The organism is Brevibacillus jepli (assembly GCF_047229145.1).
In the GTDB taxonomy this organism is placed as follows: Bacteria; Bacillota; Bacilli; order Brevibacillales; family Brevibacillaceae; genus Brevibacillus.
This window is the reverse complement of the sequence record NZ_JBFEFW010000004.1, coordinates 1-115,343: the sequence shown is the minus strand read 5'-3', so window position 1 is coordinate 115,343 and position 115,343 is coordinate 1. Positions and strand designations below refer to the sequence as shown.

Genomic DNA, 115,343 nt, shown 5'->3' with positions numbered 1-115,343 from the left:
CTTTACGTGTTTCACAGCGGTGAGGCAGAAGTGAGTGGAATGGTCCATCCCGACTACAGAAGAAAAGGCATATTCTCTGCGCTGCAAGCAAAAGCGGCTGAGGAATGCAGACGAAGAGGCATTCCGTCACAGCTTTTTATTGTCCAGCGAGATTCGCAAGGCGGCAAGTCATACATGGGACAGATCGGTGGAGATTATCAATTCTCAGAATATCGGATGGAATTGGGCGCAAAGCAAAGAGTAAATCCCTTGAGAAATGTACAGCTTCGACCCGAGATTGCGGATGATTTTGAAACATTGATTTGGCTGGATGTCCATGGCTTTCAATTGGAGGAAGAACGCGCAAGGGAAATGTCCAAGAGTATGGCAGGGGATCCGAAGTCCAGTACACAACTGATGATCGTTGACGATCAGGCGATTGGCAAAATTAGTGTCAAAAAGAATGACGGCAAGGCGTTTATTTATGGATTTTGTGTCCACCCAGATTACCAAGGGAAAGGATATGGACGTCAGGCTTTGGTGCAAACGATCGAGATACTTGTGGAAGAAGGGTATCCTCACGTATCGCTAGAGGTAGCCTGTGAAAACAGCAATGCTTTGGGGCTGTATGAATCATGCGGCTTTTTTGTAAAGTCGGCTAATGATTACTACAAGCTGGTGTTGTAGCGGGCAAACTGCTTTTGACCTCCTCTCAGGTTGGAAAACGAACCAGGTTACGTGCTACGATAGCAGTGAAGGAAAAAGGAGTGACTGAATATGAAACTGTTGTCCATCGAACCGACGCCGAGTCCAAACGTCATGAAGCTGAATGTAGACGAGCGTTTGCCGGATGGGGTCCAACATGTCTATACAAAGAAAGAAGCGAGTAAAGCACCAGAACTAATGAATAAGTTGCTTGCGATCGAAGGAGTTACCTCCATTTTTCATACCGCAGATTTTCTCGCGCTGGAGCGTAAATCCAATGCAGACTGGCAGCGTATTTTGACGGTCGCCCGCGAAGTCCTGCAAGTGGGCGGAGGTGCGGCTGTTCCTGACATGTCAGCAGAGGAAGCAGGGGCATTCGGAGAGGCGCAGGTGTATATTCAAATGTTCCGCGGTGTACCCATGCAGGTTAAGGTGACAATGGGAACGGAACAGATTCGTGCAGCGCTGCCAGAGCGTTTTGGACAGGCTGCCGTGCGTGCAGGCTCAGCGTCACCGAACCTCATCATGGAGCGCAAATGGGTCGAGCATGGCGTACGCTACGGCGATTTGCGCGAGATCGGTGAAGAGGTAGCATTGGAAGTCGATGCCTCGTATCCGGAGAGCCGTGTGGAAGAAATCGTTCAACAGGCTATGGCCCTCGGTCCTGGGGAAACGCCAGAGCCAGTCGTGCGTGAAAAGAAAGTCGTTACACTCGTGATGCTCGATGATCCGGATTGGCAAAAAAGATATGAAGCACTGGATCGAATGGAGCCTAGCGAAGAGGATTTACCCGTGTTGGAAAAAGCACTGCGCGATGTGAAGCCATCGATTCGCAGACTGGCAGTTGTTTATTTGGGCATGATCGGCGGCGATGACGTTTTCCCGTTGTTATTTGAAGCGCTCAAGGATGATTCTGTTTCTGTAAGACGGACTGCGGGAGATACCTTGTCTGATTTGGGTGACACGCGCGCGATTCTTCCGATGTGTGAAGCGTTGCAGGACAAGAACAAGCTGGTACGCTGGCGCGCTGCTCGCTATCTATTTGAGGTAGGGGATGACACCGCCTTGGAAGCGTTGCGTGCCGCACAGAACGATCCTGAGTTCGAAGTCAGCTTGCAAGTGCAGATGGCCGTACAACGGATTGAAAGTGGAGAGGCGGCTAGCGGTACAGTTTGGCAGCAAATGACGCGCCGAAACGATTAACGCGATTTTTCAAGAAGAAGAAAGCCCTCTATCAAGCAGTGACTTCCGAGTGGGAGGGCTGGTATAGAGGGCTTCTTTGTCGAGGTTACAGTTGCTGGATATACGACGAGCAGCGGGGCATACTGCTTCAGAGAGATCGGAAAACAAATGGATGGATCAGGTAAATATTGGTATCAGGCAGTATAAAAATAGACACAGTTCAATAATGGTTGACTTCCACCTTATCCATCCCTTAGACTAGGATAGGGTTTAGCTTATGTATTCAACATCGCTAGTGCGTAGGGGAGATTGTGTATGACAACCAATCACTATGACGTTGTTATTGTAGGTGCAGGACTTGCTGGTCTTTCCAGTGCCGCCTACTTGTCGTCGAAAGGCAAAAAAGTAGCAGTTTTGGAGCGCGGTCAATTGGGTGGACGTGCCGTTACACTGAAGATCAAAGGATTCAACTTCAACTTCGGTGCCCATGCCATTTATGCTCGCGATAGCTCCGTTTTGAGAACGTTTGAAAAAGAATTGGGACTGAACATCGATTGGCAAGATTTCAATCCGACAAAAGCTAAGTACGATATTGGTAGCGATCTGACTGCGGTTCCGGCCAATGTACAAGGTCTCTTCCAAACGAAGCTCTTAAAGGGTATGGACAAAGTATTGTTCACCTTTGAGATTTTGAAAACGATGCTTAAAATGGAAAAAGGTCATCCACATATGTCGATTCAAAAGTGGATGGAGAAAAAGCAAGTCAACGAAGATGTACAAGAAATGATGTTAACGCTTGCTTCTTCCAATTTCTTTACTCGTGAACCTGAGAAGATTCCTTCTGACGTATTCTTTTCTTACTACAGCCGTTTGTTTACCACAAATAAACCGGTAGCCTATATCGGTGGCGGTTGGCAGGCGTTGATCAATGAATTCGTGCGCGTGATTGAAGCAAATCAGGGCACCATTCTGATCAAAACCAAAGTAGAAAAGTTCCAAGTAGAGAATGATCGTGTAGTTGGAGTGGTGACACCGGAGGGCGAATTTACGGCTGACGAATTTATTTGCTGTATTCCGCCGAAGGAGATGGCGAAAGTCTTCACGGAGACTCGCCTTGAGCATGCGATTGCACAACATGCTGAATACGAGCCAACAGTCGTCATGGTGTATGACATTGGCTTGAAAGAGCGGATCGACGTACCGTTCTCCTACATCTACGACAAAGCAAACAATATTTTCATTACCGATATCTCGTATTATGACCGTACTTGTGTTCCTGAAGGCGGGCAGTTGCTGCAGGCGACCGCTTACATGCGTCAGGATGAAGTAGGGAACAAGGAAGCGGCTGATATCCGTAAGCAAGAGATTGAGAATTTGTATGACAAGCATTTCCCAGGCTGGCGTGAACAATTGGTTGTTCCGCGTGTGTCTGCTCGTGCAGTTGTACAGGAGATCAAATGGACGATGAATCAGAAGCCAATGCCTACTTTCCTTCCGGATTACCGCAACCTGTTCTTTGCAGGTGACTGGTGTGAAGGACAAGGCCAGCTGTCTGAACTGTCTTTCTCTAGCGCAATGAACGTTTCCAAGCTGATCTTGGAAAAAGAATAAGTCGATGACGAGCGGGTATTCCTTATAGAAGGGAATGCCCGCCTGTTTTTTCTCGTGAAAAAAAAGCCCGCCAATGATTCTGGCAGGCAGATGAATTACGCTTGGGCAGTGTAAGTGTGATAGACCAAATGTCCGATTTTCGCCATGACTTCGGCGGCCTCCTTTTGCTCAAGGCCCTTATTCAGGATGGACAGCGTGACAGCATGAGAACCGGTGTAGAGGATGCCTACATCATGCGTGATTTTGGTCACAGACCCAGTCTTGTTGGCGAATTCCCATTTCGGTATCATCCCGATAACTTCACCGTCTGGATCAGGCAAAAGGAAGGGGATGCGGTCACGGTGCTGCTGAGCCTTCAAGATGGCAATCATTTTCAAACAGCTGTCGTAGGAGATCACTTTTCCTGTTGCCAAGTATCGAAGGTGACTGCCCATATCCTTTGCCGTCACTTCATTGTAGCCTTCCAATTCGGCTGGTACGACCATGAGCTTGTTGTAGAAGTGGCTGTTTGTCATCCCGGTCTTTTGCATGGCGTTGCGGATGCTTTCTGTCCCTACGAGATCGATCAACATGTTCGTAGCCGTATTGTCACTTTGGATGATCATCAGAGTAACCAGATCGTGAATCGTAAATTCAGTGCCGGGAGTCATATGCTGAAGAACACCTGCGCCACCTACGAGATCCTCTGCCCGCAGCTTGATCTTGTCCTCTAATGCCAGTTTGCCTGCGTACGCTTCGGCAAATACGGCTGTCATAATCGGGACCTTGATCACACTCGCTGCATAAAAGCGTTGATCTTCGTTTATGGATAACGTTTCGCCGGATTGCAAATCTTCTAAAAAGATTCCCCATTCACCTCCTGCATCCTTGATCAGACTGGATATTTGGGCATAAAGACTGGATAACATGTAGACTCATCTCCTTTTGTTTCGATGTAGACAAAATTTTCTCAAGATAATATTATTTAGTCATGCTCCTAACAATCAAGAAGAATTATTCCGAATATGGGGGTTTTGCTGTGCATAAGTGGAAGAAACTATCATTTTGTGCTGTTCTACTAACGAGTTTAGCGTTTGCTGGTTGTGGAACACCGCAAGCAGGCACCACGGGGGAGACGACAGGTGCGAAGCAGGAGCAGACGAGCGCCCCCCAAACGATGCAGGTGAACCTGAATTCTGGTGAGCCGAGCACGATCGACCCTGGACTGGCAGAAGATATCCCTTCGATGTCTGTTGCCCGTGCAGCATTTGATGGCCTCCTGCGCTTGAATGAAAAAGGCGAGCTGAAAGAGGCGGTCGCAGAGAAGTATGAGGTATCCCCTGATGGTCTCACGTACACCTTCCATCTGCGGGATTCCAAATGGACCAATGGCGATGCAGTTACAGCTCATGACTTCGAGTATGCATGGAAACGGGTTCTCGATCCCAAAACCGCTTCCGGCTACGCGTACCAGATGTACTATTTGAAAAATGGGCAAGCCTTCAACGCCAACAAGGCCAAAGCCAAAGATGTCGGCGTAAAGGCTACAGACGACAAAACCTTGGTCGTGACGCTGGAAAACCCGGCACCGTTTTTCCCGGAACTGGTTGCGTCTGTCACCTATTTCCCGGTCAACAAAAAAGCGGTAGAGGGTAACAAAGAATGGGCTGCCAAGCCAGAGACGTACATTACGAACGGTCCATTCAGCTTGAAAAATTGGGAGCACAAATCAAAGATCGAATTTGAAAAGAACGATTCTTACTGGGACAAGGACGCTGTCAAATTGTCCAAGCTGACCTTTAACATGATTGAGGATGCCAATACGGAGCTGTCGATGTTTGAAAAAGGGGATCTGGATTGGGCAGGCTCACCACTGGGCGATTTGCCGCTTGATGCGCTGGATGCTCTGAAAGAATCCGGAAAGATGCAAGCTCAAGCGACAGCAGGTACGTACTGGTACATTTTCAATACGACGCAAAAGCCGTTTGACAACAAAAAAATTCGTCAGGCATTCGCTACGGCCGTCAATCGTCAGGAAATCTCCGATAATGTCGTACCATACAAGAGTACGCCAGCGACGGGTATTCTCCCGCCAACCATGGCACTTACACCAGAGGGCTTCATCAAAGACGGCGATGTAGAGACGGCGAAAAAGCTCTTGGCAGAAGGCATGAAAGAAGCGGGTATGACAGAGTTGCCACCGATCACGATTGCATACAATACGTCAGAGGTCAATTCGCGCATTGCGACAGTCATTCAGGATCAATGGCGCAAAGCATTTGGCATCGAAGTGAAACTGGTTAACAAAGAGAACAAGGTTCACCGCGAAGACATGAAGCAAGGGAACTTCACAATCGGTCGTGGTAGCTGGATTGGCGACTTCAACGATCCGATCAACTTCCTGGAAGTCTTCAAGGGTGGACTCAATACATCGAAATGGGAAAACAAGGAGTTCCTCGATCTGCTCGCTCAGTCTGCCAAAGAAGGGGATGTAGCGAAGCGTAAGGAAATCCTCAAGAAAGCAGAACAAATCGTCATGGATGAAATGCCGGCGTTGCCGATCTACTATTTCACCTATGCGTGGGTGAAGCAGGATAGCGTAAAAGATGTTGTGGTAGATGCGCTCGGGTTCATCGACTTCAAGTACGCATCCAATCAAAAGTAATCAAGAGTCTATGAGGGAGTGACTGGCGTGCGTCCGATCATTGGTGTGGCATGTACGAAAATGTATTTTCCGAAAAACGATCTCGACCAGTTTTTCTATGTAGGTTCAGGCTATGTAAACGGAATTGCTCGCAGTGGCGGTACTCCATTGATTTTGCCACTGTTGACGATTCAGGATGCTCCATTTCGTGAGATGATCGAATCACTGGACGGCTTGATTTTGTCCGGTGGTGAAGATCCTTCTCCGCATTTGTACGGGGAAGACCCGCTGCAAGGACTGGGCGATATCAATTACGAGAGAGACATCACCGAGCTTGAGATTATCAAGTATGCGCTGGAGCTGAAAAAGCCGATCCTGGGCATTTGTCGCGGGATGCAAATTTTGAATGTGGCGTGTGGCGGCACCCTCATTCAGGATATTCCGAGTCAAGTACCAGGAGCATTCCAGCATGCACAGAAGGGATCACGGCAATACGGGGCGCACAAGATTACGCTGCAGCCTGGCTTTGTAGCGGATGCCCTCGGGAAGACAGAGGTGCTTGTGAACACCTCTCACCACCAAGCAGTCAAAGACATAGCACCGGGCTTCAAAGTCACAGGATGCGCGGCTGACGGTGTGATCGAGGCGATGGAAAGCCTCGACGGGCTACATGTAGGCGTACAGTGGCATCCAGAGCGGATGTGGGCACACGACGACGACATGTTAAAGATTGCCGAGGCATTTGTTGCCCGGGTAAAGCAGCATAAGCTGCAAGCGGCTAAATAGAATAGATATGAGAGAACCGTTCTGGGATTGCCCAGAGCGGTTTTTTTGCATAAAGGAGGGCTTCTTTTTCTAGCAAAAAAGGGCGTTTCAACCATATTCCTTGCCACTTTATCTCCATAGTCTGTTGAAGAATACTTTTGGAGAAAGGAGGGCGGCATCTTGCGCATTCTGGTTATTGCTCCGGAGCAGCTACCGATTCCTCCCATTACGGGAGGCTCTGTTGAAACTTGCATTTACAATATTTTTCGGCGTATGGCGAGTCATGATTCCGTTACGATTATCAGTCGTGCTCACCCCAGACTGCCCGCAGTATCGTCATCTGGCAGGCTGAAAATCATCCGAATTCCGCAAAGAAACCGTTCATCCTATATTCGTGCTGCCTTGAGACGGGTAAGGGGACAATCCTTTGACATCATCCAGATTGAGAACAGACCCACATTCGTCCCCATTGTGCGAGCTGCTTTTCCCCGAACCCCGATTGTCCTGTCACTCCATTCTTTAACATTCATGTCCCAGCTTTCCCGTTCGAGAGTGAATGCCATTCTCTCGCAGGTACGAGGAGTGACCTCCGTCGTTTCCTTTGTTTCTCAGACGATGCGTAAGCGGTATCCTCGACATGCTTATAAGTTCAAAACCGCCATACTCGGTGTAAATACGAGCAAGTTCCGCCCCAGGACCCTCGCCTACAAGCAGGCGCTGCGGAGAAGATGGGGTGTCGGCAACAGGTACAATGTTCTGTTCGTAGGCAGGATCGTACCGATGAAGGGGCTTCACACACTTGTACGTGCCGTCGCGATATTGAAAAAGCGATATCCCAGAATGGGAATCGTCGCTGTCGGTGCGTCGTGGCCGGGAGTGAGCAAGCAAACGGCCTATATGCGTAAGGTACGTCAGTTGTCGCAAAGGCTCAACGTTCCGATTCGATTTACGGGCTATTTGCCGCCGTCCCAAATCCACAAGATGTATCATTTGGGGGATGTCTTCGCCTGTCCGACACAGTATCGGGAAGGCTTTGCGACAGTCAATTCAGAAGCGATGGCTTCCGGTATCCCTGTGATTGCCTCAAGAAGAGGAGGAATTTCCGAAGTCGTGAACAGTGGCAGTAGTGGACTGCTCGTACGGAATTATCTCAGTCCGCGAGCGTTTGCTCATGCTATTGCAAGAGTGAAGTCATCTCCTGGCTTAGCCAGAAGACTTGCCTATGGCGGTAGACAGCGAGTGAAAGCGCGATTCAGTTGGTACAATACCGTAGCCAAATTAAGAGGGCAGTACAGAGCGATCAGAAGCGGGAGAAAAATATGAAGGTGATGGTCACAGGTGGAGCCGGTTTCATTGGCTCCCATATCGTGCATTTACTTGTCTCAATGGGCATTGAGACAATCGTGATAGATAACTTTAGTACCGGACGCCTAGACCATCTTCCGGAAGGGATCAAGTATTACAAGGCCAATATCGTATCCATCAAAATCAGGGAAATATTCGCCGTGGAGAAACCAGAAATGGTCATTCATCAAGCGGCACAGGTAGATGTCCAAAAATCCGTTGCCGATCCATTTGGAGATGCGATGCAAAATTTGTTGGGGACCATCAACGTGTTGACCTGTTGCCGTGATTATGGAGTCGAGAAGATCATCTATGCTTCGTCCTGTGCTGTTTATGGAGAAACCCATACTATCAGTATTACAGAAGCCCACCCGATCCAGCCATTATCCTTCTATGGCTTATCGAAGTACAACGGCGAACAGTATGTCCGATTGTTTCAGCAAGTGTATGGTTTGCGTTATACCATTCTTCGCTATGCCAATGTGTACGGTCCAAGGCAAAGCAGTAATGGGGAAGGAGCGGTTATTCCGGTATTTATCACCAAGCTGTTGGCAGGAGAATCCCCAGTCATTTATGGAGAAGGTGTCCAAACGCGGGATTTTGTGTTTGTAACAGATGTGGCGCGTGCTAATTTTCTCGCCCTTCAACGAGGGGATAATACAACTGTAAACATTGGAACGAACAATAAAGCAAGCATCAATGAGCTGTACCAGATGATTGCCAATGCCCTGTCTTCCCCATTGCTCCCCGTTCATCAGCCTATGAAAAAGGGAGATCTTCTGTTCAGTTGCTTGCAGTGTGATCATGCAAATGAAGTCTTGGAATGGCAGCCCGGCATTGGATTAGAAGAAGGGCTCGGATCTACCATCAGATTTTACAAAGAAAGACGATAATTCATGACATCCCTACACAAAAACCTCGCGTATCGCAACAAATACGTGGGGTTTTTCAGTGTTAGCGTGGTGAAACAAGGATAAATGACAGGCAGAATCGAACTTCACGTAAGAAATGAATTTCGACATTCTGGCATCCCCAGTAAACTTGGTTTAGAGGTGAGAGAAATGTTACAAGTCGGAACGACCGCGCCGGTCTTTAGGGCGACCAGCACAAAAGGACCCATAGATCTCCAAGAACATATCGGCAGAGAAAATATCGTCCTCATTTTCTATCCGGGAGATGATACCCCGATTTGTACGAAGCAGCTGTGTGCTGTTCAGGATCACTACACCAAAATCGAGAAAGCAGATACAGTTGTTTTCGGTGTCAATCCAGGTCGGATGGACAAGAAGCGCTCGTTCGCAGAAAAGTTTCGCTATGAATTTCCATTGATCATGGATGAAGATGAAGCCATTCGCAAAGCGTACGATGTCGGAAAGGTTCTCGGTTTGTTTTTCCAGCAACGCATTGTGTACATCATCGGAAAAAACGGAAAAATTTTATATGCCAAAAAAGGGAACCCGCCGGTGTCTGAGCTGCTACAGGTAATTGAAAACCAAGCCTAGGACGTTCTTGCTTGCGTCGATCGAAGAAAACAGGGATAATAGAAATGAGAATGTATGTTTGGTGGGTATCCCTATGAAAAAAATTCTTCACTTGGATATTGACGCATTTTTCGCGAGTGTAGAGCAGCTGGATCGCCCGGAATTGCGCGGGAAGCCAGTCATTGTTGGCGGAACCGGCAATCGCGGTGTTGTATCGACCTGCAGCTACGAGGCACGCAAATACGGTGTACGCTCTGCTATGCCTGTAGCCATGGCGAGGAAAAAATGTCCGCAAGGCTTTTATTTGCCGGTCCGTTATAGCCGATACATCGAAAAGTCTGCGGAAGTCAGACAGATTTTTACCTCATATACAGAGCGCTATCAGACGGTGGGGCTAGATGAGGCTTATTTAGATGTTTCCCATTATGACAATGCAGTTCCCATCGCGCGCGATATTAAGAGACGGATCAAACGAGAGACGGGACTTACCTGTAGCATTGGGCTTTCCTATAATATGTCGTTAGCCAAGATTGCCAGTGACCTGAAAAAGCCGGACGCCTTCGTGATCATCAGACCGGAGCAAGCATTGGATGTGCTGAGGTTACTACCGATCGGTACCTTGCATGGAGTCGGCAAAAAATCGCAGGAGCTTCTCGCCAAGAAAGGCATCGAAACAGTAGAAGATTTTTGGCGGCTTACGCTCGACGAAGCAACCACTTTATTCGGCAAGTTCGGTCGCTCCCTTTATTACCGTGCAAGAGGGGAGGACAATCGCGAAATCGAAATGGATCGTGCCCCGAAATCACTAAGCCGTGAAACGACGCTACCCTTCGACTTATTCGACAGGGAAGTAATTGCTCCGATCGCCACCTCACTATTGCGCGAGGTCGAAGAGGACATCCGTGAAGAAGGGGTCGAGCCACAGACGATTACGCTGAAAATCAAGTACACAGATTTTACCCAACGGACCAAGCAGCACAAGGCTGTGGCTGGCGCCAACTGGCAGGAGCTGTTGGACGATTTGCTTGACGCCTTTGATTACGCAGCTGGTGTTCGACTGGTGGGAGTAGGTTTTTCTAATTTTGCCGAGCAACAAGGGGAGAGGTACGAACAACTCTCGATGTTTTCCTGGAAGCTTGGGAAGTAAGGAGGGTGAGCGGTGGAGACAGAGAATCCCTTTCATTGCTGTGCGACCTGTATTCATTTTCGCGTGGAGAAAGGAACGGGAGGAGTCAGCTATCGTTGTTCTCGTCTTACCTATGAGACGCGTCCTGACTATCGATTCCAATGCTGGACCCCGACGGAGAGGGTCAAGCGTTTGATGGAAGCACGGAAAAGCCAACCATAGGCACAAAAAGCGGCACCCCCTTCGTCAGAATCGACAGAGGGGGTGCCTTTTCGTTTAAGTAGTAAGGTCGAGCACCATCACTTCTTCCGGTCCATCCATCTCGCCATTTGAGAAAAAGCCGAGCGACTCATACAGCTTGCGAGCTGGCTCGTTTTCAGGGTGGATGCTCAAGTAAAGGCGGACACAATTGTAGCGTCTAGATATATCTTCTATAAGTAAGCGCAGGAACTTTTTTGCGTAGCCTTTCCCCTGATGGCTGGCATCAATCATAAAACGATCCAGCCAAATTCGGCCATTCTCTACCTCGATTCCGTGCATGGCATAACCGACAGCGATGTCCTTGTCATACAGACCGCATGATATCCATTCCGGTTCGAATCCCGATTGGGCGATGGAAAAAGCGTTGCTCTCGATGAAGGAGAGCTGACCTTCCGTTACAGTCAAACAGGCAATTTGGCGCCAATTTTCTTTCGTAATTTCACGAATAGACAAACTCAAAGTTTCATCTCGCTTTCATTCGTAGAGAATCGGGATGCTCTTTTTGCTATCAACTGCAAGAACAGTAGAATTCCAAAGCCAAGGATGGCCGCTGCAACAATAAGGAGGGCAGAGGACACAGGCAGTAAATCCGTCAGTATCCCGCCAGCCAGTGGACCTGCAACCATTCCGATTCCGTGGAACATATTAAAGAGTGAATAAGCCGTCCCGTATGCGCCGCTTCCACCCTGGTCAATAATGGCTCCCAACGTCGCCAGGGTTGGCGATAAGGTGAAGCCAATGCTTGCACCGACCAATGCCATCGCGATCATTGCCTGCCAGAGGGAGTCAGCCCACGCCAAGAATGGTAGGAAGACTGCCAACGTCATGATCCCGCCAAACATCAGTTTATACGGATTAAAACGACTGGAGAGTGAGCCAGCCACTGGGGCAATCAGTCCGTATGCGAGTGTCATGACCCCAAACATTAGACCAATGGTTGTCGGCGTCATGCTGAGCTTCTCAGTAAAGTATACGGGCAGAGTCGGTTCCAGCAAACAAAGGGAAATCTCAGCCAGCAAGACGATTCCTGCGATAAAGACGACCTGTGGATTGCGGATGAATCCGCCCACATTGAGCTTTTCGCTGACGGTTCGCGTCGCGTCTTCCTTCAGGAACAAGTAGACGAGCACAATATTGATCAGCGTAAAGGCTGCAGCTGCCAGGAAAGGCATACGGTGGTCACTGATTTCAAACAACCATCCACCAATTGGCGCTCCGAGCAAGGTTCCAGTCGAAATCGCAGTCAATGCCATTCCCATAACAGCTCCGCGCATTTTCGGAGGGAACAGATCGGCGAGCAAGGCTAGGGCAGTTGGCCAGGTAGCCGCAGCAGAGATACCTTGCACAAAACGGGCGGTAATCAATAAGCCCATCGTCTCAGAAAAAGCAAACAATAATGTAGAGGCGGCGAGTCCAAGCAAGCCGACCAAAAGCATGGTACGTCTGCCAACCCGATCAGAGATGGGCCCGAAAATCGGTGTAGCAATGAGCATCGCGATGGCGTAACTGCTAAACAGCACGCCCATCATGGTGGAGGAGGGCTGCAACGTTTCCGTGAAATAAGGAACAATCGGAATCAACAAGCTGTACAGAAGCATGTCGATGAACAAAATTAGGATGACAAACAAAAGACCTGTCCGTTGTTGTTTGGTCATTTGCGTGAAAATAGACATAATGTAACACCTCTCAACTATAAAAACTATTTTTGTTTTATTAGTTTTCTTGTGGAAAATGATTTCGTGGCCTTCCCATAATGAATGACCACGAGTGATATGCTACCTTTTATTCGTTGGCACCAATCCGAACAATAGGACATCGACAATGGCGGAAAGCGCCTCTGAGACAGTAATCTGGTTTTTCATGTAAAAACGCTGATCGAGTGTGGAATTGAGGGCATCGACAATCACCTTCATCATGAGTGTAACGTTCATATTGACGATTTGTCCTTCTCGAATGCCCTGCTCGATGAGTACGCGCAGTGTTTGCCAATCCTCGGATAAAGAAGCCTCGACATGGGCATATTGCTCAGGATAATACCGCTTCATCTGTTCGAGAATGCGCAAATCATAAAATTCATAGTGTGTTGGTAAAACCATCATGACGCCTTTGATTTTATCAATAAGAGACAGACTGTCGTCTGCGAGAATTTGCTCTGTTTTTTCATCGCCCTCTTCAAAGGACTGTTGAATGATTGTTTCCAGAATTTCTACCTTGGATGAGAAATGCTCGTATAGGGTACGTTTGCTAATACCCAGCCGTTTAGCCAAATCATCCATGGAAAATTTCATGCCTTTATCTCGAATCTCTTCAATAAAACCTTTCATGATCCGGTCTTTAATTGCAATCAACCCCTGACGAAACCATCGATGATAAAACTGTAAAAACAAAAACAGTTTTCTTGGTAACATCATTTTACTCAGGATCAAAGAACAATGCAAGGGGTGTCAATGCTTTTTGTTTTGCAACTGAGTGGTCGATTATGGTATAGTAGGTGCCGAAATCGCGGTTGATTGCTTCACATCATTTGGAGGTGCCCCGTGTTTTTAGAGAAGCTGATGCCTAGTCAGTTCGTCGAATCAATCCATCACATTGACATAGATCAATTGAAACGAAATAAGATCCGTGCGGTGATTACAGACTTGGACAATACGTTGGTGGAATGGGACAGGCCACATGCAACCCAAGAGGTCATCAACTGGCTTGCTCGTTTGCACGATGCAGGTATTCAGGTCACTGTTGTATCCAACAACAACAAGGAGCGTGTAGACCGCTTCTGTTCACCATTAGACCTCGGGTTTATTTGGGCGGCGAAGAAGCCGACGAATCGTGCCTTTTTGCAGGCAGTGCGGCAGATGAATGTTACCATCGCTGAGACTGTTGTCATTGGCGATCAATTGTTTACCGATGTGCTGGGAGGGAATCGACTAGGGTTTCATACGATCCTGGTTGTTCCCGTTGCCCAGACGGATGGTTTTTGGACGCGCTTTAATCGTCAGATGGAGCGTGTGGCCCTTATTTGGATGGAGAGGAAAGGAATGGTTTCGTGGAGGAGAAAAGCATGACGGAACAAATGCATGGCTCTTGTGCTGGATGTGGGATTGCCATTCAGACAGCTGACGAGAAAAAGCCTGGCTATGCACCTGAATCCGCGCTTGGCAGAAAGGTTGTTATTTGTCAGCGCTGTTATCGGATCAAGCATTATAATGAAGTAGCCCCGGTAGGAATGGGCGATGACGACTTCCTCAAAATTTTGGACGGCATCGGCTCTACGCAGGCGCTTGTTGTGATGGTTGTCGATATTTTTGATTTTCAAGGCTCCTGGCTCAGGGGGCTGCCACGCTTTGTCGGGAATAACCCGATTTTGCTCGTGGGCAACAAGGTCGATTTACTGCCAAGAAACATCAACCTGAACCGCGTACGCAACTGGATGCAGCACGAAGCGAAAGAACGCGGATTGCGCCCGGAGGATGTCGTCCTTATTAGTGCGCAAAAAGGGCTTCACATTGACGAGCTGTTAAATCGCATCGGCGAGCTGCGCAAAGGCCGCGATGTTTACATTGTAGGTGTGACCAACGTAGGGAAATCGACTATGATCAATCGCATCTTGCATGACTACGGTGCGGCTGAGCTGGAGATTACCACTTCGCCATTCCCAGGTACGACGCTGGACAAAATCGAGATTCCACTCGAGGACGGCCGCTCCATTTTCGATACACCAGGAATTATCAATCGTGATCAGATCGGACACATGGTATCCCCGTCTGACCTCCGAAAGATTACACCGACCAGCCGTATCAACTCCAAGGTATATCAGCTCGACGATGGTCAAACCCTCTTTTTGGGTGGTTTAGCTCGCATCGACTTTGTACGCGGAGAGAGACAGCCGTTGATCGTCTACGTGGATAACGACCTGTATATTCATCGGACGAAGCTGGAAAAAGCGGACGAAGTGATGGAAAAGCATCACGGAACCTTGCTGGTACCACCGACAGGGGAGGAAGCTGCGAAGGCACTTCCGCCGTTTGTGAAGCATACCTTCAAAATCAACAAGTCCACCACGACGACTGACATCGTGATTTCCGGTTTGGGCTGGGTAAGCATCCAAGGGAAGCACGAAGCCAGTATAGTCGTGCATGCACCTAAAGGAGTAAGTGTCGGGATGCGCAAAGGGCTGATCTAGCTCTACGAAAAAAGTCGAGTTAGCCTTGCCCCTTGCCATAAGCTATAGAGAGACGTCTGGGGAGGAAAAGCTCCATGATTACAAGCAAAACACAGCTGGTTGGCCTGTTTGGGCATCCAGTTTCCCACTCGCAATCACCGATGATGCACAATACGGCTTTTTCAGAGACCGGGTTGGGGTTTGCCTATGCTGCATTCGACGTTGTACCGGAAAATCTCGAAGATGCAGTCGCAGGTATTCGCGCATTAGGCTTGAAAGGGGTTAACGTCACCATCCCCCACAAGGTCGCGATCATGCCGATGCTGGATGAAATCGATCCGCTTGCGAAACGAATCGGTGCCGTTAATACGGTCGTCGCTCGTGAGGGAAGGTTGATCGGCTACAACACAGATGGCATGGGCTATGTTCGTTCGCTTGTGGAAGAGACAGGTATCGTTCTCGAAAAGCAAGTGGTAACCATGGTAGGGGCTGGAGGCGCGGCGCGTGCAGTGGCGTTTACCTTGGCTGAAAAGGGTGTAAAAGAAATACGCATCATCAATCGTTCCCGGGAAAGAGCCGCGATTTTGGCTGAGCATGTCGGGACGCTTGTACCTACGAAAATCGTAGAACAGGGTGGGGGAGCGGCTGCCATTGCAGACTCTTCGCTGTTGATCAATACGACTTCCATCGGGATGCTGCCCAACGTACAGGAAACACCAGTTCCAGCAGAGTGGCTTCATTCTGATTTAACGGTGAGCGATCTGATTTACAACCCGCTCGAAACGCGTCTGCTCAAAGAAGCGCGTGCAATCGGTGCTACGGTTCATTCCGGAATCGGCATGTTCGTGAATCAAGGAGCACTTGCTTTTGAGCTGTGGACAGGCGAACGAGCACCAACTGAGGTTATGCGCAAGGTCGTCTTGCAACAATTAAAGAAAACAACCTGATCATTCATGATTGCAGGATATAAAAGGAGGCATGCCGATGTTGACCGGCAAGCAAAAGCGCTTTTTGCGCGCAGAAGCACACCATCTCACCCCGATTTTCCAGGTAGGAAAAGGCGGCGTAAACGAAAATATGATTACCCAGATCAAAGAAGCGTTGGAAGTACGTGAATTGATCAAGGTAGCGATCTTGCAAAACAATAATGACGATAAACATCAAGTGGCAGAAGATTTGGCGGCAGGTGCAGGAGCACAACTCGTGCAGCTGATCGGCCATACGGTTGTCTTGTACAAAGAGTCCCGGGAGAACAAGACGATCAAGCTGCCATAAGCCACCTACATGCGATGAGACAGCCAATCAAGCAAGTAGGGATCATGGGGGGAACGTTCGACCCAATTCATTGTGGTCATTTGCTTGCGGCCGAACAAGCCCGAGAGCAGGCTGGATTGGATGAAGTCTGGTTTATGCCAACACACGTTCCTCCGCACAAAAAAAGAGAGAGTCTGACACTGGCGCATCACCGCTTGCAAATGGTTCAGCTTGCAGTCTCTGATCATGAGGCGTTTCGTGTGACGGATGTGGAGTTCACAAGAGAAGGTCCATCCTACACATATGACACGATGGTTCAGCTAATCAGGCAGTTCCCGGATTGCCGTTTTTCCTTTATCATGGGGGGAGATATGGTAAAAATCTTGCCCAAATGGTACCAGTACCAAGAGCTGATTCATATGGTACGCTTTATAGGTCTAGCGAGGCCTGGAACCGAACTGGACCGGGAGTCGAGCGAGAACGTCACGCTTGTGGAGATGCCTGTGTGGGACATTTCCTCCACGATGATTCGCGAGAAGGCAGCTGCCGGGAAAAGCATCCGTTATCTTGTACCTGATGCCGTGGAGTGTTATATAAAGGAGAACCGATTCTATGAAACTTTTGGATAATCGGGAAGAGCTTCTCGTCCGCGTGCGACAACAAATGCATGAAAAACGCTACAAGCACACGCTAGGGGTGGCCCAGTCAGCTCGCGAGCTGGCAGAGCGATTTGGGGCTGACCCTGACAAAGCCGAGCTCGCTGGTCTATTGCACGATTACTGTAAGTGCTGGCCTGTTGAAAAAATGTTCGAGATTCTCGTTCGCCACGATATGCCAACAGAGCTGTTGGAAGGAGAAAAAGAGCTGTGGCACGCCTTCGCTGCAGCGATTGTCATCCAAACCGATCTGGGCGTGACGGATACGGATATTCTACAAGCCGTTCGTTACCATACGACCGGTCGCGCTGGGATGTCTCTGTTAGAAAAAGTCGTCTGTGTGGCAGACTATATAGAACCGAACCGAAATTACCCTGGTGTCGATTTTATTCGCGCCAAAGCCAAGCATGACTTGGATGCCGCCTTGGCACTTGCCTTGGGAGGCACGATTCAATTTTTGATAGAGAAGCAAAAGACGGTTTTCCCGTTGACATTGACCGCATATAACGATTTGATTTCCCGCAAAGGGAGAGAAGGAGGGTTTTAATGGTTAAAACAGTAGAAGATTTGGCTCAATTGGTAGTGAAGGCAGCAGAGGACAAGAAGGCAGAGAATTTGAAGGTGCTCGATATTAAAAAGCTTTCCGTGATCGCGGACTACTTCATGATTTGCCACGGGAACAATGAACGTCAAGTACAGGCAATTGTTCGCGAAATTCGTGATCAAGCCCACAAAAATGGCTTTGACGTTCGCGGCATCGAGGGCGCAGATGAAGGTCGCTGGGTACTGGTTGATCTGGGCGATATCGTGATTCACGTATTCCATCGCGAAGATCGTGAATTCTACAACCTGGAGCGCCTGTGGAAGGATGCAGAGGAAGTTTCCTTCAGCGTGCAAGGGTAAGAACAGATGGCATATGCACACATGGCCGCTGTATATGACAGGCTGATGGCGGATACCCCTTATGACCAATGGCTCGATTGGGTCGAGCGTAATTGGGCAAAGGGAGAGAAGCCGGTGCGGGTCATAGATCTTGGCTGTGGGACGGGTACCATAGCGATCCCACTCGCCAAGCGGGGATACCGTGTCACGGGTGTGGACCTGTCCACTGAAATGCTCGCGATCGCCTATGATAAAATGAGGCAGGAGCAAGTGGATGTGTCGTGGGTCGAGCAGGATATGCGGGAGCTTTCCTTGCCTGAAGCGGATGCGGTCATCTCTTTGTGTGATTCATTGAGCTACCTGACTGAGGAGGCGGATGTGCAGGAAACGTTCAAGCGCGTTTTCGCTCATCTCGCGCCTGGTGGGAGCTTTCTGTTTGATGTGCACAGTCCGTATAAGATGCTGCACATTTTCGGAGATGAGACGTTCACACACGTAGACGATGAAGTTTCGTACATTTGGCAATGTTTTTGCGACCCGCTGCGACTGGAAGTAGAGCATCAGCTAACGTTTTTCATACGTCAGTCAAACGGATTGTTTGAGCGGATGGAGGAAGAGCATTGGCAACGGGCTTATCAGCCTGTCCAATTGATGCGCTGGCTGACAGATGCCGGTTTCACAGACATTGTCATCACGGCTGATTATTCAGATATGCCGCCACAAGAAGCAAGCGAGCGCCTATTTTTTTCAGCCCGCAAGCCGAAAAGTTTGACATGATTGGTTCGGATTGACTATAATGGCGTTATAACTACAGATTTCGACGCGTTTAAGAGGAATAGTAGGAATATGATCCGAGAATCCACAGAGAGTTGACGGATGGTGCAAGTCAACCCGGAAATATCTGAACTCACCTCCCAGCACTTGCCCCCAAGGCCATTCAAGCAATGGTTGAGTAAGGGTGAGCGGCTTGTCCCCGATACGGATGAAACAAGTGGGTGAATGCATGTCATTTGCCAATCTGGGTGGTACCGCGGGAATGTAAATAACCTCTCGTCCCTGTCGTAAGAGCGATAAGGGATGTGGGGTTTTCTTTATTTTCACCTATTTTAAGATGGGAGTGCTTTACCATGGTATTCAGTCATCGCAATGTCGAAAAGAAGTGGCAGCAATATTGGGAGCAGAACAAGACCTTCAAAACCTCCGAGGATGAGGGCAAGAAAAAGTTTTACGCACTCGACATGTTCCCGTATCCATCCGGTGCTGGACTGCACGTAGGACATCCGGAAGGCTATACGGCTACTGATATTTTGTCCCGCATGAAGCGGATGCAAGGATATAACGTTCTCCATCCAATGGGCTGGGATGCGTTTGGTTTGCCAGCCGAGCAATACGCGCTCGATACAGGAAACGATCCGGCCGAATTCACGGAGCACAATATTAACACCTTCCGTCGCCAAATCAAGTCGCTCGGGTTTTCCTACGACTGGGATCGCGAAATTAATACAACGGATCCGCATTACTACAAGTGGACACAGTGGATTTTTACGAAGCTGTATGAACACGGCTTGGCTTATATTGACGAGGTAGCTGTAAACTGGTGCCCTGCTTTGGGAACCGTATTGGCGAACGAAGAAGTCATTGACGGAAAAAGTGAGCGTGGCGGACACCCAGTAGAACGCCGCCCAATGAAGCAATGGGTCTTGAAAATTACAGCGTATGCCGAAAGACTCTTGGCTGACCTGGATGAACTGGATTGGCCAGAGAGCATCAAGGAAATGCAACGCAACTGGATCGGTCGTTCTGAAGGGGCAGAAGTAACCTTTGGTATCGAGGGTCATGACGAAAGCTTTACTGTCTTTACAACTCGTCCAGACACACTCTACGGCGCGACCTATGCGGTACTGGCTCCTGAGCACAAGCTGGTTGAGCAAATTACCGTGCCTGCTCAAAAAGAAGCAGTGGAAGCGTATCTGGAGCAAGCAAAACGCAAGAGCGATCTGGAGCGTACAGATTTGGCGAAAGAAAAGACAGGGGTATTTACCGGAGCATATGCGATCAACCCGGTAAACGGTGAGCGTCTGCCGATCTGGATTGCAGATTACGTACTGATCAGCTACGGAACAGGCTCCATCATGGCGGTTCCTGCGCATGATGAACGCGACTATGAGTTCGCGAAAACATTTGATCTGCCAATCAAGCAAGTAATTGCTGGTGGAGACATCTCCAAAGAAGCGTATGCAGGTGACGGGGAGCACATCAACTCCGGCATGCTCGATGGCTTGAACAAAGAACAGGCTATCAGCAAAATGATCGAGTGGCTGGAAGCGGAAGGCAAAGGAAATCGCAAGGTAACGTACCGTCTGCGCGACTGGCTGTTCAGCCGCCAACGCTACTGGGGTGAGCCTATTCCGATTCTCCATCTGGAAGATGGCACGATGAAGGTCGTTCCAGAATCCGAACTGCCAATCGTACTGCCAAAAACAAAAGAAATCAAGCCATCCGGTACAGGTGAATCGCCATTGGCAAACATCTCGGATTGGGTAAACACCGTCGATCCGGAAACAGGCATGAAAGCGCGCCGTGAGACCAACACCATGCCACAATGGGCGGGTAGCTGCTGGTACTTCCTGCGCTTCATCGATCCGCACAACGACAAGGCTTTGGCTGATCCTGACAAGCTGAAAGAATGGTTGCCAATCGACATTTACATTGGCGGTGCTGAGCACGCGGTACTGCATTTGCTCTACTCTCGCTTCTGGCACAAATTCCTGTACGATATCGGTGTCGTGCCGACCAAGGAACCATTCCAAAAGCTGTTCAACCAAGGAATGATCCTGGGTGAAAACAACGAGAAAATGAGTAAGTCCAAAGGCAACGTCGTAAACCCAGACGATATCATCAACAGCCATGGTGCCGACACACTGCGTATGTACGAAATGTTCATGGGACCACTGGATGCTTCCATCGCTTGGTCTACAAAAGGCTTGGATGGCGCACGTCGCTTCCTTGACCGTGTATATCGCCTGTACGTAAATGACAGCGGTCAGTTGAACGAAAAAATCATGGATACGTCCAAAGTCGCTGGCATGGAGCGCGTTTACCACCAGACCGTGAAAAAAGTAACGGAAGATTACGAGGGCCTGCGCTTCAATACAGGTATCTCCCAGCTGATGGTATTCGTAAACGATGCGTACAAAGCAGAAGTTCTGCCGAAGAAATACATGGAGGACTTCGTGAAAATGCTGTCTCCAATCGCTCCGCACTTGGGTGAAGAGCTGTGGGAAAAACTGGGCCACAGCGAGAGCCTGGCATACGAAGCATGGCCTACGTATGACGAAGCGAAGCTGGTAGAAGACGAGGTAGAAATCGTCCTGCAAATTAACGGCAAAAACAAAGAGAAACTGCTGATCGCTTCTGATTCCACCAAAGAACAAATGGAAGAGATGGCGAAAAACAACGAGATGATTAAAGAGCTGATCGAAGGAAAAACGATCGTCAAAGTCATCGCTGTTCCTGGCAAGCTGGTAAATATCGTCATTCGTTAAGGGAAGAGCTGGATGGCATAAAAGAGGAGTGGAGCCTGTGAGTGACAGGTATCCACTCCTTTTTTGTAGGTAATCCCTTCTTCTTTTCGAACTAATGAGGCTGATTGCTCAAAAAACGTGCCACGTGCTCCTGATCCTCAACAAATTTTGCCTGTGTACGACGAAATACTTGAGCGAAAAGACCAGGAATACCATCTTGCAAAGGTATGAGACCTTCGCCAGTGATTCCACCGGGTACGCAGACCCTTTTTTGCAGCGTAGGGAGAGTAAATGCCTCTTCACGCAAAAGATCAGCGATTCCAATTAACATTTGCGTGGTCATGTATGTAGCCGCTTCTTCCGAAATACCGGTTTCCTCAACAGCCTCATGAATCATCTGCTGCAAAATGTAGCTAATAAAGGCGGGACCGCAACTGGCAATGTCAGAGGTAATTCGTAAAAAAGGCTCTGAAATCTCAATAGGAGTGCTGATGTGAGCAAACAGATTATGAACAAAATGACGCTGCTCCTGCTGGATACGCGCTCCAAATTCACAAAGGCTGACGCCACTCTTTACTGCATTCGTAATAGAAGGAACTACTCTGGCGACTGGGCATGGGACTTGAGACTCCAAATGGGCAAGCTTGATTGGGCTGGTGATCGTAATCAACAGATGATCTGGTGTTAACACAGAAGTAATTTGTTCGAGCAGTACACTATATTCCAGTGGTTTGACGCACAGCATGATCGTCGTAGCTTCTCTGGCCAAATCCGCATTGCTTCCTGCGACAATGAGCCCGGGATGTTTTTCTGCCAGTAGATGTGCTTTCGCAGGGGTCCGGTTACTGATCATGACCTGACCGGGAGACAAGGCTTTGGCTGACAGCAAAGATTCGATCAAGATACTGCCCATGCTGCCCGTACCAATGAATCCAATTTTATCCATGGGCATACCTCCCTCCAATATTCTTTTCCCATTCTATGTGGGAGTGAGTATGAACATGACCGGATGATCAGGCACTCATTGAACCACGAGCCGGTCCTTTATGCGACTGTACATTTTCTCACCGATACCCTCGATCTGTTTTAAATCATCAGCTGAACGAAATGGCCCTTGCTTTGTTCGGTAGTCTACGATTGCCTTCGCACGAGCTTCTCCAATTCCTGGAAGAATCATGAGCTCTTCGACTGTTGCCGAGTTGAGATTAATGGCTGTGGAGCCACCAGTGTCGGAGGAGGGGGTGGCAGGCTGTACAAGTCCAAGGGATGTGGGGGCAGAAACAGGCGAGCTCGTCCCTTTCTTCGGGATGACAAGGGCAGCTCCGTCTGTGAGAGGCTGAGCCAAGTTGATCTGGACAATGTCTGCATCAGGCAGCGCTCCTCCTGCCTTTTCGATGGCGTTTGCGACACGCATACCAGGCTCAAACTGGTACAAGCCAGGATTCTTTACTTGTCCTTTTACATCGACATAGAGAGGAAGGGGGAGGGGCTCCTTATCTTGTTCTTTTGGTGATGTAGATTTTACAGGCTTGCTAGCATGAGTAACTGTTGAAGAATTCGCTTGATCTTTTGATTCTGGATTCGAAGCTGCATAAGCAGGAGTGTGCAGCGGTAGTTCGTCAGTCTTATGCGATTGGTCGCGTTGATAAAGCCAAAAGCTAGCAGCCACAAACACTACAGCTGCCGTTAGTAAAATAACACGTCGATATCGTTCCCACCATTCCAGCACCATAACAAAAACCCTCCCTTGCTTCACGTAGCCATACGCTGTAGAGAGAACTTGTTCTCTATCCACGATGCTAAGAAAAGTAAGGGAGGGTCTGCAAATATATTTATACTGTTTTCGCTGTTAGCCGATATGCAGCAGCGAATTTTTTTTGCGGCGAATGTCTACATTCGGGCTAACATAAGGCTCGAAATTATGCTTTTGCTCGATGAAGATTTGATGCCACAGCATGAAGACCAGAATGGTCCAGATTTTGCGGCTGTAATCCGCATTCCCTTCGCGGTGTTCGTCGAGCATGTACAGTACATAGGCCTTATTGATCAAATTATCGACCTTGGATTCGAAAATGATCTCTTTTGCCCACTTGTAAAATTCATTTTTGAGCCAATGACGAGTCGGAACAGGGAAGCCCAGTTTCTTTCTCGATTGGATCTCAGGTGGCAGGAAGTCTTTCATCGCTTCACGGAGCACATGCTTGGTCGTGCCGTTCGCAATTTTGTACTTCGTTGGAATGGTAGCCGCGAATTCAAATACCTTCAGATCAATGAAAGGCACGCGCAGCTCCAACGAATTGGCCATCGTCATCTTGTCAGCCTTCATCAAAATGTTGCCTCTCAGCCAAGTGTGAATGTCCAAGTACTGCATCTTGGTCACATCGTCATATTCAGAAGCGCGTTTGTAAATCTCTTCTGTAATGGAGAATGGAGATACATACGACTCAGAGCGAGTAATATCTTCCATGACGACACGCTTTTTCATCTCTTCGCTGAAAATCAGCGCGTTTCCGAAGAAGCGTTGCTCGACCGTTTTGGATCCACGGATGAGGAAGTTTTTCCCTTTTACTTGATCAGGGAGGCGTTCTGCCATATATCCAATGGATTGACGCATCCAGCCAGGCATGCCGGAAAACATTTTGAGAGAGCTAGGTTCTCTGTAAATGTTGTAGCCGCCGAAAAATTCATCTGCACCTTCACCAGACAATACAACGGTTACGTGTTCGCTCGCCATTTGCGCTACGAAATAGAGCAGGATGGCGGACGGGTCAGCAACTGGTTCGTCCTGATGCCAGATGAGCCTCGGTAACTCTTCCATGTATTGCTGTGCATTGATCACACGCTCGAAATGCTCTGATCCCAAATAGGCAGCGGTTCGCTTGGCATAATCCAGTTCACTGTACCCAGGAATATCTGAACCGACAGAGAATGATTTGACTGGTTCAAATGTGCGCAGCATACCAACGATACTGCTAGAGTCAACGCCACTGGATAAGAAGGCACCACGAGAAACTTCGCTAATCCGATGCTTGTCTACAGATTCGAGCATGACACTGCGCGTACCCTCAACAAAATAGGAGAATGGCTTGCTTTCATCTGGCTTGAACTCTACATCCCAGTACCGCTCCAGCTTGATCTGGTCGTTTTCGATGATGAACGAGTGAGCAGGCGGAATACGGTAAATACCAGCAAACATCGTCTCAGGATCAGGTACATATTGGAACGTCAAATAGTGATAAAAAGCGGTTGGATTCACTTCACGTGTGAATCCAGGCAGCTCCAGCAGGCTTTTAATCTCGCTGGCAACGCCGATGGAATCATTCGTTTCCACATAGTAGAGCGGCTTGATTCCAAAATGGTCGCGTGCTCCAAACATGCGTTTTTTACGGGAGTCGTAGATGGTAAAGCCAAACATCCCGCGCAAATGCTTAGGTGCATCCGTTCCTACCTCCTCATAAAGGTGGAGGATGGTTTCAATATCAGAATCGGTATGGAAAACGTGACCGATGTCCTTTAACCATTGTTGTAACTCTTTGTAATTGTAGACTTCACCGTTACCAATAATCCAGATGTCACGTGTTTCGTTAAACAGCGGTTGATGCCCGCCTTCCACGTCAATGATGCTTAAACGACGAAAGCCCAGGGCGATGTTGTCTTCGAGGTGAAAACCATCGTCATCTGGACCACGGTGCAGGATGACACCTGTCATCGCACTAATCGCTTCTTGTTGAACAGGCTTTTGCCGCTTGTTGTAGAGTGATACGATTCCGCACATAAGAAATGACTCTTCCTCTCACTGGATTGCTCCTGCTAACTCTATCATGTATCGATCATCAGCGCAATCTCTTCTGAATGGCAGTGATTGAGCGTGAAAACGCTGATTCAACAGGGATCTTCCGCTCTCTTCTCTTCTATTTTTGTCCCCAATCCACTAGATATAATCCCTCGTAAGACCAGTAATAGTTCGACAAAACGGTCATGACCGTTTGACATAGAACGGGACGGGGGAGATTTTCGTGTCAGTTTGGGGAGCCAGCTTAGCCATGATGATCGGCCTCATTCTGTCTGCCTATTTGCATCCTGCCTGGCTGCTGTTGACTGCGGGAGTATCATGGGCTCTTGTTGCATGTATCCCGGTCACATATCGAAAATACCTCGCTTGCTACTCACTCATTTTTATTCTAGCAGGTCTCTATTTTTATGGGTACGAGATTCTCCACAGCTCAGTATTAAAGCCGTTTGCAGAAAGAGAGGAGACAGTTTGGATAGAAGGTGTTATTGATTCGCCAGTCAAACGGGACGGGGACGTAGCACGGTTCTTTGTCACCATCACATCCTGGGGAGGGGATCACAGCAATCAAAACCAGCATAGCTCACTCGAAAAAATTGCGCTTCGCGTTAAGCTCGCTTCCTACGATGAAGCTGTAGATATAGAACAGTGGCGACGAGGAAGTGTTGTCGTGGCTCCCATCCGACTATCATTACCTGCGACTGCACGCAATCCTCATTCCTTCGACTACGCCAAATATTTGTTCTGGCAAGGAGTCCATGTCACAGGGGAATCCAGCTTTCAAGCGATTGAAATAACACCTGCTTTTTCCGTGTGGGCGAGCTTTCAAGAATGGCAGGACACCGGAGCGAAGCGAATTGAAAAGCTATATCAAGATCCAGAAACAGCTGGTTACATGAAGTCGTTGCTGCTTGGGCTTGGTCAAGAGGTCACTCCTGAGCTTGCTTCGATGTATTCGAATTTGGGCTTGAGTCATATTCTGGCTATCTCCGGTTTGCATGTTACCTTGGTCAGCTCAATGTTTATGTGGTGCTTGGAAAGAATCGGAGTCAGACGCAGACTGGCATTTGTCGTAACGATTCTCTTCTTGATCGGATATGTGTTGCTGGTAGGCGCGAGTGCCTCCGCGATCCGATCCGGACTGATGGGGAGTGTGGGTCTTCTCTGTCAGGTGTTTGGAAAAAGGCTGGACGGAAAGGACGTCTGGGCGGGTTCGCTCATTATCATGCTGATTGTGAATCCGTATCAGCTGTGGCATGTTGGCTTTCAGCTTTCCTTTGCGGTCACGCTTGGTCTTATTATTTTTGTCCCGTACAGCTTGCTTGTGTTCGTCCGGGTACCAATCTGGATTCGGACACTTGTGGCCGTTACGGTATCAGCTCAGCTCGTCTCCTTTCCTTTTCTTATCTATCACTTTCATATGTTTTCACCTGTATCCTGGTTGGTCAATTTGGTAGTGACTCCGATTCTCTCGGCAGCAGCTCTGCCGTTAGGCTATATAGCAGTTGTGCTTGATTTTGTCCACCCGTTTTTGGCAGTGATCCCAGTCTGGATATCAACAGCGATACTGAGATGGATTCATCTTCCGTTGTTTTCGATTGAAAGCATAAGGCTCCCCTTTACCTATTGGCCGCATCCTTCGTGGTGGTGGCTTGTTTTATATACATGTTTTCTTGGTGTGTTGCCCATTTCCTGGAAGTTGGGCTATCATCGAAAACGTGATACAATAATCGCCTTCGCTATATTTCTCGCGTTAGTAGTGGCCGCCAGACAGCCTTTTGCTGGGGTCAATGAAGTGCGTATTACCTTCCTGGATGTCGGACAAGGGGATTCCATCGTTGTCGAAATTGGTGATCAGAAGGTATACTTAATGGATGCAGGTGGGACAATGCGGTTCCCTGCTGCCGAACCATGGATGGAAAAGCGCGACCCATTTGAGGTGGGAAAGGATGTCGTTCTGCCGTTTCTTATGGCCCGAGGTATCGAAAAAATCGATCGTGTTATCATGACGCATGGCGATCTGGATCATATCGGTGGACTAAAAGCGCTTGTTCCTCATTTTTCTTTTGGAGAGGTATTCGTGAATGGAACAGCACCTTCTAATTTGGAGGGCGAAATCGTTCAGCTTTTTCAACAAGAGGGGGTTCCGATTTTAACAGGGCTCCCGGGTCAATCATGGTCAGATGGGCCAAGTATTGAATGGAAGTGGCTACATCCGGGTGAATCGACCTTCTCAGGAAATGATGCATCAGTTGTGCTGCAGCTGACTGCTTTCAACAAGACCGTATTGTTTACCGGTGATATTGAAAAGGATGGGGAAAATCAGCTTGTTCAAAACGGTTTGACTTCTGTGGATGTTTTGAAAGTAGCCCACCATGGAAGCAAAACCTCGAGTACCCAAGAACTACTTGCGATCACAGCACCAAAAGTAGCTGTCATATCTGCCGGAGTGAAAAATAGGTACGGGCATCCATCGCAAGAAGTACTACATCGCTTAGAAAAATCGGGTTCCGTCGTGTACAGGACTGATGCTCAAGGAGCAATTACGCTGGTCATTACACCTGCGGGACTATTTTGGCAGACCCAATTATTGGATACATAAGCTGGTTGCAACTTTTTCAATGAGCGAACCGTCTGTAGGGGGGAGAAGAGAATATGCAAGAAGCAGAGTTGATCAGGATGGCGCAATCCGGGGATCATGACGCGCTAGTCGAACTGCTTCGTTCCATTGAGACCTCCGTTTACCGTAGCGCTTATTATATCCTAGGAAACGAACAGGACGCGCTTGATGCCTCCCAGGAAGTCCTCATTCGAATCTATCGAAAATTGGACACCTATCAGGAAAAAGCAAAGTTCTCTACCTGGGTACAACGCATAGTTAGCAACGTCTGTATGGATAAATTTCGCGCGAAGAAGGAAACGGTCTCAATTGACGAGCACGAGTTGATCATTCCTGATCGTAACAACGTAGAAGAAGAAATCCTTCTCACCGGGCTGTCGAATGACATCCAGGAAGCCATCGGAAGATTGCCAAAGCAATATCGGATGGTTGTAGTACTCCGCTATCTGGAGGATTTGTCCTATCAAGAGATCGCGGAGGCACTTGATTTGCCGCTTAACACGGTTAAGTCGTATTTATTTCGGGCTAGGCAACAGTTACAGGAGCTGTTGTACGACTACCAGAAAGGGGGGATCGGTTGATGACCAACGAAGAGATTTTAGAACTCATGCAGAGAGATCTCGATGGAGATCTGTTGGAGTCAGAGCTGCAAATGCTCCATCAGCTTATTCATAAAGATGCTGATCTGCAGCTAATGTACAACCGTTTGAAAGATGTGTCACAGCAATTAGAGCATCTACCCCCTGTCGTACCTCCGTTCAGCATCGTAGATTCAATCCTGCCAAAGCTGGAATCGGCCGCTGCAATGACTGCTGCGGTCAAATCTACGACGAACGAGGAAATCCTGCCCACTCTGGAAGTTAAGCGCGAGTCGTCTTCGCTGCCGGAATCAAAAAAGTGGAAGCGGATAAAAGTGTGGATGGCAAGTCTTGGTAGTACAGCCGTCGCTGCTAGCTTATTGATTGGCATGTTGTTTTCTGGCGGTGATGGCAAAAAGCACGAAATCGATCCGTTTCAAAATGGAACGGATATGACGCCGGCAGTCGTGGATCAACCTAAAATTGTAGGACCAGAACCTCCTTCTCCAAGCAATAATCCAATACCATCGAATACGAAAGAGGAAGAGGACAAGAAGAAACAATCTACCGAAGCGACTACTCAGAAGAAGAGTAAAAAGCCACCGGCAAAGAACGTTCAAAAGCAAACGCCGCCACCGAAGAAAACGAATCCGACGCCACCACAAAAGAAACCGGTACCTCCGAAGCCAGTCATTACCGATGATGAGCCACCGGTATGGCCGATCGGACTGGAAGAGAATCCAGACAGAGAAGACAAAGAACCTGCTAATGACGATAAGGACGACGGCGGGGACAAGCATGAGGAGAAAGACAAGGGAAAAAATAAAGAGAAGAAAAAAGATAAAGATGATGACGATAATGACTAATTTTTTTCCACGTATGGACCGGCACCACTTGCGGGGATTTTGCGTATAGTACATTATCAAGCACCCCCTGCTTACCGTTTGGGGAGGAGGAATCCCGGGGCTTTTCCCTAAACGTTTACATAGAGGTGCCAACGGATGAAAAAACCGCTACCGATTGACTGGTAGCGGTTTTTTTTCGCTGTGCTCCGAATAACATGTGCTATAATAACGCAGGTAAGAAGAAGGAAAGGGGAGAAAACGTATGCCACTCTTATCGGCTATTCGCGAAATACGGCAAAAACAATTCTCGCCGATCTACGTCCTATTCGGTCCAGAGTCCTTTCTGGCGGAAGAATTTTTGACGTTGGCTCGTAAAGAAATGATCGATCCAGAGTTCTTGGATCTGAATATGAGTGTATATGATTGTACGGAAACAGGCTTGAGTGAAATATTACAGGATGCGGAGACACTGCCGTTTTTGGGGGAACATCGACTGGTGATTGCCAGACAAGCTTACTTTTTAACAGGGAGTAAGCCTTCGACGAAGGTAGAGAGTGACCCGGATGCTCTACTCGCCTATTTGGAAAATCCGCCTTCCTATACCACACTTATTTTACATATAGAAGCGGAAAAGCTGGATGAACGTAAAAAACTGGTCAAAACATTGCAGCAAAAGACGAAGGTGATCCCATTCCCTTTACTGAGAGACGGAGATTTATATGGATGGGTAGAGCGTCAGGCGGGTAAATATCAAGCGAAGATTGATCGTCAGCAATCCATGAAGCTCGTGGAGCGTGTGGGAGCAGAGCTGCGTCTTCTGGACAAGGAAATAGAGAAGATGGCTCTGTTTGTTGGTGCAGGGGAAAGCATCACAGACGACGTCATCGAGCTGCTTGGGGCACGTACGCTGGAGCAGGATGTATTTGCTCTGATTGAACAGGTAGCGTCAGGGAGACTGGACAGGGCTCTGCGGATGATGTACGACTGCATGAAAATCGGAGAGGAGCCGATCAAGCTGCTGGCTCTCATGGCAAGGCAGTTCCGCATGCTTTTGCACGTCAAACAATTGGCTCCACGCGGTTATTCGCAGCAACAGATGGCCGGTATGATTAAAATGCATCCCTATGCGGTAAAAAAAGCAATGGAGCAAGCGCGGCATTTTTCCGAGGAGTCGTTGAAAAAACTGTTGGGCATTCTTGCGGAAGAAGATTTTCGTATGAAGTCAGGTCAGGTGGACAAGCGTCTCGCCCTCGAATTATTCGTTGCACGCGCACACGACGAGCGAACAAAACGGTCGTGACCGTTTTTCACAGTAAAAAACCCCTGGAACAAGAATGTTCAGGGGTTTTTTATCTGCTTGGTCTCTTACGCTACAGGAGCGCTCAGAACGTTAAGCTTTTTCATCAAACGAGACTTTTGACGGTTTGCTGCGTTTTTATGAATGAGACCTTTCGAAGCGGCCTTGTCCAGCTTTTTCACAGCCACCAGAAGAGTAGATTTCGCCAATGCTACATCGGAAGCGGCAACAGCTTTCTCGAAGCTTCTGATGGAAGTGCGCAGATCAGACTTTTGAGAAGCGCGGTGTGCGCGACGCTTTTCGATTGTTTTGGTGCGTTTAATCGCGGATTTAATGTTTGGCATGTGTGTCACCTCCTTAGACGACCATAGACATACAGTCATACAACAAAGTAATTCTAGCATGGGGCGAACCCATTTGCAAGAAAGGATTCGGAATAAAAATGAAGGATTCAAGCAAGCTAGTAGCAGGAACAAAATGGTCATCACTTTTTTCACTCTGGAACAAAGGAGCTGATGGAACATGGCACATAACATTGATTTATCAGGCTACTCGATTCGTACGGATCTTGCCTTAGAGGCCCATGAGCTTGCGCAGCAGCAAAATGAGAGCAATATTGAAGGCGTTTGGCTGCAAGCGGACGACAGTGAGCCCAATATTAAAGTAACGAGATTGCATGTGGAAACAGAGCAAGCTGGGAAGGAAATCGGCAAGCTTCCGGGGCATTACCTCACGATTGAAGTGCCCAAGCTGCGAGATAATGATACGTCGATCGAAGAACAGGTGGCGAAGCGATTCTCTGTCGAGTTCGCGATGTTCCTCAAGCAGTTAGGGATCACCGAAGACAAGAAGGCTCTCGTCGTAGGTCTCGGCAACTGGAATGTGACGCCGGATGCGCTCGGACCGATGGTAGTGGAAAATTTATTGATTACCCGCCACCTCTACACGTTGGCGCCAGAAACGGTCGGAGAGGGTTATCGGGAAGTGAGTGCGTTATCCCCGGGTGTCCTTGGGATTACGGGTATAGAAACGAGTGAAATCATTTTTGGTGTTGTGGAAAAAAGTAAACCAGACTTCGTCATTTGTATCGATGCTCTTGCTTCCCGGGCGTTGCATCGGGTAAACACGACGATACAGATTTCGGATACAGGGATTCACCCTGGTTCAGGAGTCGGCAACAAGCGCAAGGCGATCGATCAGGCGACACTCGGAGTCCCGGTGATTGCGATTGGTGTGCCTACGGTCGTTTTTGCCTCGACGATCGTCAATGATGCGATTACGTATTTGCTGGGACACTTTGGACAATCGATGGTGGAGAGCAAGCGGGCATTCAACAAGCTAGCATTGAGTACCCTGCCTGAGCGTAAGGAACCGTATACGGAAGAGGATTTGCCAGATCTGGAATCGCGCAAGACATTCATGGGATTGGTAGGTTCACTGCCAGAAGAAGAAAAGCGGCAGCTAATTCATGAGGTGCTACGACCGTTAGGGCAGGATCTCGTCGTAACCCCCAAAGAAGTTGACGACTTTATTGAAGGCGTGGCAAACGTGATTGCAACAGGTCTGAATCGCTCCTTGCACAGCGCTGTAAATGAAGAAAATAGCGGATCGTACACACACTAGGTCATGAAAAGCTAGAGTGAGAGAGAAAAGCTAGAAAAGGGTTCTATCGTCTCTATGAGGCTCATAAGCTAAAGCATAGACAAGCGCGAGGGAAACTTCTCCCGACGTGCAACCATGCTACAGCTAGAGGAGTGAGACAGATGGCGACCCTCATTCAACGCCAATTCGTTGTTCTTTCCTTTATAACCGCCTTCTTGTTTGTCATGACAGGAGTGCTTTCGCTCGGTGGAAACCGGATCGCAATTTCTTCCTCCGCTATTCAACAAGCAGCTTCTCATATTTCCAGTCTGGCGATTTTGGGGTGGATGGGACAGGAAATTCCGGTTTTGTCTGAGACAGTACAAGCACAGGCTGATGATCGCACGAATAGTGTAACGGGTTTTCTCTTCCGCTTGGCGACCAATATCCAGCCGGGAGACTTACGCAGCTTGCTGGGCAGGGAGCTTCCTGGAATGGTGACAACAGAGGATGCCAGATTTGTCGTGCAGGGAAAAGGAGCTTCTCTGGCAGATTTTTATGTGGAGTACCCCGCTCATCCGAGACAAGCCGTAGATAATTCGCAGGTGGTTCCGATTGTAGAGTCACAGCCTGAGGATACGTCGAAGTCAGGTGAAGAGAAGCCAGCACCAGTGCCTCATTCAATGACAGGCAACAAAAAAATCGTGTACGTCTACAACTCGCACAATCGGGAATCGTGGTTTAGTGAGACGAAGCCAGTAGGAACCTCGGTCGATCACCCTACGAGAAATATATCCTTAATCAGCAAGCGTTTATCAGAAGCGTTAAACGAAAAAGGAATTGGCGCGGAGGTAAGCACGGATGACATCTATCAGCAGCTGTTGAACAAGAAAATGCATTACTCCTTCTCCTACGCTGAATCCTTGCAAGTAGTCAAAGCCGCAACTGAGAAAAACAAGGATCTGTATTACTACTTCGATCTGCATCGCGACACAGCGCCCAGAGATCGGACGACGGTCACGATCAAGGGGAAAACGTATGGGAGAGTCTTGTTCGTCATCGGAAAAAGAAATAAAAGCTACGAGAAAAACGAAGCATTTGCAACGGAGCTTCATGAGCTGATGGAAAAAATGTACCCGGAGCTTTCGCGTGGCGTGATGGAAAAAGGCGCAAAAACGGATCACGGCGAGTATAATCAGTCCCTCTCCCCGGGAAGCCTGTTAATAGAAATAGGTGGTACGGAAAACAGCGTGCAGGAAAGCATGAATACGGCAGAAGCGTTGGCTGATGTTTTCGCAGCGTATTACCAGCAAGCTGAAAAGGTAGGCAAAGCAGTTTCTGACGAGCCTGCAAAGAGGTGACGGGCATGAACGTGACGATGAAGCTGACTGGACTGTTGATCATCTTGCTGGTCGGAGTAGTTTTGGGATTGCAAACGGCTGAACGTGGAATATCCAAGGTGAGTGGCGTGCCCCAGGAGCAGGCTCAGACCTTTTCCATCAAAAAAGTGGATCAGGGGCAGGTCGAGATCGCGGTTATGGGCAAACAGGTACAGACTGCAACTCCGAAGGAAATGGTCAACTACGTCAGTCGTGTCGGTTTGACGTTGGGTGGGAGCATCAAGAGTGGAGCGCAGAGTTTTGTCGATTGGGTAGGTAGTTTTTTTGAACCGTGAATTTGTTTACGCGCAAAAAGAAGGGGTGCAGAAAGCCTCAGTGACTAAAGACCCGTACACGCGGGTCTTTTGCATGCAATGAGCGATATCAGATGATTTCTGCGTAAACAGTGCAAGTGAGGCTACGTCTGCAATGAAAGGGCTATCATAAAGTTCTTTTTCGTCATAATATCATTCAGGATTAATATTCTTTTTAGTCAGTAAAGAAATAATAGTTTGAATTTATTGTGTTGCGAAAAAATTGAATAAATGTCATAATGTCTACTGATAGGTCTATTTTGGAAGTATATATCGGTGAGAGAGGTGAGCCACGTGTCACATCCTGTCCTACAAATCGAAAACCTGCAAACGCACTTTTTCACGGACCGCGGCCAAATCCCTGCCGTTGACGGCGTGACGATCACGGTACAAAAAGGAGAAGTAGTTGGTATCGTAGGCGAATCCGGCTGCGGGAAGAGCGTTACCTCCCTTTCCGTAATGAAGCTAGTGCCCAACCCCCCAGGGAAAATAGTGGGAGGCGCCATAAAATTCAAGGGGGAGGACCTCGTATCTGTCGACGAAAAGCGAATGAGAGACATACGCGGAAATGAAATTGCGATGATCTTTCAGGAGCCCATGACGTCTTTGAATCCGGTGTTTACGATTGGAGATCAGATAGGAGAATCAGTCCGATTACATACGAAGGCGAGCAAGAAGGAAGCAAGAGCGCGTGCGATTGAGATGTTGAAAAAAGTCGGAATTCCTCGAGCGGAAGCAATCGTCGATGAATACCCGCACCAGCTGTCAGGTGGAATGCGACAGCGCGTCATGATTGCGATGGCCATGGCTTGCAATCCGGAGCTGTTGATTGCAGACGAGCCTACCACTGCTCTCGATGTTACGATTCAAGCGCAGATATTGGACCTGATGCGCCAACTCAATCGGGAAGCGGACACAGCGATCCTTCTCATCACCCACGATCTTGGCGTCGTTGCAGAAATGTGTCACCGGGTCGTGGTTATGTACGCAGGCAACGTGATTGAACAAGGCGACGTTCGTACGATCTTAAAAAATCCGAAGCATCCTTATACGATCGGCTTGCTGAATTCGTTGCCGAAGCTGGAAGGATCACAGGATCGTCTCTATTCGATTCCAGGCAACGTCCCGATTCCGGGTTCGCTTACTGTCGGATGCCGTTTTGCACCCAGATGCGATAAAGTAACAGACCGATGCCGCAGTGAGATGCCAGAATTAAAAGTGGTAGGGGACAATCACCTTTCCCGCTGCTGGCTGACCGAATAACCCGAGAGGAGCATGCAGGTGGCTGAAGATCTTCTGGTCGTGAAAAATTTGAAAAAATACTACCCGATCACAGGCGGTGTTCTTGGAGGGGAAGTAGGCGTAGTTAAGGCGGTAGATGATGTATCGTTTACCGTAAAGCGCGGAGAAACACTAGGGCTGGTAGGCGAGAGTGGCTGTGGAAAGTCAACGACAGGTCGGTCCTTGCTACGACTGATAGAGCCTACCTCAGGTGATATCAGCTTTGACGGGACAGATGTCATGTCACTTTCCCCAGATGCCATGAGGAAGATGAGACGTGACATGCAGATTGTCTTCCAGGACCCGTTCGCTTCGCTGAATCCTAGACATAATATTGAAAAGATTTTGGAAGAGCCTCTCATCGTACATGGGTTGGGTTCTGCGGCAGAGCGAAAAAAGCGCGTGCTGGAAATGCTGGAGATCGTTGGGCTGAGCAGCTATCACGCGAGCCGCTATCCGCATCAATTCAGTGGAGGGCAGCGACAACGGATTGGCATTGCGAGAGCGCTTATGCTCAAGCCCAAGCTGATCGTTGCCGACGAGCCTGTTTCTGCACTGGACGTGTCCATTCAGTCGCAGGTGCTCAATCTCATGCAAGATTTGCAGAGAGAATTCGGTCTTACATACTTGTTCATTGCGCATGATTTAAGTGTGGTACGACATATCAGTGATCGAGTAGGGGTCATGTACCTTGGCAGAATCGTTGAGCTGACAACGAGCAGCCAACTGTATTCCAATCCGCTTCATCCATATACGAAAGCGCTGTTGTCGGCGGTACCTTCCCCAGATCCTGATGCCGTACGTGAAAGAGTCATTCTCCAGGGAGATGTGCCGAGCCCTGCCAAACCTCCAAGTGGCTGTACATTCCATACGAGGTGTCCCCATGTGACAGAGGAGTGTCGTACTGTGCGCCCAGAATTTGCGGACGCAGGCGACGGACACTTTGTTGCTTGTCACTTATACAAGTCCTAATCGACAAAAGGGAGTCTGCCTGCCGAGTAGGAAGTCTTGTAAAGGGGGGATGCAAAGCAGGAGGTATTGTATCGACCATCTACCAAAAAGTAACATGCGACCATTATTTAGAAAAAGGGGGAAGTTTTCATGAAGAAGAGAGTTCTCTCCGCAACCATGACCAGCCTAGTGGCGCTGGCCATGCTGATTGCTGGATGCTCTAGCGCTCCAACGACACAAGCGCCGGCAGAACAACCAAAGACAGAAACTCCGGCACCTGCACCGGCAACTGAGCCTGCAAAAACTGGACCGAAGCAGTTAATCGTCGGTCGGGGTGCAGACACAAAAGGGCTTGACCCCATTACGCAAACAGATGGCGAGACCTTTAGGGTAACAGAGAACGTCATGGATACCTTGATCGGCTTTGCTGACGGTTCCACAGAACTCGCTCCATCACTGGCTGACAAGTGGGAGGTAACTCCAGATGGTCTCGTTTATACACTGACACTGAAGTCAGGCGTGAAGTTCCATGACGGTACGGATTTCAACGCAGAAGCGGTAAAATACAACTTTGAACGTTGGAGTGATAAGAGCCATCCGCAACATTCTCCAGAGGGCTTCGAATATTACATCAGCCAATTCGGTGGCTATAAAGGTGATGCGAATCACGTAATTAAATCCGTGGAAGCAGTAGATCCAACCACTGTGAAATTTACGTTGAATCGTCCGCTGGCTCCATTCCTTGCGAACCTGGCGATGTCTCCTTTCGCAATTGGTTCACCAGAAGCATTGAAAAAGGATGTTAAGAAATTCAACGAACATCCAATCGGTACTGGGCCATTCAAATTCGTAGAGTGGAAGCGTAACGACACGATCACTCTCGAGAAAAACCCTGATTACTGGAACAAAGGATTCCCGAAACTTGATAAATTGGTGTTCAAGGTCATTCCAGAGAACACGGCGCGTCTGACTGCTTTGGCGTCAGGTGAGATCGATTTGATGGATGGTGTGAACACAGATGATATCCAAACAGTAAAAGACAACAAAGACTTGCAGCTCTACCTGCGTCCTACCAATAACATTGGATACATTGGCTTTAACGTTGAGAAGAAACCGCTCGACAATCCAAAAGTTCGTGAAGCCATTGCCTACGCGATTAACAAGCCTGAAATCGTAGCTGCATTCTACGATGGTGTTGGTGAACCTGCAGTTAACCCAATGCCAAAAACAATGTGGGGACATAACAACGACATTAAAGATCGTGAGTTCAACCTCGACAAAGCAAAACAATTGCTGGCAGAAGCAGGACATCCAAACGGCTTTAAAATCAAGTTCTGGGCGATGCCAGTACCACGTCCGTACATGCCTGAAGGTGTGAAGATTGCCGAGGCAATCCAGCAAGACCTGAAGAAAATCGGTATCGAAGCAGAGATCGTAACGATGGAATGGGCAACGTATTTGGAGAAAACCCGCTTGGGTGAGCAAGATATGTTCATGCTAGGCTGGACAGGTGACAACGGCGACCCTGACAACTTCCTGGCTGTATTGCTCGACAAAAACAGCATCGGCAGCAACAACTATACACGCTGGGCAAATGAAGAGGCTTCTCAATTGATGATGAAAGCTCAATCCACGCCAGTACAAGCTGAGCGCGAAAAACTGTACAAACAAGTACAAGAGATCATCTTCAAAGATGTACCAATGGTTCCATTGGCACACTCTACGCCAGCATTGGCAGGAAAAGCAAATATCGTAGATTATAACCCGCATCCAAAAGGGTCTGAAAGTTTGGAAAAGGTAGATTTCAAGTAAGCTGACATAACAAAAGGGTAAGAGGAGTGCATACCTCTTCTTACCCTCCTTACATTATTTAGCGATTATTTTATGCAGGAAGGCGAGGAGATGGCATTGCTAGCTTACAGCATTCGAAGAATTTTAATGCTCATTCCTGTCTTAGTGGGCATGTCAATCATCGTTTTTTCCATTATTCGTGCCATCCCTGGTGATCCGGCTTTGACGATTTTGGGAGAAAAGGCAACGCCACAAGCGATTGCAGACATACGAGAGGCATTAGGTTTAAATAACCCATGGTACATACAGTATTTTGACTATATGAAGAATATTTTAAGCGGAGATCTTGGCGAATCGTTACAAACGAATGCTCCTATTTCAGATGAAATTATGCCATATTTGGCAGCAACGACTGAACTCACGATTGTGAGTATGCTGATTGCGGTGTTTGTTGGTGTGAACGCAGGTATTCTTTCTGCTTGGAAGCAGAACTCCTGGTTTGACTACTGTGCGATGTTGATCGCCTTGATTGGTGTATCCATGCCAATTTTTTGGCTAGGTCTGATGGAGCAATGGGTGTTTGCCCAAGAACTGAAATGGCTGCCATCAGTTGGTCGCGACAATTCGCGTAATCCCGTTGAGGCCATTACGCACTTTTATATACTGGATACGATAATAGCTGGTCGGTGGGATCAGCTGTGGGAAGTAACCAAGCATTTGATCCTGCCAGGAATCGCGTTAGGTACGATCCCAATGGCAATCATTGCACGGATTACTCGTTCGAGCATGCTGGAAGTCATGCGCGCAGACTATGTCAGAACGGCTCGCGCAAAAGGCTTGACGCAGTTTTGGGTCGTGTACAAGCATGCATTGAAAAATGCGATGATTCCTGTCTTGACGGTAATTGGTTTGCAAACAGGACTGCTGTTGGGTGGAGCAGTATTGACCGAAACGATCTTCGGATGGCCAGGTGTCGGTCGTTATATTGTGACCGCTATTGGAAACCGCGACTATCCGGTTATCCAATCCGGCATCCTTGTGATCGCGACGATTTTCGTCTTGATTAACCTCTTGGTCGACCTTCTGTACGCCTATGTCGATCCACGCATCAAATATCGCTAAGGAGGGACGAAGAGACATGGCACAACCACAAGCACAGACAGTACCTTTGAAAATCAAGCAAGATGATGTAGTCTCTCCTTGGAAAGACGCATGGAGACAGCTGCGAAAAAATAAGCTGGCGATGGTAGGCTTCGGGATTATTTTGTTTTTCATTGTTGTGGCGATATTGGCACCATGGATTGCACCGTATCCGTACGACGAAGGCAAGCTGGTGATGAAAAACAAGCCACCTTCCGAGGAGCATTGGTTTGGAACCGATTATAATGGTCGCGATGTGTTCAGTCGCGTCATTTATGGAGCACAAATCTCCTTGTGGGTAGGGACGTTTTCTGTAATTGGCTCCGTTGTCGCCGGGACAATTCTTGGTCTGTTGGCAGGGTATTACGGCAGATGGATTGATACGATCATTTCTCGTCTCTTTGATATCATGCTCGCCTTTCCAAGTATTCTGTTGGCGATCGCTGTCGTTGCCATTTTGGGGCCGTCATTGCAGAATGCCTTGATTGCGATTGCAATCATTAACATACCAACGTTTGGACGCTTGGTGCGCGCCCGCGTATTGAGCTTGAAGGAAGAAGAATTCGTCATGGCTGCACGTGCGATCGGTATGAAAAATTCCCGCATTATCATGCAGCACATTTTGCCAAACAGCCTGGCACCGATCATTGTTACAGGTACGATGGGGATCGCGACAGCGATTATCGAAGCAGCAGCATTAGGCTTTCTCGGACTGGGAGCACAAGCGCCAGAACCGGAATGGGGCAAGATGCTCGCTGATTCACGCCAGTACATTCAGAAAGCACCATGGACCGTTATTTTTCCGGGCCTCTCCATTATGCTGACCGTTCTTGGCTTTAACTTGATTGGAGACGGCTTGCGCGATGCGCTCGACCCTCGGATGAAGAGCTAGTCAGATGAAAAAGAGACAGAAGGGACTGGGATTGTCCGCCCTTCTGTCTTATTTACATTTCCTGCATGAAAGTACGGCACAACTGATTGAAATCGGAAGCAGCTTTCGTGATGATTTGATGCTTGACGTTTGGTATCATCACGAGTTGGGCATTTGGCAGTCTCATCGTAAGCATCTGCGCGTAAGGATGCATCCGCTGATCTTGTTTTCCATAAGCAAGTAAAATTGGAAGCTGGATGTTGCCCAGACGCTCTGTACACTGATAACGATGACCCGCTGCGTAAAGGTATTTGAGGCTGGCGGAATCTGTTTTAGAGGCGTGCTGAATCCATTGTGTACGCATTTCTTGGTCGTCTATATGAGAGGAAGCAATCGACCGGGCGAGGAGAGGGACACCGTTTACCATGGATAATGCTCGTGCCATCAAAAATCTGCCGTGTAAATACAGGTCATGCACTTCTGAAAAAGCGCTGACAAGTATGGCGCCTCGGACATGATCAGGATAACGAAGGCAATATTCAAGGGCGATAGACGCTCCTTGTGAGTACCCCATAATAAAGGGACGTTCGATACCGAGTGACGGGATCAGCTTATGGAGCTGTTCAGCCAGTTCCCCGATCGAAAACGGCTTCTCCATCGGTGAAGTGTCGCCATGTCCTGGCAAATCAGGGACAATCAGCTGATAAGTGTCCGTGAGGGATTGCTGATAGACAAAATTAATAGAACCGATACATGGCGCGTGGATACATACTAAAGGCGTTCCTTTTCCTGACATGTGAAAAGCAAACTGTTTGCCATCCTGATGAACGAGTACTTGTTCCATTTTCTTTTTCACCCCAACCTTATGTTGTCCGTTACGAGGTGGATTTTTCAAATGAGCTCTTCTTTTTTTGCTGGGGAAGTGGTATTCTCGCAATAGAATAATTGGTGAAAGCAGGGTGAAGAAGTTGTTTCAAGAGCGCATTTCGAAGCTCCACACGTTTTTGACAGAACAAGAGCTGAACGCGGTGTTGATTACCTCTCCCAAGCATGTCTACTATTTGACCGGATTTTTTACGGACCCGCATGAGCGTTTTATGGGTCTCGTTATTCCTGCTGAGGGAAAGCCTTCCTTAATTGTTCCTGCTCTTGATCGTGAGGCAGCAGCAGAGGCTTCGTTCGTTCAAGATATCCATACACATACGGATATCCAAAACCCGTATGAAATCCTCAAGCAAGTGTTGCCAGCGAACCTGACAAAGCTCGGCATCGAGAAAAGCCACATGACTGTCGAGCGCTATGAAGCGCTTGGACAGGTTGTATTGGCATCGAGCTATGTGGACGTGGAAGAGCCACTGCGTGAAATGCGTTTGATCAAATCCGCCGATGAAGTAGATCGCTTGAAGCACGCTGTTCAATTGGTCGAGGATTCCTTGCAGGAGACACTGAAAAAAGTCAAAACAGGCATGACCGAGACAGAAATCGTGGCTGAGCTGGAATTCCAGATGAAACGACTGGGTGCAGAAGGTCCATCCTTTACGTCTATGGTATTGGCAGGGGAAAAGTCCGCGTTGCCACACGGAAAACCAGGAACGCGCCAAGTACAAGAAGGCGACCTGCTGTTGTTTGATATCGGGGTAGCTGCGAACGGCTATGTATCAGATATTACCCGTACCTTTGCCGTAGGAGAAATCAGTGACCAGCTTCAAGAAATTTACGAGACGGTATTGGCAGCCAACGAAGCGGCAATTGCGGAGATTCGTCCAGGCGTGACCTTTGCCCATTTGGATAAGACTGCTCGTGATGTCATCACTGCAAAAGGCTACGGAGAATACTTCATGCATCGTCTTGGTCATGGTCTTGGCATGGATGTTCATGAGTACCCGTCTGTTCATAGTCAAAACCAGGAAGTACTCCGGCCAGGGATGGTCTTTACAATCGAGCCAGGCATCTATTTGCCAGGTGTAGGCGGAGTACGGATTGAAGACGATGTTTTGGTTACGGAAACGGGCGTTGAAGTGCTCACGCAGTTCCCGAAAAAACTGACTTCTATCAACTAATGGACGAGTCGAAAAAAATTGAATAAGTATCGAATGGTGCTGGATGGTAGATGCCATCAGCTTAATAGGGAAGTCCGGTGAGAAACCGGCGCGGTCCCGCCACTGTAAACGAGGAGCGCCTAGCGAATAGCCACTGTTTTTTGCGAGACAAAAAATGGGAAGGAAGCTGGGAGTGTTGATCCGTAAGCCAGGAGACCTGCCATGAGATCATATACAATCGACCCACGAGGATGGGCCAGATGTGGAAGCAGTCTATGAAAAGGCGCCTTTTTGCCTGGCTATAGGTATATCTACGTTTGGCAAGCACCTCCCGATTGAAAATGGGGGGTGCTTTTTTATTTACATAATGAAAGAAGAGGGGATTACGAATGATGATGGCACATAAATTATTCAAAGGGCTAGGTTTTGGAGTTATGACGGCCGCGATGCTTCTCGTTTCGGCATGTGGTTCATCTACGTCCACACAACCAACAGCTCCTGCCAAAACAGAACAAGCAGGTGCACCAGCAGTAGAGAGCAAGCCTGTAACGCTCGTCAATAATGGTATCGAGATGACCTATCCAAAAGCACCAGAGCGTGCAGTGACATTGAACCAACACGTAACCGAAATCATGCTGGCATTAGGCCTTGCTGATAAAATGGTCGGAACCGCTTACTTGGACGATCAAATTCTCCCGGAGTTAAAAGCAGACTATGACAAGGTCCCAGTTTTGTCAGACAAGTATCCGACAAAAGAGGTGCTGATGGCTGCGAACCCTGACTTTGTTTATGCAGGCTGGAAAAGTGGATTCGGAGAAAAGGGTGTAGGCTCCATGCAGGACTTGGAAAAGGTCGGCATCAAATCGTACCTGCAAACATCGTCTAGCATGCCTGGTCCAACAATCGACGATGTGTTTGCGGATATTACGAACATCGGACGCATTTTCCGTGTGGAAGACAAAGCCAATGAATTGATTAACAAAATGAAGAGTGAGATGGATCAAACGATTAGCAAAATTGGTAAGGTGGACAAGCCACTCCATGTATTCGTGTACGACAATGGGGAAGATCAACCATCCACCGCAGCGAACAACTACATGACATCCTTAATCGAGATAGCGGGTGGCAAGAATATTTTTGACGATATTCAAAAGGGTTGGGCAGATGTCAGCTGGGAAGAAGTAGTGAACCGCAATCCGGACGTCATCATTATTGTTGACTTTGGTGACAGAACTGCCGAGCAAAAACGCAATTTCCTTTTGACGAAAAAAGAGTTGGCAGATATCCCGGCGATTAAAAATCAACGACTGATCGTATTGCCATTGTCTGCGGCTTCTGAAGGCGTTCGAGCACCGATTGCGCTAAAAATTTTGGCGGAAGGACTCTACCCGGATAAATTCAAATAAAGTTGGCCCCTTATAAGGGAGGGAATGGCACTGCAGCAGATTAAGTTACCTTACATCATCATCACTCTACTGATCGGACTCTTTCTCTCGATTACATTCGCTGTTACGTTGGGCTCGGTAGAGATTAAGCCTACTACCGTATGGAAAATCGCCTTATCGAAAATCCCGATGTTCGCCGAATGGATTGAGGTGGATTGGTCCAAAGGGGAGCAGACCATCATCTGGGATATTCGCTTTCCACGTGTCCTCTTGGGGGCGATCGTCGGTGCAGGTCTATCTGTTGTGGGAGTGGCGATCCAGTCGTTGGTTCGCAACTCCCTGGCAGACCCTTACGTGTTAGGCGTATCATCAGGGGCTTCAGTCGGAGCTACCTTGGTAATTATATTCGGTGCATTCAGTATGTACGGGCAGTACGCGCTTTCCTTTGGCGCTTTTACAGGCTCGCTTGTGTCAATTATTCTCATTTTCACGCTATCCCGTATTGGTGGACAAAATTCGACGGTACGCCTGCTCATGGCAGGTATTGCCATTTCCGCGATCTTGTCGGCCATCACCAGCCTCCTTGTTTTTTCAGCGCCGGATGAACACGGAATTGGGACAGTCCTGTTTTGGTTAAGCGGCAGTCTGGCAGGCGGTAAGTGGGAGTACCTGACGATTCCAACGTTAATTGTTGTTGTCTGTCTCGTCGTATTAATGGCCCAATATCGCTCACTCAATGCGATGCTGATGGGCGAGGAATCAGCTGGAACGTTGGGGGTAAATACAGTGCAATTCCGCAAGCTTCTCCTGGTTATCACGGCACTGCTCACGGGCGTGATCGTTTCGATTGCGGGATCAATCGGTTTTGTCGGATTGATGATGCCCCATATCGTCCGTGTCATGGTCGGATCAGATCATCGTCGTGTTTTGCCTGTCAGTGCTTTGTTTGGCGCGATATTTTTGATTTGGGTAGATGTAGTCGCCCGGCTGGCATTCGCACCGGAAGAGCTGCCGATCGGTATTTTAACGGCACTGTGCGGAGGGCCATTCTTTATCTGGTTAATGCTGCGTAGTTCTTATTCCTTTGGAGGTAGCGGACGATGAATTTGATGGTCGAAAACATATCGGTCGAGCTGGAGAAAAAGGGGATACTGCGCAATGTTAGTCTGGAGGTGCGCTCCGGTGAGTTTGTTGGGCTGATCGGGCCGAATGGCAGCGGGAAGTCCACATTGCTCAAGAGTATTTATCGCGTTTTGAAGCCGCGTTCGGGATGGATCTCGCTCAATGGGGATGACGTGTACAAGCTCACCTCGCGCGAAAACGCTCAGCGAATGGCGGCGGTTCGGCAAGAGTCCTCCGTTGAGTTTGATTTTTCGGTAACCGAAATCGTCAATATGGGACGTGCTCCTCATAAACGCCTGTTTCAGTCCGACAACGCAGAAGACGCTCGAATATGTGAAGAAGCACTCCAGCGGGTAGGGATGCATACATACGCGGAGCGCAGCTTTTTCAGCTTATCCGGAGGGGAAAAGCAGCGGGTGTTGATCGCCAGAGCACTCGTGCAGCAAGCGCAGTTTCTTGTTCTCGATGAACCGACGAATCATTTGGATGTTCGTTATCAGCTACAGGTCATGGATTTAGTCAAAACGCTCGGAATTACGGTCTTGTCCTCGTTGCATGATCTCAATATCGCGGCGATGTACTGTGATCGTCTGTACGTAATCTGTGAGGGGGAAATCGTTATGTCAGGGACTCCTGAAGAAGTTTTGACCCCCGAACTGATTCGGGATGTCTTCGGAGTGGAGACAGAAGTGACGACCCATCCGATTACAGGCAAAAAGCATGTGTATTTCTACTCGGAAGCAATTCGTGTCAAGCCATCCATCCAGCCGGTGTCCAAAGCGCTGAGTGGGGTTAACTGATTTTCATAGGAAAGGATGCCAAGCAGGCGTCCTTTTTTGTTAACCTGTCGGAAAAGTGATTTCAAATAAATTTTTTATCATACAAAAAATTGTTGAAGAAAAATCTTCAGAATTGTATGGTTAAACAAAGAATTGAATTTGACGACGAGGTGAGGCCCTATGTCCAAAGTGGAGCAACGATTGAAAGAGTTGGGATATGAATTGCCGCCAGTTCCTCCAACCATGGCCAATTATGTGTCTTGTGTACAGACTGGCAATGTCATTTATACATCTGGTGCGGGATGCTACGTAAATGGGAGCCCGATGTATATGGGCAGGTTGGGGACGGATGTAACGATCGAGCAGGGCTACGAGGCTGCGAAGGTTACGGTTCTTAATCTGCTAGCGATTTTGAAAAGCGAGATTGGTGATTTGGATCGAATTACCCGGATTGTCAAGCTGTTCGCACTCGTCAGCAGCGCCCCTGATTTCTATGAGCAGCCACAGGTGATCAATGGAGCTTCTGATTTCCTCATTGAAATTTTTGGTGAAGCGGGCAAGCATGCGAGAGCGGCAGCAGGGACATCTGTTCTTCCGTTTAATAACCCGATCGAAATTGAGATGATTGTGGAAGTGGACGAGGGGTAATATGAAAAACATCCATCCGATTTTAGCAAGCTACATTCCGGTAGTCGAAGGATTGGCACGGACGTTTGGTGAGCATTGTGAAGTGGTTTTGCATGATCTGACCGGCGATATTTCCTCGTCGATCATTGCGATTTCCAACGGTCATGTCAGTGGCAGGCAGATCGGCTCTCCTGTAACGAATCTGGCGCTGCAATCCTTGCGCACAGCGAAGGTCAGTGAGGAAGCTTTTGATCTCAACTACCGGAACGACACCATCAAAGGCAAGAAGATCAAATCGAGCTCGATTTACATTAAGGATGAGCAAGGAGAAGTCATTGGCAGTCTGTGCATCAATCTCGATATGACGCATCTCGTAATGGCGCAGTCGTTTATCGAATCGATGATGGTCATACAAGACAAGCGTGAGGCGGAAAAAGCGGAAGAAAGCTTTGCTCCCACTGTCGGAATCTTGATGGAGCAAATGATAGACGATTGCCTGAAGAGGACCGGGAAGCCAATCGCCCTGATGCAAAAAGAAGAGAAGATTCAGTTTATCCACCAGTTGGATGAAATGGGGCTCTTTTTAATCAAAGGAGCCGTGCAATACATCGCGGATTTGCTGGATATATCCAAATTCACGGTTTACAACTATCTCGATAAGAAAAATCCATAGACCAAAGATAGGAGATGACCCGCATGGCAGAGGTAACGATTGAACAGGCGCGCAAGTTTCATGACGGTGTACACGTTTTGGATGGGCACTTTGATCTGTTGATGGATGTTGAGATTCAGCGTGGATACGGTCGGACGAAAATGATCGAGACGGAGTATTTGCCACGGTTCCAGAAGGGCGGTGTGCATTCCATCGTGGCAGCGGTGTTCGTGGAGGATGCTTTTGTACCGGAAATGAGTCTGCGCAAGGCGCTCAACCAGATCAGCGCCCTGCATGCAGAGGCCGCAGAGTCCCCTGAGCACATTGTTATCGCCAAAAATCTGGAGGATTTGCAGCGGGCAAGAGCGGAGCAAAAAGTATCGTTCATTCTGTCATTGGAAGGGGCAGAGCCACTGCACAACGACCTGAGTCTCTTGCGCGTCTTTTACGAGCTCGGTGTGCGGATGATGGGGCTCGTTTGGAGTCGCCGCAACTTCGTCGGGGACGGCAGCTTTTTTGCACCTGTACGCGAAGGGAAAAAAGGGGGCATTACCGATTTTGGTGTGCGTCTCATCGAGGAAGCGGAAAAGCTGGGCATCGCCATCGATGTGAGCCATTTGAATGACGAAGGGTTCTGGGACGTCATGGAAATCACTGAAAAGCCTGTGATCGCTTCTCACTCCAACAGTCGGACAATCGTCCCGACGATGCGCAATCTGACAGATGAGCAGATCAAAGCGATTGCGGAAAAGGACGGGCTTGTCGGGTTGAATGCGTTTAGCATGTTCGCAGCGACTGACAGTGCTGATGCAACGCTTGCAAGACTGATTGATCACGTAGACTATATGAAAAAGCTTGTCGGCGCAAGGCACATCGGTATCGGCCTGGACCTGTGCGATGATTTGACGAAATATTTGCCCTTGGACAAGATTGCCAAAACGAAAGAAATGCCATTTGATGTAGTAAAAGGTCATGCGTCGCTGCCTGAAATTACGCGTGAGCTGATGAAGCGTGGTTACACAGACGGAGAAATCGAAGGAATCCTGGGTGGTAATTTCCTCAGAGTGTATCGGGATGTGTGGAAGTAGGACTGAAAAAGGAGGAATGTCGGATGGCACGGACTGGGTACAAAGAAGCTTCCTTTGGCTATTATCAATCTGGCATCAAGGTAGCCGAGATTCGTTTTGGCGATGGGAAAGTTTGGCATCGGAGTACAGGCTGGGATGCAGGAAGAGCAGTCGATTACCCCTTTGCACAACTGGTTGAAGGGGAAGCAGGCTATGAGCTACCGCTACTCAATCTGGCACAAAAGCTGCCGGAATGGGAGCAGATCGATTGGGAGAGTTCGCAAGTCGTGTTTCCAAAAAGCGGAGGGCACTACCAACGCCATATGCCAATCGAAGGAACAGGTCCCGCAGGGAAAAACCAGGCGTGGATCTGGGCAGTTCGCGAAGCAGCGCAGCCGATTGATTTGATCATTTGTGAAAACGAAGTGATTGCATTTGTGTTGACAGGTCGTGGCGATAGCGTTGTATTGGCTAAAACAGGCTGGGAGGACTTGACCCCGCTCACGATGTGGCAAGATCCACTGTTGTCAGGAGCAAACTACGGCGTGCTTCACTTGGGTAGGCATGATGTCGAAATGAGAGATGGTGTTCGTTTAGCGACTGAGGTTTGGTTACCCGCGGGATTGGCAGAAGGACAACGCGTACCGACCATTTTCATGCGCACTCCGTATGGTCGGATGGATGCCATTTTTCGCAGGCTGCCTTTCGTAGCCCGCGGATATGCGCTGGTTGTGCAGGATACACGCGGACGTGAAGATTCTGAGGGAGAGTGGATTCCACTTGTCCATGAGCGCAATGATGGCGATGACAGTCTTACCTGGATCGCGAGGCAGGAGTGGTCGGATGGCAACGTCGGGATGCTTGGAGGCTCGTATGTGGGGTATGTGCAATGGGCTGCGGCCGCAAGTGGTAATCCGCATCTGAAGGCGATTTTTAGCTACGTGACAGTAGGAACACCTTACGTGGATATCCCGCGCAAAGGGGGAACGATTCTCGGTGGTTTGTCATGGATTTTCATGATGGCAGATAAGCGCCGTAATGTCGCGGCTCTTTCCCGTGATGATTGGAGTGAAGTCATCAAGGTGCGCCCAATCAAGGAAATCCCGCAAAAAGTGCTAGGAAAAGAAATCCCGTTCTGGACAAAATGGATGGAGCATCCGGATGGAGATGAGTTCTGGGCCATGTCAGACTGGAAACGGCATGCGGATCAGGTAAAGGTGCCTGCTCTACTTGTATCGGGCTGGTATGACGACAATGGGATGGGGACGAGCGAATCGTGGGAAGTCATTTCCCGAAATATGCCAGAGCACGCCCGGCTCATCTTGGGGCCGTGGTATCACAAGGCGAATACGACACGCGAAATTCATCATGTGCCATTTGGAAACAACGCTATCCGCTACGATCTGGATGTGACGCAGCTCCGCTGGTTTGACCGCTATTTAAAAGGAGTGGAAAATGGCGTCGATCAAGAGCCTCGTGTCGAGTACTACATGGTGGGAGAAAACGAATGGAAGACCTCGCAGACCTGGCCGCCAGCAGAGGCAACCGTGACCAATCTGTATTTGAGCAGCGAGGGAAACGCCAATACGAGCCGAGGGGATGGGACTCTGACCCTGTCTATCCCAGGTGAACAGGCGGTAGATACATACAGCTATGATCCGCTGAACGCAGCACCGTATCTGCTGGATTTGTCCGAGAACGAAAACAGCGTTCCGGAAAACTATCGAGAGGTGGAAGAGAGAGCCGACATACTCGTCTTCACCTCAGAGCCATTGGAAGAAGAGGTCGTCATAGCGGGAGAAATCTCCGCTGTTATCTATGCATCCAGCTCAGCTCGCGATACAGATTGGCTCGTGCGTCTATGCGATGTGGATGAGGAAGGCAATTCGATTCGACTATCCGACGGGATTATCTGCGCACGCTACCGTCACTCATTCGAAGAGCCCGAGCTACTTGTCCCCGGACAAATCGAACGCTATGAGATTCGCATGACCAAGATCGCCAATGTCTTCCAAAAAGGTCACCGCATCCGCGTATCCGTGACTTCTGGCGCCGAGAACTTTTCGTTCCCTAATCCGAATACAGGCAATGATCTGGCAACGGAAACCGAGACTGTCATCGCCTGGCAACGCGTCTATCATGATAGCAAGTATCCGAGTCACATCAAGCTTCCTCTCTTGCGTTCCGGGGGAAGCAAGCAATTTTCAGGAGGTATGTAAAGTATCATGACTGTTTACAGTTGCAGAATATGCAAGTTCCGTTACGACGAATGGCTAGGTGATACGAAAAATGGCGTCCCGCCCGGGGTGCCTTTTCCACACTTGGCTGGCTCTGTTTGTACCGATTGTGGGTTGGACGAGGAAGGTCGGCACTTGCCGCTTCCTGAAACCAAGTACGGGCATTTGGAAGCTACCTATTACGATCAGTTTGCAGGAAAGGCCAGCATCGCCTTTTATCGGAACTGGCTGCTGAAGGAAGCGGAGCAAGCTCAAGTATCCGTGCTGGAGCTCGGTGTAGGAACAGGGAGAATTGGCATTGAGCTGGCGCGAAACGGTTTGTCCGTCTGCGGCGTGGATTGGAGCCCGCATATGCTGGAGATGGCCGCCAAAAAGAAACGTCGCATGTTAAAAGGGAAAGAAGAACTGCTGGAGCTTATGGAGCAAAATATGTGGGAGCTTCAGCTTGACAGACAATTTACACATGTGCTGCTCCCGGAAGGACTTTTTCAGCAGGCAACCTGTAGAAACGAGCAACGTCAATTGCTTACGATCATCCATGATTACATAACGGAGGATGGAACATTGGCAATTGACTTAGTCTTGCCACCAGTAAAAAATCAATGGACAACGATGCAACGCAAGTTCGTGTTCCCGGATCGTATGGTGTATCAAAAGGTGGAGGGTGAAACCTCGCTCGTGGATCAAAAGTTCCGATATACACTCACGTACGAGACTTTCCTCGAACAGATCGAGCAGCCAAGGTATCGTGTCGAGCGAGAGTTGGCATTGCTGTTACCTACAGAGCTGGAGCTGTTATTGGAAGCATCGGGCTTCCGCGTCACCTACAGCAGGGAGAATGTCTTCCTCAAGCAGGATACCGAGCCACAGCGAGAGGATGGTAGCTACGACATGGATCGCTGGCAGTATGGGGGGTATCCATTCGCTGAACCTGTCGGGACACCGGGTGGAGCTACGCGCTGGACGATCCTGGCGAAAAAAATTTCTCTCTCTACCTTGTAACAAAAAATCTGCTGCTGCATCTAACCTGTATGAAAGTGAGTGAAGGAGGTCGCACCCTTGGAAAAATTGCAGCCAACGACAGATGCTGCGTTTGAACAAATCATGAGGGAATATGGGACCCGCGTGCTTCGACTCGTCACCTTTCTGGTAAAGGATCGCAGCTTGGCAGAGGATATTACCCAGGATGTATTCGTCAAGGTGTATCGGCATCTTCCGGGATTTCGGCAGGAGAGCACTGTACACACTTGGTTGTATCGGATCGCGGTCAATGAGTGTAAAGGTTATTTGCGTTCTTGGTCGTTCCGCCATATCCTTCCCCGTTCGTGGATCAGACAGGATGGGGAGCTTTCTACGGAAAGTCTTGTGCTGGATCAAGCCGAGAGGGACCAGCTCGTAGCAGAAGTGTTGCTGCTTCCTCCACTATATCGTCAAGTGATTGCGCTTCATTACTATGCGGATTTATCCATAGGAGAGGTAGCAGACGTGCTTGGGGTAACGGAGGGAACAGTTAGAACCCGGTTGCATCGGGCCAGGCAGCAGCTTCGGAAGAGCATGGGAGAGGGGAGTGACTGGGAATGGACGAAAACCGATGGCTCCAGGACTTGAAGGAACGAGCAGATCAAACCATTTTTCGTGATGTACAGTTCACAGCTTCGATGGAAGAGCGAGTACGGCAGCGGGTGAGACCAAGAAAAGGGTGGATGACTGGCTGGAGGAGGCTATCGTTGCCGGTAGTTGTCCTTGCTGTAGGCTGGCTGCTATGGTTAGGGCTCCCTGTTCAGGAGGAGAGGCACGCTGCCCGGCAAGAGACGAAACCCCCGCAACAGGAGACACAAGTCCCTTCCTTATTGCCAGGGGGTAGATTGTTGGAAACTGATTTGTGGAAACAGTCGCCTTATTTGTCATCCACTTACGACAATCAGAGCTTTTCTTATTTCGGGGAGAAGCCTGTTCGTATCATGACAGAAAAAGACGGATTCTACGAAGGACAGACGCAGCGAGTGATCTGGCTGCTGAACGGGAAGTACGCTCCAAAAGTAGAAATCGCAGCTTACAACACCGAGGGGACCCGTCTGGAGTTGGGCAGCTACGAAGTCATGGCTCCTTTATACGATGCAGACGGTCATTTTCCATCAGGGATCGTGTTGCCTGAACCGGGAAAATGGAAGCTTGAAGTTAGGTCAGAAGGTAAGCATTTCGGACAAGTTTTTGTTGAGGTGAAAAAAGGAATCGCTCCTGCTAACAGTCAATTAGTCGTGCCTATCATTCACAGTTATTTAGGGACAGAGACCGACAAGCTGGGAAGGTTGGGAAAACACCGCGAAATAAACGTCGAGCTCCTCGGAGTCGAGGCGCCTGACGCTGCGAAGCGAACCGTATACGCCTGGGTCAAAATAACGGGTAGCAATTCTACGGCGATCAGCGCGCCGATGGTCTTTCACATCTCCTACAATGGAAACGATTATCGGGTAACAGCGTTCAAGATGCCCGAGGACGGAAACAACTATCAGAGCAGTTTGCAAAAGCTGTTTCCACCGAAAATGCTGGAGAAAATCAACAACCGATCAAAAACAAACTAAAGATGCGAAAACGGACCTTTCCCAAGCAGAAGGTCCGTTTTCGATATGGGTTGCCTATCCGTATATTTGAGCGCCAATCGCCCAGTACGTTCCTGCACGGTGCGGCAGGCTGTCTGCATTCACTACCATCACAGGGGGATGGGAAACCTGCAAGAAGCCATTTTGCTCCAGATAAGCATGGAATGTTGCTTGCTCATCCGGCACATCGATCCGCACGCGGCCAGTATGTGCTTGTGTGAGTTTGTATAGGAGGTGTGCTGCCATGACAGCATCCTCTGCGACGATCGGTCCTGCGATGAGGTTGACCGGGCCTTGCACGGCGAAGCCATAGCCGATGATCTTGCCGGAGTGATTTTTGGCTACCAGACAAGTAGTGGCTTGTCGCATGCGCGTTTCGAGAAAATGAGAGCGTCTGCTACCAAGTGCTGCTTTGTCCAATTCAACTACGCTGGCGAAATCGCCTGACTCCATTGGGACAATTTCGAAGGCGACATTGGCTTCGTTTTGCAGAGGTAATTCAGGCACACAGCGTTCAGCTATAAACTTTCGAATGCGATCCACTGTTTGGAACCCGAGGTTTTTGTACAGTGGCTCTCCTTCTGGAGTCGCAATGAGCATGATCGTTGTATCAGTAGAAACAGAAGCCATGCACGCCTTCATGAGCTCGCGTCCAAATCCTTTGCCTTGTGACGAGGGATGGACGATAACCATGCCGATGCTGGCAAGCTTCTCATCGTACGGGATGATAGCCGCACTTGAAAGTAAGTTACCACTCGTGTCTTTGTGACCGAATACGGTTCCGATAGACAGAATTGTGCGAATTTCCTCTTCGTCGTAATCCCAGCCTACAGAATCAGATAAGGCAATTAGTCCGGGAATATCCGAGACGGATAAGGATTGTAAGCGATACTCGATACTCTTCACTTTGAATCAGTCTCCGTTTCATTCATTGTGTTCACGGTGCTTAATGCTGCCGCTATTTTTGTACATGTAGCTGCCAAGCGAGTTTCCGCTCCATGCTCGTGCAGCGGATCACTCCATGCGAAGCCGTCATGATGAAACCGGGGGATGACATGCATATGAAAATGAGTCAGTTCGTTGAAGGCACCGCCGTTTTGACAAATGGTAATACCGTCGGGCTTGTACACTTGTGTAAGCGCATTTGATAGAAGCGTCACTGCCTCGGATACTTTGTGCATGGTACATTCATCCAAATCTGTCCATTCTACCAGATGCTGCTTCGGGAGGATGAGCATATGGCCTTCCGAAAAAGGATCGATATCTAAGAGACATGTCACCCATTCGTTTTCATAGACGATGTGAGCGGCTTCGATCGCCTGGGCCAAGCGACAGCCCAAACACTCGACTTGCTCTCGTTTCAAGGGCATCCACCTCCATCTTTTACCACTTTAGCACAGGAAAAGTATGGATACGAGAAAAACTAGACAAATGCCTGATTCTCTTTGGTTGCTCTTTATATCATGCGTTTGTTATAATTACTGTTAGTGTATTTTTTGCGAGGCGCAATCTGAACGTTTGAATGGATTCGCGTGGGAGGGAACGAACAACACATGGATCGTCGTGAAAGACAAAAAAGGATACGAAATTTTTCCATCATCGCCCACATTGACCATGGTAAGTCGACGCTGGCAGACCGTATTTTGGAGCTGACCGGTGCTTTGACAGCCCGTGAGATGGAAGCCCAGTTTCTTGACACGATGGAGCTGGAAAAAGAGCGCGGGATTACGATTAAGCTGAATGCCGTGCGTTTGAACTATAAAGCAGATGACGGTGAAGATTACATTCTCCACCTGATCGACACCCCTGGACACGTCGACTTTACGTATGAAGTATCCCGCAGTTTGGCTGCCTGTGAAGGGGCTATTCTCGTAGTGGATGCCGCACAAGGAATCGAAGCCCAGACATTGGCAAACGTCTATTTGGCGTTGGACAGCGACCTGGAGATCATCCCGGTTATCAACAAAATCGACCTGCCGAGCGCAGAGCCTGAGCGTGTGAAGCAAGAGGTTGAGGACGTGATCGGTCTGGATGCCAGCGACGCGGTTTTGACTTCTGCCAAAGCGGGTATCGGGATTAAAGAAGTACTGGAAGCAGTTGTGCAAAAAGTACCGGCTCCAGAGGGAGATCCGGATGCACCTCTGCAAGCTTTGATTTTCGACTCCTATTTTGATGCGTATCGCGGCGTTATTGCGTCCATCCGTGTCATCAACGGAACCTTGAAAAAAGGTATGAAAATCAAAATGATGGCGACAGGCAAGTCGTTTGAGGTAACCGAAATCGGTACATCTACTCCACGACAAACGCAAGTGGAAGAATTGACGGTTGGAGATGTAGGCTACGTAGCAGCTTCCATTAAAACAGTGGGAGATACCAGTGTGGGGGATACGATTACAGATGCGAATCGCCCTGCTGCTGAACCGCTGCCTGGCTACCGCAAGATCAACCCGATGGTTTTCTGCGGTCTGTACCCAATCGAAACAAACGAGTACAACGATCTGCGTGATGCGTTGGAAAAGCTCCAGCTCAACGATGCGTCTCTGCAGTTTGAACCGGAGACTTCTCAAGCACTCGGCTTTGGTTTCCGTTGCGGGTTCTTGGGACTTCTGCACATGGAGATTATCCAGGAGCGGATCGAACGGGAATTCAATATTAGCTTGATTACCACTGCGCCGAGCGTTATTTACCGCATTACCAGAACGAACGGCGAGGTTTTCGAAATCGACAACCCGTCCAAAATGCCGGAAGCACAAAAGATCGAAATGGTCGAGGAGCCTTATGTTACCGCGACGGTTATGGTGCCAAAGGAATACGTCGGCGATGTGATGCAGCTGTGCCAAGGCAAGCGCGGTGAGTTTCTCGATATGCAATACTTGGGCGAGAATCGCGTGCAGCTGAAGTACGACATGCCATTGTCCGAGATCGTCTACGATTTCTTTGACATGCTGAAGTCTGGTACAAAAGGATATGCGTCCTTTGACTACGAACTGGCTGGCTACAAGGCTTCCAAGCTGGTGAAAATGGATATTCTCCTCAATAGCGAAGTGGTGGATGCTCTGTCGTTTATCGTACACAAAGATACAGCCTATGCTCGCGGTAAGGTCATTTGCGAAAAGCTGAAGGAATTGATTCCGCGTCAGCAATTCGAGGTGCCGATTCAAGCGACCATCGGACACAAGGTTGTCGCTCGTGAAACAATCAGTGCTTTGCGTAAAAACGTTCTTGCCAAATGCTACGGCGGGGACATCTCACGTAAGCGCAAGCTGCTTGAAAAGCAAAAAGAAGGAAAGAAGCGCATGAAGTCCGTCGGTTCCGTAGAGGTACCGCAAGAAGCATTTATGGCTGTATTGCGCATGGATGATAAGAAGTAGGCCTGACCTTGTGTCAGGTCTTTTCCATTAAAAAGGTAATCAAAAAGTCGGCTTTTGATCACGAAGTAGATTATGAAAGTTTATTCGGCGTCGAAAATGGCGTTCACCTTCGAAGTCCGGTGCTCATGTAGGTCCCCTACACTCCGCTCCTCCTTCTTCAGGTTCTCGCCATTTTCTCGGTGCTGAAAAGCCGACTTTTTGATTTTTATCTAATTAAATCCTGATAATTAACAAGGAGGGAAAGGGACATGATGCCACAATCGGTTTACATTCACATTCCCTTTTGTACAAATAAATGCTACTACTGTGACTTCAACTCGTTCGTGACGAACAATCCGCAGCTCATTTGGGATTACCTCGATGCGTTGAAGAACGAGATGGAGCTTACCTTTAGCCAGCAGCCGATCGAGCAGGTGAAAACAATCTTTGTTGGCGGGGGGACACCTACGTTTCTCGATCATGCGCAAATGCGCGCGTTTTTGGAAATAGTACAAAAGCATTTGGGCAAGTACTGGGCGAAGGATATCGAATTTTCGATGGAAGCGAATCCGGGAACGACAGACGTAGAAAAGCTGCGTATCATGCGTGAGCTGGGCGTCAACCGTCTGAGCTTTGGTGTGCAGTCCTTTGACGATGCGCTCTTGAAACGACTGGGACGAATTCACGACCAGGAAGCCGTATATCGCAGCATTGATAATGCAAAAAAAGTAGGCTTTGACAACTTCAGCATCGACCTGATGTTTGGATTGCCAGATCAAACGCTGGACATTTTCCGCCAGACGTTGGACAAGGCGTTTGGGCTGGGTACTACGCATTTTTCCGCATACAGTCTCAAGGTGGAAGAGAACACGCTGTTCCACACGCTTTACCAAAAGGATCAGCTGCCACTGCCATCTGAAGAGACAGAGCTTGAGATGTACATGGTATTAATAGAAGAGATGGAGCGTCACGGGTACAAGCAGTACGAGATTAGTAATTTTGCAAAACCGGGCTTCGAGAGCAAACATAATAAAACCTATTGGCTCAATCGTGAATACTATGGGTTGGGTGCAGGTGCCCACGGCTATGTGTGCGGCCAGCGGCATGTGAATGCGGGGCCACTTGCGATTTACATGCAGAAGTGCAAGGAAGGGCTGCCGCGTGTAGAACAATTCGAGGTACCGCGCGAGGATGCCATGGAGGAACAGATGATTTTGGGGCTGCGCTTGAGAGAAGGAGTTGACCTTTCTGCGTTTGCATCCCGTTTTGGTGCAACTGTTTATGATGTTTTTGGGACAATAATAGAAGAAGAGATTGCCAAAGGAATGCTGAAAGAACAGGATGGGTTTTTGAAGCTGACGAATCAGGGGCTTCCGCTCGGAAATGAGGTATTTGCACGCTTTCTTCGCTAAAAAGTAAGGAGAACTGGCGAAATATGAGATTTTTTGTCTCAGGAACTAGCGCAAGCTCGTTGACAAATCCTTCTACTATTGATACCTTAGTATATAGATTTAGCACTCGATAAGTATGAGTGCTAACAATCCAACAGGAGGCGAGCGACATCCATGTTATCAGACCGTCAACAAATGATTTTAAACGCGATTGTCGATAATTACATTCATTCTGCCGAACCTGTTGGCTCCCGGACCATTTCCAAGCGGGAAGACATCGGATTCTCTTCGGCAACGATACGCAACGAGATGTCTGACTTGGAGGAGCTGGGATACTTAGAACAGCCCCACACATCGGCGGGACGTGTGCCTTCTACAAAAGGATACCGCTTCTACGTCGATAACTTGATTCAGCCTCATCTTCTGGAGGAAGCTGAATTGGGTAAACTAAAGCAGTTGTTTGCCGAGCGTATTCTCCATTCTGAACAAGTGGTAGAGTACACTGCTCAGATTCTCTCTCAACTGACAAACTACACGGCAATTGTCTTGGGACCAGAGATTTTTGAGCATCGGTTAAAACATATTCAAATCGTTCCTCTTAATGAAACACAGGCTGTGGCGATTGTGGTGACGCATACCGGACGTGTTGAGAACAAACTCATTGATCTTCCGGAAGGCATTGGTGCCGGCGAAATCGAGAAACTCGTCAATTTGTTGAATGCAAGGCTGAACGATGTGCCACTATGGCAGCTTCGACAACGGCTTTATCAAGAGATTTCCGGTGAAATGCAGCGTCATACGGAGCAGTATGAAGAGATTCTTCAGCTCCTCAACAACTCGCTGACGCAAGAAGAAGAACGAGTATACTTACGCGGTGCGACCAAGATCTTGAATCAGCCGGAATTCCGAGATGTTGATAAAGTCAAAGATATTCTGGAGCTACTAGAGCAGCACGATCAATTGCTGAATGTGATTGGTATGCAGGGTGATGGTCTAACGGTACGCATCGGACAGGAAAACCAGCTAGACGCGATTAAGCAATGCAGTATTATTACCACTTCCTATTCGCTTGGAGGCAAGCCGGTGGGAATGGTGGGGATACTTGGCCCGACGCGAATGGAATACGGCAAGGTCATTACCGTACTCAACCATTTGGCGGAAGGTTTATCGCGCATGCTGACTTCGCAGTTTGAGAAATAAATGGAGTGAATGGCTAAACAGTTTTTTGACTGGAAAAAGCCGCCAGGAGGTAGTGACGTTGAGCGAGGAAAAAGTAACGCAAGACCCAACTCTCGAAGAAGAACAAGTAGCACAGGATGCAGACCAAACGACTGCAACTGAAATGAATGGGGAGCAAGAAGCTGCTCACTGGAAGGCTCAGGCTGAAGAGCATCAAAACCGCATGCTTCGCGCCATGGCTGATATGGATAACCTCCGCCGCCGTGTTCGCCGTGAACAGGAAGATCTGGCTAAATACGCTTCGCTGAAAATCGTGGAAGAGCTTTTGCCAGTTCTCGATAATTTCGAGCGAGCACTTGCCGCTGACAAGGAATCCATGACAGTAGATTCCCTCTTGGAGGGTGTAAACATGGTGTATCGTCAGATGGTTCAAGTTTTCGATAAAGAAGGCTTGACTGCGATTGAGGCAAAAGGAAAACCATTTGACCCGCACATCCATCAGGCGGTAATGCAGACACAAGACCCTGAGTTTGATTCAGGTGTCGTTGTAAACGAGCTGCAAAAAGGATATATGTTCAAAGACCGCGTCGTTCGTCCGGCGATGGTTCAAGTAAACGAGTAAACCAAAAGTACTTAAAATCACTAGACGTATAGTGTTAGGAGGACATTTTGTATGAGTCGCGTAATCGGAATTGACTTGGGAACAACCAACTCTTGTGTAGCAGTAATGGAAGGCGGAGAGCCTGTCGTTATTGCCAATGCGGAAGGAAACCGTACCACTCCATCCGTAGTAGCATTTAAAAACGGTGAGCGCATCGTTGGAGAAGCGGCAAAACGCCAAGCCATCACGAATCCAGACAATACCGTAATCTCCATCAAGCGCCACATGGGTACTGCTCATAAAGAAACGCTTGAAGGCAATGCATACTCGCCTGAGCAGATTTCTGCTATGATTCTGCAAAAGCTGAAAGCAGATGCGGAAAGCTACCTTGGTCAACCTGTGACGCAGGCAGTGATTACGGTTCCAGCATACTTCAATGACAGCCAACGCCAAGCGACAAAAGACGCTGGTAAAATCGCTGGTCTGGAAGTTCTGCGTATCGTGAACGAACCAACGGCAGCTGCTCTTGCATACGGTATGGAGAAAACAGAAGATCAAACCGTTCTCGTATTCGACTTGGGCGGCGGTACCTTTGACGTATCCATTCTCGAATTGTCCGACGGCTTCTTCGAAGTAAAAGCGACCTCCGGTGATAACAAGCTGGGTGGAGACGACTTCGACGATGTAGTTATGAACTACCTGGTGAGCGAATTCAAAAAAGAACATGGCATCGATCTGTCTAAGGATCGTATGGCACAACAACGTTTGAAAGACGCTGCTGAAAAAGCGAAGAAAGACCTGTCCGGTGTTCTGACTACGACCATTTCTCTGCCGTTCATTACAGCAGATGCAACCGGTCCAAAACACTTGGAGATGAACCTGACTCGTGCAAAATTCGAAGAGATCTCCGCTGATTTGGTAGAGCGTACAATGGGACCAACTCGTCAAGCGCTGAAAGATGCTGGATTGACTCCTAGCGAACTGGATCGCGTGATTCTGGTCGGTGGTTCTACTCGTATCCCAGCGGTACAAGAAGCCATTAAGAAATTTACAGGTAAAGAACCACATAAAGGTGTAAACCCAGATGAAGTAGTAGCACTCGGGGCTGCTGTGCAAGCAGGTGTACTGACTGGTGATGTGAAAGACGTCGTACTTCTTGACGTAACTCCACTCTCCCTCGGTATCGAAACATTGGGTGGCGTATTCACCAAGTTGATTGATCGCAACACGACGATCCCAACAAGCAAATCCCAAGTGTTCTCTACAGCTGCTGACAACCAAACATCTGTAGAAATCCACGTTCTCCAAGGTGAGCGTCAAATGGCGAACGACAATAAATCTCTTGGTCGCTTCAACCTGTCCGATATCCCGCCAGCGCCACGCGGCATCCCGCAAATCGAAGTTTCCTTCGATATTGACGCGAACGGTATCGTAAACGTACGTGCAAAAGACTTGGGTACAGGAAAAGAGCAACGCATCACGATCACTTCCAACTCCGGTCTGTCCGATGAAGATATCGATCGCATGGTAAAAGATGCAGAGTTGAATGCAGAAGCGGACAAACAACGCAAAGAGCAAGTAGAAGTTCGCAACGAAGCTGACCAACTCGTATTCACTACCGAGAAAACACTGAAAGAAGTAGAAGGCAAGATCGACCAAGCTGAAATCGACCGCGCTAACGCTGCGAAAGATAAAGTAAAAGCAGCTCTGGAAGGCGGCAACATCGAAGAGATCAAGACAGCGAAAGATGAACTGTCCGAGATCATTCAACAAATTTCGGTGAAGCTCTATGAGCAGGCTGCTCAAGCGCAAGCTGCACAAGGTGGCGCTGAAGGTCAAGAGCCGAAGAAAGACAATGTTGTTGATGCTGACTACGAAGTGGTAGACGATAAAAAGTAACACGCAGGATGTGAGGGGAGAGTTTTCTTCCCTCACTTCCCACGATGTGACCCATGAAAGTCAAAGTCACGAATGCTGACTTTGACTTTTTTTCAAGTCTGTCACATGCTATGATAACAGTTGACTGTCATGGGAGTGATGTAGGAGATGAAACGTGATTTATACGAGGTTCTGGGCGTTGCAAAGGACGCGGACGCTGATGAAATCAAAAAAGCGTATCGCAAGCTGGCTCGCCAGTACCATCCGGATGTAAATAAAGAGGCTGACGCGGAAGAAAAGTTCAAAGAAGTAAAGGATGCGTACGACATCCTGTCTGAGCCACAAAAGCGTGCGCAGTATGATCGTTTCGGTCACCAAGACCCGAACCAGGGCTTCGGTGGTGGAGGCTTTGACGGATCTGGCATGGGCGGCTTCGGAGACATTTTTGATATGTTCTTCGGTGGCGGCGGCAGACGTTCGAATCCAAATGCACCTCGCAAAGGATCAGACCTGCAATTTGGCCTCAGCATAGACTTTATCGATGCGATTTTTGGGAAAGAAACCGACGTGGAAATTCCAAAGGAAGCAGAATGCGATACGTGCCTTGGTTCTGGCGCGAAGTCTGGTTCCGGTGTAGATACGTGTAAGACTTGTAGCGGTACTGGACAGCAAGAGGTGGTCGCGAATACGCCATTTGGCCGGATCGTCAATCGCCGTGTATGCTCTACTTGTGAAGGTAAGGGTAAAGTTGTCAAAGAAAAATGCTCGACCTGCCGAGGCAGTGGACGTGTCAAGGTACGCCGCAAAATTCATCTCAACATCCCAGCAGGTGTGGACGATGGAGCTCAATTGCGCGTAACAGGCGAGGGAGAACCGGGCGCAAACGGTGGACCTCCTGGAGATTTGTACGTCGTATTGCGCGTCAAGAGTCATGAGTTTTTTGAGCGTGAAGGAAATGATATTTACTGTGAGGTTCCCCTTACTTACGCACAGGCGGCACTCGGAGATGAGATTGAAGTGCCGACGGTCGATGGTCGCGTGAAGCTGAAGATCCCGGCGGGTACCCAAACGGAGACATTCTTCCGCTTGCGTGGAAAAGGCGTTCCGCATCTGCGAGGAAACGGTCGTGGAGATCAGCATGTCAAAGTGCGCGTCATTACACCGACCAAGCTGAGCGATAAACAAAAGGAACTGTTGCGTGAGCTCGCCGAACTGTCTGGAGAAAAGCCAGGACAGCATGGGGGAGAAGACGAAAGCTTTTTCGAAAAAATGAAACGGGCATTCCGCGGCGAGTAATCCGTCGCGGTTTTGTCCGCTTTTTGCCTAATGCTTCGTGTAGTGAAGTCGATCAAATGAAAAGCCCGATTGGGAGCTTATGTGGGGAGTGGTAGATTCGTGAAATGGTCAGAAATCAGTATCCATACTACAGCGGAGGCTACAGAGGCGGTGTCAAACCTCTTGTATGAAATGGGTGCCAATGGTGTCGTAATCGAAGACCCGGAGGTGCTCTATCGTGAGTGGGATACCCCCTTTGGCGAAATCTACCAGCTTTCTCCTGATGATTTTCCGGCCGAGGGCGTATTCGTTAAAGCATACCTGCCGGTTGACAGCAGCGAGCTGCTTGACGTTGTAGAAGAGTTGAAAGAGCAGCTGGCACAGCTGATCGAGTACGGTTTGGACATTGGTAAGGCATCGATTGCAGTTAACGATGTCCACGAAGATGAATGGGCCCACGCCTGGAAAAAATATTACAAGCCGGTTCACGTTTCTGATGGCATGACGATCAAGCCAGTATGGGAAGAGTACGAGCCTAGACATTCCGATGAGATCATTATTGAGATGGACCCGGGAATGGCATTTGGAACAGGTACGCATCCGACGACCATCCTCTGTCTGCGTGCACTGGAAAAGTACCTCGCAAAAGGCGATCAGGTGTATGATGTTGGGACAGGCACAGCAATTTTGAGTATTGCTGCCATCAAGCTCGGAGCAAAAGATGTGCTTGCAATGGACTTGGATGAAGTGGCTGTACGATCTGCTCAAGCCAATACCGAACTGAACGGTGTACATGAGCATATTACCGTGAGACAAAACAACTTGCTCGACGGCATCGAGGAGCAGGTGGAAGTGGTGGTTGCCAACATTTTGGCAGAAGTCATCCTGCGATTCACCGATGATGTATTCCGTGTACTGAAGCCAGAGGGTACCTTCATCGCTTCAGGTATTATTGCCGCTCGTGAAGCGGATGTGAAGGCAGCATTGGCAGCTTCAGGTCTTGAGGTCGTGGAAACCATTTTCATCGATGACTGGGTAGCAATTGTAGCAAAAAAACGATAGAATAGTGGGGTTGGCGAGATGCAACGATATTTTGTCGAGCCACATTCCTTAAGTGAGAATGAGCTAACGATTGTCGGAGACGATGTACACCATATCGTAAACGTAATGCGTGCTAGGGAAGGCGAAGAAATCATCGTTTCTGATGGAGCGGGCAGGTCTGCACGGGCCAAGCTTGTCTATCTTTCTGCCAAGGAAGTACGAGCAGAAGTCATAGAATTGCTCCAGGAAGAACGAGAACTGCCGATCCGAGTCACAATTGGTCAGGGGCTTCCAAAAGGCGAGAAGCTGGAGTGGATTTTGCAAAAGGGGACGGAACTTGGGGCGTACTCTTTTTTTCCGTTTTCTTCTGAACGAACCATTGTGAAGCTGGATGCCAAAAAAGAGGCGAAAAAACTGGAGCGTTGGCGCAAAATTGTTAAAGAGGCGGCTGAACAGTCGCACCGAGCTGTTTTGCCAGAGCTGCTGTCACCCGTATCATATCGCGAGGTGCTTCAAGCTGGCCAAGAGTATACGCATTGCGCGATTGCCTATGAAAAAGAAGGCAGTACCACGATTCATCAAGTGCTAGAAGAGATGACTGCTGGTGATTCACTTCTCGTCCTCGTTGGACCAGAAGGAGGCTTCTCTCCCGAGGAAGTGGCACAAGCAGAGAGCAAGGGGTTCCTGACGGTTTCACTCGGCCCTCGTATTTTACGCACGGAAACGGCAAGCCAGTACGTTTTGGCCTGCGCTTCCTATCAGTTTGAACGACAGGCTTCATCACTTCGCAAAGGATGAGCAGGTTAGAAAGGAGGAATGGCAATGTCTACCGTTGCTTTTCATACATTAGGCTGCAAAGTAAACAGCTATGAGACAGAGGCCATCTGGCAATTGTTCAAGGCAGACGGCTACGAGAGAGTAGACTTTGAACAAGATGATGCAGATGTCTACGTGATTAATACTTGTACCGTCACGAACACGGGGGATAAGAAAAGCCGCCAAGTCATTCGCCGTGCGATTCGTCGTAATCCTGAGGCGATCGTGGCAGTAACAGGCTGCTATGCGCAAACTTCTCCAAGTGAGATTGCGCAAATTCCCGGTGTGGATATCGTAGTAGGTACACAAGGTCGCGAAAAACTGATCGAGTACGTAGATCAAATTCGGGTAGAGCGCCAGCCGATCAACGCAGTAGGTAACATCATGAAAGCCCGTGAATTTGAAGAGCTGGATGTTCCGAACTTTACAGATCGCACGCGTGCTTCGCTCAAAATCCAAGAGGGCTGCAACAACTTTTGTACGTTTTGCATTATTCCATGGGCTCGCGGTCTAATGCGTTCCCGCAAACCGGAAAGCGTCGTCGAACAGGCTCAAAAGCTGGTGGAAGCGGGCTATCTGGAAATCGTTTTGACCGGTATTCACACGGGTGGTTACGGCGAAGATTTGGAAGACTACAATTTGGCTAAGCTGTTGATCGATCTTCATCAAGTGGAAGGTCTCAAGCGTATCCGCATCAGTTCGATTGAAGCGAGCCAAATCACCGATGAAGTCATCGAGGTCATCAACAACTCCGATCGTGTCGTGCGCCATCTGCACGTACCGCTTCAAGCGGGTGATGACGAAGTATTGAAGCGCATGCGCCGCAAGTATACGACCGCCGAGTTTTATGAAAGAATGGTCAAAGTACGCGAAGCATTGCCAGGAGCAGCGATTACTACAGACGTCATCGTAGGCTTCCCGGGTGAGTCCGAAGAGCAATTCTGGAACGGATACGAGTTCATGAAGAAAATCGGTTTTGCCGAAATGCACGTATTCCCGTACTCCATGCGGACGGGTACACCAGCAGCGCGTATGACGGATCAGGTTCCTGAGGAAGAAAAAAACGAGCGCGTAGCGAAGCTGCTTGAGCTCAATCAGGAATTGACCCTGGCGTATTCGAAGAAATTCGTAGGGGATGTACTGGAAGTCATTCCGGAGCGTCCGTTTAAAGAAGCACCTGACAGCGGTCTTCTCATGGGCTATTCCGATAACTACCTGAATGTTGTATTCCCTGGTGATGAGAGCATGATCGGCAAGATTTGCAAGGTCAGACTGGACGAACCAGGCTCGGAATACTGTAAAGGGACTTTTGTTCGCGTAGTGGAAACAGAGGCGCTGCCTTACCTGAAGGAGCGTGCTATATGAGGGAGATATCGGCAGGAGGCGTTGTATTCCAGAAGCAAGACGACGTGTACATGCTCCTATTGATTGAAGACCGCTATGGCAAAGTAACACTCGCAAAAGGTAAGCAGGAGCTTGGCGAGACGATCGAAGAAACTGCTCTGCGCGAAGTTTTGGAAGAAACAGGCGTAGCAGGACGATTGGGTGCCAAGCTCGACATGATCACCTACGTGTATACACACCCGGTGACAGGAGAGACCGTCGACAAAGAAGTACACTATTACCTGGTGGAAGCATACAACACAGAGATTACCGTACAGCTAGAAGAAATCAATGATGTTCATTGGCATCCAGCTAAGGAAGCTTGGGATTTGCAGCTGCAAAGAGGATACCGAAACAATGACAGCATTTTTCGCCTTGCATTCGAACAATTAGGGATAGAGGTGTAGTTCTATGAACATGAACAAATATATCGACCACACGCTGTTGAAGCCTGATGCTACACAAGAGATGATTGACAAGCTGTGCGCGGAAGCAAGAGAGCACGACTTCATGTCTGTATGCGTAAACCCTTATTGGGTAAAGCGCTCTGCTGAACTCTTGGCGGGCTCTGATGTGAAAGTGTGCACGGTTATCGGATTCCCTCTGGGAGCGAGCACCATCGAGTCGAAAGCAGCCGAAACCCGCGATGCGATTGCAAACGGAGCGACTGAGGTAGATATGGTACTGAACGTAGGTGCCCTGAAGTCCGGTGACCTGGAAACTGTCAAAAATGACATCGTTGCTGTGAAGCAGGCTGCTGGCGATATTCTCTTGAAGGTGATTCTGGAAACTTGCCTCTTGACTGAAGAAGAAAAAGTAGTTGCGTGCAAGCTCTCCGTAGAGGCTGGTGCTGATTACGTAAAAACCTCCACAGGGTTTTCAACTGGTGGAGCAACGGTTGAAGATATCGCCCTGATGCGTAAAACCGTAGGACCAAATGTAGGTGTAAAAGCGTCTGGTGGTGTTCGTGACGGCGAAACAGCGGTTGCGATGATCGAAGCAGGAGCGAGCCGTATCGGTACAAGCTCCGGTGTTTCCATTGTAACTGGAGCAAAAACAACAGGCAGCGGATACTAATACAGAAGAAAAGCCTGGCCGAGGTAAGGCCGGGCTTTTTTAAGTCCTGCATGCTGATGTTCCTATAGAGAGAGGATAGGGAGCGGGGAGGAGATTAGCAAAATGAAATTTGTTAAAGGAATCATCATCCTGTTGGCTTTTTATGGAGTCGGCGTAGCTGCGAGCAAATGGCTGCATATTCCCTTGCCTGGTAACCTGGTGGGAATGCTACTGCTAACACTGGGACTGTGTATGGGATGGATAAGGATGGATTGGGTGGAACAAGCGGGTACTTTTCTGATCCGACATATGTTGCTCTTTTTCGTACCGATTATAGTCGGAGTCGCATCTTACTTGAACGTTTTTACCCAGAATCCTTTGCCGATCGTGCTATCCATGGTTCTCGGACCATTGTTGGTCATGCTCGTGACTGGTGTAGTTGTGCAATGGTATTTGAAGCATCATAAACAAAAGTCAGAGCCGTCCTTGCAGCAGGAAAGGAGGACGCTTGATGCTTAGTCAATTTTTTGCCATTTTGGTATCTGTAGCAGGGTACAAAGGAGCAACGATGATCCATGCTCGCTTCCACCGTTTGCAGCCTCTTCTGGTGGCTGTGATCCTGGTTTGGATCATGTGGTGGGCGTTTAGCGGTGATTGGGAGGCGTTTTCTGCCGGGGGCCAATGGATTTCCTTTTGGCTCGGTCCCGCAACGGTGGCACTCGCTATTCCGCTGGCTAAACAAATCAAGGAGTTTGCCCATATTTGGCGCGGTGTTTTGCTTGGTGTATGCGCAGGCTGTGCAGTTGCGATCATCGTCGTTATGGCGGTTCATTGGTGTTTTGGTTCAGATGAGCTCGTATACAAAAGTATGCTCAGTAAATCCGTGACCACCCCGATTGCGCTGGAGCTGAGTCGTTCCATAGGCGGGGAACCTGCGCTTGCTGCCTTTTTTACCGCGTTGACAGGTATGATCGGTGTGTTGATTGCCCGTCCGGTTCTCAAATGGGGCAAAATCAAGGATGATTGGGCAATCGGGATTGCCATCGGTACAAGTGCACACGCCATTGGTACAGCCAGCTTGAACCGAGTGTCCCCTGTTCAAACGGCAGCTTCAAGTGTGGCGATGATCGTGGCAGGGGTCATTACTTCCATCTACCTGATACCATTTTCTTATTGAAGGTGAGATCAGTAGGGCGACGCTTATCCGGGATCAGCCATTGAATGAAGCGGGCAATTTGCGGGACAAATGGCAGAGCGACCAAAGAGCAGATGAGATTGAAAATAGTTTGTGAGTGGGCGATCTGCATTGAAGGACTATCCGTTAAAAATGCACTGACGAGGGCAAGCTGGGAAAGAAACGGTAAAAAAACAATCGCTCCTGCAACGTTGAAAAGCGTATGGCACCATGCGACCTGCTTGGATGCCGTATTCGTGCCAATAGCAGCGATAACAGCGGTAAAGCAAGTTCCGACGTTCGCGCCAAGTACGATGGCGAGTGCCGTTTCCATCGAAAGAATTTGATGACTGAGTAGTCCCATCGTGATCACCGTCGTAGCTGAACCGCTATGAATGAGCGCGGTGAAAATGATCCCGGTAATCAGTCCGATCCAGATGGAATGGCTGCTCTCCAGAAAAAGTGAACGAAACGTCTCAGACTGCTCCAAAGGCTTTGCCATGATTTTCAATGTGTCGATACCGAGGAAGATCAGTCCGAATCCGGCGACGACGAGACCAATGCAACGAATGTTTCGGCGCGGCATCAGCCATAGAGCCACTCCGATAAGGAGCATGGGGATGGCAAAGGACTCGAGCTTGAGCGCAACGAGCTCGGTCGTCACTGTCGTTCCCAGATTGGTTCCCAGGATGATGCCGACGGTTTGTGTAAACTGGATGATGCCTGCGTTCGTCAGCCCAATCGTCAGGACGGTTACCGCACTGGAGCTTTGCAACACAAAGGTAGCCAGTAGACCAATCCAGAAGCTGTGGAGCGGGGTACGTGTGAAACGCCCCATCCATTCTTCCATTTTTTTGCCGGCGAGGTTTTGGAAGCCGGAGCGCATGGCGTACATACCGAAAAGAAAAAAAGTGAGCCCGAATGTAAAAGGGGCGAGGATGGAGACTATCACAAGATACGTTCCTCCCTGTCCATTTTTAGCAAGTTACTATAACGCTATGCCTGTACGAGGGCAAGCATGACAAGAGGAGGAATAGCTGCATGGCTCGTGTGCTATTAAATCAACATCGGAAGAAGCGGCTAGAAGTAGGACATCCGTGGGTTTTTCAATCAGAGGTATTGGAAATTCAAGGGGATGCAGAACCAGGAGAAATCGTCGAAGTCACTAATCACAAAGGCCATTTTTTGGCGAAGGGCTACATTAACCCGGCCTCCCAAATGATCGTGCGCATTTTGAGCTATGACCAAAAGGAAGAGATCAACTACGACTTTTTCTTGGGCAAAATCAAGCAGGCAGCAGAATTCCGGACGAGATTCGTGGACAACCCGCGTGCTTGCCGTGTGATTTACGGGGAAGCGGACTTTTTGCCAGGACTAATTGTCGATCGTTACGAAGATACGTTGGTTGTACAAGTTCTCTCATTGGGGATGGAAAAACGAATCGATTGGATTCGCGACGCGCTCGTAGAGGTGTTTGCACCAGTCGGAATTTATTTGCGAAATGATGTACCTGTTCGTGAACTGGAAGGGCTGACGCAAGCCAAGGAAGTGCTGTACGGAGATTGTCCGCGTGAGGTTTTGATCGAAGAAAACGGGTTGAAATACTATGTAGATATCGTCGAAGGGCAAAAGACCGGCTTTTTCTATGATCAACGTGAGAATCGTGCTTCCATCGCTCCTTTGATGAGAGGCTGGGGCGAAAAGCACGGCATTACCCTGACGAATGTGGAAATAGACGGCGAGACAAAGCAGGTGCCTGTAGACAAGCGCGGTAAAGTGATTAAAAATCCGTTTTGGGATGGCGCCGAGGTACTGGAGTGCTTTACGCACACTGGTTCCTTCACCCTTAATGCTTGCAAGCACGGAGCGAAAAAAGTGACGGCACTCGATATTTCCGAGCACGCTATTGAAACGGCGAAGCGTAACATTACGCTCAATGGCTACTTGCATCGTGTTGATTTTGTCGTTGCGAATGCGTTTGATTATTTGCGTGAAAATGTTGAGGCAGATAAGAGCTGGGATGTAGTGATTCTGGACCCGCCAGCTTTCGCGAAATCGCGTGGAGCAGTGAAAGGCGCCTGCCGTGGCTACAAAGATATTAACTTGAACGGGATGAAGCTCGTTCGTTCCGGTGGATTCCTTGTTACAGCTTCTTGCTCGTACCATATGTCACCGGAGCTGTTCCTGCAGACGATTCAAGAGGCAGCAGTGGATGCGAAGAAAATATTGCGTCTGATTGAATGGCGGGGTGCGGGCAAAGATCATCCGCAAATCAGTGGCGCTGATGAGGCTCACTACTTGAAGTTTGCCATCTTTGAAGTAAGAGACCGTAAATAGCGAAAAAGAAAAACAGCGTCCGTTCATGAGCAGGCGCTGTTTTTCTTTTCGGCTTGTTTCAGTTTAGGACTTCGGTTTTTCAAAAATCAATTCGAAGTATTTGGCCATTCCATCGCCTCCGATGCTTGGAGCAAAGATTTGCACCAAACGCCAGCCTTCTTTGGCATGCTCGTGGACAACGGACTGATAATCTTCTTTTGGTTGGCGTCGAAAGGAAGACAGCTCAACTCGGACGAATTTGTATTCAAACATTTTCTTTCCCCCCGCTTGTATCGTCTCTCTTTTTATACGCGCGATGATGGGAAAGAGTTGCAAAAGAATACAAATCATTTCGAACTAAGAAATAAGTACTCATGACAATTGCTTGTCATTTTTTATACGTCTGACGAGATCGAGAGCCTGCTTGAATCCCAATTCTTTGCCTAGTAAGACTTGTCCTTCGGCGGGGGTAGAAGCTCGTGCCTGACTTAAATTCTGAAGCTCGTGGGTCAAAAGGTGCTCGATGAGATAAAGCTGCACCAGACCAATTTCCCGTTCGCTTTTTCGATCGCGCTCCCTAAATTTTGCCCGCTGCTGACTTTCCTCAACGTATTTGTCAATATCATCCTCCAAAAAATGCGAGGCATTGCAAATGATATGGCGGTAGTCATCCGTCTGGGAGGGAATGGTACGGATGGTGTGACCGAGATGAGCGAGGAGAAATTTGTTTAAGACGATTGGGTCTCGGGTGTAATTATTATGCAGCAGGGAATATTCCCCCAAAAAAAAGCCGGTGTCCTTGTCATAGCTATGCAATAATGTGTAGGAAGAGCAATACGTGCAGTACAGCAAATAATCTCTCATGGAAATCCCTCCAGAAAAATAGCTCCATGACAGGAATTTTATTAATATGATATGAGAAAAAACGTGAGCAGGTGATACTTGCTTCACTTGTTTTTGGCGTTTGGTTTGTGTATGCTAAATGACGGGCTCGGCCCGGTAAATAGAGCAGATGATGGGCTTTTGCATAGCATAGGAGAGAGAAGAAACTGGGTGGACTCTCCGTTTGATACGGAGGGGAAAGGAGCTTGGCACAGATGGGAAACGAAAAGATTCGACTGGGTATTATTTATGGAGGAAAATCCTCAGAGCACGAAGTTTCATTGCGCACGGCCCTGTCCATTATGAAGGCTGTGGATGCAAATAAATACGAGGTAACGCCTATATACGTTCAACTGGATGGAACGTGGGTGACAGGAGAGGCCATCGCTGGTCAACTTCCGGATAAAATCGAGGCATTGCGCTTGTCACCTCAAGCACCATCCTTTACGGAAGCAACCGAGACCGAGAAGAAACTGGTTGCAGTGAGCAAACCAGGATCGGTGTTTACGATGAATGAACAGGTGGATGTCGTTTTCCCTGTTGTTCATGGACCGTTTGGAGAAGATGGGACGATTCAGGGACTGTTGGAGCTGGCGAATATCCCTTACGTGGGAACTGGCGTGATGGCTTCCGCTGTTGGAATGGATAAATGGATGATGAAGACTGTTTTTGCGCAGGTTGGTCTGCCACAAGTGAAATATGTAGGTCTTCTGCGTTCGCAGTGGGAAAAGGGGCAAGAGGAAGTGATGGATCGGATCGAGCGTGAACTCGGCTATCCGTGCTTCGTCAAACCGGCGAATATGGGCTCTAGCGTAGGGATTAACAAAGCGAAAAATCGTGAGGAGCTCATGCATGCATTAGACGTAGCGGCTAAATTCGACCGCAGATTGATCGTGGAGGAGTTCGTTCAAGCGCGTGAGCTGGAAATTGGCGTTCTGGGGAATGAAGAGCTGGTGACTTCTGTGGTTGGGGAAGTGATTGCTGCTAAAGAATTTTACGACTATGAAGCCAAGTACAAAGGGGCGGGGACAGAGCTGTCCATTCCTGCCATCGCTCCAGAGCATGTAACAGAACAGATTGCGGACATTGCCAAAAAGGCATTCCAAGCACTCGATGGCTCCGGTCTTTCGCGTGTCGACTTTTTCTGGGATGAGAAAAACGATAAGCTGTACATCAACGAAGTAAATACGATGCCAGGCTTTACGCCGTTTAGCATGTATCCAATGCTCTTCCAAGCTGCGGGAGTGAGCTACAGCGAGCTGATCGATCGTCTGGTGCAGCTAGGCATCGAGAGACATGCGGATAAAGGTCGCAACGTCGTCGATGCAGAAGAACTGGAATAATCATTTTTGAAAAGATGCTGATTACTTAGCATCTTTTTTCTTTTTGTTTAAAATTGGGAAACCAAATGTTTCGCATACACGTCTAAGTATCGATAACTTTTTGGGAGGATCTTGATGAAAAAACACTTACTGCTCTCATGTTTACTACTTACTCTATTAGGCTCCCTTGCCACTTCGCAGATCAATGCCTCTGCTCCTGCTAAGCCGGATACACGCAAGGCAGAGATGGTTACGATTTATCATGCGACCCCGGATGGAAAGACGAAAAAAATCCAAACCAACATGCCCTTGATTCATCGCGCCAGCATTTCACCCTCAGGGAGATTTGTGTACGGAGAACGAATCGGGTATGGCAAGGAAGATCCGACAATCCCTTTCCTGTACAACATTCAGACGAAAAAGCTGATGCAAATGTCGGGCATTGCCAAGTGGTCAAACAAGCAGGATATGCTCTACATCCGTGAAAATGACGGAATCGTCAGGCTTACAACGACAGACGGTAAAAAGACCGTACTCGTACCGGGCATTGCCCAGTATCCCGTGCTCGATTTTGCGATTTCACCGGATGAACAGTACTTGGCTTTTACCCGCAAAGACGAAAAAGCTGCTGATTCAAAAGGAAGTGCTCATCTCTACATTCAACATCTGCCAACACTCCAAATCAAAAAGCATGATCAATATGAGTGGAGACAAGACAAAACTGCACTAGAAGAGAAGTATTATTGGATGCCTAATTCCAAAAAGCTGTTTTACCTAACGAAAGAAGCTACCAAAGAATTGGACATGCCCACAGGGATGAAAAAGGATCACAAAACGACCGCTCTCCCCTCTTACTCCAGCGATATGAAGTATCAGTATATCAAGACTGAACAAGAAGAATATGTGCTGGATTTGCAAACGGGGAAAAAGAACTTTTTAAAGGACGAAGAGGAGTATACAGCAAACCTGCGAAGAATCCTGTGGTCGCCAATTGGCCATCAGTTTGCTGCTGAACAACTTTTGACCTGGTCCAGTTCCCAAGATAATTACATGTTGATGTTCGTCTTCAATGAACCGAACATATACGGAAATCCTTTCGGCAATCATGTAAAACCCGGGCTGTTGAGCACCTACATGATGGATCAGGACAATTATCAACTGATTGGGTGGGCAGGTGATAGTAAATCGTTTTATTTTGCTGATCTTGCTTCTACTCATATTTACGATTTTGGTGAGGGCAAGATTAATTGGGAAACGTATGAATTTTATGAAAAACGTTAGCTTGTAAGCACGTTGGGAGATAGTATTTGTTTATGCAGAACAGATGGACGAATCATGGGAAAAAAGATGCTGATAAATGGGCATCTTTTTTCTTTTCTGTAGGAGGGAGGAACTAATTTCTGTCAGCTCTACTCTCCTAACTGTACATGATGAATATTATGGCTTGAAATGAGAATGAGAATCGTTTACATTATCTATGGGACGCGTTACCATTTATATACAGTTAACAAAGTTATGCCTAATCCTTGGATGAAAAAATAAGAGTTTCAAGCAAGAGGAGAGGTAACATGTTTGTAGTCAAACATATCGCAGAGCATGCAACGATGCAGAGCTTTCTCAATTGTTATCTCCGGGAAACAAGTAGGGGAGAGTGGATTAATCGTCAAGACGAAATAACAAAGTATCTTAATAAAATCATACAGCCGAGCTCGACTGGTAGGTACCTTCAATGTGAACTCCCGCATCAGGGCATTTCTCTCTATGTAGGTGTTAAATATTATTCGCCTACAGGCAGGCATTTGTTTCATTATCCAGCTTGCTACCGAAGTGGTGAGTGTACTCGTTTCGTTCAGGCGGACTATTTGACATTAGCGGTTCTTTTGACGAAAGAACTAACGCTTCAGCATGGGGGAAATGCAGTTCCAGATGAATTAGTCTTGCGTATGATTCAAAGCTGCCAAAGCATTGAGAAATTTATCAGGACGCGCCAAAGTAATCCGGAGATTTTATATGGCGCGGAACAAAATTTCATTGAAGCAGAGCAGGCACTTTTATTCGGTCATTTGTTCCATCCAACACCAAAGAGTCAGCAAGGAATTCCTGAGTCGAAGCAAGCAATGTATGCACCGGAGTGTTGCGGGAAATTTCAACTCCACTTTTTTGCGGCCCATCCGTCGATTGTGTACGAAAGATCATCACTAGAAGCATCCGCTACGCAATTACTGAAGGGGGAGTTTCCTGAGATAGGCGATGTTGATCCTTCCTTTTCAATCGTACCGATTCATCCGCTCCAAGCAGAATGGTTGCTTGAGCGGGAAGCCGTACAATCCTTTATCGAGAAAGGGTTGCTTCTTTACCTGGGACCAGCAGGTGAGGAGTACATGGCGACTTCTTCACTCAGAACGGTTTACCATCCCAAGAAGAAATATATGCTCAAGCTCTCCGTCCCAATTAAAGTTACGAATTCGTTACGGATCAACAAGTTAAATGAAATGGAGATTGGTTTAGAGGCGAACCAGCTTTTTGAAACCGGGATCGGCGAGGTATCTCGCAAGTTTCCAGGGTTTGGATTTATCTCTGATCCTGCTTATATCACGATTACGTTGGATCAGGCAGAAGAAACGGGATTTGAAGTGATCCTTCGTGAGAATCCCTTTATGGGGAGTAATGCCAGGCAGGCCACACAAATCGCTGCGCTTGTGCAGGATCCACTGCCTGGATACAAAAGCAGGCTGGCAACGATCATTCATCAGCTTGCCCACCAAAAAGGAAAGACACCAGAAGAGGTTAGCTTGGACTGGTTCAAGCGATATGCAGAAATTTCATTGAAACCAATGGTATGGCTTTATCTTACGTACGGAATCGGCCTGGAAGCCCATCAACAGAATAGTGTGGTCACTCTAAAAGACGGCTACCCCCATCAATTTTATTATCGTGACAATCAAGGCTACTATTTCTCAGAATCGACGCAGCAATTATTAGAGGCAGAATTGCCTGGCATAGGCAAAGCGAGCGGGAATATATACAAAGACCATCTGGTAGATGAGCGAATCACCTATTACATGATTTTTAACCATATGTTTGGACTTATTAATGGATTTGGAACGGAAGGCCTTATTGATGAACATATTTTGCTGGAAGAGATGCATGAGATTTTGACGCAGTTTTTACCTATGAATCGAGAGTCGTCGAGGTTCCTAGAGAATCTGCTCACGCGCGAAAAGCTTCCGTGTAAAGCGAATCTGCTCACGCGCTTCTATGATCTTGATGAACTAGCCCTACCAGAAGAGAGTGCATCTGTTTTTGTTTACATAGATAATCCTTTAGCAAAAGTAAAGCAGACTGAAAAGACAAGGCTGCATGCTTTTGGCTAGTTTACTAGCATCTAGATCGAAGAGATATGGAGGATAGGTTATGGAGTTGACAATGCAAGATTTTACGATTGAAGAAGCACTTCACTCGACACAGTACGTGCAGGTGAGAAGAAGGGTGTTTCGACAATGCATAGAGTCTTTGATATACGAGGGAATCTTGATTCCTGAGACCCTGCAAGAGGGCAAAGAGATAATTTACACGCTGCATGGGCTAGATGAGGGTGATCAGCCTGTTCGCTATCGTTGCCGGGGGAGGAGGAGCGCTAGTTTTGGGCTCGTTCGTTTAGGGATGGAACCCGTTACTCGTGTTGTCTGCGACGAAAGCGGAGCTATACTGCAAGAATCAGAAGCCGTTTCGCTCACTCGCTTTTTAGTAGAAGTGTTCCGAATGAAGACGGTAGATGAACAGAGACTGAAGCAATTTGCTAATGATCTGGAGCAAACGTTACTAAAAGATACACTGTCCCAATACTATCGCGTACAAAATCATATTCGGATGCAAGGCAAATCGTATGATGAGCTGGAAGGTGATCTGATGGACGGTCACCCTTACCATCCTAGTTATAAATCACGCGTTGGCTTTACGTATGTGGATCATTATGCATATGGTCCTGAATTTAAGCAGGAAGTTCATTTTCTTTGGTTAGCGGTAAAAAAACAATATTCTCAAGTGTCCATTGATCAAGGAAGAAATTTTGATGACCTGCTCATAGAGGAAATAGGCAGGGAGCAAAAAGAGGCTTTTCAGCAAATCATCGTCAATCACGGATGCGATCCGGATCAGTATGCCTTCGTGCCAGTCCATCCTTGGCAGTGGCGTAATCATGTCGTGCCTGGATTCCAGGACGATATTCATCGCAAAGAGATCATTGTGCTAGGAGTAGGCTCTGATGGTCATCGTCCACAACAATCCATTCGAACATTTGCGAACAAAAGTAATCCGCATAAACCGTATCTAAAACTCTCGATCAACGTGGTAAATACCTCAGCTGCACGTCATCTCACCCCCCATTCACTGGCGAGTGCCCCCATTGTTTCGAGGTGGCTCAAGGGGATTACGGATGCAGACTCGTATTTGCGAGATGTGCAAAAGGTGATTATGCTCCAAGAGTTTGCGGCAGTGGCATACGATCCTCCCCCTGCTTCCGACCTGGTCGAAATGGTTACCTTCGGGGTCATTGGGTGCATGTGGAGAGAAAGTCTCATCCCACATCTCGAAGCGGGAGAAGAGGCGGTTCCTTATAACACATTAGCGGCAGTAGAGGTGGATGGGGTGCCGTTCATTGATCGTTGGATCCGTGAGCAAGGGCTAGAGAAATGGCTGGTGCAATTATTGGAAAGCAGTGTGTTGCCGGTCGTTCATTTACTTGTAAAACACGGGATTGCGATGGAATCCCATGCGCAGAATATGATCCTGGTGCATCGGGATGGTGTCCCTACCAGGGTAGCGTTGAAGGATTTTCATGAAGACTTGATTTTCTGCCAACCGTTCTTGAGTGAGCCAGACAAATGCCCGAACTTCGCGGAAGTGCACGAATATTACGCAACGAAGCCAGATAATGTGATGTTTCACATGGATGAAACATCAACCGTCAGAGATTTGACGTTAGAGACTTTATTTCTGATAAATCTGGGGCAATTAGCTCGGTTATTAGAGGAACATTACGGATATGCCGAAGAGCACTTCTGGGAGACGGCCGTTAAGGTATTGGAGGTTCACCAGCAACGATTCCCGGAATTGGCGGAGCGATTTAGGCGATTTGATCTTTTTATTCCGAGCGTACAAGTAGAGAAATTAACCAAGAAAAAACTATATACGACGAACGAGAACTATTATTTACATGAGGTTCCCAATCCTTTGTTCGAGGCAAAAAAAAGGCTTCATTCCATGGCTGTGGGAGGTTAATCGCATGTTAATTGTGAATCAAAACGAGATTTCAGTGTATGACATGGAGAGACATAAGCAAAGATTCCGTGAAATGGATCATTTTCGACAGCCAGAAGCAAAAAGGTACGCAATCTGCATAGCTGACCCACTTGACGTGATTAGTCTTGTTCAATATTTGCGTGAGCATAATGGCTCGGTTTTATTAATTCACGGGGAAACACCAAAGGAAACAGCCTATCAAATGGCAGTGAAGGCAAGGTGTTACGGGCTTGTTTTTCAGGAGACCGAGCAATTCTTGTCTATCTCGGATCAACAACAGAGCGAAAAACCATCGCTCTACCAATACAGCTCAGGTACTACGGGGGACGCGAAGCTAATCGGGAGAAGCTGGGATGATATCCAAACAGAAATTCAAGCTTACAACCAGTTGTTTCAGGGAGAGGAAGCGTTAACTCCGATCGTGTTGGCATCAGTGACACATTCGTATGGATTGATATGTGGCGTTTTGGCAGCATTGGAACGGGGAAGTAAGCCTTCGATTGTGACTCACAAAAATCCGAAGTTCGCTTTGCAAGTGATTCAAGATACTCCACAGCATATTGTCTATGGTCTGCCAATCTTTTATCACATCTTAACAAGCTTTACGCGGGAGCAGGTACGCTTTCACCGGCTAATGACATCGGGGGCTCCGATGCCAGAGGGCTTGTTTCTGAAGCTGCAAGGCATGAGCGACATCTTGATGCAACAATATGGATGCTCTGAGGCGGGGTGCGTCAGTATGAGTAAACAGATGAGGACGCATACAGATCTGGGGGTTCCGCTCTCTCATGTAACCATGACAGCAGGAGTAAATGTAGAACAACCCCGGGAAATCATGATTCGGAATGGACAGAACGAAATAGCGACGCAGGATTTAGGTTTCTGGACAGGAGAAGGACATATTCAATTTGTGTCTAGAATGGATGATGTGATTAACGTCTCTGGCCTAAAAGTATTTCCATTAGAGGTCGAGGACGTCATATTGAAAATGAGAGAAACAAAAGAAGCGGTCGTGTATCGTGGTCGACATCCAGTCCTGGGAGAGATTGTGAGAGCGCAGGTCATTGCAGAGGGAGGAACGACCCCTGAACAAATCAGGGAGTGGTGCCAAGATCGTTTGCCGGGCTATAAAGTTCCATTCGACATCCAGTGTGTGACGAGCATTCCTAAGACAGCAACAGGAAAAATCAGCCGTCGATTATTAGAAATGGAGACGATCAGCAAATGACGCGCAAAGAAAGAATAGAGCAAATCCATTTGATCATGACAGAAAAATTAAAGTTATCGCATATCCACACGCTAGAGGAGTCCATGCGACTGAACGAAGATTTACATATTGATTCGATTATGCTATTGCAACTGATTGTTTATATCGAGGAAGATTTGCAATTGGTCGTACCTGCTCATGAGTTAGATCCACGAATCTTCAAGACGGTCGGATCACTGCTCACTTTTGTTGAGCAGCTGGAACCGCAGCATGTTCGCTAATTAGCGTCTATTCAAACACCGAGTGGGGGATACAGATGGTCAAGGTTCATTGCATTATTTCATGCCTGTGTGAAGTGATTAAGCGTTTCACAAAGATTGATTACCGTCCCTATTATTTTGGCATATGGGATGCCGAGTATTCGATTACGGATCAAGGTGTGGTTACGTATTACATCGATAACCATGAGGAGATTATCAAGGGATATGAACGACTTTTCCGAGCGAAAGTAACGGAATGGTATGATCATTCCCAAGATAAAGCCTCCAATCTGGACAGGTTCTTACAGCGCATTGATCAGCGTACGGAGGATCAGTTTGTCCTTGTTCAGATTGACATGTCGCTGGTCCCAGAACGAGATAATAAATTTGCCTTGAAGCCATTCCCGCATTTTATGATGATCTCAAAGACGGAGAACGAAGATGAGTGGTTTATGTTTGACCCGGATTTTCGCTGGGAAGGCAATGTGAAGAAGGAGACGGTGATCAAGGCCTTCTTGGAAAATCCGTTTGGCGGCGGTTTTATGGTGGATGCGAGTGAAATTAAGGAACCAACCTATGAAATGGTCCACGACTATTTCTGCGCAACACTCAAACGCGATCATAATCCATTTACCCTTGAATTGAAGCAATTGATTACGGACATGGCAGAGGGGCGCAATGGATACAACTTGGACATGTTACTCCCAGCAGTAACACAGGTTAAGGTGATTGCGATCCGTAAATACAGCTACGAATATGCATTTCAATATCTTCAGGATTACCTGCAATATCATCGTGATGAGTTTTTGCGCATCGCCTATAAAGTAGAGGACATCTACCAAGGGTTTACGACAGCCCAGTACTTGTCTGTCAAAATGGCGATGACGAAAAACATGGCGTTGTTACCTCCGATTATCGAGGCGTTAGAAGAGATTGATCAGATTGAGCTTGAAGTGAAGAAAGAGTTGGAACGTCAGTTTGTTCTGTGGACCCAAATGGATAAAAGTCTCGTCACTGTAGACGAAAAAGGGTGGAGGTAGAGGTGAAATGAAACTCTCATTGTGCACAATCTCTTTTCGCCACCAGTTGATTTCGTTTGCACAGATCGTTCGTTTTGCCGAGCGACATCATTTCGATGGAATTGAGCTGTGGGGAATCCACGCCCAACATTTGTATGATCATGGTCGCATAGAGGTGGAGGAACAGTTGCAGTTGCTCAAGGATCAAGGCATGAGTATCTCCATGCTTAGTGATTATCTGGATATTGCGACTCCATCTGGATTTGCGCGTTCGCTGGAAAAAGCAAAAAGATTGATTGCGCTGGCGAATTGGCTCCAGGTAAAGCAAATCAGGACATTCGCTGGACAAAAGGCAAGTAAAGATGTGGGGCCAGAAGAGCGTGTACGCTACGTACATCATTTGCAGATCTTATGTGAGATGTGTCAGGAGCATGGCATTCAGCTCCTGGTCGAAACACATCCGAACACACTCACGGATCAGTTGGGTTCTACCCTCGCGCTGTTGCAGGAAGTCAATCATCCAGCGCTCAAAGTAAACCTTGATTTTCTTCATGTTTGGGAATCGGGTGCAGACCCAATCGACAGCTACGAGCAATTGAAGCCGTGGGTCGCTCATTATCATTTGAAAAATATCATTTCATCCGATCATCTGCCGGTATTTGCTCCGCAAAATGTATACGCTCCGAATGGCGATCGTGAGGGCATGGTACCACTCAGTAAGGGTATTGTCGATTACGGTCCGATCGTAGAGAAGATTGCAGATACAGATTATTTTGCTTCCATTGAATGGTTTGGTCACAGTCCGCAGCATGTTTTAGCAGAAGAGATAGAATGGTTGCGAAAGGCTATGATGTTAGTACGTAAGTGATAAGAGGGTCGGGAGCGTGGGTAATGCTCCCGATCTTTTTTTTGCAAAAGGAAACCAATTGCTTCTAGAAAGCGTCTAAGTATAGATCACATATCCGGGAGGACCTTTGATGAAAAAACGCTTCTTGCTATCATGCTTGTTAATTACGATGTTGGGCATTCTTATCCCTGGGCAAATCAATGCCACTGCTCCTGCGAAGGCAGACGCACGCAAGCCAGAACCTGTTGTCATTTATAAGGTGGGAGTAGATGGAAAAACCACCAAAACCGTCACGAACATGCCCTTGATGCATCGTGCAACCATGTCGCCATCGGGCAGATTTATTTACGGGGAGCGGATCGGATACGGGAAGGCAGACCCAACGATACCTTACCTGTACGACATGCAGACAAAAAAACTGACGCAATTATCCGGCTTTGCCAAATGGTCGCCAAAGCAAGACGCGCTCTACATCCGTGAAAAAGGTGGGATTGCTAAGCTTAGCCTGCCAGATGGTAAAAAAATCGTACTCGTGCAGCCGGTAGCTCAGCATCCCATACTCGATTTCTCTGTTTCACCAGATGAGCAATACATGGTTTTTACGCGAATGAACGCAAAGATAGCCGCTTCCGATGAAGTCGTAAATGCCGACCTGATCCTGCAGCATCTGCCTACCCTCAAAATGAAGAAGAATGACCAGTATGCCTTTAATCTAAACCAATACGGACCGGAAGAAAAATATTACTGGATGCCGAATTCATTAAAGGTGTTCTATAAGTCATATACAGGGTATAAGGAGCTCGACTTGCCAACAGGTTTGAAATACGACCACAAAATGCAGGATTTTCCTTCTTACTCCAGTGACATGAAGTATCGCAAAATGAAATCGGAAACTGCCGAATACCTGCTGGAGTTGCAGACGGGAAAAAAGGTGGTTATGTCGGAATACCAAGAATCTTATCCGTATTTGGGTGATATTTCGTGGTCGCCTGTCGGTCATCATTTTGCAGCAGAAGTACCTTATCGTACATCTAACTCGCAACAAGCGTATATGCTTCTCCGCTTCTGTAAGCAAGCGCAAAAATGCAGCTATCCCCTTGGGAATCCAGATAAGCCGAATATTAGTCCTTATTTGAGTGCTAGTGATAATATTCGCGTCATTGGTTGGGCACAGGATGGCAAGTCGTACTATGTCGCCGATCTCGCATCCACCCACTTTAGCGAATTTGCGCTTGATAAGCTCGGTATTCACAACAACGTATATGAGCAGCGCTAATCCATACACCAGATAAACAATGGCAAAGGAAGTGAGGAATGTGCTCACACACGTGTATATGATCCGCCACGCAGAATCGCCGTACCTACCTGGCCAGGAGCTTACACGCGGGTTGTCTGAAAAGGGCTGGCGGGATGCGCAGCGAGTAGCAGAAGTCTTGCAAGCCGAGCAGATCGACGTATTTATCTCCAGTCCTTATGCAAGGGCAAGCCAGACGATTGAAGCTGCGGCGAAGCAGGCGAATCAGGAAATCAAGCTAGAGCCGGGTTTTCGCGAGCGGGAGGTAGGTGATTGGGGAGAGGAATGTGAGCATTTTGTACAGGCTGTTGAGCATTTGTTTGCAAACCCTGAGTTCGCTTTCCCAGGTGGAGAGTCCAATGCAGCAGCGGGGGATAGAGGAATCGCTGCCTTGCAGGAAATCTTGAAACTCCATCATGGCAAAAAAATCGCAATAGGCACCCATGGGAACATCATGACGATCATCATGAATTACTACGACCTATCGTACGATTTTTCTTTTTGGAAAACGACCTCTATGCCGGATATTTACAAGCTGAGCTTCGAGAATGACCGACTAGTCGATGCAGCCCGACTCTGGACTGAACAACACTAATAAAAGAAGCCGTCTCTCGTACGAAACGAAAGGCGGCTTTCTTGATAGCTATTCTTGATTTTCCAAATCTGTCATGAGCGTCCACAGTGACATTCCTTTGGATGCTTTGAACAGGAAAGCATGCTTGTCATCCCGCAGCGGCAGTAAAGCTGCTAATGCCTCTGCTTTTGTCGCGAAATGCAGCTTGTTGCCCGCATAAGCATCATGGAGATGACGTGAATCCTCACCGACTGTCACGAGCAGCTCAAAGCGCTCTGCGACGTCTTGAATCGACGCTCCGACGTCAGCGTGCATGGCCTCACTTTCCGGCCCGAGCTCATACATATCTCCCAAAACGACGACTCTTCGGCGATCCGGATACAATTCAGCAAATGTACGAACGGCAGCCTCCATGGAAACAGGGCTGGCATTGTATGCGTCGCTAATGTATACCGTACCGTGTTTGGATGTGATTTGCTCGAAGCGCATGGCGGAGAGCTGGACGGTCGACAAGGCGTGAACAATTTGTTCTGTTTCCATCCCGAGTCTTTTGGCAATTGCAACAGCAGGCAGTGCATTCAGGACACTATGACGTCCGTGCAACGGCAGGAATGCTTCGAACTGCTCTCCGGAAGCGAAGTGTACTTCAAACTGCGTCCCGCCCTCAACCGTTTCGATGTTCTCTGCCCAAATATCCGCTTTTTCATTGACGGAGTAATACATGGTCTCGCCCGAATACAGATGGGCAACCAACGGCAGATACTCTGAATCTTTATTGAGCAGCACCAAGCCATCTTTAGCGGTATGCGGGAGCAGCTCCGCCTTCGCAAGGGCAATTTTTTCACGCGTCCCAAAAAACTCGATATGGGATTCACCGATAAACGTAATGACGCTAATATCTGGCTGGACGAGCGAACCGAGAAGATCGATTTCCCCAGCATGGTTCATACCCAGCTCCAGTACTGCGGCTTGATGCTCTTCCTTCATCTGCAACAACGATAAAGGTACGCCGATATGATTGTTAAAATTTTTATACGTCTTGTATACAGGCGAGCGGCTCGCAAGCACATGCGCAACGATATCCTTCACCGTCGTTTTCCCGATACTCCCGGTAATGGCGATATGAGGGAACGAAAAGCTTTTCCGATAAGCAGCAGCCAGCTTTTGAAATCCACGCAGTGTATCATTGACGAGAATTAACCCAAAATCCTTTGGCAAGTTCGCAGGAATCTTCTCCTGATTTGATACGAGTGCAGCTACCGCTCCTTGTTTGACGGCTTGTAAAAGAAAATCATGTCCATCCCGTGCACCGCCTGTCAGCGCTACAAACAAAGATCCCGGAGTCAGCTCGCGGGTATCAAAGTGAACGGATGACAAGGCAAGCTCTGGGGAACCAGCAAGCAAAAGCCCCTCTGCTTGTATTGCTGCCTGATCCAGTGCAATTGGTTTCATCTGCACGTACTCCTTTTTCTGATCCAGTTTCAACCTCGAAGTCATGCTACCACGCGCTAGGTAGCGCCGCAAGACAAAAGTGCATGAATATGGTACGATCAAGGCTTACATAATGACTATTCATCTGCAGATGAGGAAAGGAGTCGCTCATGGAAAAAAGCATTTTTACCAAAATCATGGACGGTGAAATCCCGGCTCGTATCGAGTATGAGGACGAGCAAGTCATCGTCATCCACGATATCGCACCGAAAGCACGCGTTCACCTGTTGATTATCCCGCGTAAGCCGATTCCTACACTTATGGATGTAAGTGCTGAGGACCTGCCGTTGATCGGGCATATCCACCATGTAGCACAGCTCTTGGCGAAAAAGCTGGAGTTGCCTGGTTTTCGCCTGATTAACAACTGCGGTAAAGAGGGTGGACAAGAGGTTTTCCACATTCATTATCACCTGTTGTCCGGTTTTTACGAATAAATATGAACTAAAGGTTGACCTTCTTTAGTCATCTATCCTATAATGAAGTGTGACAGTCTGTTCGTACGATCGACTCAGGCGTCCCACGGTTTTAGCGGAGGGAGGGAAGACAAATGGCAGAAATTCGAGTCAAGAAAAACGAGTCTTTGGATAGCGCACTTCGCCGCTTCAAGCGTGAAAGCGCAAAATCCGGGGTGATGGCGGAACTGCGTAAACGTCGCCACTTTGAGAAGCCTAGCATTAAGCGCAAGAAGAAATCCGAAGCAGCTCGCAAGCGCAAGTTTTAATTGACGGAGGGCTCATCATGAGTGTAATGGAGCGACTCGATCAAGATATGAAGCAAGCAATGAAGGACAGAGCTGCTCTAAAACTCTCTGTTATTCGCATGGTGAAAGCCGCATTAAAGAACGAAGAGATTAAAAAGGGCAGTCTTTTGTCTGATGACGAAATGCTGACCATCTTGACTCGTGAGTTAAAACAACGCCGTGAATCCCTCCACGAATTTGAGAAGGCAGGCCGCGTGGACCTTGCCTCGAAATCGCGCGAAGAGATCGACGTGCTCTCCGCTTACTTACCCGCTCAGCTTAGCGAAGATGAAATTCGTGATATCGTTCGGGAAGGTATCGCAGCTACCAATGCCTCCTCCAAAAAAGAGATGGGCAAAGTGATGGGTGCGATCATGCCGAAAGTGAAAGGCAGAGCAGACGGAAACCTCGTGCAAAAGATTGTATCTGAGGAACTACCATCGTAGACGAGAGTAACACCTCATATAGATACGAACAGAAAAACCCAACCCGATAATGGGCTGGGTTTTTCTTTTTTCCCAGATGTGAAATAAATATGAAACAATCGTCTTGGTTTTTCGTATACCTTAATGCACATAAGTTGAAGCTTATTTTAGGAAAGGAGGTACATGCAATGAGTGCAACAAGGCTAGTAAAAAGCCGCGTGCGATTGCTTTTTTCACTTCTTTGCCTGATTATGGGAATGGCAATGCTGTTTGCTCCCTCATCCACAACGGCCCAGACCTATCAAAAAGCCGTTTGGATTCCAGTAGATAGCACGATCGAGCGAGGGCTGGAGAGCTTTTTAGAAAGAGCATTTGCTGATGCGCAGGAGCAGCAGGCAGACCTTGTTATTTTGCATATCAATACGCCAGGTGGAGAAGTGAACGCTGCCGACCAGATTGGGCAGTTGATCCGTCAGGCTCCCATGCATGTGATAGCCTATATTGATAACCAGGCTTTCTCTGCGGGAACTTACATCGCCCTGAATGCAAATGAAATTATTATGACTCCGGGTAGTAGCATGGGGGCAGCAACGCCGATTGACTTGGCAGGAAATGCAGCAGACATCAAGTTCATTTCCGGTTGGAGCAACAAAATGAAGGCGGCAGCCGAGCTGAACAATCGCAATCCTGACGTCGCACGCGCGATGGTGGAAATCGATACAGAATTCCCTGGATTAAAGCCAAAAGGCACGGTGCTTTCTCTCGATGCCCAACAAGCAAAACAGCTGGGCTATGCAGATGATGTGGTATCCAGCAAGGAAGAGCTGCTCACAAAGCTCGGTATTCAGCCAGATTCGCTTCAGGCGATTGAGCCAACGGGTGGAGAGCTGGTAGCCAGATGGGTGACGAGTCCGATTGTCATGAGTCTTTTGCTCATCATTGGATTGGTAGGAATCGTAGTAGAGCTGTTTGCACCTGGTTTTGGTGTCGCGGGGACGGTTTCGCTCGTTTCGTTCAGCCTGTATTTCTTTGGGCATTATGTAGCAGGATTTGCAAACTGGCTACATATCGGATTGTTTGTCATCGGAATCTTGCTGATGCTCCTGGAAATATTCCTTCCGGGCGGAATTGTCGGTGCGATTGGCTTCGGTAGCATTGTGACAGGTCTCGTAATGGCAGCCTACGACACACAGCAAGGACTCGCTTCGTTGGGTGTGGCTGCTTTGATCACGGCAGTCGTAACGTTCCTGTTGGTGAAGAAATACGGGGTCAAGGGCCTGGTCAACAAGTTTGTCTTGGGCGACACGCAGCGCAATGAAGAAGGCTACGTGGCTCCGCGTGATCAGCGTGAGCTGGAAGGGAAAACTGGGATCGCACTTACACCCCTGCGCCCGGCAGGTGTCGTCAAGGTGGAAGGGAAGCGTGTGGATGCAGTATCTGTTGGTGGCTTTATTGAAGCGGGTACAGCAATCACTGTCGTACAAGTAGAAGGCACGCGTATCGTCGTAGCCGAACAAGAACAAAAGGAGTGAGGCTTTCATGTTTGAAGGCGGTTTGATTCCCCTTATTTTTATGGTGGCAGTAGCCATCGTCGTACTCTCGATTTTCTTCTCATTTGTTCCAGTCATGCTCTGGATTTCAGCACTGGCGTCCGGTGTAAACATCGGAATTATTACGCTCGTCGCTATGCGCTTGCGTCGCGTTGTACCTTCTCGGATCGTGAATCCGTTGATTAAAGCGCGCAAAGCGGGTCTACAGTTGGATACGAACCAATTGGAGAGCCATTATCTCGCAGGTGGTAACGTAGATCGTGTAGTAGATGCGCTTGTAGCAGCACAGCGCGCAGATATCCCACTCGGCTTCGAACGAGCAGCAGCAATTGATCTGGCTGGTCGTGATGTATTGGAAGCGGTACAAATGAGTGTTAACCCGAAAGTAATTGAAACACCTGTCGTTGCGGCAATGGCAAAAGACGGTATCGAGCTGCGCACTCGTGCAAAAGTAACGGTTCGTGCCAATATCGATCGACTGGTCGGTGGTGCAGGTGAAGAAACGATCATCGCCCGCGTAGGTGAGGGGATTGTATCGACGATTGGTTCGTCCAAAGGACATAAAGACGTATTGGAAAATCCAGACCTAATCTCCAAAACCGTTTTGAACAAAGGTTTGGATGCAGGAACTGCTTTTGAAATTCTCTCTATTGATATTGCGGACGTGGATGTAGGGAAAAACATTGGGGCACAATTGCAAACCGACCAGGCTGAGGCTGATAAACGTATTGCGCAAGCGAAAGCAGAAGAGCGTCGTGCTATGGCGGTAGCCCAAGAGCAGGAAATGATTGCGCGCGTACAAGAAATGAAGGCAAAAGTAGTAGAAGCTGAAGCGCAAGTACCACTCGCTTTGTCCGAAGCATTGAAAAGTGGCAAATTGGGCGTAATGGATTATTACAATATGCAAAACATAGCTGCTGATACACAAATGCGTCAATCCTTCGGGCATGCAGGTGACAAACAAGATCCTGCAATTCCGGACGAGAAAGAATAAGGGCGATTGCCATGGAAGATCTCATGGATCTCGTCGTAGATTTATTGGGTGTAGTGGAGTGGATCATTCCCCTCATCGGCAAGTTCTGGTTTGTCATCCTTGGCTACTTAGGATATAAGGCGCTTGGAAAAGCCGGAAAGAAGAAGATGGCACAAGGCAAAAAAATGCCACCACTTACCCCGGCAAATACGCCAGATATCCCACTAGAAACTGAGGATTACGGCAGTCAGACGGTACGTGCATCCTCCAAATATGAGCCGCTCCAGCGTGAATCGATGGAAGGTGTCGGAGTCGAACAGGAATGGGCGTTTTCCAGTACTGCTCGTGCTTCTACGGGTCCAACGATTTCGGTTAAGCAACCGGAAAGTCCAATGGAAATCGAGTCAGAACGAGCGAGGACGCTGACATCAAAACACGGTAATCCACGTGAAGGTATGAAGTGGGCGCTTATTTTCGGGGAGCCGCGCTCCAAAGCTCCCTACGCGCAACAGATTCGGCAAAGAAAAATAATGTAGAAGCAGTAAGGAAACAGGTGGACTTCGGTTCACCTGTTTTTTTTGTTGACAAGCCAAGGTTTTCGTGTCGAAATATATCGAATAACTTGTCTTGTTTCTCGTATCGTGGTTGACTATCCTGAATGTAAAGAAAATTCTTCCAAATAGAAGAAGGGGTAGAGGACAAGCGATGAATCAACAAATTTTTGAGCAAATGGGGCGGTTTCGCCAAAAAGTGATTCGGCTTGCCATCTTCGAAAACAAATCGGTATATGAAACGGCGATAGCATGTGGATGTTCAGCTGAGAAAGTAAAACGAGTCATGAAAAAATGGAAGGCGCTTACAAAGGAAAAAGAACTGGTTACTGCTACACAAGACAGCAAATATTCAAATGACATGTAAAACGTTTTTTCAAAGAGGGAGCTCTTTAGTTGCTTGCGATAATGGCGAGCGCTGAGGGCTCCTTTTTTGTGAAAAACATCGCGACTGTTTTTAATGAATGCCTCTTTATGCTCTCGCATACGCATAGATAAGAATGGTTTTGCACCTGCAAACAGAAGAGATCGTTAAATCTGCCAATACAAAGAACGAGAAGGGGGGCTAATCCATGAAGCGTTGGAGCCGCCGTCTGCGCCAGTTGGCGGGAGGTGTGTTGGATCTGCCGCAAGATGTAGTCCTGGAAGTCCCGCGCATCACGATGATCGGTCATTTGCAAATGTATATAGAGAATCATCGAGGAGTATTGCATTTTAGCGAAAAAGAGCTTCGCTTGCTGTTGACGAACGGACAAATGATTGTGTCAGGTGAACAGCTTGTCATCCGAGCGATTCTGCCCGAGGAAGTCCTGTTAGAAGGCAGGATTGGTGGCGTGAAATTTTTGGAGACGGGACCACAGAGCTCGTAATTCTTGGTAGAGGTAGGGGGCGGCACGTATGCGGAATGGAATCAAGGAGTGGGTGGATGGACATGTAACCATTACCGTACGAGGAAAACGTTTTGAGCGGATGCTGAATATGGCTGTACGGGATGGGATTCGAATCTGGAATATTCGCAGGGTAGGAGAAGAGGTGACCCGCTGCGATATTTTGATCCGTGATTATTTTCGTCTGCGGCCGCTCTTAAAAGAGACAGGCTGTCGCAGTCATGTCGAAGAAAGAGACGGGCTTCCTTTTTGGCTCTTGCGTATGCGCAGACGATCCGGATTGGCAATTGGGGCGGCTCTTTTTTTCATCGGATTGTACATGCTCTCCTCCTTTGTTTGGAGTGTCGAGGTGAGTGGAACCAAATTGGTTGATCCACGACGTGTCATTCAAGCTGCCGAACAAGTGGGGATTAAAGAAGGGGCTTGGAAGGTCAAACTAAAAGAACCGTTGGTTTTGCAAAAAGAGCTGCTGAGTCTGCTGCCGGAGGCTTCGTGGGTCGGTATTGAGATTCAAGGAACCAAGGTCATGCTTCAGGTTGTCGAAAAGGACGCTCCCGTAAAGCCGCTTGCAACCGGTCCGCGTCATCTTGTTGCGAAGAAGCGGGCCATCATTCATAAAATCCTTCCTGAGGTTGGTCGCAGCCAGGTAGCCAATAATCAGTTTGTAGAAAAAGGCCAGGTACTCATCTCGGGGATCATTGGCAACGACGCCCGTCAGCAAGCTGTGTCCGCGCGTGGTAAAGTGCAAGGGGAAGTGTGGTATATGAGTAACACATCGATCCCTTTGAAGCAAACGACTCACCGTCTGACGGGAGAAAAACTGGAGCATCAATACCTGCTCGTAGGCCCATATGCAATATACGTATGGCCATTTGAGAAGCAATCCTTTGACCAAGCGGAAGTTGCAGAACAACGGTTTATGCCCTCGTTAGCGGGATATATCTCGCCAATTGGCTGGAAAAAGATGACCTACGCCCAAACAGAGCCTGTTCAAACAGAAATGAGCGTAGCGGAAGCCACGGAGCTGGCCAAAAAATTCGCCCGGGAGGATATCTTGCAAAAAGCTGGGAAAGATGCGTTCATTCAGGACGAAAAAGTTTTGCACGTCACCACAGAGAATGGTAAAGTTTACGTAAGCATTCATTTTTCCGTCATTGAAGACATTGCCATTGAACAGCCTCTTGTGGGGCAGTGAGGTCGGCAAGCAAATGACGCATTGCTGATAACCGTTGCAAGGAGATGGAAGCCTGTTGCACGTACAAGATGAGGTAAGAATCCCGTTTTCAGACGCATCTGAGGCCTTGCTGTTGTTCGGACCACATGACGCGTACCTAACACTGATCGAGCAAAAAAATTCCGCAAAAATCATGACCCGAGAAGGCGAACTGGTTATTAGCGGGGATAAGCCGGAAGTGGACAAACTGACAGAGTTAATTGGAATTCTGCTGCAGTTGATTCGCAGAGGGATTGCCCTGTCCGAACGAGACATCTCATATGCGATGACGTTAATCGAGCGGGGAGAAGGTGCCCAGCTCCTCGATGTATATGATGAGGAAGTCGCTCGGACCCAACGTGGCAAAGTGATCAGGGCAAAAACTTTGGGACAGCGTCATTACCTGTCTGCCATTAAGAAACATGACATCGTGTTTGGAATTGGGCCAGCTGGAACCGGAAAAACGTACTTGGCTGTTGTCACAGCGGTAACTGCATTGAAAAATGCACGCGTGAAACGGATCGTTCTTACCAGGCCGGCCGTAGAAGCGGGAGAAAGCCTTGGATTTTTGCCAGGGGATTTGCAGGAGAAGGTGGACCCTTATCTGCGTCCGCTCTATGATGCTTTGTACGACATGCTAGGTAACGAACAAGTTGCCAAAATGATGGAACGCGGACTAATTGAGGTCGCTCCATTGGCGTATATGCGTGGCCGTACGCTCGAAGACTCGTTTGTCATCTTGGATGAAGCCCAGAATACCACGCCAGAGCAAATGAAAATGTTTTTGACGCGGCTTGGCTTTGGTTCCAAAATGGTCATTACGGGTGACGTGACTCAAGTCGATTTGCCGAAAGGGAAGAAATCCGGATTGCGGGAAGCAGAACGTATCCTAAGCCGTATTTCCGATGTCGCCTTCATCCATTTCCAAGAGGGAGATGTCGTTCGACACAGTCTGGTACAAAAAATCATTGCTGCTTATGCCAAAGAAGAAGTGAATCACGGCTATTGATAAATTGCATTCGAAAAAAGGAGATCGTTCAACTGTGCTATCTGTAGAAATCCTTCATGAAGAAATCGAACCGATCGATGAGAATTTGCAAAACCTGCTTATCCGTTGCCTGGAGGCAGCAGCAAAGCTGGAAGACGTGCAAGGTGAAGTGGTGGTCACCCTCGTTACTAACGAGCGCATTCACGAGCTGAATCGCGAATATCGTGGCGTTGATCGGCCAACCGACGTTCTTTCCTTTGCGATGAACGAGCCGGGTGAAGGGGAAATGGAAATCTTCATCGATGAGAATGAGGCGGACGAGTTCCCGAACATGCTGGGGGATATTATCATTTCCTTGCCGAAGGCCCATGAGCAGGCTAGTGACTATGGTCATTCATTCGAACGCGAACTCGGATTTCTCACGGTACATGGTTTTCTTCATCTCCTGGGCTATGATCATGGAACACCAGAAGAAGAGAAGGAAATGTTTTCACGTCAAGAACAAGTATTGGAACAAATAGGCTTGACGAGGTAGGAGATCACGTTGAAGGAATGGCGACGATTGACTCGTAGCTTCACCTACGCTCTGCAAGGAATTGCCTATACCGTACGGACACAGCGAAACATGCAAATCCACGTAGCCGCTGCTATCATGGTGCTGGCGGCGGCGTGGTGGCTGCAGATATCCCGCAGCGATGTTTTGCTGGTCTTTTTTTCTATCGGTCTCGTCTTCTCCCTTGAGTTAGTAAATACCGCGATAGAAGCCGTGGTTGATTTAGCATCTCCGGAATGGCACGCGAAGGCGAAGATAGCTAAGGATGTGGGAGCAGGAGCTGTTCTTGTAGCCGCGATCCTGTCTGTGTTCGTCGGAGTTGTAGTATTTGGTCCGCCGCTGTTGCAAAAAGTATGGGGATAGTTTTTACTAGTAGGTACCGGACGGGTCATTCTAGGAGACCATTCAGTCTGGTTTCTTCGTGTCTAATTTGACATATTCACTTGGGCAAACCTGTTAAAAACGAATCATATGAGGAATGATGAGAATGGATAAACAAGCATTATTAGCACAAGCAATCCAAGCAAGAGAGCTCGCTTATGTACCGTATTCCAAGTTTCAGGTAGGGGCTGCCCTTTTGGCTGCGAGCGGCAAGGTATACTTGGGAGGCAATATTGAAAATGCTGCGTACTCACTGTGCAACTGCGCGGAGCGTACGGCTATTTTTAAGGCATACTCAGAAGGAGACCGGACATACAAGGCTTTGGCCGTTGCAGCCGATACCCCGCAAGCAGTTTCACCGTGCGGAGCTTGCCGACAAGTCTTGGCAGAGCTGTGCCCGCCGGACATGCCTGTATTTTTGACGAATCTCAAAGGCGACATCTGGGAAACGACTGTATCTGCCCTGCTGCCAGGCGCATTCACCAAGGAGGATTTACGTGGATAATCGCAAGACCAAGCAATCTTTTAAATCGGGCTTTGTCTCCATTGTGGGAAGGCCAAACGTTGGAAAGTCAACGCTGTTGAATCATATTGTCGGACATAAAATCGCGATCATGTCGAATAAGCCGCAAACGACACGCAACAAAATTACGGCTGTGCATACGACAGAAGAGGGACAAATTATTTTCTTGGATACACCCGGTATTCACAAGCCTCAATCCAAACTCGGTAACTACATGGTTTCGGTTGCCGAAAATACATTGAACGAAGTGGACCTCGTCTTGTTTGTTGTCGATGCGACAGAAAAACGAGGAGCTGGGGACGACTACATCATCGAGCGTTTGAAGCAAGTCAAAACGCCAGTATTTTTGGTCATCAACAAAATTGACAAGGTGCACCCGGAAGCGCTGCTGCCAATTATTGATGATTACCGCAAATTGTATGATTTCAAGCAGATCGTTCCAATCTCTGCGCTGGAGGGGAACAACACCGGATCATTGCAGCAGGCTATTTTGGGTGAAATGGAAGAAGGCCCGATGTACTACCCTGCAGATCAGGTGACCGACCATCCTGAACGTTTTGTTGCAGCAGAGCTGATTCGGGAAAAGGTTCTGCATTTAACGAGGGAAGAAGTACCGCATTCCATCGCTGTCGTGATTGAAGAGATGAAGCGTGGCGAAAATGGCAAAACGCTTTATATTTACGCTGCCATTTACGTAGAGCGGGATTCACAGCGTGGTATTTTGATTGGACAAAAAGGTCAGATGCTCAAAGAAATCGGTCAACGGGCGCGGAAGGATATCGAGCGGCTGATGGGGGACCAAGTATTTTTGGAGCTCTGGATCAAAGTGAAAAAGGATTGGCGCAACCAGGAGCGGATGCTGCGTAACTTCGGTTTCTACGACGAGCAATAATATTCCCATTACGATGTGTTAATTTTTCCAAGGCATAGAATAACGGGCAAAGGTGATTCTAAGAAGGAAGTGGATAGACCCGATATAGGAAAGGATGATGCTCCATGCTTCGTGACTTTTCTTGGAGAGTTTTCGCTTCAACCGGTGATATCCATGCTTACCTTCTCTACCGTGATCACCATCAAACGGATGGTTCCAGCGAGGAGACCTCGTTTGATCTCGCCCAGGAAGAATTGGGTGACACGCAGGCATGCTTGTAAAGTGGGAAGGAATTGTCATTCGCAGTGTGGACTATGGTGAGTCCAGTAAAGTGGTGACATTGTTTACCCGGGAGAACGGCAAATTTGGCGTGATGGCCCGTGGTGCCAAAAAGACCAAAAGCCGTCTTGCCGCCGTCTCCCAGTTGTTTTCGCATAGTTATTATCTATGCAAAGCGGGACCTGGTACGGGAATGCCTGATCTCTCACAGGGAGACATGCTGGATTCGTTCCGGGATATGCGGCAAAGCCTGAATGCAACGGCTTATGCCGCATACATAGCAGAACTTTTGGATCGATTGACGCAGGAAAGGGAACCGAACCCTTACTTGTTTCAGCTTCTTCTTCATACGTTTCGCTACTTGGACGAGGGGCGAGATGCTGAAATCCTGTGTCGCATTTTTGAAACCAAAATGCTGATCGTGGCGGGAATCTCCCCGCAGCTCACGGCGTGCGTAAACTGTGATGAACAGCGCGAGCCCTATGCTATCAGTGTAGGACAGGGTGGCCTGTTGTGCCCAGTTTGCCAGCCCTCTGATCCTTATGCATTGGCGGTTACTCCCTCGACCTGGAAGCTGTTACGGCTGTTCCAGGTATTTGATTTGGAGCGGCTTGGTGACATCGAAGTGAAACCGGCTACGCGAAACCAGCTAAAGCATGTGCTTCGAGGCTTCATGGATGAGTATCTGGATCTCAGGCTGAAAAGTCGAGCATTTCTGGAACAACTGGAGCGGATGGAAAGAATGGCACAATCAGATCCGGACTAATTGACATCCGATTTTCTTTTCGTTATGATAAGAACCAAACTTGTATACTGAATGTTGCCATGAAGGAAAAGAGTAGTCGGCCACTGGCTGTAAAAGCGAACCGGGGATAGTGGAAGCCCGGTCACCAAGCTGATGAAGGGCGTTCTGGAGCAATTTAATTCTAAGGTGGGCGAAGATGTTATTCGCCAAGTAGGGTGGAACCGCGAGAATCCTCTCGTCCCTACACTGTCGCATCAGGCAGTGTAGAGGCGGGAGGTTTTTTTAGTTCGTTCACAAAGCCTAGGTTTCTAAATAGTTGGAGGAGGAAAAAGCATGAAAATGACATTTCAAGACATCATTTTGACGCTGCAAAACTTTTGGGCAAAGCAAAACTGTCTGATTGTCCAGCCGTATGACGTTGAAAAAGGGGCAGGTACGCTAAACCCGATGACCTTCCTTCGTTCCATTGGTCCTGAGCCGTGGAATGTCGCTTATGTAGAGCCTTCCCGTCGCCCGGCGGATGGACGCTATGGGGAGAACCCGAACCGTCTGTATCAGCATCACCAGTTCCAAGTAATCATGAAGCCATCTCCGGACAATATTCAGGAGCTGTACCTGGAGAGCTTGCGCGAGCTCGGGATCGATCCGCTTGAGCATGACATCCGATTTGTAGAGGACAACTGGGAGCATCCTGGACTTGGTGCATGGGGCTTGGGCTGGGAAGTTTGGCTGGACGGAATGGAGATCACGCAGTTCACGTACTTCCAGCAAGTAGGCGGTCTGGAATGCAAGCCAGTCGCAGTCGAGCTGACTTACGGACTTGAGCGCTTGGCTTCATACATTCAGGAGAAAGAAAATGTGTTCGATCTGGAATGGTGCAATGGCTATACGTACGGAGATGTATTCCTGCAGCCAGAATACGAGCATTCCAAATACACGTTTGAGCTGTCCGACGTCGACATGCTGTTCTCTCTCTACAATACGTACGAGGCAGAAGCTAAGAGATTGATGGCTGAGCGACTGGTTTACCCAGCGTATGATTACGTACTGAAATGCTCCCACACCTTCAACTTGCTTGATGCTCGTGGAGCAATCAGTGTGACAGAGCGTACAGGCTATATCGCTCGTGTACGCAACCTGTCTCGTGAAGTAGCACAAACCTACTACAAAGAGCGTGAGCGCCTTGGCTTCCCGCTTTTGCAAAAAGGCAACGCAGAAGCTGCGGATCAAGCGAATCAGGTGAAGGGAGAGGATACAAATGAGTAAGCGCGATCTACTCGTCGAAGTTGGTTTGGAAGAAATGCCTGCTCGTTTTGTCGCACTGGCAGCGGCACAATTCAAGGAAAAAGTAGAAAAGTGGCTGACTGCTGAGCGCGTGCCGTTTGATCAAATTACGGCATTGGAGACACCTCGCCGTTTTGCCCTCTTGATCAACGGACTTGCAGAAAAGCAGCCTGACCGCAATGATGAAGCAAAAGGTCCAGCTCGCAAAATCGCGCAAGATGAAGCGGGTAACTGGTCGAAAGCAGCACTTGGCTTTGCGCGCAGCAACAATGTTGAGCCAGACCAACTATATTATAAAGAAGTAAATGGCATCGAGTATGTTCATGCTCGCAAATCCGAGGCGGGTAAACCAACTACGGAGCTATTACCGCAACTGGCTGACGTCATTGCTGGAATGAGCTTCCCGAAAAACATGCGCTGGGGCGCAAGAGATTTGAAGTACGTTCGTCCGATTCGTTGGATGGTTGCCCTGTTCGGAGAAGAATTGATCGAGCTTGAGATCGCTGGTGTAACGAGTGGACGTGTATCTCGCGGACACCGTTTCTTGGGTACTGAAGTAACGCTGAATCATCCAAGTGAATACGTGAGCAAGCTGGCTGAACAATACGTCATGGTGAATCCTGACGAGCGCAGAGCAGCGATTGTGGACCAAATTCATCGCTTGGAGCAAGAGAATGGCTGGAAAATCCCGATGGATGAAGGCCTGCTGGATGAAGTGGTTCATCTCGTTGAATATCCAACAGCCCTTTTCGGTACGTTCGAGGAAGAATTCCTCTCCATTCCGCGTGAAGTTTTGGTTACTTCCATGCGTGAGCACCAGCGCTATTTCCCAGTTGAAAACGCTGATGGTCAACTGCTGAATCACTTCGTTACGGTTCGTAACGGAGACAGCCGCGCTCTGGAAAACGTAGCAAAAGGGAATGAAAAAGTTCTTCGTGCCCGTCTGTCTGATGCTCGCTTCTTCTACGTGGAAGACCAAAAGCTGTCCATTGAAAGCTGCCTGAAGCGTTTGGAGACAATCGTTTACCATGAAGAGCTGGGAACAATCGGTGATAAAGTTCGACGTGTACGTAAAACAGCTGGTCTGATTGCAAGCAAGCTGGGTGTAAGCCCTGAAGAAACCAAGCAGGTAGACCGCATTGCAGAAATTGCTAAATTCGACCTCGTTACCAACATGGTCGGCGAATTCCCTGAACTGCAAGGAATCATGGGTGAAGATTACGCACGTAAAGCGGGTGAGTCTGACCTCGTCGCAAGCGGCGTATTCGAGCATTACCTGCCGCGTTTTGCAGGGGACAAAATGCCTGCTTCCGCACAGGGAGCCATCGTCAGCCTAGCTGACAAGATGGATACGATTGTAGGCTGCTTCTCGATCGGTATTGTGCCTACTGGCTCACAGGACCCGTACGGTCTGCGCCGTATGGCTGCGGGTATCGTTTCTATTTTGGTGGATCGCGATTGGCAGATTTCGCTCGGCCAGCTGTGGGATGCTGCTATGGAAGGCTATGCAGCCCAAGGCGTAAACAAGAGACCGGCAGAAGACGTGAAAAAGGACTTAGTGGATTTCTTCGCACTCCGTCTGAAAAACGTTCTGCAGGATCATGGCGTTCGCTATGATGTCATCGACGCAGTCCTCGCTGCCGACCTGACACTTGTTCCAGAGGTGCTGGCAAAAGCAAAAGCACTGATGGGAGCGGTACAAACGGAAGAATTCAAGCTGATTGTGGAGCAGTTTAACCGGGTAAACAATCTGGCACAAAAAGCAGATGCAGATCAAGTAAGCGAAGCTTTGTTCGCTGAAGATGTGGAACGTGGATTGTATCAGGCATTCCAAGCTGTTCAAAAGGATGTAGAAGGTCTGAAGGATCAGGAGAAGGTACTCGCTACCTTGTCAACTCTGCGCCAGCCGATCAACGCATTCTTTGATAAGGTAATGGTCATGGCAGAAGATCAGGCTGTTCGTGCAAATCGTCTGGGACTTCTCTTGCAACTTTCCCGTGAGCTTTATCGCTACGCAGACTTTTCCAAAATTGTATTTGCCTAAAACAAAATAAAACCGGTGCCTTCGTCTGAAAATCAGGCGGGGGCACCTTTTTTCCGCGTGAAAGAAGGAATATCCCGTCGAATAGAGTAATACTAGGAAGAGGTAAAGACAGAACGGGGTGATTGGTCATCGAGCTTACCAAACGACAAGAGCACATCTTACAGATAGTGAAGGATGACGGACCAATAACAGGAGAGCATATAGCGGAGCGCCTGAATCTGACTCGTGCTACGCTGCGCCCTGATTTATCCATCCTCACGATGTCAGGATACTTAGAAGCCAGACCTCGGGTCGGGTATTTTTATGCCGGCAGACCCGCAAGCTCAGTCATAAGTGAACGGCTTCACAAGCTTCTCGTCAATGACTACAAGGCGGTTCCGATCGTGGTTTCCGAATCCGCCTCCGCTTACGACGCAATTGTTACCCTCTTTTTGGAGGATGTGGGTACGTTGTTCGTCGTCAATCAAAAAGGGTATTTGGCTGGCGTGATATCACGAAAAGACCTCTTGCGGGCTTCTTTGGGCAACAAGACGCTGGAGGATGTGCCGGTCAGCATTATCATGTCTAGAATGCCGAATATCATTACGTGCGCACCTGAGGAGACCTTGTACGCAGCGGCCAAAAAGCTGATTGATTTTCAGATCGATTCACTGCCTGTCGTACGGCCGAGTGAAGCAGATCCGAAGTACATGGAACTGATGGGGCGTGTCACCAAGACGACGATCGCTAAAGCATTTGTGGAATTGGGTAGCGAACCGAAAGTGTAGGAGGAGAAGCGATGCCAGGTAATCAGCAAGGACAGCTCATCTATGTAGTCTCAGACTCCATCGGCGAAACGGCCGAGCTTGTCGTTCGCGCAGGAGCTAGTCAGTTTGATCGTTTTTTGTTTGATGTACAAAAGTATCCGTACATAGAAGACAAGGACTCTATCGACGAAATTATTGCTTCGGCAAAAGAATCAAAGGCAATGATCGTGTTCACTCTGGTCATTCCGGAGCTGAATGCGTATATTACACAACAGGCTGCTCTTCACGGGATTCCAGCTCTCGATGTAATGGGGCCGCTCATGAATACATTGCAAGGCATGTTAAAGGAGCCTCCAACAGGAAAACCAGGTTTGGTACGCCGACTGGATGAAGAGTATTTCCGCAAAGTAGACGCTATCGAGTTTGCTGTCAAGTATGACGATGGACGGGACCCTCGCGGCCTGTTACGAGCAGATGTAGTATTGATTGGCGTATCGCGTACGTCCAAGACGCCTCTCTCGATGTATTTGGCTAACAAACGACTAAAGGTTGCCAATGTACCGCTTGTCCCAGAGGTAGAGCCACCGGAAGAATTGTTCCAGCTCCCCATAGAGCGGTGTATTGGGCTGACGATCAATCCAGAGCAGCTGAATGGCATTCGGACAGAACGCCTGAAAGCACTTGGATTGACCGCACAAGCCAACTATGCCAATCTGGAACGTATTGCTGAAGAGCTGGCTTATTCCAAGCGTATTATCGAGCGCCTCGGATGTACGGTTATCGATGTGTCTAACAAGGCTGTAGAAGAAACAGCAAACATCATTTTGGAGATGATTCGCAAAAACAATCTTCGAAATGAAAGGAAATAGGCCGAAAGAAGGAATTTGCCGTTTTTTGTAGAAAATCAATTAGCTGAGGTACCCATAATACGTGAGTTCCACAGCGTTTATTGCACTTAGAAATGTGGAAAAGTAGAAAAGAAGAAAAGAAGTTTGATGCAAAGAAGGAAATTGACGAATTTTGACGAACTAAATAATCTCACGTGCGATTCTCCTAATAAAGGTGGAAAGACATGACTGGTCCCACTTCAGATGAATTTGTAAATCAAGTGCGTGCCGCTGTCGACATCGTAGACGTTGTAGGAGAGTACGTTCAACTGAGAAAAAGCGGTCGTGCCTTTCTCGGTCTATGTCCGTTTCACTCTGAAAAGAGCCCTTCCTTCAACGTAAATGCAGAGCGACAGTTTTTTCATTGCTTTGGCTGTGGGGCAGGCGGGGATATCTTTTCCTTTTTAATGAAACTGGAGCAAATGACTTTTCCAGAGGCACTGCACAAATTGGCGGAGCGTGCCGGGATAGCTGTGCCCCAGCCGCAGCAAGTAGAGGAATCACCTGAAAAACGGATGAAGCATGCCATGCAAGAAGCGCATACATTCGTTTCACGCCTCTACCACTACGTGCTTACGAAAACCCCCTATGGCGCGGAGGCGATGAAGTACCTCGCAAAGCGCGGAATGACTGAGGCAACTATAGCCGAATATCAAATCGGATTTGCCCCGGATTCCTGGGATTTCGTGACGCAGCAGTTGACAAAGCGGGGATTTTCACAGGAATTGATGGTGGAGGCAGGGCTTTTGGCCAAGAGCGAAGCAGGAAAGATCTTTGATCGCTTTCGAGGCCGTATCATGTTTCCGATCCAGGATTCACAAGGAAACGTCATCGGATTTGGTGGGCGTTTACTGCAAGGATCGAAGCCCAATTCCAACCAAAAGTCTCAACCCAAGTATCTGAATAGCCCGGAAAGCCTTTTGTTCAACAAAAGCGCTACGCTGTTTAATCTTCATCGAGCACGCCCTGTTATTAGAAAGAGAAAAGAGGCGCTGCTGTTTGAAGGATATGTCGATGTCATTTCGGCATGGCAGGCGGGTTTTATGCAAGGTATTGCCACATTGGGAACAGCCTTGACGGAGCAGCAGGCCAGAATCCTTCGTCGCAATACGGAGTCGGTCGTACTCTGTTATGACGGAGATGCTGCAGGACAAGAAGCAACAAGCAAGGCGATTCACGTTTTGCAGCAAGCCGGTTTGATCGTTCGAGTGGCTCCACTTCCACAGGGAGTTGACCCGGATGATTACATCCGCCAGCATGGGGCTGAAGCATTTTCCCAGCAGGTATTGTTACAGGCGATGCCAATTACGGCTTTCCGTCTGAAACATTTACGCAGCCAGTTCGTAATAAAAGATGAGACGGACAAAGCCCGCTTGATCGCGAGGGCGGTCGAGATCATCAACGAACTCAGCAGCCCGGTGGAACGGGACATGTATCAACGGCAATTGGCAGAAGAATATTCCCTGACCCTCGGTGATTTAAAGTGGGAGTCCAAACGTGCGTACAATCAGCAAAAAAGTGAACGCCAAAGGGATAAAGTGACGCCAGCATGGAATAATAGTATAAATAATGGCAAAGTTACGCTCGCGAAAACACTGCCACCCGCTTACCACACGGCTGAGCGCATGCTGCTTTACTACATGATGCGGAATGAAGAAATAGCCGCCCGCGTCCAGCAGGAATGCAGCGCCCACTTTCAGGTGGATGAACACGATGCGCTAGCTGCCTACCTGTACGCTTACTACGCAGAGGGAAACCCGGAAGACCCTGGAAAGTTTATACATTATGTGCAAGACGATTTGTTAAAGCAATTAGCCTCGGGATTGGCCATGATGGAGTGCAACAACGACGTATCTGATTTAGAGATCGGTGACTACATCAAACAAGTGAATAACTACCCGAAGCGTGCCGAGTTGGAACGATTGCGCGATGAGCAGCGGAGCTTACACCTCCAAGCGGCCGCAGCGGACAGCGAGGATGCGCGCAAACAACTTGAACTTCAAGCAGCCGTTACAGGGATGAAGATTCTTGAATTGGAAAATGCTTTAAAAGAAGGGTAGCTTCAGATCATTCCCGGGGAAGGAGGGAAAGTAGATGAACAAGCAAAATATCACTTCCGACATGGAAGCAATGTCCATCGAACAAGTGAAGGAACAGTTGGTCGAATTAGGCAAGAAACGCGGCGTTTTGTCGTACAAGGAAATTACGGATCGCCTGGCAGGTTTCGAGCAGGATTCTGATCAAATGGATGAGTTTTTTGAATATCTTGGTGATCAAGGCATTGAGATTAACAACAATGAGAATGAAGATGACGATGATGAAGTCGATCAAATGATCATCAAGGACGAGGACAACGAAGAATTCGACTTTGACGATCTCTCCGTTCCGCCTGGAATTAAGATCAATGACCCTGTACGGATGTATCTGAAGGAAATTGGTCGAGTTCCTCTGCTCTCCGCAGAAGAGGAGATTAAACTGGCACAGCGCATTGAACAAGGTGATGAGGAAGCCAAAAGACGTCTGGCTGAGGCGAACCTGCGATTGGTTGTATCGATTGCGAAGCGTTATGTAGGACGCGGCATGCTGTTCCTCGACTTGATTCAAGAAGGGAACATGGGTCTGATTAAAGCGGTGGAAAAGTTCGACTACCGCAAGGGCTACAAGTTCAGTACGTATGCAACCTGGTGGATTCGCCAAGCGATTACTCGTGCCATTGCAGACCAGGCTCGGACGATCCGCATTCCGGTTCATATGGTGGAAACGATCAACAAATTAATCCGCGTTTCCCGCCAGCTCCTGCAAGAGCTCGGTCGTGAGCCGATGCCGGAAGAAATCGCTGAAAAAATGGACCTCACTCCAGAAAAAGTTCGGGAGATCATGAAGATTGCCCAAGAGCCAGTATCCCTGGAGACTCCAATTGGAGAAGAAGACGATTCCCACTTGGGTGATTTCATTGAGGATCAGGATGCATTGGAGCCATCTGATGCAGCTGCTTATGAACTTCTGAAAGAACAGTTGGAAGACGTTTTGGATACATTGACAGATCGGGAAGAAAACGTACTGCGTCTGCGTTTTGGATTGGATGACGGACGTACACGGACGTTGGAAGAAGTAGGTAAAGTGTTTGGCGTAACCCGTGAACGGATTCGTCAGATCGAAGCAAAAGCACTTCGCAAACTACGTCATCCGAGTAGAAGTAAACGCTTAAAAGATTTCTTGGAATAACCGATATAAGAAGTATGTGGCCTACGTTAGCCGACGTAGGCTTTTCTTATTCACGTAACTAAACACTTTCTGTCGATAGTTAGGAGGGGCCGCGTTGGACGACCAGCGCAAGCGCACGATCATCACCGAAATTGAAAATTGGCGGCGCAACCATTTACTGCCTGAACATTACTGCATTTTCTTGTTAAATCTGTATACAGAAGGGGATCGGCCAAATACTCCGGCGTCCGCAGGCGGGAATGAGCGAAAGGGAACGGCACCGGGTGTGTTTCAAGGAAAAGTCAATTCATCATCATCTGTAACGAATGTGTATGCACCTAGAACTGTCTCTCCAGTTACGGGGAAAATGGTAGTGGCATGGCTCCTTGGTGCCTTTATTATTGCTGGTTTGATCTTACTTGCTTTTCATTTTAACCGTTTTCAAACCCCAATGCAAATTACCATCTTTGCCTGTTTCGCTCTTGTTTTCTATATTCTGGGATTGGTCTATCGAAGGACGGCCCCGCCATTGACGCATTTGTTTTTGGCATTATCTTTTGCGATCTTGATCGCAGGTGGTGTGTATTGTATCCAGAAATTGGATGGGGCAACGCCACTGTTGTTATTTTACTTAGGATTCATTTGCATGCTTTTGTGCATCAGTGCAATTGTTTTCGGTTATGCGTATTTGCTTTATGCGGGGATGCTCGGATTGGCTCTCTTGTATGGAATCACAACCGTTCATCGAGTAGGGGTGGATTACACATGGTGGAAGTCGGAGCTGTACTGGGTACCGTTGGCGTGCTTGCTTACAGGGATGGGCTTCTTAATGAATAACGCCAATACGAAATGGGCGGGAGTATTTGCTATTTGCGGACTTGCCTTTTTCTTTGGTGCAGAGATACAGGCTCTGTACATTCCAGAAACGAAGCGGGATATGATTCAATTGCTGTTGTTCATTAAAGTATTCGTAGCTTCAGCTATGTTCTTCTTCACTCGTGGATACTGGTACACGTGGCTGCGGCTGTAGCACCCTGACTTCCCGTTTTCCTCGTACTACTTATCTGCTACAATTTCAGTAGAGAGAAAACGGGGTGAGTAGATGGACAACAAGTGGAAAGTACTAATGGGAATTGTACTTGCGGCTATTTTTCTGAGTGGAGAAACTATAGCGAAGTATATGGGAGTAAATACATATAGCCTCGGGTACATAGCAGCTTCCGTATCTTTTTTGGGAGCGATTTTATTAGGAGCACGCCGGTCATAGGCGTGTTTTTTTTTGAGAAATTACCACATGAATCCAAAACGTGGTGTATAATGGTAAGAGTATTCTGAACAAACGCTCAGTCAAAACGGTGTGTTTCTTGATGGTTCTTTACTAAAGCGTTTTCAAGGGGGCAGCGAATATGAACTTCGATTTGACTTCAGAACAACAAATGTTGAAAAAAATGATACGCGAATTTGCCGATGAGGTAGTGGCGCCAGGAGCGGACGAACGCGATCAAACCAAACAATTTCCTGTCGAAATATTCAAGCAGATGAGTGATCTGAACTTGATGGGCCTTCCTTTCCCGGAGAAATACGGGGGAGCGGGAGCTGATTCTACGAGCTTTGCGATTGTAGTAGAAGAGCTTAGTCGTGCTTGCGGGTCTACAGGCATTACGTATTCGGCACATATTTCTCTGGGTGGCGCTCCGCTTGCCTTGTTTGGAACTGAAGAGCAAAAGCTGAAGTATCTAAGCAAAATCTGTTCAGGCGAAAGCTTGGGAGCGTTTGGATTGACGGAACCGAATGCAGGCTCTGACGCGGGTGGCACGAGGACAAATGCTTCCATTACTGATGGTGAGTGGACGATTAATGGCTCCAAATGCTTCATTACAAATGCTTCTTATGCTTCTTTTCTAGCTTTGACAGCTGTTACAGACAAGGCCAAGGGGTCACGGGGGATCACAGCTTTTATCGTTCCAACTGATGCTCCAGGCTTTCAAGTATTAGCGAACTACGAAAAACTTGGTTTGCATAGCTCCAATACGACGGAGCTCGTTCTTGAAAATGTCCGAGTGCCAGAGGAGAACGTCCTTGGGGAGCAGGGCGAAGGGTTTAAGCAGTTCCTCATTACATTAGATGGTGGTCGAATCGGGATTGGTGCTATGGCAGTTGGAATTGCCCAGGCTGCCTACGACAAGGCGCTGCAATATTCGAAGCAACGTACAGCTTTTGGCAACTCCTTGAGTCATTTCCAAGCGATTCAGCACAAGCTGGCGGATATGGCGATGCAAATCGAGCTGGCGAGAACGATGGTGTATAAAGCAGCCTGGCTGAAGGATCACGGTCGCAAATTTACAAAAGAAGCGGCAATGGCCAAACTGTACGCTTCGGAGATTGCCATGTCTGCTACGCATCAGGCTATCCAGATTCACGGTGGCTATGGTTATATGCGGGAGTATCAGGTGGAGCGATTTTTCCGCGATGCCCGGCTACTGGAGATCGGCGAGGGTACCTCAGAGATATTGCGTAATGTCATCGCAAGAGAAATCGGGTGCTAACCTTTTCGTGTTTGATAACGAAAGAGCATGACTGCCAGCGAAAACTGACAGTCATGCTTTTTTTGTTTCTTACTTTTTATTGATCGCCAGGTTGTACGGTTGGGAATCCAAATCCACTAGCGATATCGTCCCCTGCAGCAGCATTCGTGCCACCTTTGATATCATTTGCTTTCGCACGTTTTTGTAATTCTACACGAACATCTTGATAGCTCCAAGATGGATTGGTTGCCCAGATTTTTGCTGCCAAGCCTGAGATGTGTGGAGTTGCCATGGAGGTTCCGCTGATGGAATGATAGCCACCGTTATTCCATGTAGACTCAACAGCGCGCCCTGGTGCTGATACTTCAACATCGCGCTCTTGAATCAGGTAGTCTCCGGCTTGCCCGTTGATGCCACGAGAAGAGAAGTTAGCTACACGGTAGGTTCCGTTTTGTTGTACATTCTCTAACGCTGCTACGGCTACTGTATTCACTAATGCCCCAGGGTAGCCAATGCTATTTACCGTCGGCCCAGAGTTACCGGCCGCAGCGACGACTAACACACCGTTTTGGTTTGCATAATGAATGGCACTATCAATGAGGGTACTCTTTCTGCTGGAGCCAAGGGACATAGAGACGATCGTTTTCACGCCTAATTGAGAGGATTGATCAGCAGCGTAACGAATCGCATAGGCAATGTCATCCTCATATCCCGATCCTGAGTCATCTAATACTTTATATGCCCATAGCTTTGCATCCGGTGCTACACCATAAATACCTGCGCCACCGCCGCCGTTGGCGAGAACAGTTCCAGCGACGTGTGTTCCATGACCATGTGCATCATTGCAAGCACCGGTAACAACAGGAGATGCTTGCGTGAAATCGTTGCATTGCTCTGCGTTAGAGGTTAGGTCTTGGTGCTGTGTATACACGCCAGTATCCAGGACTGCTACACGAATATCTGCACCACCAGTCGCAGTGGAGAGGGACGGGTTCTTATAGATGGCTTTAATTCCCCACGGAATGATTGCCAATGGAGAGAAGTTTGGCTCACTTGCTTGATTTTCTTCTTTATATTCAGCTATCTTTAATTTTTGCAGCACTGTAATGTTCACATTGGGATCGCTTTTCAGTTGGTTAAGTAGATCACTATTTACATCGAGAGTAAAGCCCTCTTCACCAAAATCATGACGTACTTCCAGTGGCTCAGCAAAATAACCGGTCCTCACATCCGAATCTGACTGAATTAATACCCGTGTAGTTCCAAATTCTTTGGTTGAATCATTACTGGCTGCCCCCACACTTGTGAAGACACTCATCAGTAGCGCTGTAGAGAGAAATCCCATGCCCCACCACTTGCCGGTTCTTTTTTTCATGCTGTTCTCCTCCTTACAGATAGTTAAGTTGTGTAGTTCATGATGTGTATGGCGTTAATATACAGATTTGGTAAAAAATTGTAAATATTTATTTATTAAAATAAAGTTCACAATTTCATAATTTTTAACATTTATTACATAAAATACCAATAAAGACATCGTTTTAAAACTTCACTTACCCTTCCGATTCGTTTCTGGATCACACATTCAAAAAGACGAAGACCAGCACTATCCCAGCTGGGACTAACGGCAGGGAATTTGTCGTTCTTTGGTGATCATCTGTTAGGGAATTAGCATTTCGCAATTGCTGCCAAATAGGGTAGAATAGAGGGAACGGAAGGTGAATAAACAGATGACATCAGTATCGATATCCAAGCGGCTACAAACGATTGCCCGCTATTGTCCTGAAGGAGCCCGCGTCGCCGACATCGGGTCGGATCATGCGTTGTTGGCTTCTTATTTGCTTGTAAAAGGTATTGCTTCCTACGTGATAGCAGGCGAATTGAATGAAGGGCCTTTTCAAGCAGCACAAAAACAAATACATACATTGCAGGTAAAAGATCGCGCTTCTGTGCGTAAGGGAAACGGGCTTGCGGTACTCAGTCCTGGCGAAGCAGATGTGATATGCATCGCAGGAATGGGCGGACAATTGATCGTTTCCATTTTGGAAGCAGGAACAGACAAGCTGGAAGGTGTTCAACGCTTGATTCTACAGCCGAACGTTGGAGAAGAAGCTGTTCGCCTCTGGATGATAAAAAATGGTTGGGAGTTAATCGCGGAGTCCATTTTAGAGGAGGACGGCGTGATTTATGAGATTCTCGTTGCAGAACGGGGTAATCCTACGTTGCCTTATGAGCACAAAGACCGTACCCAGGAAGAGCTCTTGCGCATAGGTCCGTTTCTGTGGGAAGAAAAATCAGAAGTACTACAAGAAAAGTGGCTGCATGAGCAAGAGAAATGGCAAAAGGTGATCGCTCAATTGAAGCGTTCAGACAAGCCAGAGGCAGCAGAGCGAATTAAAGATATCGAAGCAGAAGTAAACTGGATTGATGGGGTGATTGCATGCTTGCGCACGGACAAACTGTAATACAATACGTAGAACGTCTGGCGCCAAAATCGTTGGCGATGGAAGGCGACAAGATTGGACTTCATGTAGGCACCTTGCAAAAAAAGGTAAAAAAAGTGATGGTCGCACTTGATGTGCTCGAATCGGTTGTTGATGAGGCAATTGCAGAGGGCGTTGATCTGATTGTCGCTCATCACGCAGTCATTTATCGACCGCTCAAACACCTACGTACTGATCTTGCAGCAGGACGTGTGTTCGAAAAGCTAATCAAGCACGATATTGCAGTATACACAGCCCATACAAACCTGGACGTTGCGTATGGTGGAATGAACGACTGGCTGGCAGAAGCGGTTGGGCTCACCGATGTAGATGTCCTTGATGTTCTTTCGCGTGAAGCTTGGAAGAAGCTCGTCGTATTTGTCCCAGCGACACACAAGGAAGCAGTGTTCACTGCACTTGCAGAAGCCGGGGCAGGACATGTAGGTAACTATAGTCACTGTTCATTTCAGACGGAAGGCACCGGAACCTTTTTACCAGGAGAAGGAACGAATCCTCATATCGGTTCGATGGGCAAGCTGGAAAAAGCAGAGGAAGTCCGGATCGAGATGATTGTACCTGCATCCAAACAATCGGCCGTGGTCAAAGCCATGCTAGCTGCCCATCCATATGAAGAGGTGGCCTATGACATTATTCCTTTGGAGCAGTCTGGTACAGCCTACGGAATTGGGCGAATCGGAACGCTGCCTACGCCACTGACACTACGGGAATTTTCCTTGCTCGTAAAAGAGCGTTTTTCTCTCCAAGGTCTTCGCGTGGTTGGTGATTTGGACTCTATAGTCAAGAAAGTAGCTGTAGTAGGTGGAGACGGAAGCTCCTTTGTTTCCAAAGCCATTTTTAAAGGCGCGGATGTTTACTTGACAGGAGATATCGGCTATCACACGGCACATGATGCACAAGCAGAAGGCTTGTCGATCGTAGATGCTGGTCACAATATCGAAAAAATCATGAAGGAAAAGCTGGCGACTATTTTGCTTGAGCAGTTGAAGTCAAATGGCTACGAAACAGAGGTTATTCCTTCGCGTGTGCACACAGATCCATTCCAGTTTGTTTAGACAGTCGCAGGCTCAATATTATGCGGGCCTGCCAGATGAAGTGTAGGAGGATTTTATGTGCAAAAACTAATCCGAACGATTTCTTGTGGATTACTGGCTATAAGCTTGCTCACCCCCGGCGTCGCATCAGCGGCTGGGGGCTTATTACCATACAATGACATCAGTAAGCACTGGGCGAGAAACGCAATCATCCAAGGTGTACAACTCGGTTTGTTTGAGGCTGGCCCGAATGTTCCGAAGTTTTACCCAAGTCGTGACATGACACGCGCAGAATTTATTGCCATGATCGATCGTCTGTATTACGGAGGACAGTACCATATCTATCCGCTTACCTTCTTATCCGAGCATTCGGAGTGGTCGCGAGCGGAGGGTTTTCAGGAACCGTATTTACCTTATAAAGATGTCGATCGCCTGTCATGGATGTACAAGCCAACACTGCGTATCTCCACGATCTTGGATCGACTGTATGGCCCCAATGCGATCCAGTACATTTTTCCTGGTGAGAACATGAAGCCGAATCAGCCGATCAGCAACGAAGAAGCTGCCAAGATTTTGCAAATGTTCACAATGTCTCCAGATAGCACGAACGCGTGGGAAGAAGTGCAATCCTGGGGATGGCTTGAGGGAGAAAAGACGGATCGGGTGAAGCGCGGAGATGCTGCAGTTGCAGCGCAGCGTATGGTTACGTACCTCGTTCAGGATGGAATCATGCCCCTCTTGGATTATGATGGGAAGAAGTATCCAATTGTCCCAGATATCGAAGAGGTATTACCGCTCTTTGCTACCTATACCGATCTCAAGACAGCTGACGAACAGATTTATGTCGATGCAGCAGCAGCTATTCGGAGTAGGACCGATACAAAAGAGACGTTTGAACAGTTGCGCAAGCTGGCGGATTCCTCGTTTCCTAATCAGGTCGGTGCTCACTATTTATTGAGCTGGAATCCTGAAACACCGATCGAGACGAATTTGGAGGAAGCTTTACATGCTGTCGACGCTTACTTCGAAGACAAAATCATTCTTCCGGAGACGCTCCAGCTATTGAGTGCCAACGTGTATGACATTGCCTTGCAGCTAGGCAGCCAGGATCAAAGCCAATACAAAAAAGTGCTCGACCGACTCAGTGCGTACGAACAAAAAATGAAGCAAGATTCCAAAGAGTGGGAATCAATGGCCATATACTTGGGAGCACTGGAAATCAGAAGTGGTCAGGTAGACCTCGCCTTGTCTCGTTACCAACAGTTTGCCGACAAGAATCCGGAAGCATTGCTTAACACCTGCTATTACTTATTGCAGGAAGGACGTATGCAGGAAGCGGAAGCACTTCTTGCAGCTGTGAAGCCGAAGCCATCGGATAGCAGAATGAACCAGCTACACAAAATGTTGAACCAGGAGTTATTGTCATTAAAAGATCAGCCAGCGATTATTTCTGACTTGGGTTACTCTTTGCGCCAGTTGGACAATGCAGACACCTATCAAGTAAAGGGTGAAGCGGTGCTGAGTGGACTGACGTTCACTTATACGCAGGATATAAATAAAGAAAAACAAATTAGCAGAATATCAGGCTCCTATCAATCGCCACAAAAAATAATATCAGACAAGCTACTCTCTTATACAGATGGGAAAACAAACACGCAATACTCGTATGATACGGACCGACAGACATGGGACAAGCATCGAACTGACAAAGTGGACTTTTTGCATGAGTGGGTTGGTGCTGTCAAGGTAGCGGATCGCGCCAAGGAGTTACATGCGCGTTACTACAAACAATCTTACGGCAAGTACGATGTGATTACGGAATGGATTCCAGGCTCCATGCTGGTAGAGAAATCGAAGAAAGTCTCGCTCGGACAAGGAAAAGTGAAGGATGTTCCCTTGTTCATGAACAAATATTATATTGACCGAGCTAGCGATCAAATCATTAAGCATACGTGGCGTTATGAAGAAATTTATGAGGACGACGGGTATGTAGCGTATTCGGGTACCGATCATTACGACTTTACAAGAAATGTTGAACTTTCCATACCAGATGATGTTCGAAAAGGGGTGGCGCCATGAAGCGATTTAGTCAATGGGCAGTAGCAGCTGTATTACTGTTCACATCCGTTCTTCCCGTGCAAGCAGCAGAGCATCCTTTTGCGGAAACAGAAGAAGTGTTCCTGCACGTCATGGAAAGCCACTTGAGTAAGCCAGAAGTCAAGCAATTGGTAAAAGGGGCTCTGGAAGAAGTCAGTGAGCAGGCCCAACAGAAAAAGCAACTCCAGTTCACTGTTTCAGAAGAAGATGACACGTGGGATGAGCTGGAGCAGAGGCTGGGCGAATGGCAGAAAAAAGGGGCGTTTGACGCGACGACCATGAACACGTGGGCAATTGATGGATTGCTTTCTACGCTGGGTGACCCGCACAGCGTGTTTTTTACACAGGACGAATTGCGTTTGTTCCAATCTGATGTTGAAAATCAATTTGTTGGATTTGGCTTTCGGTTACGGCTGCAAAATGAACATATCATCATACGCGAGATTGTTCCGAATTCTCCTGCCGCAGCGTCCGCTTTGCAGCGGGGTGATCAATTGATCAAGGTCAATGAGATCTCTTTGGTCGGCAAAACCTTTGATGAAGCGTATGCTTATTTGAAGGGCAACGAAGGGACTGAAGCTGTCCTTACTGTATATCGTCCATCCGACAAACGGGAGCACCAAGTGAAGCTAAAGCGTGCGTTCATGACACTGCCGGAAGCGGAAGGGCATATGTTTACGAAGGGCTCGATTGGATATATCAGCCTGGAAACGTTTGGGTCAGAAGGTGCCATTCAAGTAAGAGACAAGCTGGCTGAATTTTCCCGATTGCAAAAACCATTGTCCGGATTGGTGTTAGATCTGCGAGATAATGGTGGAGGGTACTTGTCCACAGCGAGAGACATCGCGAGTCTCTTTATGGAAGAAGGCTTGCTCATGTACACCACGAATCGTAATGGAGTAGAGGTCGAAACGTGGGTAAGAAATGGGCGGGACATCGGCATCCCTGTAAGAATTTTGGTAAACGGTGGAACAGCTTCTGCATCTGAGCTATTGGCAGGTGCGCTGCGTGACCATGACATCGCCAAGCTGGTTGGAACCAAAACATATGGAAAAGGGAGTGCACAGCAAGTCATCCCACTATCTGACGGAGATGCACTCAAGCTTACATTGAACGAGTATTTTACCCCCAAACACACAGTGGTGAATCACGTGGGACTCCAACCGGATATGCTTGTAGAGGATTATGGGGCGCAAGTAGTTGAAGCCCTCCATTCGTTAAATGTGAATGCGTGGGAGTTGAGTGATGCAGAGGGGGATACAGTCATTAATGGTATTCCATTCCCGACGGTTGATCCTCTCTTTAAGCAAACGCCTCAAGGACTGCAAATCAGAGCTGCTGTGCTTTCGCATTTGCTGGGTGACCCGTCTATTGGAGAAAAAGATTACGTGGCACTCGCTCCTTATTTGAAGAAGTATCCTGCGTTAAAACTACAAACGAACAATGGCGTGAACACACTTACGTTTACATCCTAATTTTCTTTGTGAGTATGGTCCTTGTCGCTTATGGCGAACAGGGGCTTTTTCTTTTTCAGGTGCATACTCGGTACTGGATAATCGAACACTATCAGGTGCGAATACTACAAGTAGAAGGGTGGCAGCCGGATGAAAAAGGTCATACTTTTCCTGATCGACTCCATGATGCCTGATGTTTTGGAGCGCTGCATTGCCGCCAATATAGCACCGGCGTTTCGATTTTTCATGGAGCATAGCCAGTACATACCAGATTGTGTGACTGTTTTTCCTACGATGACGGCTTCTATTGATTGCTCCCTCATCACCGGAGTTTACCCTGATCAGCACAAGGTACCGGGTCTAGTGTGGTATGATCCAGAGCAGAAAAAGATGGTGAATTATATTAATGGAGCCACACCTGTCCGAAAAATAGGCATTTCGAGCTGTGGCGGGAATGTTCTCTTTGATTTGAATGAACGTCATCTGAGCAAGGACGTCAAAACTATTCATGAGATAGTAGAAGAAAAACATTTGGTATCCGGTTCGGTTAATGTTATTGCGCATCGTGGGCACAAGCAGCATAAAGTGCACTTGCCACCCCTGCTTGATGCGATTACTTCATTTACGTTGCGTGAAAAGGTGAGTGGCCCAACGATTATGAGTATGGGGGCGCTGGTTCGTCCTGCGATGTTTCGCTCCGTCCCATGGAATTTCTCGCAGTCCGCCATGGAAGGCTACGGGATTAATGATACATATGCTATCGATGTTTTGATTGAAGTCATTCGCAGCGGACAGCAGCCACATTTTACGCTGGTTTATCTCCCGGAGAATGATCATAAGCTCCACAATTCTCCTGAGGATGCCTTACAGCACCTGGCAGATGTAGACAAGCAACTGGTTCGATTTCTTGATAGCTTTACATCATGGGAGCAAATGCTGGAGAGAAATGTATGCATTCTGATTAGTGACCATGGACAGACCGTTATCGGTGCAAGTGAGGACCACAATATATCTTTGGATCATCTCCTGGCGAATTTTTCGATTCATTCACTAGGCACTGATGTGACTCCAGAGGTTGAAGTGGTTATTTGCAATAATGAGCGGATGAGCTTTTTGTATCCTGTGAATGGAACGAACCTCTTATCTATTGTAGATGCGGTTAGCGTGGATGAAAGAATTGATTTGATCGCGTGGAAAGAGGGAGAAAAGATAAAGGTACGTCGGGGAGGAACACGGCAAGAGATGTGTTTTTGGCGAAACGGGGAGTATCAGGATGCATATGGTTCATCTTGGTCCGTTGAAGGTGACGTCTCTGTATTGGATGTCCAATATGATGGGGAGTTCCTTTCTTTTGATACTTACCCAGATGCTTTTTCTCGACTTTACGGGTCTTTGTTTTCACAGACTGGTGAGGTTATCGTCGTTACTGCAGCGAAAAGCTATGAGTTTTTATCGGAATGTGCACCAACGCATTTAGGGGGAGGAAGTCACGGATCACTTCATAAGCAAGATTCGCTGATCCCGTTAGTTGTTGCAGGAGCTTCTCAGCGGTTTCCACTCCCAGCTCGACTGGTTGATGTAAAAGATTTTATTCTCCGCGAACTGGGGATACTGGAAGACTCAAATCTGCTATAACCGGGACATGATCAGACCAATTGACGGGGAGTAGTTCGTAATGATCAATATTCCAATGACGGGACGCGAAAATATAGTCCAGTCGTCGACGGAATGCAGGGAGGGTTGGTTTTTTTTCCTGACCCGAGACGAGTGCACAATCCATGAGGTGCGGTGTAAAAGATACATGACTCGCGTTAAAATCCCCCATTAAAAGTAATGGGGTTTTTGCGTGTTGGTGAATCAACGCCGACATTAGTTGTAGCTGGGCTTGTCTGCTTACTTGATTTAAACTACAGTGTGTGACACAAGCCGTAATTGTTCTGCCTTGCCATTGAAAGGAAGCGAGCAATAGTGTTCGTTGTTCTTTTCTAGCTGGCAACAAGATGGCGTCTATATTTTCAAGAGTGTACCTCGATAGCAAAGCATTGCCGTAATGGCCATCGCTTATCGTGATCGAAGGGGCGAAGGCAAGATGATATTGTAATTGATCAGCGATGTAGCTCGCTTGATACCCGTACTTCCTGTTCTGATGGACTTCCTGAAGGGCGATAAGATCCGGTTGTAAGTCGTGTAATGTACGAGTCATTTCAGTTAGACGTTTTCGCCACCAGAGATCACGGCCGCTATGAATGTTGTAGCTGACTACACGTAGCATATATCGCTTTCCTTTTTGTTGTGACGTCATTTTTTAAACTTATTTAGTTTTCCCTATTGCATTAGGTTTTAGTCTATGCTATATTAGAAAACGTCGCCTCTGCTTGAGGGGCGAATGGTAGAAAATGCTCCTTGAAAACCGGAATAGAATTAATCTGTGAAATAAGCTTGTGTTTTACTTGAAGTCAGATTCATTTTCCACTTTATTGGAGAGTTTGATCCTGGCTCAGGACGAACGCTGGCGGCGTGCCTAATACATGCAAGTCGAGCGAGTCTCTTCGGAGGCTAGCGGCGGACGGGTGAGTAACACGTAGGCAACCTGCCTCTCAGACTGGGATAACATAGGGAAACTTATGCTAATACCGGATAGGTTTTTGGATCGCATGATCCGAAAAGAAAAGGCGGCTTCGGCTGTCACTGGGAGATGGGCCTGCGGCGCATTAGCTAGTTGGTGGGGTAACGGCCT

At 48.1% G+C, this 115,343-nt stretch carries 112 protein-coding genes, 1 rRNA gene, 1 riboswitch and 2 other annotated features (1 of these 116 running past the window's edge); of the genes, 96 read left to right on the top strand and 17 right to left on the bottom strand.

Annotated features, from left to right (window positions below):
• The 3 genes from AB1L17_RS06055 to AB1L17_RS06045 form a co-directional block, all read left to right on the top strand.
• Positions 1-666, top strand: the 3' portion of a protein-coding gene (locus AB1L17_RS06055) for a GNAT family N-acetyltransferase (RefSeq protein WP_412843793.1). Its footprint begins 195 nt before the window's first position; the window shows 666 of its 861 coding nt (coding positions 196-861); its start codon lies beyond the left edge, outside the window; it ends in the stop codon at positions 664-666.
• Positions 667-756: 90 nt separating this feature from the next.
• Complete coding sequence (locus tag AB1L17_RS06050; RefSeq protein ID WP_412843794.1) at positions 757-1,887, top strand: virulence factor; 1,131 nt, start codon at positions 757-759, stop codon at positions 1,885-1,887.
• A 294-nt stretch (positions 1,888-2,181) separates the two neighbouring features.
• Complete coding sequence (locus tag AB1L17_RS06045) at positions 2,182-3,477, top strand: phytoene desaturase family protein (protein ID WP_412843795.1); 1,296 nt, start codon at positions 2,182-2,184, stop codon at positions 3,475-3,477.
• A 95-nt stretch (positions 3,478-3,572) separates the two neighbouring features.
• Here AB1L17_RS06045 and AB1L17_RS06040 read toward each other — a convergent pair whose 3' ends face one another.
• A complete protein-coding gene (locus AB1L17_RS06040; RefSeq protein WP_412843796.1) occupies positions 3,573-4,385 on the bottom strand; it encodes a serine hydrolase in 813 nt (270 codons plus the stop codon).
• Between the two features lie 110 nt (positions 4,386-4,495).
• Here AB1L17_RS06040 and AB1L17_RS06035 point away from each other — a divergent pair, with 110 nt between their 5' ends.
• The 7 genes from AB1L17_RS06035 (at position 4,496) to AB1L17_RS06005 (ending at position 11,038) form a co-directional block, all read left to right on the top strand.
• Entirely contained in the window at positions 4,496-6,121 is a 1,626-nt protein-coding gene (locus tag AB1L17_RS06035) for a peptide ABC transporter substrate-binding protein (RefSeq protein WP_412843797.1), read from the top strand.
• Between the two features lie 27 nt (positions 6,122-6,148).
• Positions 6,149-6,886: a gamma-glutamyl-gamma-aminobutyrate hydrolase family protein gene (locus AB1L17_RS06030; RefSeq protein ID WP_412843798.1), complete on the top strand. Its 738-nt coding sequence runs from the start codon at positions 6,149-6,151 to the stop codon at positions 6,884-6,886.
• Between the two features lie 159 nt (positions 6,887-7,045).
• The gene (locus AB1L17_RS06025) at positions 7,046-8,188 is read left to right on the top strand and encodes a glycosyltransferase family 4 protein (RefSeq protein WP_412843799.1); all 1,143 of its coding nucleotides are present in this window, start codon (positions 7,046-7,048) and stop codon (positions 8,186-8,188) included.
• Positions 8,185-9,102, top strand: coding sequence for an NAD-dependent epimerase/dehydratase family protein (locus AB1L17_RS06020; protein ID WP_412843800.1), 918 nt, complete (start codon positions 8,185-8,187; stop codon positions 9,100-9,102). Before AB1L17_RS06025 ends, AB1L17_RS06020 begins: the two co-directional genes overlap by 4 nt.
• Positions 9,103-9,270: 168 nt before the next feature.
• Complete coding sequence (locus tag AB1L17_RS06015) at positions 9,271-9,711, top strand: peroxiredoxin (protein WP_412843801.1); 441 nt, start codon at positions 9,271-9,273, stop codon at positions 9,709-9,711.
• Between the two features lie 73 nt (positions 9,712-9,784).
• Positions 9,785-10,837, top strand: coding sequence for a DNA polymerase IV (locus tag AB1L17_RS06010; RefSeq protein WP_412843802.1), 1,053 nt, complete (start codon positions 9,785-9,787; stop codon positions 10,835-10,837).
• 12 nt (positions 10,838-10,849) lie between these two features.
• Positions 10,850-11,038 (top strand): hypothetical protein, encoded by a 189-nt coding sequence (locus AB1L17_RS06005; RefSeq protein WP_412843803.1) that lies wholly within the window; start codon positions 10,850-10,852, stop codon positions 11,036-11,038.
• A 54-nt stretch (positions 11,039-11,092) separates the two neighbouring features.
• On the opposite strand, the gene AB1L17_RS06000 is transcribed toward AB1L17_RS06005, so the two are convergent.
• The 3 genes from AB1L17_RS06000 to AB1L17_RS05990 form a co-directional block, all read right to left on the bottom strand.
• The gene (locus AB1L17_RS06000; RefSeq protein ID WP_412843804.1) at positions 11,093-11,536 is read right to left on the bottom strand and encodes a GNAT family N-acetyltransferase; all 444 of its coding nucleotides are present in this window, start codon (positions 11,534-11,536) and stop codon (positions 11,093-11,095) included.
• Positions 11,533-12,750, bottom strand: a complete 1,218-nt coding sequence (locus tag AB1L17_RS05995) for an MFS transporter (RefSeq protein WP_412843805.1) — start codon at positions 12,748-12,750, stop codon at positions 11,533-11,535. Before AB1L17_RS05995 ends, AB1L17_RS06000 begins: the two co-directional genes overlap by 4 nt.
• 102 nt (positions 12,751-12,852) lie before the next feature.
• Complete coding sequence (locus AB1L17_RS05990) at positions 12,853-13,401, bottom strand: TetR/AcrR family transcriptional regulator (RefSeq protein WP_412843902.1); 549 nt, start codon at positions 13,399-13,401, stop codon at positions 12,853-12,855.
• Positions 13,402-13,614: 213 nt separating this feature from the next.
• Here AB1L17_RS05990 and AB1L17_RS05985 point away from each other — a divergent pair, with 213 nt between their 5' ends.
• The 9 genes from AB1L17_RS05985 to leuS all read left to right on the top strand — a co-directional run bounded on the left by AB1L17_RS05985 (position 13,615) and on the right by leuS (position 21,573).
• Positions 13,615-14,139 (top strand): YqeG family HAD IIIA-type phosphatase, encoded by a 525-nt coding sequence (locus AB1L17_RS05985; RefSeq protein ID WP_412843806.1) that lies wholly within the window; start codon positions 13,615-13,617, stop codon positions 14,137-14,139.
• The gene (gene yqeH / locus AB1L17_RS05980) at positions 14,136-15,257 is read left to right on the top strand and encodes a ribosome biogenesis GTPase YqeH (protein ID WP_412843807.1); all 1,122 of its coding nucleotides are present in this window, start codon (positions 14,136-14,138) and stop codon (positions 15,255-15,257) included. The genes AB1L17_RS05985 and yqeH overlap by 4 nt, the downstream gene beginning before the upstream one ends.
• Before the next feature lie 74 nt (positions 15,258-15,331).
• On the top strand, positions 15,332-16,183 hold the full coding sequence (locus AB1L17_RS05975; protein WP_412843808.1) for a shikimate dehydrogenase: 852 nt from the start codon (positions 15,332-15,334) through the stop codon (positions 16,181-16,183).
• A gap of 37 nt (positions 16,184-16,220) precedes the next feature.
• Positions 16,221-16,511 (top strand): ribosome assembly RNA-binding protein YhbY, encoded by a 291-nt coding sequence (gene yhbY / locus AB1L17_RS05970; RefSeq protein ID WP_412843809.1) that lies wholly within the window; start codon positions 16,221-16,223, stop codon positions 16,509-16,511.
• Positions 16,512-16,525: 14 nt separating this feature from the next.
• On the top strand, positions 16,526-17,119 hold the full coding sequence (locus AB1L17_RS05965) for a nicotinate-nucleotide adenylyltransferase (protein WP_412843810.1): 594 nt from the start codon (positions 16,526-16,528) through the stop codon (positions 17,117-17,119).
• A complete protein-coding gene (gene yqeK / locus AB1L17_RS05960; RefSeq protein WP_412843811.1) occupies positions 17,103-17,693 on the top strand; it encodes a bis(5'-nucleosyl)-tetraphosphatase (symmetrical) YqeK in 591 nt (196 codons plus the stop codon). Before AB1L17_RS05965 ends, yqeK begins: the two co-directional genes overlap by 17 nt.
• Complete coding sequence (gene rsfS, locus AB1L17_RS05955) at positions 17,693-18,049, top strand: ribosome silencing factor (protein ID WP_412843812.1); 357 nt, start codon at positions 17,693-17,695, stop codon at positions 18,047-18,049. Before yqeK ends, rsfS begins: the two co-directional genes overlap by 1 nt.
• Before the next feature lie 6 nt (positions 18,050-18,055).
• Entirely contained in the window at positions 18,056-18,805 is a 750-nt protein-coding gene (locus AB1L17_RS05950; protein ID WP_412843813.1) for a class I SAM-dependent DNA methyltransferase, read from the top strand.
• 39 nt (positions 18,806-18,844) lie between these two features.
• Positions 18,845-19,089: a binding site (T-box leader), on the top strand.
• 66 nt (positions 19,090-19,155) lie between these two features.
• On the top strand, positions 19,156-21,573 hold the full coding sequence (gene leuS, locus AB1L17_RS05945; RefSeq protein WP_412843814.1) for a leucine--tRNA ligase: 2,418 nt from the start codon (positions 19,156-19,158) through the stop codon (positions 21,571-21,573).
• 91 nt (positions 21,574-21,664) lie between these two features.
• Here the strand turns inward: leuS and comER are convergent, their stop codons facing one another.
• From comER to asnB, 3 genes are all read right to left on the bottom strand, one after another.
• A complete protein-coding gene (gene comER / locus AB1L17_RS05940; RefSeq protein ID WP_412843815.1) occupies positions 21,665-22,498 on the bottom strand; it encodes a late competence protein ComER in 834 nt (277 codons plus the stop codon).
• A 75-nt stretch (positions 22,499-22,573) separates the two neighbouring features.
• Entirely contained in the window at positions 22,574-23,284 is a 711-nt protein-coding gene (locus tag AB1L17_RS05935) for a helix-hairpin-helix domain-containing protein (RefSeq protein WP_412843816.1), read from the bottom strand.
• Positions 23,285-23,401: 117 nt separating this feature from the next.
• Positions 23,402-25,327, bottom strand: a complete 1,926-nt coding sequence (gene asnB / locus AB1L17_RS05930) for an asparagine synthase (glutamine-hydrolyzing) (RefSeq protein ID WP_412843817.1) — start codon at positions 25,325-25,327, stop codon at positions 23,402-23,404.
• A gap of 268 nt (positions 25,328-25,595) precedes the next feature.
• Here asnB and AB1L17_RS05925 point away from each other — a divergent pair, with 268 nt between their 5' ends.
• From AB1L17_RS05925 to holA, 4 genes are all read left to right on the top strand, one after another.
• The gene (locus AB1L17_RS05925) at positions 25,596-27,944 is read left to right on the top strand and encodes a DNA internalization-related competence protein ComEC/Rec2 (RefSeq protein ID WP_412843903.1); all 2,349 of its coding nucleotides are present in this window, start codon (positions 25,596-25,598) and stop codon (positions 27,942-27,944) included.
• A gap of 53 nt (positions 27,945-27,997) precedes the next feature.
• Positions 27,998-28,543, top strand: a complete 546-nt coding sequence (locus AB1L17_RS05920; RefSeq protein WP_412843818.1) for an RNA polymerase sigma factor — start codon at positions 27,998-28,000, stop codon at positions 28,541-28,543.
• Positions 28,543-29,406: an anti-sigma factor gene (locus AB1L17_RS05915; protein ID WP_412843819.1), complete on the top strand. Its 864-nt coding sequence runs from the start codon at positions 28,543-28,545 to the stop codon at positions 29,404-29,406. The genes AB1L17_RS05920 and AB1L17_RS05915 overlap by 1 nt, the downstream gene beginning before the upstream one ends.
• Positions 29,407-29,647: 241 nt before the next feature.
• A complete protein-coding gene (holA, locus tag AB1L17_RS05910; RefSeq protein WP_412843820.1) occupies positions 29,648-30,685 on the top strand; it encodes a DNA polymerase III subunit delta in 1,038 nt (345 codons plus the stop codon).
• Positions 30,686-30,750: 65 nt separating this feature from the next.
• Here holA and rpsT read toward each other — a convergent pair whose 3' ends face one another.
• Positions 30,751-31,026 (bottom strand): 30S ribosomal protein S20, encoded by a 276-nt coding sequence (gene rpsT / locus AB1L17_RS05905; RefSeq protein ID WP_412843821.1) that lies wholly within the window; start codon positions 31,024-31,026, stop codon positions 30,751-30,753.
• 178 nt (positions 31,027-31,204) lie between these two features.
• Here rpsT and gpr point away from each other — a divergent pair, with 178 nt between their 5' ends.
• The 8 genes from gpr (at position 31,205) to AB1L17_RS05865 (ending at position 40,011) form a co-directional block, all read left to right on the top strand.
• On the top strand, positions 31,205-32,305 hold the full coding sequence (gene gpr / locus AB1L17_RS05900; RefSeq protein ID WP_412843822.1) for a GPR endopeptidase: 1,101 nt from the start codon (positions 31,205-31,207) through the stop codon (positions 32,303-32,305).
• Positions 32,306-32,445: 140 nt separating this feature from the next.
• Entirely contained in the window at positions 32,446-33,624 is a 1,179-nt protein-coding gene (gene spoIIP, locus AB1L17_RS05895; protein WP_412843823.1) for a stage II sporulation protein P, read from the top strand.
• Positions 33,625-33,629: 5 nt separating this feature from the next.
• Positions 33,630-33,938, top strand: a complete 309-nt coding sequence (locus tag AB1L17_RS05890; RefSeq protein WP_412843824.1) for a DUF3679 domain-containing protein — start codon at positions 33,630-33,632, stop codon at positions 33,936-33,938.
• Positions 33,939-34,250: 312 nt separating this feature from the next.
• On the top strand, positions 34,251-35,219 hold the full coding sequence (locus AB1L17_RS05885) for an ABC transporter ATP-binding protein (RefSeq protein ID WP_412843825.1): 969 nt from the start codon (positions 34,251-34,253) through the stop codon (positions 35,217-35,219).
• A gap of 18 nt (positions 35,220-35,237) precedes the next feature.
• The gene (locus tag AB1L17_RS05880; protein WP_412843826.1) at positions 35,238-36,209 is read left to right on the top strand and encodes an ABC transporter ATP-binding protein; all 972 of its coding nucleotides are present in this window, start codon (positions 35,238-35,240) and stop codon (positions 36,207-36,209) included.
• Positions 36,210-36,338: 129 nt separating this feature from the next.
• A complete protein-coding gene (locus AB1L17_RS05875) occupies positions 36,339-38,000 on the top strand; it encodes an ABC transporter substrate-binding protein (RefSeq protein WP_412843827.1) in 1,662 nt (553 codons plus the stop codon).
• 90 nt (positions 38,001-38,090) lie between these two features.
• Positions 38,091-39,101, top strand: coding sequence for an ABC transporter permease (locus tag AB1L17_RS05870; protein ID WP_412843828.1), 1,011 nt, complete (start codon positions 38,091-38,093; stop codon positions 39,099-39,101).
• A gap of 16 nt (positions 39,102-39,117) precedes the next feature.
• Positions 39,118-40,011 carry an ABC transporter permease gene (locus AB1L17_RS05865; RefSeq protein WP_412843829.1) on the top strand — a complete coding sequence of 298 codons (894 nt, stop codon included), beginning with the start codon at positions 39,118-39,120 and terminating at the stop codon, positions 40,009-40,011.
• A 52-nt stretch (positions 40,012-40,063) separates the two neighbouring features.
• On the opposite strand, the gene AB1L17_RS05860 is transcribed toward AB1L17_RS05865, so the two are convergent.
• Entirely contained in the window at positions 40,064-40,834 is a 771-nt protein-coding gene (locus AB1L17_RS05860; RefSeq protein WP_412843830.1) for an alpha/beta fold hydrolase, read from the bottom strand.
• 124 nt (positions 40,835-40,958) lie between these two features.
• On the opposite strand from AB1L17_RS05860, the gene AB1L17_RS05855 reads away from it, so the two are divergent.
• From AB1L17_RS05855 to AB1L17_RS05805, 11 genes are all read left to right on the top strand, one after another.
• Complete coding sequence (locus AB1L17_RS05855) at positions 40,959-42,050, top strand: M24 family metallopeptidase (protein ID WP_412843904.1); 1,092 nt, start codon at positions 40,959-40,961, stop codon at positions 42,048-42,050.
• A 17-nt stretch (positions 42,051-42,067) separates the two neighbouring features.
• Positions 42,068-42,268, top strand: a riboswitch (cobalamin riboswitch).
• A 150-nt stretch (positions 42,269-42,418) separates the two neighbouring features.
• Positions 42,419-43,435 carry an ABC transporter substrate-binding protein gene (locus AB1L17_RS05850; protein WP_412843831.1) on the top strand — a complete coding sequence of 339 codons (1,017 nt, stop codon included), beginning with the start codon at positions 42,419-42,421 and terminating at the stop codon, positions 43,433-43,435.
• Between the two features lie 24 nt (positions 43,436-43,459).
• Positions 43,460-44,518 (top strand): FecCD family ABC transporter permease, encoded by a 1,059-nt coding sequence (locus AB1L17_RS05845; RefSeq protein WP_412843832.1) that lies wholly within the window; start codon positions 43,460-43,462, stop codon positions 44,516-44,518.
• A complete protein-coding gene (locus AB1L17_RS05840) occupies positions 44,515-45,336 on the top strand; it encodes a heme ABC transporter ATP-binding protein (protein ID WP_412843833.1) in 822 nt (273 codons plus the stop codon). The genes AB1L17_RS05845 and AB1L17_RS05840 overlap by 4 nt, the downstream gene beginning before the upstream one ends.
• A gap of 159 nt (positions 45,337-45,495) precedes the next feature.
• A complete protein-coding gene (locus AB1L17_RS05835; protein WP_412843834.1) occupies positions 45,496-45,963 on the top strand; it encodes a RidA family protein in 468 nt (155 codons plus the stop codon).
• Position 45,964: 1 nt separating this feature from the next.
• Positions 45,965-46,615, top strand: a complete 651-nt coding sequence (locus AB1L17_RS05830; protein ID WP_412843835.1) for a helix-turn-helix transcriptional regulator — start codon at positions 45,965-45,967, stop codon at positions 46,613-46,615.
• A 23-nt stretch (positions 46,616-46,638) separates the two neighbouring features.
• Entirely contained in the window at positions 46,639-47,682 is a 1,044-nt protein-coding gene (locus tag AB1L17_RS05825; protein ID WP_412843836.1) for a dipeptidase, read from the top strand.
• Between the two features lie 23 nt (positions 47,683-47,705).
• Complete coding sequence (locus tag AB1L17_RS05820; RefSeq protein WP_412843837.1) at positions 47,706-49,880, top strand: CocE/NonD family hydrolase; 2,175 nt, start codon at positions 47,706-47,708, stop codon at positions 49,878-49,880.
• Between the two features lie 6 nt (positions 49,881-49,886).
• Positions 49,887-50,900 carry a methyltransferase domain-containing protein gene (locus AB1L17_RS05815; RefSeq protein ID WP_412843838.1) on the top strand — a complete coding sequence of 338 codons (1,014 nt, stop codon included), beginning with the start codon at positions 49,887-49,889 and terminating at the stop codon, positions 50,898-50,900.
• Between the two features lie 57 nt (positions 50,901-50,957).
• Entirely contained in the window at positions 50,958-51,506 is a 549-nt protein-coding gene (locus AB1L17_RS05810) for a sigma-70 family RNA polymerase sigma factor (RefSeq protein ID WP_412843839.1), read from the top strand.
• A complete protein-coding gene (locus tag AB1L17_RS05805) occupies positions 51,476-52,480 on the top strand; it encodes a hypothetical protein (protein WP_412843840.1) in 1,005 nt (334 codons plus the stop codon). Before AB1L17_RS05810 ends, AB1L17_RS05805 begins: the two co-directional genes overlap by 31 nt.
• A gap of 54 nt (positions 52,481-52,534) precedes the next feature.
• Here the strand turns inward: AB1L17_RS05805 and AB1L17_RS05800 are convergent, their stop codons facing one another.
• Both AB1L17_RS05800 and AB1L17_RS05795 read right to left on the bottom strand, forming a co-directional pair.
• Positions 52,535-53,404, bottom strand: coding sequence for a GNAT family N-acetyltransferase (locus tag AB1L17_RS05800; protein ID WP_412843841.1), 870 nt, complete (start codon positions 53,402-53,404; stop codon positions 52,535-52,537).
• Positions 53,401-53,862 (bottom strand): HIT family protein, encoded by a 462-nt coding sequence (locus AB1L17_RS05795; protein WP_412843842.1) that lies wholly within the window; start codon positions 53,860-53,862, stop codon positions 53,401-53,403. Before AB1L17_RS05795 ends, AB1L17_RS05800 begins: the two co-directional genes overlap by 4 nt.
• Positions 53,863-54,051: 189 nt before the next feature.
• Between AB1L17_RS05795 and lepA the strand changes: the two genes are divergently transcribed.
• From lepA to AB1L17_RS05730, 13 genes are all read left to right on the top strand, one after another.
• The gene (gene lepA, locus AB1L17_RS05790) at positions 54,052-55,869 is read left to right on the top strand and encodes a translation elongation factor 4 (protein WP_412843843.1); all 1,818 of its coding nucleotides are present in this window, start codon (positions 54,052-54,054) and stop codon (positions 55,867-55,869) included.
• A gap of 248 nt (positions 55,870-56,117) precedes the next feature.
• Positions 56,118-57,260, top strand: a complete 1,143-nt coding sequence (gene hemW / locus AB1L17_RS05785) for a radical SAM family heme chaperone HemW (RefSeq protein WP_412843844.1) — start codon at positions 56,118-56,120, stop codon at positions 57,258-57,260.
• 153 nt (positions 57,261-57,413) lie between these two features.
• Positions 57,414-58,439 (top strand): heat-inducible transcriptional repressor HrcA, encoded by a 1,026-nt coding sequence (gene hrcA, locus AB1L17_RS05780; RefSeq protein ID WP_412843845.1) that lies wholly within the window; start codon positions 57,414-57,416, stop codon positions 58,437-58,439.
• Between the two features lie 58 nt (positions 58,440-58,497).
• Positions 58,498-59,040: a nucleotide exchange factor GrpE gene (gene grpE / locus AB1L17_RS05775; RefSeq protein WP_412843846.1), complete on the top strand. Its 543-nt coding sequence runs from the start codon at positions 58,498-58,500 to the stop codon at positions 59,038-59,040.
• A 51-nt stretch (positions 59,041-59,091) separates the two neighbouring features.
• A complete protein-coding gene (gene dnaK / locus AB1L17_RS05770) occupies positions 59,092-60,918 on the top strand; it encodes a molecular chaperone DnaK (protein WP_409178261.1) in 1,827 nt (608 codons plus the stop codon).
• 147 nt (positions 60,919-61,065) lie between these two features.
• Positions 61,066-62,193, top strand: a complete 1,128-nt coding sequence (dnaJ, locus tag AB1L17_RS05765; protein WP_412843847.1) for a molecular chaperone DnaJ — start codon at positions 61,066-61,068, stop codon at positions 62,191-62,193.
• A gap of 99 nt (positions 62,194-62,292) precedes the next feature.
• On the top strand, positions 62,293-63,234 hold the full coding sequence (gene prmA / locus AB1L17_RS05760) for a 50S ribosomal protein L11 methyltransferase (protein WP_412843848.1): 942 nt from the start codon (positions 62,293-62,295) through the stop codon (positions 63,232-63,234).
• Positions 63,235-63,252: 18 nt separating this feature from the next.
• Positions 63,253-64,011, top strand: coding sequence for a 16S rRNA (uracil(1498)-N(3))-methyltransferase (locus AB1L17_RS05755; protein WP_412843849.1), 759 nt, complete (start codon positions 63,253-63,255; stop codon positions 64,009-64,011).
• Positions 64,012-64,035: 24 nt separating this feature from the next.
• On the top strand, positions 64,036-65,394 hold the full coding sequence (mtaB, locus tag AB1L17_RS05750; RefSeq protein ID WP_412843850.1) for a tRNA (N(6)-L-threonylcarbamoyladenosine(37)-C(2))-methylthiotransferase MtaB: 1,359 nt from the start codon (positions 64,036-64,038) through the stop codon (positions 65,392-65,394).
• The gene (locus tag AB1L17_RS05745; RefSeq protein ID WP_412843851.1) at positions 65,391-65,819 is read left to right on the top strand and encodes an NUDIX hydrolase; all 429 of its coding nucleotides are present in this window, start codon (positions 65,391-65,393) and stop codon (positions 65,817-65,819) included. Before mtaB ends, AB1L17_RS05745 begins: the two co-directional genes overlap by 4 nt.
• Before the next feature lie 4 nt (positions 65,820-65,823).
• Positions 65,824-66,489, top strand: a complete 666-nt coding sequence (deoC, locus tag AB1L17_RS05740; protein WP_412843852.1) for a deoxyribose-phosphate aldolase — start codon at positions 65,824-65,826, stop codon at positions 66,487-66,489.
• A 102-nt stretch (positions 66,490-66,591) separates the two neighbouring features.
• Positions 66,592-66,987, top strand: coding sequence for a CidA/LrgA family protein (locus tag AB1L17_RS05735; protein ID WP_412843853.1), 396 nt, complete (start codon positions 66,592-66,594; stop codon positions 66,985-66,987).
• Complete coding sequence (locus AB1L17_RS05730; RefSeq protein WP_412843854.1) at positions 66,980-67,645, top strand: LrgB family protein; 666 nt, start codon at positions 66,980-66,982, stop codon at positions 67,643-67,645. Before AB1L17_RS05735 ends, AB1L17_RS05730 begins: the two co-directional genes overlap by 8 nt.
• Here the strand turns inward: AB1L17_RS05730 and AB1L17_RS05725 are convergent.
• Positions 67,611-68,594, bottom strand: coding sequence for a Na/Pi cotransporter family protein (locus tag AB1L17_RS05725; RefSeq protein WP_412843855.1), 984 nt, complete (start codon positions 68,592-68,594; stop codon positions 67,611-67,613). The genes AB1L17_RS05730 and AB1L17_RS05725 overlap by 35 nt on opposite strands.
• Before the next feature lie 89 nt (positions 68,595-68,683).
• Here AB1L17_RS05725 and AB1L17_RS05720 point away from each other — a divergent pair, with 89 nt between their 5' ends.
• Complete coding sequence (locus tag AB1L17_RS05720; RefSeq protein WP_412843856.1) at positions 68,684-69,979, top strand: class I SAM-dependent rRNA methyltransferase; 1,296 nt, start codon at positions 68,684-68,686, stop codon at positions 69,977-69,979.
• Positions 69,980-70,042: 63 nt separating this feature from the next.
• On the opposite strand, the gene AB1L17_RS05715 is transcribed toward AB1L17_RS05720, so the two are convergent.
• A complete protein-coding gene (locus AB1L17_RS05715; RefSeq protein ID WP_412843857.1) occupies positions 70,043-70,231 on the bottom strand; it encodes a DUF4177 domain-containing protein in 189 nt (62 codons plus the stop codon).
• 99 nt (positions 70,232-70,330) lie between these two features.
• Complete coding sequence (locus AB1L17_RS05710; RefSeq protein WP_412843858.1) at positions 70,331-70,822, bottom strand: hypothetical protein; 492 nt, start codon at positions 70,820-70,822, stop codon at positions 70,331-70,333.
• 233 nt (positions 70,823-71,055) lie between these two features.
• Here AB1L17_RS05710 and AB1L17_RS05705 point away from each other — a divergent pair, with 233 nt between their 5' ends.
• From AB1L17_RS05705 to AB1L17_RS05660, 10 genes are all read left to right on the top strand, one after another.
• On the top strand, positions 71,056-72,183 hold the full coding sequence (locus tag AB1L17_RS05705; protein ID WP_412843859.1) for a D-alanine--D-alanine ligase: 1,128 nt from the start codon (positions 71,056-71,058) through the stop codon (positions 72,181-72,183).
• A 114-nt stretch (positions 72,184-72,297) separates the two neighbouring features.
• Positions 72,298-73,443 (top strand): WD40 repeat domain-containing protein, encoded by a 1,146-nt coding sequence (locus AB1L17_RS05700; protein WP_412843860.1) that lies wholly within the window; start codon positions 72,298-72,300, stop codon positions 73,441-73,443.
• A 287-nt stretch (positions 73,444-73,730) separates the two neighbouring features.
• Entirely contained in the window at positions 73,731-75,536 is a 1,806-nt protein-coding gene (locus tag AB1L17_RS05695; RefSeq protein WP_412843861.1) for an IucA/IucC family protein, read from the top strand.
• A 40-nt stretch (positions 75,537-75,576) separates the two neighbouring features.
• Positions 75,577-77,442 (top strand): IucA/IucC family protein, encoded by a 1,866-nt coding sequence (locus AB1L17_RS05690; RefSeq protein WP_412843862.1) that lies wholly within the window; start codon positions 75,577-75,579, stop codon positions 77,440-77,442.
• Between the two features lie 4 nt (positions 77,443-77,446).
• Positions 77,447-78,691, top strand: coding sequence for an AMP-binding protein (locus tag AB1L17_RS05685; RefSeq protein WP_412843863.1), 1,245 nt, complete (start codon positions 77,447-77,449; stop codon positions 78,689-78,691).
• On the top strand, positions 78,688-78,951 hold the full coding sequence (asbD, locus tag AB1L17_RS05680; RefSeq protein WP_412843864.1) for a petrobactin biosynthesis protein AsbD: 264 nt from the start codon (positions 78,688-78,690) through the stop codon (positions 78,949-78,951). Before AB1L17_RS05685 ends, asbD begins: the two co-directional genes overlap by 4 nt.
• 35 nt (positions 78,952-78,986) lie before the next feature.
• Positions 78,987-79,970, top strand: a complete 984-nt coding sequence (locus AB1L17_RS05675; RefSeq protein WP_412843865.1) for a DUF6005 family protein — start codon at positions 78,987-78,989, stop codon at positions 79,968-79,970.
• A 7-nt stretch (positions 79,971-79,977) separates the two neighbouring features.
• Entirely contained in the window at positions 79,978-80,817 is an 840-nt protein-coding gene (locus AB1L17_RS05670; protein ID WP_412843866.1) for a sugar phosphate isomerase/epimerase family protein, read from the top strand.
• 109 nt (positions 80,818-80,926) lie between these two features.
• Positions 80,927-82,072 (top strand): TolB family protein, encoded by a 1,146-nt coding sequence (locus AB1L17_RS05665; protein ID WP_412843867.1) that lies wholly within the window; start codon positions 80,927-80,929, stop codon positions 82,070-82,072.
• A 40-nt stretch (positions 82,073-82,112) separates the two neighbouring features.
• Positions 82,113-82,685, top strand: coding sequence for a histidine phosphatase family protein (locus tag AB1L17_RS05660; RefSeq protein WP_412843868.1), 573 nt, complete (start codon positions 82,113-82,115; stop codon positions 82,683-82,685).
• A gap of 48 nt (positions 82,686-82,733) precedes the next feature.
• Here AB1L17_RS05660 and AB1L17_RS05655 read toward each other — a convergent pair whose 3' ends face one another.
• A complete protein-coding gene (locus AB1L17_RS05655; protein ID WP_412843869.1) occupies positions 82,734-84,116 on the bottom strand; it encodes a UDP-N-acetylmuramoyl-tripeptide--D-alanyl-D-alanine ligase in 1,383 nt (460 codons plus the stop codon).
• A gap of 149 nt (positions 84,117-84,265) precedes the next feature.
• Between AB1L17_RS05655 and AB1L17_RS05650 the strand changes: the two genes are divergently transcribed.
• From AB1L17_RS05650 to AB1L17_RS05535, 24 genes are all read left to right on the top strand, one after another.
• Complete coding sequence (locus AB1L17_RS05650; protein WP_048032286.1) at positions 84,266-84,589, top strand: histidine triad nucleotide-binding protein; 324 nt, start codon at positions 84,266-84,268, stop codon at positions 84,587-84,589.
• Positions 84,590-84,702: 113 nt separating this feature from the next.
• The gene (gene rpsU, locus AB1L17_RS05645; protein WP_007727630.1) at positions 84,703-84,876 is read left to right on the top strand and encodes a 30S ribosomal protein S21; all 174 of its coding nucleotides are present in this window, start codon (positions 84,703-84,705) and stop codon (positions 84,874-84,876) included.
• A gap of 17 nt (positions 84,877-84,893) precedes the next feature.
• The gene (locus AB1L17_RS05640; protein ID WP_412843870.1) at positions 84,894-85,340 is read left to right on the top strand and encodes a GatB/YqeY domain-containing protein; all 447 of its coding nucleotides are present in this window, start codon (positions 84,894-84,896) and stop codon (positions 85,338-85,340) included.
• 167 nt (positions 85,341-85,507) lie between these two features.
• Positions 85,508-86,851 (top strand): NfeD family protein, encoded by a 1,344-nt coding sequence (locus AB1L17_RS05635; RefSeq protein WP_412843871.1) that lies wholly within the window; start codon positions 85,508-85,510, stop codon positions 86,849-86,851.
• 7 nt (positions 86,852-86,858) lie between these two features.
• Complete coding sequence (gene floA / locus AB1L17_RS05630; RefSeq protein WP_412843872.1) at positions 86,859-87,863, top strand: flotillin-like protein FloA; 1,005 nt, start codon at positions 86,859-86,861, stop codon at positions 87,861-87,863.
• An 11-nt stretch (positions 87,864-87,874) separates the two neighbouring features.
• Positions 87,875-88,378, top strand: coding sequence for a hypothetical protein (locus AB1L17_RS05625; protein WP_412843873.1), 504 nt, complete (start codon positions 87,875-87,877; stop codon positions 88,376-88,378).
• Between the two features lie 169 nt (positions 88,379-88,547).
• Complete coding sequence (locus AB1L17_RS05620) at positions 88,548-88,760, top strand: sigma-70 family RNA polymerase sigma factor (RefSeq protein WP_412843874.1); 213 nt, start codon at positions 88,548-88,550, stop codon at positions 88,758-88,760.
• 205 nt (positions 88,761-88,965) lie between these two features.
• A complete protein-coding gene (gene yqfC / locus AB1L17_RS05615) occupies positions 88,966-89,262 on the top strand; it encodes a sporulation protein YqfC (protein WP_007727617.1) in 297 nt (98 codons plus the stop codon).
• Between the two features lie 28 nt (positions 89,263-89,290).
• Complete coding sequence (gene yqfD / locus AB1L17_RS05610; RefSeq protein WP_412843875.1) at positions 89,291-90,475, top strand: sporulation protein YqfD; 1,185 nt, start codon at positions 89,291-89,293, stop codon at positions 90,473-90,475.
• A gap of 55 nt (positions 90,476-90,530) precedes the next feature.
• Entirely contained in the window at positions 90,531-91,502 is a 972-nt protein-coding gene (locus tag AB1L17_RS05605; protein ID WP_412843876.1) for a PhoH family protein, read from the top strand.
• Between the two features lie 34 nt (positions 91,503-91,536).
• On the top strand, positions 91,537-92,016 hold the full coding sequence (gene ybeY / locus AB1L17_RS05600; protein ID WP_412843877.1) for an rRNA maturation RNase YbeY: 480 nt from the start codon (positions 91,537-91,539) through the stop codon (positions 92,014-92,016).
• A 9-nt stretch (positions 92,017-92,025) separates the two neighbouring features.
• Positions 92,026-92,397 carry a diacylglycerol kinase family protein gene (locus AB1L17_RS05595; protein WP_412843878.1) on the top strand — a complete coding sequence of 124 codons (372 nt, stop codon included), beginning with the start codon at positions 92,026-92,028 and terminating at the stop codon, positions 92,395-92,397.
• Positions 92,398-92,521: 124 nt separating this feature from the next.
• The gene (locus AB1L17_RS05590; RefSeq protein ID WP_412843879.1) at positions 92,522-92,920 is read left to right on the top strand and encodes a cytidine deaminase; all 399 of its coding nucleotides are present in this window, start codon (positions 92,522-92,524) and stop codon (positions 92,918-92,920) included.
• Entirely contained in the window at positions 92,913-93,830 is a 918-nt protein-coding gene (gene era / locus AB1L17_RS05585) for a GTPase Era (RefSeq protein WP_047072508.1), read from the top strand. Before AB1L17_RS05590 ends, era begins: the two co-directional genes overlap by 8 nt.
• A gap of 104 nt (positions 93,831-93,934) precedes the next feature.
• The gene (locus AB1L17_RS05580; RefSeq protein ID WP_412843880.1) at positions 93,935-94,090 is read left to right on the top strand and encodes a YqzL family protein; all 156 of its coding nucleotides are present in this window, start codon (positions 93,935-93,937) and stop codon (positions 94,088-94,090) included.
• Positions 94,081-94,854 carry a DNA repair protein RecO gene (gene recO / locus AB1L17_RS05575; protein ID WP_412843881.1) on the top strand — a complete coding sequence of 258 codons (774 nt, stop codon included), beginning with the start codon at positions 94,081-94,083 and terminating at the stop codon, positions 94,852-94,854. The genes AB1L17_RS05580 and recO overlap by 10 nt, the downstream gene beginning before the upstream one ends.
• A 50-nt stretch (positions 94,855-94,904) precedes the next feature.
• Positions 94,905-95,079 (top strand) — a binding site (T-box leader).
• Positions 95,080-95,172: 93 nt separating this feature from the next.
• The gene (gene glyQ, locus AB1L17_RS05570) at positions 95,173-96,099 is read left to right on the top strand and encodes a glycine--tRNA ligase subunit alpha (RefSeq protein WP_412843905.1); all 927 of its coding nucleotides are present in this window, start codon (positions 95,173-95,175) and stop codon (positions 96,097-96,099) included.
• Positions 96,092-98,161, top strand: coding sequence for a glycine--tRNA ligase subunit beta (glyS, locus tag AB1L17_RS05565; RefSeq protein WP_412843882.1), 2,070 nt, complete (start codon positions 96,092-96,094; stop codon positions 98,159-98,161). Before glyQ ends, glyS begins: the two co-directional genes overlap by 8 nt.
• 122 nt (positions 98,162-98,283) lie before the next feature.
• Complete coding sequence (ccpN, locus tag AB1L17_RS05560) at positions 98,284-98,928, top strand: transcriptional regulator CcpN (protein WP_412843883.1); 645 nt, start codon at positions 98,284-98,286, stop codon at positions 98,926-98,928.
• An 11-nt stretch (positions 98,929-98,939) separates the two neighbouring features.
• Complete coding sequence (locus tag AB1L17_RS05555) at positions 98,940-99,776, top strand: pyruvate, water dikinase regulatory protein (RefSeq protein WP_412843884.1); 837 nt, start codon at positions 98,940-98,942, stop codon at positions 99,774-99,776.
• Positions 99,777-99,979: 203 nt separating this feature from the next.
• Complete coding sequence (gene dnaG / locus AB1L17_RS05550) at positions 99,980-101,854, top strand: DNA primase (protein ID WP_412843885.1); 1,875 nt, start codon at positions 99,980-99,982, stop codon at positions 101,852-101,854.
• Positions 101,855-101,888: 34 nt separating this feature from the next.
• Positions 101,889-103,019, top strand: coding sequence for an RNA polymerase sigma factor RpoD (rpoD, locus tag AB1L17_RS05545; protein ID WP_047072497.1), 1,131 nt, complete (start codon positions 101,889-101,891; stop codon positions 103,017-103,019).
• Positions 103,020-103,113: 94 nt separating this feature from the next.
• On the top strand, positions 103,114-104,028 hold the full coding sequence (locus AB1L17_RS05540; protein ID WP_412843886.1) for a hypothetical protein: 915 nt from the start codon (positions 103,114-103,116) through the stop codon (positions 104,026-104,028).
• Between the two features lie 376 nt (positions 104,029-104,404).
• Positions 104,405-105,544, top strand: a complete 1,140-nt coding sequence (locus AB1L17_RS05535) for an acyl-CoA dehydrogenase (protein ID WP_412843887.1) — start codon at positions 104,405-104,407, stop codon at positions 105,542-105,544.
• A gap of 76 nt (positions 105,545-105,620) precedes the next feature.
• On the opposite strand, the gene AB1L17_RS05530 is transcribed toward AB1L17_RS05535, so the two are convergent.
• A complete protein-coding gene (locus tag AB1L17_RS05530; RefSeq protein WP_412843888.1) occupies positions 105,621-106,898 on the bottom strand; it encodes a S8 family peptidase in 1,278 nt (425 codons plus the stop codon).
• A gap of 352 nt (positions 106,899-107,250) precedes the next feature.
• On the opposite strand from AB1L17_RS05530, the gene AB1L17_RS05525 reads away from it, so the two are divergent.
• The 5 genes from AB1L17_RS05525 to AB1L17_RS05505 all read left to right on the top strand — a co-directional run bounded on the left by AB1L17_RS05525 (position 107,251) and on the right by AB1L17_RS05505 (position 114,241).
• Positions 107,251-107,985: a tRNA (adenine(22)-N(1))-methyltransferase gene (locus tag AB1L17_RS05525; RefSeq protein ID WP_412843889.1), complete on the top strand. Its 735-nt coding sequence runs from the start codon at positions 107,251-107,253 to the stop codon at positions 107,983-107,985.
• A complete protein-coding gene (locus tag AB1L17_RS05520) occupies positions 107,961-109,076 on the top strand; it encodes a Nif3-like dinuclear metal center hexameric protein (RefSeq protein ID WP_412843890.1) in 1,116 nt (371 codons plus the stop codon). Before AB1L17_RS05525 ends, AB1L17_RS05520 begins: the two co-directional genes overlap by 25 nt.
• Before the next feature lie 57 nt (positions 109,077-109,133).
• A complete protein-coding gene (locus AB1L17_RS05515; RefSeq protein WP_412843891.1) occupies positions 109,134-111,134 on the top strand; it encodes an S-layer homology domain-containing protein in 2,001 nt (666 codons plus the stop codon).
• On the top strand, positions 111,131-112,627 hold the full coding sequence (locus tag AB1L17_RS05510) for a S41 family peptidase (RefSeq protein ID WP_412843892.1): 1,497 nt from the start codon (positions 111,131-111,133) through the stop codon (positions 112,625-112,627). Before AB1L17_RS05515 ends, AB1L17_RS05510 begins: the two co-directional genes overlap by 4 nt.
• Before the next feature lie 129 nt (positions 112,628-112,756).
• A complete protein-coding gene (locus tag AB1L17_RS05505) occupies positions 112,757-114,241 on the top strand; it encodes an alkaline phosphatase family protein (RefSeq protein ID WP_412843893.1) in 1,485 nt (494 codons plus the stop codon).
• Here the strand turns inward: AB1L17_RS05505 and AB1L17_RS05500 are convergent.
• On the bottom strand, positions 114,195-114,878 hold the full coding sequence (locus tag AB1L17_RS05500; protein ID WP_412843894.1) for an endonuclease/exonuclease/phosphatase family protein: 684 nt from the start codon (positions 114,876-114,878) through the stop codon (positions 114,195-114,197). The genes AB1L17_RS05505 and AB1L17_RS05500 overlap by 47 nt on opposite strands.
• Before the next feature lie 202 nt (positions 114,879-115,080).
• Here AB1L17_RS05500 and AB1L17_RS05495 point away from each other — a divergent pair.
• Positions 115,081-115,343: ribosomal RNA gene (locus AB1L17_RS05495) — 16S ribosomal RNA — on the top strand; the annotation flags it as partial.

Bases quoted from the DNA above. Each gene is read 5' to 3' on its own strand.
- leuS (WP_412843814.1), top strand. From the start codon at position 19,156: ATGGTATTCAGTCATCGCAATGTCGAAAAGAAGTGGCAGCAATATTGG.
- AB1L17_RS05915 (WP_412843819.1), top strand. From the start codon at position 28,543: ATGACCAACGAAGAGATTTTAGAACTCATGCAGAGAGATCTCGATGGA.
- AB1L17_RS05685 (WP_412843863.1), top strand. From the start codon at position 77,447: ATGTTAATTGTGAATCAAAACGAGATTTCAGTGTATGACATGGAGAGA.
- AB1L17_RS05535 (WP_412843887.1), top strand. From the start codon at position 104,405: ATGAACTTCGATTTGACTTCAGAACAACAAATGTTGAAAAAAATGATA.
- AB1L17_RS05850 (WP_412843831.1), top strand. From the start codon at position 42,419: ATGATGATGGCACATAAATTATTCAAAGGGCTAGGTTTTGGAGTTATG.
- AB1L17_RS05950 (WP_412843813.1), top strand. From the start codon at position 18,056: ATGGCATATGCACACATGGCCGCTGTATATGACAGGCTGATGGCGGAT.
- comER (WP_412843815.1), bottom strand. From the start codon at position 22,498: ATGGATAAAATTGGATTCATTGGTACGGGCAGCATGGGCAGTATCTTG.
- AB1L17_RS05745 (WP_412843851.1), top strand. From the start codon at position 65,391: ATGAGGGAGATATCGGCAGGAGGCGTTGTATTCCAGAAGCAAGACGAC.
- asbD (WP_412843864.1), top strand. From the start codon at position 78,688: ATGACGCGCAAAGAAAGAATAGAGCAAATCCATTTGATCATGACAGAA.
- gpr (WP_412843822.1), top strand. From the start codon at position 31,205: ATGGCACATAACATTGATTTATCAGGCTACTCGATTCGTACGGATCTT.
- mtaB (WP_412843850.1), top strand. From the start codon at position 64,036: ATGTCTACCGTTGCTTTTCATACATTAGGCTGCAAAGTAAACAGCTAT.
- AB1L17_RS05625 (WP_412843873.1), top strand. From the start codon at position 87,875: ATGGAAGATCTCATGGATCTCGTCGTAGATTTATTGGGTGTAGTGGAG.
- AB1L17_RS05555 (WP_412843884.1), top strand. From the start codon at position 98,940: ATGCCAGGTAATCAGCAAGGACAGCTCATCTATGTAGTCTCAGACTCC.
- AB1L17_RS05830 (WP_412843835.1), top strand. From the start codon at position 45,965: ATGAAAAACATCCATCCGATTTTAGCAAGCTACATTCCGGTAGTCGAA.
- AB1L17_RS05650 (WP_048032286.1), top strand. From the start codon at position 84,266: ATGGAAAAAAGCATTTTTACCAAAATCATGGACGGTGAAATCCCGGCT.
- AB1L17_RS05505 (WP_412843893.1), top strand. From the start codon at position 112,757: ATGAAAAAGGTCATACTTTTCCTGATCGACTCCATGATGCCTGATGTT.
- AB1L17_RS05835 (WP_412843834.1), top strand. From the start codon at position 45,496: ATGTCCAAAGTGGAGCAACGATTGAAAGAGTTGGGATATGAATTGCCG.
- yqfC (WP_007727617.1), top strand. From the start codon at position 88,966: ATGAAGCGTTGGAGCCGCCGTCTGCGCCAGTTGGCGGGAGGTGTGTTG.
- AB1L17_RS05935 (WP_412843816.1), bottom strand. From the start codon at position 23,284: ATGGTGCTGGAATGGTGGGAACGATATCGACGTGTTATTTTACTAACG.
- AB1L17_RS05670 (WP_412843866.1), top strand. From the start codon at position 79,978: ATGAAACTCTCATTGTGCACAATCTCTTTTCGCCACCAGTTGATTTCG.
- AB1L17_RS05635 (WP_412843871.1), top strand. From the start codon at position 85,508: ATGAGTGCAACAAGGCTAGTAAAAAGCCGCGTGCGATTGCTTTTTTCA.
- AB1L17_RS05875 (WP_412843827.1), top strand. From the start codon at position 36,339: ATGAAGAAGAGAGTTCTCTCCGCAACCATGACCAGCCTAGTGGCGCTG.
- AB1L17_RS05995 (WP_412843805.1), bottom strand. From the start codon at position 12,750: ATGTCTATTTTCACGCAAATGACCAAACAACAACGGACAGGTCTTTTG.
- AB1L17_RS05730 (WP_412843854.1), top strand. From the start codon at position 66,980: ATGCTTAGTCAATTTTTTGCCATTTTGGTATCTGTAGCAGGGTACAAA.
- dnaJ (WP_412843847.1), top strand. From the start codon at position 61,066: ATGAAACGTGATTTATACGAGGTTCTGGGCGTTGCAAAGGACGCGGAC.
- AB1L17_RS05920 (WP_412843818.1), top strand. From the start codon at position 27,998: ATGCAAGAAGCAGAGTTGATCAGGATGGCGCAATCCGGGGATCATGAC.
- AB1L17_RS05620 (WP_412843874.1), top strand. From the start codon at position 88,548: ATGAATCAACAAATTTTTGAGCAAATGGGGCGGTTTCGCCAAAAAGTG.
- AB1L17_RS05690 (WP_412843862.1), top strand. From the start codon at position 75,577: ATGGAGTTGACAATGCAAGATTTTACGATTGAAGAAGCACTTCACTCG.
- rsfS (WP_412843812.1), top strand. From the start codon at position 17,693: ATGGTTAAAACAGTAGAAGATTTGGCTCAATTGGTAGTGAAGGCAGCA.
- AB1L17_RS06050 (WP_412843794.1), top strand. From the start codon at position 757: ATGAAACTGTTGTCCATCGAACCGACGCCGAGTCCAAACGTCATGAAG.
- AB1L17_RS05720 (WP_412843856.1), top strand. From the start codon at position 68,684: ATGGCTCGTGTGCTATTAAATCAACATCGGAAGAAGCGGCTAGAAGTA.
- deoC (WP_412843852.1), top strand. From the start codon at position 65,824: ATGAACATGAACAAATATATCGACCACACGCTGTTGAAGCCTGATGCT.
- AB1L17_RS06040 (WP_412843796.1), bottom strand. From the start codon at position 4,385: ATGTTATCCAGTCTTTATGCCCAAATATCCAGTCTGATCAAGGATGCA.
- AB1L17_RS05520 (WP_412843890.1), top strand. From the start codon at position 107,961: ATGCTTGCGCACGGACAAACTGTAATACAATACGTAGAACGTCTGGCG.
- AB1L17_RS05675 (WP_412843865.1), top strand. From the start codon at position 78,987: ATGGTCAAGGTTCATTGCATTATTTCATGCCTGTGTGAAGTGATTAAG.
- AB1L17_RS05990 (WP_412843902.1), bottom strand. From the start codon at position 13,401: ATGAAAGGTTTTATTGAAGAGATTCGAGATAAAGGCATGAAATTTTCC.
- lepA (WP_412843843.1), top strand. From the start codon at position 54,052: ATGGATCGTCGTGAAAGACAAAAAAGGATACGAAATTTTTCCATCATC.
- AB1L17_RS06010 (WP_412843802.1), top strand. From the start codon at position 9,785: ATGAAAAAAATTCTTCACTTGGATATTGACGCATTTTTCGCGAGTGTA.
- AB1L17_RS05975 (WP_412843808.1), top strand. From the start codon at position 15,332: ATGATTACAAGCAAAACACAGCTGGTTGGCCTGTTTGGGCATCCAGTT.
- AB1L17_RS05655 (WP_412843869.1), bottom strand. From the start codon at position 84,116: ATGAAACCAATTGCACTGGATCAGGCAGCAATACAAGCAGAGGGGCTT.
- AB1L17_RS05820 (WP_412843837.1), top strand. From the start codon at position 47,706: ATGGCACGGACTGGGTACAAAGAAGCTTCCTTTGGCTATTATCAATCT.
- AB1L17_RS05890 (WP_412843824.1), top strand. From the start codon at position 33,630: ATGAACGTGACGATGAAGCTGACTGGACTGTTGATCATCTTGCTGGTC.
- AB1L17_RS05700 (WP_412843860.1), top strand. From the start codon at position 72,298: ATGAAAAAACACTTACTGCTCTCATGTTTACTACTTACTCTATTAGGC.
- AB1L17_RS05965 (WP_412843810.1), top strand. From the start codon at position 16,526: ATGAGACAGCCAATCAAGCAAGTAGGGATCATGGGGGGAACGTTCGAC.
- AB1L17_RS05845 (WP_412843832.1), top strand. From the start codon at position 43,460: ATGGCACTGCAGCAGATTAAGTTACCTTACATCATCATCACTCTACTG.
- AB1L17_RS05705 (WP_412843859.1), top strand. From the start codon at position 71,056: ATGGGAAACGAAAAGATTCGACTGGGTATTATTTATGGAGGAAAATCC.
- AB1L17_RS06020 (WP_412843800.1), top strand. From the start codon at position 8,185: ATGAAGGTGATGGTCACAGGTGGAGCCGGTTTCATTGGCTCCCATATC.
- AB1L17_RS05530 (WP_412843888.1), bottom strand. From the start codon at position 106,898: ATGAAAAAAAGAACCGGCAAGTGGTGGGGCATGGGATTTCTCTCTACA.
- hemW (WP_412843844.1), top strand. From the start codon at position 56,118: ATGATGCCACAATCGGTTTACATTCACATTCCCTTTTGTACAAATAAA.
- AB1L17_RS05590 (WP_412843879.1), top strand. From the start codon at position 92,522: ATGGATAAACAAGCATTATTAGCACAAGCAATCCAAGCAAGAGAGCTC.
- floA (WP_412843872.1), top strand. From the start codon at position 86,859: ATGTTTGAAGGCGGTTTGATTCCCCTTATTTTTATGGTGGCAGTAGCC.
- glyS (WP_412843882.1), top strand. From the start codon at position 96,092: ATGAGTAAGCGCGATCTACTCGTCGAAGTTGGTTTGGAAGAAATGCCT.
- spoIIP (WP_412843823.1), top strand. From the start codon at position 32,446: ATGGCGACCCTCATTCAACGCCAATTCGTTGTTCTTTCCTTTATAACC.
- AB1L17_RS05510 (WP_412843892.1), top strand. From the start codon at position 111,131: ATGAAGCGATTTAGTCAATGGGCAGTAGCAGCTGTATTACTGTTCACA.
- recO (WP_412843881.1), top strand. From the start codon at position 94,081: ATGCTTGTAAAGTGGGAAGGAATTGTCATTCGCAGTGTGGACTATGGT.
- AB1L17_RS05925 (WP_412843903.1), top strand. From the start codon at position 25,596: ATGATGATCGGCCTCATTCTGTCTGCCTATTTGCATCCTGCCTGGCTG.
- AB1L17_RS05580 (WP_412843880.1), top strand. From the start codon at position 93,935: ATGCTTCGTGACTTTTCTTGGAGAGTTTTCGCTTCAACCGGTGATATC.
- hrcA (WP_412843845.1), top strand. From the start codon at position 57,414: ATGTTATCAGACCGTCAACAAATGATTTTAAACGCGATTGTCGATAAT.
- AB1L17_RS05860 (WP_412843830.1), bottom strand. From the start codon at position 40,834: ATGGAACAAGTACTCGTTCATCAGGATGGCAAACAGTTTGCTTTTCAC.
- AB1L17_RS05870 (WP_412843828.1), top strand. From the start codon at position 38,091: ATGGCATTGCTAGCTTACAGCATTCGAAGAATTTTAATGCTCATTCCT.
- AB1L17_RS05695 (WP_412843861.1), top strand. From the start codon at position 73,731: ATGTTTGTAGTCAAACATATCGCAGAGCATGCAACGATGCAGAGCTTT.
- AB1L17_RS05825 (WP_412843836.1), top strand. From the start codon at position 46,639: ATGGCAGAGGTAACGATTGAACAGGCGCGCAAGTTTCATGACGGTGTA.
- AB1L17_RS05735 (WP_412843853.1), top strand. From the start codon at position 66,592: ATGAAATTTGTTAAAGGAATCATCATCCTGTTGGCTTTTTATGGAGTC.
- yqfD (WP_412843875.1), top strand. From the start codon at position 89,291: ATGCGGAATGGAATCAAGGAGTGGGTGGATGGACATGTAACCATTACC.
- yqeK (WP_412843811.1), top strand. From the start codon at position 17,103: ATGAAACTTTTGGATAATCGGGAAGAGCTTCTCGTCCGCGTGCGACAA.
- AB1L17_RS05755 (WP_412843849.1), top strand. From the start codon at position 63,253: ATGCAACGATATTTTGTCGAGCCACATTCCTTAAGTGAGAATGAGCTA.
- AB1L17_RS05640 (WP_412843870.1), top strand. From the start codon at position 84,894: ATGAGTGTAATGGAGCGACTCGATCAAGATATGAAGCAAGCAATGAAG.
- asnB (WP_412843817.1), bottom strand. From the start codon at position 25,327: ATGTGCGGAATCGTATCACTCTACAACAAGCGGCAAAAGCCTGTTCAA.
- rpsT (WP_412843821.1), bottom strand. From the start codon at position 31,026: ATGCCAAACATTAAATCCGCGATTAAACGCACCAAAACAATCGAAAAG.
- yhbY (WP_412843809.1), top strand. From the start codon at position 16,221: ATGTTGACCGGCAAGCAAAAGCGCTTTTTGCGCGCAGAAGCACACCAT.
- AB1L17_RS05665 (WP_412843867.1), top strand. From the start codon at position 80,927: ATGAAAAAACGCTTCTTGCTATCATGCTTGTTAATTACGATGTTGGGC.
- AB1L17_RS05815 (WP_412843838.1), top strand. From the start codon at position 49,887: ATGACTGTTTACAGTTGCAGAATATGCAAGTTCCGTTACGACGAATGG.
- AB1L17_RS05805 (WP_412843840.1), top strand. From the start codon at position 51,476: ATGGACGAAAACCGATGGCTCCAGGACTTGAAGGAACGAGCAGATCAA.
- rpsU (WP_007727630.1), top strand. From the start codon at position 84,703: ATGGCAGAAATTCGAGTCAAGAAAAACGAGTCTTTGGATAGCGCACTT.
- AB1L17_RS05710 (WP_412843858.1), bottom strand. From the start codon at position 70,822: ATGAGAGATTATTTGCTGTACTGCACGTATTGCTCTTCCTACACATTA.
- yqeH (WP_412843807.1), top strand. From the start codon at position 14,136: ATGACGGAACAAATGCATGGCTCTTGTGCTGGATGTGGGATTGCCATT.
- AB1L17_RS05840 (WP_412843833.1), top strand. From the start codon at position 44,515: ATGAATTTGATGGTCGAAAACATATCGGTCGAGCTGGAGAAAAAGGGG.
- AB1L17_RS05865 (WP_412843829.1), top strand. From the start codon at position 39,118: ATGGCACAACCACAAGCACAGACAGTACCTTTGAAAATCAAGCAAGAT.
- AB1L17_RS05525 (WP_412843889.1), top strand. From the start codon at position 107,251: ATGACATCAGTATCGATATCCAAGCGGCTACAAACGATTGCCCGCTAT.
- dnaK (WP_409178261.1), top strand. From the start codon at position 59,092: ATGAGTCGCGTAATCGGAATTGACTTGGGAACAACCAACTCTTGTGTA.
- holA (WP_412843820.1), top strand. From the start codon at position 29,648: ATGCCACTCTTATCGGCTATTCGCGAAATACGGCAAAAACAATTCTCG.
- glyQ (WP_412843905.1), top strand. From the start codon at position 95,173: ATGACATTTCAAGACATCATTTTGACGCTGCAAAACTTTTGGGCAAAG.
- AB1L17_RS06045 (WP_412843795.1), top strand. From the start codon at position 2,182: ATGACAACCAATCACTATGACGTTGTTATTGTAGGTGCAGGACTTGCT.
- rpoD (WP_047072497.1), top strand. From the start codon at position 101,889: ATGAACAAGCAAAATATCACTTCCGACATGGAAGCAATGTCCATCGAA.
- dnaG (WP_412843885.1), top strand. From the start codon at position 99,980: ATGACTGGTCCCACTTCAGATGAATTTGTAAATCAAGTGCGTGCCGCT.
- AB1L17_RS05500 (WP_412843894.1), bottom strand. From the start codon at position 114,878: ATGCTACGTGTAGTCAGCTACAACATTCATAGCGGCCGTGATCTCTGG.
- AB1L17_RS05715 (WP_412843857.1), bottom strand. From the start codon at position 70,231: ATGTTTGAATACAAATTCGTCCGAGTTGAGCTGTCTTCCTTTCGACGC.
- AB1L17_RS06015 (WP_412843801.1), top strand. From the start codon at position 9,271: ATGTTACAAGTCGGAACGACCGCGCCGGTCTTTAGGGCGACCAGCACA.